Source organism: Burkholderia sp. 10_S31 (genome assembly GCF_056930375.1).
Window position 1 is genome coordinate 2,450,860 of sequence record NZ_JBXOWK010000001.1, and the last position, 113,130, is coordinate 2,563,989.

A 113,130-nucleotide genomic window follows, 5' to 3' on the forward strand; every position below is an offset into this window, starting at 1 on the left:
CTCGAGCTCGTCAGCCAGGCGCTGCGCATACGCTTCGTCGGTTTCGCCCGCCTGCTGGTCGCGATACGCATAGCACGGGCTCACGTGATGCGCTTCGATCAACAGCGGCAGGAACGGCTCGCGCCGCCATGCGTTGCCGCCGATCGCGAGCGCGCCGAGCGTGTTGCCGTGATAGCTCTGGCGGCGTGCGATGAAATAGCGGCGCTGCGGCTCGCCCTTCTCGACGAAATACTGGCGCGCGAGCTTCAAGGCGGCTTCGATCGCCTCGGACCCGCCCGACACGAAATACACGTGTTCGAGACCGGCCGGCGCGGCTTCGACGAGCCGGTCGGCCAGTTCCTCGGCCACGTCGGTCGTGAAGAACGACGTATGCGCGTACGGCAGCTGCTGCGCCTGCCGCTTGATCGCGTCGATCACGCGCTGGTTGCTGTGGCCGAGACACGAAACGGCCGCCCCGCCGCACGCGTCGATATAGCGTTTGCCGGTCGAATCGATGATCTCGATGCCGTCGCCTGCGACGGCGACGGGCAAGGTGGTGCGCGGAGCGCGATGGAAAACGGTCGTCATGCGTTGCCTCATGGATCAGGACGCGCCGGGCGCGGGCGCTAACGGCACGATGCGCGTCGCGAAGCGCTGCGTGCCGTGTTGATGGATGGTGAGATCGATCGCCGTGTCGCGAATCGCGAACACCGCGGTCGCCAGCGTGTTTTCGTCGTCGGGGTCGGCCGGATCGTCGCGATAGATCGGCAGCCCTTCCGGTGCGCGGTCGCCGAGCACGCGCAGCAGCGCGGCTTCGTCGATCGCGTCGATGCCCGGCGTGAGCGCATCGACGCGGCGCTGACGATCGCCGGACGACTGCGTGACGATCTGCGCTTCCGCGTCGCACCCCGGATGCACGAGATGATTCGCGTGACCGGCAAGACCCGCGACTTCGACGACCGAACAGCGCGCGACGCTCGCCTCGATACTCAGGAGCCGCGCATCGCCGGTCGCGCCGAGCGTGTGATGAAAGCCGCTGGCACGCGCATGCGTGCGCAGCACGTCGGCGGCCACATCGAGCGACGTCGCGTCGAGCACCGCGCGTGCGAGGATCATCCGCGGCACGCCGGGCGCCGGCGTACGGATCCGCAGGTTGTTGATCGCCTGCACGATGCCCGCGCGGTTCGCGGCGAACGTATGCCCGGGCAGCGAGCCCGGGTAATAGAAGCTGATGAAGCCCGGCTTGCCCTGTGGCTGCACGTCGACGAGCAGGCAGCGCTCGCGCAGGTACGGATCGCCGTCCTCGTTGTGCGCGATCCAGCGTGTGCCGTGCGCGTCGCGCGCGGCGAGCGTCGTGCAGCCGTCCGGCGCGTTGTGGATCAGTTCGCCGCGGCAGTTCCACAGGAAGATGTCCTCGGACGGCCAGCCGACGCCTGCCGCGATCCCGTCCAGTTCCGCGATGAGATCGGGGTACGCGGCGAGCGCCGCCTGCCGCAGCGCGGCGACGAACGGATGGCCGCGCCAGCGGCGCACGGCCTGCCATGCGCTGCTTTGCTGCATGTACGTATCGAACACGGGGCGGGCAAGCTCGCCGAGGCGCACGCCGATGTCGAACGGCGTGCCGGCGATGACGGGAGTAAGGGAAAGCGGCATGTCAGGTGATTCGGTTTCGTTCAGGACACGTGTTTCAGGAATTCCTTCAGGCGCGGTGTCGGCGGCCGGTCGATCAGGTCGACCGGATGGCCGTCCTCGGCGATACCGCCCTGATCCATGAACAGCAGCCGCGTGCCGACCCGCTTCGCGAAGCCGATCTCGTGCGTGACGACGATCATCGTCATCCCTTCGGTCGCGAGATCCTGCATCACCTTCAGCACTTCGTGGCGCAATTCGGGATCGAGCGCCGACGTCGGCTCGTCGAACAGCATCAGCCGCGGCCGGATCGCAAGCGCACGCGCGATCGCGACGCGCTGCTGCTGGCCGCCCGACAGCTCGGACGGGTAATGATTCGCGCGCGATTCGAGGCCAACCTTGTCGAGCAGCGCCATCGCCTGATCGCGCGCATCGGCACGCGACGCGCCGCGCACCTGGATCGGACCGAACATCACGTTCTCGAGCGCGGTCATTTGCGGAAACAGGTTGAACTGCTGGAACACCATGCCGGCTTCGAGCCGGATGTTGCGAATCGTCGACGCGTTGCCGCGCACGCTCTGGCCATCGACCAGCAGCTCGCCGCCGGTGATTTTCTCGAGCGCATTGATACAGCGCAGCATCGTCGACTTGCCCGAGCCCGACGGGCCGATCACGACCACGACCTCGCCCGCGTCGATCTTCAGGTCGATATGCTTCAGCACCGGTACATGGCCGAAGCTCTTCGACACGTTCTGGAATTCGATCATGCTCATAGGATCCTCATCCGCTTTTCGACGAGCCGAAGCGTCAGCGTCATTGCACCGGTCAGCATCAGGTAGATGACAGCCACCGCGCTCCAGATCTCGACCGCCTGGAAATTGCCCGCAATGATTTCCTGCCCCTTGCGCGTCAGCTCGCCGACGCCGATCACGATGAACAACGACGTGTCCTTGAGGCTCACGATGCACTGGTTGCCGAGCGGCGGAATCAGCCGCCGGAACGCGAGCGGCCCGACCACCTTCAGCAGCACGCGCGGCATCGACAGGCCCATCGCGAGGCCGGCTTCCGTCAGCCCCTTCGGGATCGACAGCAGCGCGCCGCGCACCACTTCCGCGAGATACGCACCCGAATTCACCGTGATCGCGATGATCGCGGCCGTCAGGCCGTCGATGCGGATATGCGCGAGCAGCGGCAGCGCGAAGTACAGGAACATCACCTGCACGACGATCGGCGTGCCGCGGATCAGTTCAATATAAACCTGAGCGAGCACGTTCATCGCCTTCGGTCCGTATGCGCGGAACATGCCCGCGATCATCCCGACGATGAACCCGCCCACCAGCCCGAAAAACGCGATGAACACCGTCAACCGGACCCCGTCCATCAGGTCCGGCAACGCCACCCAGATCGCCGACCAATCGAAATTCACGTGTTGCTCCCCGTTCGATTCAAGACCGGCGCGGCCGCGCGGCCGCACCATGTTGTGCCGTCACGCTCACATCTTCGGCGGCTCGGCGCCGAACCACTTCTTGTAGATCTGCGCGTAGCGTCCGTCGGCCTTGATCTTCACGAGCGACGCGTTGACCTTCGGCACGAGCGGGCTGCCCTTCGGGAAGCCGATCCCGTACTTGTCGCCGCTGACCGGCTGGCCCGCGACCTTCACCTTGCCCTTGCCTTCGTTGTTCACGAAGAACAGCACGTTCGGCGTGTCGTGCATCGCCGCGTCCACGCGGCCGGCCTCGAGCGCGAGGTAAGCCTGGTCGATGTTCGGGAACTGGCGGATCTCCTTCGGCTTCAGGTGCGCCTTGATCCAGTCGATCGTCGCCGTGCCTGTTTTCGCGGCGATCACCTTGCCGTTCAGGTCGTCGATCGACTTGATCGACGTATTGTCGACCTGCACCATCGCCGCGAGCCCGCTGTCGTAGTACGGCGCGGAGAAGTCGATCGCCTTCTTGCGCTCTTCCTTGATGGTCATCCCCGACAGCGCGACGTCGATGTTCTGCGTCTGCAGCGCCGGAATCAGGCCCGCGAAATCCATCGGCTGGATCGTGTATTTCCAGCCCTGGTCCTTCGCGATCTCCGCCCACAGGTCGAGATCGAAGCCGACGTACTTGTCGCCCTGCTTGAATTCGAACGGCATGAACGACGTATCGGTCCCGACGACGAGCGTCTTGGTATCCGCGTGCGCAATGCTGGCGCCGAGCGCGGCGACCACCGCGACGGCTTTCAGGAAGGAACGGCGACTCATGGTTTCTCTCCGCATGATTGAGCGATGTAACCGGCCGGCTGGCCGGGGAACGACGACATCAAGCCGCACCGCAACATGCGATGTTGAATTAGACAGTAGTGCAACAAGTGTTGTCAACACGGATAGTACGACACCAAAAAAAATACTCAATGGGTAAATGCATCGAGACAAACCCGAGCCGGACGGACGGGATAGATCGGAGGAAAAGGAAGCGCGGTGCAGGTGGGAAGCAATGGCGGCGGAAGCGCCCGGGGGTGCGGCGGCGCCTGAAGTCGGGCATGTTGTGGTGCGCGCGACCGCCGTTGCCGCGCACTGGCGTGTTGCCGCGGCGATCCGCGAGCCCGGATCGCCGCGATGTGCCCCGCCGCATGGGCGGGCGTTTGGTGTCGGGTGCCTGGTGCTTCGATGCGGCACTGCGCACCGGACCTGTGGCCCCCTGATGCCGGCAACCGCCGGCGCGGCTCAACGAGCGGGCTGAGCCCCGAACGGCAACGCCATCCGGCGTGACCTCAAGGCGGCGCCGTGTGCGCCGTGTGCGCCGTGTGCGCCGTGTGCGCCGTGTGCGGCGCGGGCGGTGCGGGCGGTGCGGGCGGTGCGGGCGGTGCGGGCGGCGCGTAGCGTGCCCGCCTCCGAAGCCCGCGCGGGCGTCGGCGGTTCATTCCCTCGTCACGGTGCGGCAAAGAACAGCGCGACGACGCAGGCCATCCCCGCGAACCATACGAGCGAGCGCAGCGACGCCCAGTTCAGCAGGTACATCAGCGCATAAACGATGCGAATCGCGACGAACCCCATCGCGAGCTGGTCGACGTGATGCGCGTTCGCGCCGTTGTGCCAGGCGACGACCAATCCGGCCGTAAACAGCGCCAGCGCCTCCCACGCGTTCTGGTGCGCGGCCTGCGCCCGCGCGCGCCAGCCTTCGAGCTTCGCCAGGTACTCGCGCGGCACGTGATTGTCGTACCCCTTGCGGGCCTTGGCCAGAAACGTCATCGGGAACGGCAGCAGCGCGACGATGAACAGGCACAGCTGGGACGTCGTCATCAAAGTCTCCTCTTTTATGATTACATTGATCAATGACACGGTGGCGCAGAGCTTAGCATTGCGCCAGCGGTTCGCGCACCGGTTTTCTAGACGGGGGACTCGGCAGCGGTGCCTCTGGAGGTTGCGACGGCAGTGGCCCATCGCCAAAAATTCAACCAAATCCCGGACAAATACGTTAATTAAAACTGGTCGATCACCAATAAGATAGCGCTCAACACTGGCTCGATGCGTTGTCGCGCCAGCAGCCTGCCGAACCCGCGCCGCCACGTGCGCCGAACGACACTCCGACCCGAGACATCGTCATGCCCCGTCCCATCGTCGCCCATATTCGTCCTGACGCCGTCCGCCACAACCTCGATTTCATCCGCCGCACCGCCGCGCAATCGCGCGTGTGGGCGGTGGTCAAGGCCAATGCCTATGGCCACGGGATCGAGCGGATCTATCCGGGCCTCGCGGCCGCCGACGGCATCGCGCTGCTCGATCTCGACGAAGCCGTACGCGTGCGCGAGCTCGGCTGGGACAAGCCGGTGCTGCTGCTCGAAGGAATCTTCGAGCCGGCCGACGTCGAATTGGCCGACCGCCACCGGCTGACGGTAGCCGTGCACTGCGACGAGCAGCTCGACCTGCTGATCGCCGCGAAGCCGCAGCAGCCGATCGACATCCAGCTGAAGATGAACTCCGGGATGAACCGGCTCGGCTACCGGCCGCACGCCTTCCGCGCCGCGTGGGAACGCGCGGCGGCCGCGCCGTCGATCGGCAAGATCACGCTGATGATGCATTTCGCAAATGCGGACGAAGGCGAAGTCGACTGGCAGCTCGAGCAGTTCGATGCGGCCACGGCCGGGATTCCGGGCGAGCGCTCGGCGTCGAACTCGGCGGCCGTGCTGTGGCATCCGCGCGCGCACCGCGACTGGGTGCGGCCCGGTACGATCCTGTACGGCGCGTCGCCGACGGGCGCGTCGCGGCACATCGCCGACACGCCGCTGATGGCCGCGATGACGCTGACCAGCAGGATCATCGGCGTGCAGACGCTCGCGCCCGAGGAAACGGTCGGTTACGGCCGCCGCTTCACGGCCGACCAGCCGATGCGGATCGGCGTCGTCGCGTGCGGCTACGCGGACGGCTATCCGCGCCACGCGCCGACCGGTACGCCGATCGCGGTGGACGGCGCGATGACGCGCGTCGTCGGCCGCGTGTCGATGGACATGCTGACCGTCGACCTGACGCCGTGCCCGAACGCGGGCATCGGCTCGAGCGTCGAGCTGTGGGGCGATCAGGTGAAGGTCGACGACGTCGCGGAAGCCAGCGGCACGATCGGCTACGAGCTGATGTGCGCGCTTGCACCGCGCGTGCCGGTCGTGATCGTGCCGTCCGGCGCTGCGCACGGGCAGCTACGGGCGATAACGCCGGTCGCCGATGCGGCGGCACGATCGCGTGTCGCCTCGCATCCGGATCCGATCGCGGGCCGCCTTGCCAGCGGCCCGTTTGCTTTTGCGGCGTGTGAAAAGGACGCACGCATCGTGCGACGCGCACGCGCTACCGCTATTGCCCCGCGCTAGGAACGCCACGCCGGCTTGCGCTTCTCCAGGAACGCGTCGATCCCCTCGCCGGCATCTTCTTCCATCATGTTGCGCGCCATCACGTCGCCCGCATACGCATACGCTTCGTCGAGCGGCAGTTCGCGCTGCCGGTAGAACATCTGCTTGCCGTAGCGCACCGCCGCCGGGCTCTTCGCAACGATCTCCGCGACCTTGCGCGCGACGGCCGCGTCGAGTGCATCCTCGGGCACCGCTTCGTTGACGAGCCCCCACGCAGCCGCCGTCGCCGCATCGACGAAACGCCCGGTGACGAGCATGTCGAACGCGCGCTTCGCCGACACGTTGCGGCTCAACGCGACAGCAGGCGTCGAACAGAACAGCCCGACGTTGATGCCCGACACCGCGAAGCGCGCGGTGTCGGCCGCGATGGCGAGGTCGCACGCGGCGACGAGCTGGCAGCCGGCCGCCGTCGCGACCCCTTGCACGCGCGCGATCACCGGCACCGGCAATGCGCGCATCGCGAGCATCACGCGGGTGCATTGCGCGAACAGCGTGCGGTAGTAGTCGAGAGCGGGCTTGCCGCGCATCTCGCGCAGGTCGTGGCCTGCGCAGAACGCCTTGCCTTCCGCGGCCAGCACGACGCAGCGCACGCGCGGATCGGCGGCCAGCGAATCGAACGCATCCTGCAGACTCGCCAGCATCGCCTCCGACAATGCGTTGAACTGTTGCGGCCGGTTCAGCCGCAGCGTGACGACGCCGTCGCGCACGTCGCGCAACAGGATGGGTTCTGCTGAAGCGGGATTCGAGTCCATGACGTCCCCAATTCGAAAGCGATCGTGATGCGGATCGTGATGCGATACCGCATCAATATAGTCCAACGGGGAAGTCTGTGGATGCCGGCACCATGCCGGCCGCGCCGTCAGCCCGCGAGCTTCTTCAGCGCGTCGAGCACCGCGTCGCCCTTGAACGGCTTCACGATCCAGCCCTTCACGCCGGCGGCCTTGCCGCGCTCCTTCATCGCCGGGCTGCTTTCGGTCGTCAGCATCACGACGTTGACCGACGTGTTCGCCAGTTCCCCGCGGATCTTCTCGACCATCGTCAGGCCGTCCATGTTCGGCATGTTCACGTCGCTGATCACGAGGCGCACGCCGGGCGTCGCCTTGAGCTTCGCGAGCCCGTCCTTGCCGTCCACCGCCGTCGCGACGTCGAGCCCGTGATTGCGCAGGAAACCCGCGACTTCATCGCGCACCGTGCCCGAATCGTCGACCACCAGAATCTTTGCCATGCCATCTTCCCCTTTCGTTGTTGCTGACTTCAACATTCAAAACAGTTCGAGTTCGCCCGATTCGACCATCGGCCCCACGTCCTGCACCGATTCGCGGAAATCCTCCGGCGACCAGCTCAGGCTGAACACGAAACGCTGGTCGATCCGCACCGACCGCCCCGATGCCGGGTCGGTCATCCGGTACTTGAAACAGAGCTGCGGACAGTCGCCGCCGAACGAAATGAACTTCTGCTTGTGATTGACGACGAGCGGCACCTGCACCGGATGGCGTGCAAGCGCCTCGGCGTCGCCGAGATAGCGGTTCTTGAACGCGCCCCACACGAGATTGGTCAACTCGCCGAGCACGCTGTTCACGTCGCGGAAATCGGCTGCGCGCGCGTCGTCTCGCGTGCCGCCGATCATGTCGAGCAGCGGCTGCTCGCTCGTCTGCAGCAGCATGTAGCCGCGGCACCAGGCGCTTTCCAGCGCGATCAGGCTGAACACCTCGCCGAAGATGATCTGGTCGCGGACGATGCACGGCGTGTCCCGCTCGATCGCGAGGCCCGGGAACAGGCTGTCGAGCCGCGCCTCGGTGATCTCCGCGATGCCGCGCACCAGCGCGTTCGGGTAGTCGCGGCCGAACAGGTATTCATCGATCGCGTGCTTGAGCGGCGTCAGATCGTCGGCGACGTAGGCCGCGCATGCGACGCGCGCGAGCGCATCGGGCAGCCCGTCGCGCGACGCGTCGGACGCGCGGCGCAGGATGATCGGCAGCTCCGGCCGCAGCGCATCGATCTGCGTCGCGATGATCGCGCTCTCGTCCGGCGAGCCGCCGTAGTCCTCGGCGAGCAGGATCGCGCCGAGATCGATGTTCGAGCGCAGCACCTTCAGCAGCCGGTTGCGCCGCACGGTCAGCCCGACCAGGTTGTGCTCGTCGCAGAAGCGCTTGATCGTCGCGGCGTGCGCACGGCTGTCGTCGAGCACGAGCACCTTGCTGACGGGTTGGTCTACGGTCATCTCGGGAAGTCCTCGGAATCGGTCAAAACAGTTCGAGCTCGCCGCCCGTGTCCACGCTCGCCACTTCCGGCACGTGGAAATCGACCGGCGCATTCGCGCACACGCACAGCGTCGCGCCGATCCGCACGTCGCCGCCGAGCGTCACGTCGTATGCGGCCACGTGATCGAGGTTCAGCGCCGGCAGGTAGTCGATGCTCGCGCCGCTCAGCAGGTAAGGCGTCGACATCCCGAGATCGGGAAACGGCGCGGTCAGCGCCTGGTTGATCGCGCCGCAGCACAGGTTCGCGACTTCCATGAACGCTTCGGGCAGCGGCCGCTGCGTGCTCGCGCGAGGCGCCGCCGCGGCGACATGACGGCGCGTCGGCTCGTCGTCACGAAAGCGCAGCGCGAGCAGCAGCCGGAAATGCAGTGCCGAGATCGTCAGTACCGCGACGTGCTCGGGCACCTTCGGCGCCGCGTACGACTTCGTGCGCGACTGCATGCGTGACGGGTCGTGCGACGCGTCGTGCACATCGCCCGCGGCCGGCCGGATCTCGCACGCGCCGCCGGACGCGAGCCGCGTGCGCGCCGCATCGAAGAAGATCCGCTCGAAACCGGCCCGGGCCTGCGCACTGATCACGCCGCCGCTCCTTCGAGCCGCGCGTGCAGCTGCCCGGCCAGCGTTTCGACCGTCGCCAGCGCGGCCGTGATCATCTTGCCGCCGGCCTGGATGTCCTGGAACGTCGCGGCCGTCACGAGATCGTTGCGGTTCAGGCTGTCGCGATAGCTGTTCGACAGTTGCTGCGAGCGCGCGGCGAGCCCGCGCACCTCACTCGCGACGATCGAGAAGCCGCGGCCGGCCGTGCCCGCGCGCGCGGCTTCGATCGACGCATTCAGCGACACGATCGACACGTGCGCGACGATCGCCGATAGCTCCTGGTTCTTCGTGCGCATGTCCTGGTTCTGCGTGGTCAGCGAGATCATCTGCTCGTGCCAGCGCTCGAACGTGCCGGCCAGCCCGCGCAACCGCGCCGCTTCGCCGGCGAGCTTCGTCGCATGCTGCGACAGTGCGGCGCGCTCGGTCGCGAGCGCCTGCAGCGCGTCGCGCTGCTCGCCCGTGCCGGCCGCCTCGCGCGCCAGCGTTTCCTCGAGCTCCGCTTCGCGGCGCGCCCATGCCTGCGCCGCTTCGGCATGCGCGGCGACGACTTCGTCGGCCCGCGCATCGGCCGTGCCGAGCGCATCGCGCAACGCATCCGCTTCGCGCATCATCGCGGCGACGAGCCGCGCTCGCGCGACGCGACACACGATCGCGGCGATCGCCGCAACCACCAGGCCGCCCGCCAGCGCGGCGCCGATCGGAATCATCCACGCCTGCACGATCACACCACCGCGTCGACGTTCGCGATGCCGGCGCGTGCGTGCGGCTCGGCGTCGTGCGCGGTACCGTTCGCGGCGAAACGCACGGGCAACGACACGATCGTCTCGAACGCGCGATACGGCGAGCCGACGCGATCGTCGGTGAAGCGCAGCGCGATGTCGCCGCCGTCGCGCTTCAGGAAGTTGCGCACCGCGTCCATCCCGACGCCGCGCCCCGACACCTCGGTCACTGCACGCGCGGTCGAGAAGCCCGGACGGAAGATCAGCTCGGCCACCGCCTCGTCGGTCAGCGCGGCTTCGTTGCCGGCATCGATCCAGCCGCGCTCGCGCGCGATCCCGCGAATCCGGTCGAGCGCGAGGCCGCGGCCGTCGTCGCCGAGCACGAAGCGCAGCGCACCATCCTCGACGTCGACCGCGATGTCGATCTTGCCGGCCGGCGCCTTGCCGGCCGCGCGACGCTCGTCGGACGTCTCGATCCCGTGGTCGATCGCGTTGCGCAGCAGGTGCATGAACACGTTCTTCAGCGTCGCGCCGATCTCGCTGCGCACGCGATGACCGTTGCTGTCGATATGCACGACGGGCGCCGGCTTGCCGAGTTCGGCCGCGAGCGACGGCAGCGACTCGATCACGCCGCCCAGCGCATCGCCGATGCCCTGCGTGCCGAACTGGCTCAGCAGGCGGCGCACCGAGTCGCGTGCCGCGTGCCAGTCGCCCGCGTTCGCCGGATCGGCGCCATCGAGCATGCGCAGGCCCTCGCTGATATGCACGCGCTCGACCATCAGGTAGTCGGCGCCGCCGTGCTGCGCAGGCTCGCCGTGGCGGCCGAGCGTGACCGCATTGATCGTCGCATAGTGATCGACCGCCTCGCGCACGCGGGCCAGGTCGTCCATCAGCGCATCGCGGTTCCACTCGGGGCCGCCGTCCGCGCGGCGCAGCGCTTCGTACGCCTGCTCCGCTTCATGCACGATGTTGGTCAGATACTGCAGGCTGTACGTGCGCGCATTGCCCTTGATCGTGTGCATGTTGCGGAACAGCGCCGCGACGATCGAATGATCCGCGCGTTCGTGCTGGCGGATCATCCGCTCGTTCTCGCTGAGAAAGCCCTTCGCGCTGTGCACGAAATCGTGGAACTTGTCCTGGCTGATCGACAAGATCTCGCCGATCATCTCGAGGCGGCGCTGCTGCTCCCCGGCCTGCGCGGTCAGCTCACGGATCTCGGTCACGTCGCGCACGCACAGCATCAGGCGCACGACCGTGTCGGTCTCGTCGGTGATCGCCGACCAGCTCAGGTCGAGCCACTTCTCGCGGCCGTCCGGCATGCGCTTCGCGACTTCGTTGACGAGCAGGTGCTCGTTGAACGCGAAGTTCATGCTGTCCTCGCCGAGGCACGCATGCACGGCCGCATCGACCTGCGAGCGCGCGTCGGCGCCGATGCTCGAATCGTCGAACACGAGCGTCATCAGGTCGCGCCCGGCGATGTCGCTCGTCTCGAAGATGCGCTCGAGGTAAGCCGAGTACTCCGCATGCACGACGCCGCCCTCGACGACGGTCAGGATCCCCTGCTGCATGTTCTGCAGCATCGCCTGGATGTCGGCCGTCTTCTGCTTCAGTTGCGCGGCGTTCTCCTGGATCTTCTCGATCATCCCGTTGAACGCGACGATCGAATGGCCGATCTCGTCCATCCGGCCCACCGGCACGCGACGCGTGAAATCCTGGCTCGCCGCGATCTCGCTCATCGCCGTCTGCATCCCGATCAGCGGGCGCGTGATCTGCCGGTACAGCACAAAACCGAGCGCGGTCAGCAGCACGACGACCGTGCCCGCGACAGCCGCGATCGCGGTCGCCGTCGTTGCGAGCATGCCGTTCAGCGCGCCGATCGCGTCGTCCTTCTGGCGGTTCTTCTCGACGCGCAGCGTATCGACGATGCTCTCGAGTTCGTCGCGATACTGCGCGACGTTCGCGAACAGGTACGCCTGCGCCATCTCCGGCTTCCCGTCAGCCTTCATCTTCACGGTATCGTCGATCGCCGCGAAGTAGTTCGCGGCGCTGTCCTTCGCCTGCGCGACGAGGCCCTGCTGCGCCTGCCCGACCGCCGATCCGGCCTGCGCGTCGAGCGCCGCGCGCAGGGCGGCCTGTTTTGCCTTCAGCTCGTCGCGCGCCTGCGCGGCGGTGTTCGCGTCGGGCGCGTACACCAGCGTCATCGTCGCGATCTGGATGTTCTTCACGTCGGCGACGAGATCGGCGGACGCGAGCGCGCTCGGCACGATTCCCTGGGTAACCTGACGCACCTCGGTCGCGCTCTTGCGCGTCTGGTACACGGCGTACACGCCGATCGCGGACAGCGCGAAAAACGTCAGGACGACTAGCAGCGTAATGCGATGACGGATGGTCATGAGTACAGCTCCCCGCAGCGATCCGGCTTCGATCGCCGTTTGGCCGATTGAAAGAATATGAGCGCCGAATTATCGGGGATGGTGTATGACCGTCCGATGACTGAAAATCAATCGGTCATTGAGGAAATCGCAATGGTTTATTGCGATGGGAAAATCCTAAAGTTTTTCTCGAATCGGCCGTTAACCCTTGGCCCATGCGGTTCGGCTGGGCTTGCCGGCAGCCTGCAACAAACGAATCCGGATATTCATTCTTTTAATCATGATCCGGCCATTCAATCCGGTCGAATACCGGTAAAACGTTTGCGCATTATCTTTGAAGCGGATCGGTCATGCAGCCCTTTACGCACGATAGCGAATTCAATGACGCGCGACGTCTCACCGGCCCGGTCATCGCCGCTCACGGATCGAGCGCGATACCGCCCCTGCGAGACCAGCCGCTCGCGATTGCCATCCGCGCCGATTGCCACATGACTTGCACTGCGGTCAGTTGTCGCGCGCCGCCGCGAGCCAATCCTCGACCTGTAGCTCCGAGACCCGCTCAAACTCGCGCGTGTTGTGCGTGACAAGCACCAGGCGCCGCGCTCGCGCCTGTCCTGCGATCAATGCATCGTATGGCCCGATCGGTGTTCCCACCGCGGCCAGTTGCGCACGAATTTCACCGGCATGCTGCGCATCTTCCGCATCGAACGACACGACCTCGAACTGAAGCCCCTCGACGCGTGCCAGATTCGCTGCCGCTCTCTGACTTTTGTACGCCCCGTAATAGAGTTCATGCGCGACGATCGCGGAAATTCCGAAATCTGCGGGTTGATGCCTACGCAATCGGGCCAGCATGGCCGGCTCGCCTTTCAGAATGGCGATCACCGCATTGGTATCCAGCAGAAACTTCATTCAAACACGTCCAGTCCCGGACGCTCCTGAGCGGCAGGCTCGGTTGCCGCGGCGGCCTCGAAATCGGCGTCAACCGGGCCGATCAACGGTGTCAGCCATGCCCAGTCTTGCGGCACCGGTTCGAGAATGACAGACGCGCCGTGCCGACGAATCCGAACCTCCGTTGTATCGAAGCGGAAATCCTTCGGCAAGCGGACGGCCTGCGATCCACCATGCTTGAAAATCTTGGCAGTCTCCATCTCGCAACCCCATGTATCTACAAAACGTATCTATTTTATCAACTATGGGTTGCGATGACGAGTCATCCAATCGGCATATTGACGACAAACCGTCGCCTCTCGGCAAATTTGCACGCACTACGATATAAGTAGCCGTCCCCAATACCGAGGGCCCCGGCCTCCGCATTCATTCCAATCAGGAAACAATCAATCGCCACCCGGCGATTCACCTCCCCGCCCGCGCGCTCTAGACTGTCGACTGATTCCCTACCGGACCCACGCAATGACCGACGTCCTGCCGCTGACCACCGACTCCGAATCCGGCCTCCAGTACCGGCTGCGCCCGGCCGCCGGCCACCCCGCTGGCCGGCTGTTGCTGCTGCACGGTGTCGGCGGCAACGAAACCAACCTGCTGAACCTGGCCGGCACGATCGATCCGCGCATCGACATCGCGTTCGTGCGCGGCCCGTTGACGTTCGGCCCTGGCCAGCACGCGTGGTTTCCGGTGCGCTTCGGCCCGAACGGCCCGGAAATCGATGCGGCCCGCGCGGAGGCGAGCCGCGTGCAGTTGATCGCGCTGCTGCGCGCGTTGCGCGCCCGGGACGACGCGAACGAAAGCCCCGCGTTGCCGGTCGTGATCGCCGGTTTCAGCCAGGGCGGCATCATGAGCGCGAGCGTCGCGCTCACGTCGCCGGCCGACGTCGCCGCATTCGCGGTGCTGTGCGGGCGCATCCTGCCGGAGATCGATCCGCTGATCGCGTCGCGCGATGCCTTGAGCGCGGTCCACGCGCTGGTGATGCACGGCCGCTTCGACGACAAGCTGCCGGTCGCGTGGGCAACCACGGCCGACGCGAAGCTGACGGCGCTCGGCGTCGCGCACGACACGCGCCTCTATGACGCCGGCCACGAACTCACGGTGCAGATGGCCGGCGACTTCGGCCGCTGGGTCGGCGCACGCGCCGGATTGAACTGAGCGCGACGGGCGGTCGACCCGCCCGTGCCGATCGAACATATCGTCAGACGTTGCTCGCCGGATCGGCGCCGATCGGCGCGCCGGCCGCGGCAGCGGCCTCCCGCGCGGCACCGCGCTTCGCGAGCTTCCAGCCGACTACCAGCGCGAGCACGACGACGGGAATCATCGCGACGGTCCACGTGCCGCCCGGGTAATCGAACGCCATCAGCACCAACACGCTGACGAGGAACCCGAGCGTGAGCCACGACGTGAACGGCGCGCCGGGCATCCGGAACGACACGGGGCTCAGCTCGCCGCGATTGACCGCGCGGCGGAACAGGATCTGGCACATCACGATGAAGCCCCAGGTTGAGATGATCCCGAGCGACGCCATGTTCAGCACGATCTCGAACGCCTGGGACGGCACGATGTAGTTCAGCGGCACGCCGATCGCATTGATCGCGACCGTGACGAGGATCCCGCCGTACGGCACGCCGCGCGCATTCATCCGCGACACGAAGCGCGGCGCCGAGCCGCCCATCGCGAGCGAGCGCAGCACGCGCCCGGTCGAATAGAGGCCGGAATTCAGGCTCGACAGCGCGGCGGTCAGCACCACGATGTTCATCACCGTGCCGACGTACGGCACGCCGAGCTTGCTGAAGAACGTCACGAACGGGCTTTCGTGCGCGCTGTACGCGGTCCACGGTAGCAGCATGGTCAGCAGCACGACCGAGCCGACGTAGAACAGCGCGATACGCCACATCACGCTGTTGATCGCCTTCGGCAGCACCTTGCGCGCATCGGCGGTCTCGCCCGCCGCGACGCCGACGAGCTCGATGCTCGCATACGCGAACACGACGCCCTGCACGATCAGCACCGCCGGCAGGATGCCGTGCGGGAAGATCCCGCCGTGATCCGCGATCAGGTGCAGCCCCGTCATCTGCCCGGCGACCGGATGGCCGCTCGCGAGAAACACGGCGCCGACCGCGAGGAACAGCGCGAGCGTCCCCACCTTGACGATCGAGAACCAGAACTCCATCTCGCCGAACACCTTCACGCCGATCATGTTCATCACCGACACGATCCCCAGCGCGCCGAGCGCGAACACCCACTGCGGCACGTCGGTGAACACGGCCCAGTACTTCATGTAGATCGCGACCGCGGTGATGTCGACGATGCCGGTGGTCGCCCAGTTCAGGTAGTACATCCAGCCCGCGACGAACGACGCGCGCTCGCCCATGAACTCCCGCGCGTACGACACGAACGAGCCGCTGGTCGGCCGATGCATCACGAGCTCGCCGAGCGCGCGCATGATCAGGAACGCGAATACGCCGCACACGAGATACACGACCGCCAGCGCGGGCCCCGCGCTCTGCAGGCGGCCGCCCGCGCCGAGAAAGAGGCCGGTGCCGATCGCACCGCCCATGGCGATCATCTGCACGTGTCGCGGCTTCAACTGTTTCTCATAGCCGGATTCGTGCGACGCGAACATCGCATCCCGGTCGGCGTGACGGGGATCCGCGCCGCCGGCCGTCTCGGCCGGGCGCTCGCTGGCGTGCTTCATGGTATGTCTCCGTTTCTTGATGTGTGGCGTCCGTCGACAGGACGCTGCGGGAACGGCAGCGCGAGGGTCGCCGGCGGCATGCGCCGGCGCCGCGCGGCCGGTATCAGTACGCGCGCGGGCGGATCAGCGCTTCAGGCTGCAGCGCTTCGTCCAGTTGCGCGTCAGTCATCAGCTGGTGATCCAGCACGACCTCGCGGATCGACTTGCCGCTCTCGTGGGCCTCGGCGGCCACGGCGGTCGCGCGCTTGTAGCCGATGTACGGGTTCAACGCGGTTGCAAGCGCGACCGAACGCTCCATCGTTTCGCGCAGCCGCTCGGGGTTCGCGGTGATTCCGCTCACGCAGCGGTCCGCGAGCGTCGTGCACGCGGCCGTCAGGTAGCTGAAGCTGCGGAACAGCGCGCTCGCGATCACCGGCTCGAATGCGTTGAGCTGGAGCTGTCCGGCCTCGGCGGCGAAGGTCACGGTCAGGTCGTTGCCGAACACTTCGAACGCGACCTGGTTCACGACTTCCGGAATCACCGGGTTCACCTTGCCCGGCATGATCGACGAGCCGGCCTGCACCGGCGGCAGGTTGATCTCGCCAAAACCCGCGCGCGGGCCGCTCGACAGCAGCCGCAAGTCGTTGCATATCTTCGACAGCTTGACCGCGATCCGCTTCAGCACGCCGGAGATCTGCACGAACGCGCCGCAATCCTGCGTCGCTTCGATCAGGTTCGGCGCGGTGCTCAGGTCGAGGCCGGTAATGCGTTGCAGCGCGGCCAGCGCCTTCTCCGCGTACTGCGGATGCGCGGTAATGCCGGTGCCGATCGCGGTCGCGCCGAGATTGATCTCGCGCATCAGCCGGCCGGCTTCCTGCAGGCGCGCGATGTCTTCCGTCACCATCACCGCGTAGGTCGAGAACTCCTGGCCGAGCGTCATCGGCACGGCGTCCTGCAGTTGCGTGCGGCCGAGCTTCAGGAGGCCCGAGAACGCATCGGCCTTCTCCGCGAACGCATCGCGCAGGCGCGCCATCGCCTCGAGCAGATGCTCGACCGCGAAGCAGGTCGCGATCCGGATCGCGGTCGGATAGACGTCGTTCGTGCTCTGCGCGAGATTGACGTGCTCGTTCGGATGCAGGAATTCGTACTGCCCGCGTGCATGCCCCATGATTTCGAGCGCGCGGTTGCAGATCACCTCGTTCGCGTTCATGTTGGTCGACGTGCCGGCCCCGCCCTGGATGATGTCGACCACGAAGTGGTCGTGCAGCCGGCCTTCGCGGATCTCGACACAGGCGGCGGCGATCGCATCGCGATACGCGGCCGGCAGCAGCCCGAGCTCGCAGTTCGCATCGGCCGCGGCTTCCTTCACGGCCGCGAGCGCCATGACGAGGTACGGCAGCGACGCGATCGTCCGCCCCGAAATGTCGAAGTTCTCCTTCGCGCGCAGCGTGTGGACGCCGTAGTACGCCGAATCCGGAACGCTTCGTTTCCCTAAAAGATCCGCTTCGACGCGGAAGCCGTTTTCCGTCATGGTGCCCCTCCTGAATTGTCTCGTGCCGCCGCAGGAAACCGGCTGCGTGCGCCGCTTCCCGGTACGACGGGTCGCATTCTATGCCTTTGCATAAAGAAGCTCGCTTCTGTATTATCGAAAGCGGTTTTGCGCGGGGCGCAACAGCGAGAGACGAATGAAAACAATGGCGAGAGACACCGGCATCGATCACCTCGGCGCGATGCGCGCGTTTGTGCGAGTCGTCGAAATGGGAAGCTTTTCCGCGGTCGCCAAGGAGATGCACGTGTCGACGTCGACGGTCGCGCGCAAGATCACGGCGATCGAGGATGCGCTCGGCGTCGCGCTGCTGCATCGCTCGACGCACAGCGTGACGCTGACCGAGGCCGGCCACATCTACCTGGAACGCGCGGTCACGCTGATCGCCGACCTCGACGACACGCTGCGCGTCGTCGCCGAGCTCAATAGCCAGCCGAGCGGCCCGCTGAAGCTCACCGCGCCGGTCGCGTTCGGCCGCCGCCATCTCGCGCCGCTGATCGCGCCGTTTCTCGCGCGCTACCCGACGATCCAGCTCGACGTGCGGCTCACCGACAACCACAACGACCTCGTCGCCGGCGGTTTCGATCTCGACATTCACGAGGGCGAGAACTACCTGGACAACCTGGTCGTCCACCGGCTGTCGCGCAACGACAGCATTCTGTGCGCGACGCCCGGTTATCTCGACCGCTGCGGGCGCCCCGCGACGCCGGACCACCTGCAGCATCACAACTGCCTGCGCTACGTGCATCCCGAAGGCGATCCGCGCTGGGAACTCGTGCGCGGCGACGCGCGGCACAGCGTACTGCCGGCCGGCAACCTCGTCACCGATCATTCGGAGCTGCTGCTGGATGCGACCTGCGCGGGGCTCGGCATCGCCGAGTTCGAGATCTGGCTGGTGCGCGACCTGCTCGCGAGCGGCCGGCTCGAAGCCGTGCTGCCGCGCTATCGGCTGCAGAACAAGCTGACGGGCGACTACATCTACATCGCGTATCTGGCGAACCGGCGCAGCTCGGCGAAGCTGCGCGTGCTGAAAGACTTTCTCGCGGAACATCTCGCGCACATCGGCGAGCTGTCGGAAGTCGAGTTGATGAAGATTCGCGACGCGCTCGCGTAGCGGCTGCGAGGGCAGCCGCCGCCGCGGTCACGCCGGTCGGCAATCAGGCGCCGATGCGCGCCGCCCTTGCCGCCACGGCGCACGGCATCGACGCGCTGCCGCCCTTCAGGCAGGCTGCAATTCGAACGGGAATGTCGCGTGCCCGATCTCGACACCCTGCGTGTTCAGCATCCGCGGCCGGTGGAACGCGGCGAGCCGCGCGCGCTGCGCGTCCGTGCCGATCTGCAGCCGTTCCAGCAGTTCGCTGACCATCATGTACAGCACGTCGATGTTGCCGTCCTCGATCTTCACCGAGATGCCGAGCGCGCCGTCGGCACCGAGCGCCCGCGTGCGCGCCGACGCGCGTACGCCGATCCCGTAGCACGCATCCGCGCCGAGCTTGCCGACGACCCGCCCTTCGAACGCGTCCATCAGCACCGTGCAGTAGCGCCCCTCTCCGGCAACCAGCTCCGGATGGGCCGTCATCGCATGATGAATCCGCGCCAGCGCGCGCACGCGATCGGTCGTCGCGGCGCCGCCGGCTTCCAGCGTATCCGCGCCGTCGGCCAACGATGCGTACAGACGCGCAAGGCGGTCGAGCGGGAACGCCGGTGTCGGCAGGTTGCAGCCGTCGATCGCCCAGTCGACCTCGTCGTCGCGCAGGCCGCACGCATCGGCGACCACATGCTTGACGCGCACCTGCATCGGATGCTCCGGCAGATGGTAGTCGGCGATCGCGGCGCCGATCGACCGCGCGCCGGCCAGCATCCCGACGTGCTTGCCCGAACAGTTGCTGCAGACGCCGGTCGGCGTGTAGTCGCGCTTGATCCACGCCCGGTACACCGCGTCCGACAGCGGCGCATGGCCGCCGCATCGCAAATCCGACTCCTGCGCATCGACCTTCGCCAGCATCGCCCGCGTGCGCGCGATGTGCCGCTCCTCGCTGCTGTGCGACGCGCACATCAGCGCGATATCGGCATCGTCGAAGCCGAACTGCTCGGGCGCACCCGTCTCGATCACGGACAGCGCCTGAGCCGGCTTCGCCGCCGAGCGCGCGAGCGTCGTCCGGAACGGATCGCCGAGCCGGAACAGCAGCTTGCCGCGGGCGTCCACCACCGCCACATCGGCGACGTGCGTGTTCTCGATCGCATTGCCGCGGTACGTGACGACCGCTGCGCGTTGGGTGTCCATCTTGCTGTCTCCTTCGTCGGGGCCTGATTGCCGGGGCCCGTGCAACCGGTACGGCAGTGTATCGACTCGCCACCGGGTCGCGCCGGTCGGCCGATGGAAAGCGGTATTGCGCCCGATGCAAAGGCGTCGCGCCAATCACGAAAACCCGACGGATTTCGTACAAAGACCATTCGATCGTTTACATGTTCAGTCATGGTTCGTAGAAGCGCGATCGCTGACGGCACGTGTTCGCCGGTTGCGCGTACCCGAACGCGATCACGATCGACGCGGGCCCAGGCAGCCCGGGCGCACCCGCCTGCCGATGGGGACGCGATCGAAGCACACTTTCACGCTATGGCCGCCACCCCGCCCGGCGGTCGCCCGATCTCCAGCGAATCGACTACGCGTCGATCGCCAGCAGCGCGAACGTCGCGAGCCAGTGCTCGCCCATGTAGTCGCCGGCCACATGCGCGAGCGCGCTCGCGAGATGCCGGTCGGCCGCATCGAGCAGCTTCGCGCGCCGCGCATCGCCTTCCGGCAGCGCGCCGGCCAGCGAGCGCTGACACCACGCGCGGCTCAGATTCAACCCGTCCAGATGCGCGATCTTGCCGTCGCTGCGATCGCTGACCGTCGCCGGCACGAACAGCGTCGCCGGCTCGCCGCGCGCGAGATCCGGCAGGAAGCGCGCGAACCAGCCGTCGAATTCGCCGGCCGGCAGCACGCGCCGCATCAGCTCCGCCTCCATCAGCGCGGGCGACAGGAACTCGTCGCCCGACGGCTCCCACGCCTGGCACGCGACATCGTTCAGGTGCCAGCGCTTTGCCGTATCGACGACCAGCGCCGCGAGCCCGTCGCGCTGCGTCGCGCGCGCGAAGTCGAGCGTGAGCGCAAGCGCGAACGCGGTGTTGAAGTGCGTGCCGACGCGCAGCGGATAGGTCGCCTTCGGCAGGAAGGTCTCGAAGCGCGCGACGAACAGGTCGGTGAGCGGCGCCATCGACTTCGCCCAGCGGGCGGCCTGCGGCGCCACGCCCTTCAGCGCGAGCCGTTCCAGCTGCGCGGACAGCGCAAGCAGCCACGCCCATCCGTAAGGCCGCTCGAAGCCGCTGTTGTGCGGCAGCGCGAGATACGCGCGTTCGCCGGCGACGTTCAAGTCGGTGAAGTGCGCGTCGACGACGGCGATGATCCGTTCGGCCTCCGGCAGCGCCGGATGGCGTTCGAGCACACGCAGCACGAGCCAGTAGCCGTGCACGCACGAATGCCAGTCGTAGCTGCCGTAGAAGATCGGGTGCAGCGCGCGCGGCCCCTGCACGTCGTGCGGGCCTTCGAGCGAATGCGTGAGCTTGTTCGGATATTCGCGGGTCAGGTGCGCGAGCGCGAGCGACGCGAATTTCGATGCGAGTTCGGGAGTCAGTCGGTCGGTCATGGGCATCTCATCTCGTCAGAAGCGGAATACGAACGCGTACATCAGCAGCGTGTTCACGGCCAGCAGCAGCAGGGCGGTCGGCCACTGCGCCTTGATCACGCCGTTCTTGTCCTTCAGTTCGAGCAGCGCCGCGGGGACGATGTTGAAGTTCGCGGCCATCGGCGTCATCAGCGTACCGCAGAAGCCGCTCAGCATCCCGATCGCGCCGAGGATCGCCGGGTTGCCGTGAAATTGATGGACGATCAGCGGCAGGCCGATGCCGGCCGTCATCACGGGGAACGCGGCGAACCCGTTGCCCATGATCATCGTGAACAGCGCCATGCCGACCGTATAGGCGGCAACGACCGCGAACGGCGAGTCGATCGGCACCCAGTCCTTCACGAGCCCCGATACCACGCCGCCGACGCCCGCGACCGCGAACAGCGCGCCGAGCGCCGCGAGCATCTGCGGCAGGATCGCGGCCCAGCCGACCGCGTCCATCGTGTGGCGCGCCTCCTTCAGCGCGTGCTCGGGCGAATCGCGCAACATCGCGAGCGCGACGGCGAACGCGACGAGCGTGCCGAGCACGAGCGAGATCAGCGTCACGCTCTTCGGATCGACGAACGGCACGCGCTTCAGCGCGAACGTGCCGATCAGCGTGACGACGGGAATCAGCAGCGCCGGCAGGAACAGCCGGTTGCCGAAGCGCAGCGCCTTCGCGTCGCGCCGCGCGGCCGCCGCAACGCCTGCTTCATCCGACTTGCCGCGTCCGAGCTTGCCCGAGCCCGCGATCAGCGCGAGCGCGATCGCGAGGCAGCCCGTCACGAAATGCGGCAGCAGCGCGCCGAACAGGAACGTGAGCGCGTAGATCGCCCAGAACGCGAAATTGACGACGCGGCGCGGATTCGTGCGGTCGGTCAGGTTGAAGCACGCGAACGCGGCGAACATCAGCCCGGCGAGCGTATAGAGCGGTTCGAGGCCGATCATCGCGCGCCCTCCCGCCCGAAGGCGCCGAAGCCGCGCGACAGCCGGCGGTCGAGCAGCGCGAGCCGCGTGCAGTGGATCAGCAGCGCGGCGATCGCGGTCGGGATCGCCCAGACCGACAGGTGCAGCGGCTCGATCGCGATCCCGTTCTGTTCGAGAAAGCCCTTGATCAGCAGGATCGACTGGATCGCGATGAAGATGTCCTCGCCGAAGAACACGGCGACGTTGTCGGCGGCCGACGCGTGCGCGCGGATCTGCTGGCGCACCGACTCGGGCAGGTCGCCGTGCTGGCTGACGGCCGCGGCCTCGGCCATCGGCGCGATCAGCGGCCGCACCATCTGCGCGTGTCCGCCGAGCGACGTGAGGCCGAGCGCGGCGCTCACCTGGCGCAGCACGAAATACAGCATCAGCACGCGGCCGGTGGTCGCCGCGTGCACGCGCGAGATCATCCGCTTCGCCTGTTCCTTGAGGCCGTTGCGCTCGAGCAGCGCGATCACCGGCAGCGTCAGCCAGATCAGCCCCATGTAGCGGTTGTCGGTGAACGCCTTGCCGAATGCGCTCACGATGTCGACGAGATTCATCCCGCCCGCCAGCCCCGTCGCGAGGCCCGCGATCGTGACCACCAGCAGCGCATTGAAGCGCAGCGCGAAACCGATCACGACGATCGGCACCCCAATCAGCACCAGCATTGCCCCTCCTTGTGTCGGATGTGCGGCGTCGCGAAGACGCGCCGCCTGCCCGGTTTCGACCGGGTTCAGGCCGCAAAATCTAACACGAGACTTTATCGATAAAAAGTCGATAATTTGAAGCTTCGGGTAAACGTTGAAACCGGTACTACGTTGCGCCGGCCGTGTGTCCGTGGTGTTTCTGCGGTGTCGAACCGGAGCGGTCCGCGGCGTGCGCCCCGCTCCCGCCACGCATGGCGGAGCGCCGGTGCGCCGACTAAACTGGAAGGCATCGGCAACGTTCGGGAGAGCCGCCATGATTGACGTATTCCAGACCATCGGCAGCCGCGCGTTCTCCGCTCATCTGGCGAAGGACGGGATGGTGACGCTGATGGAGCAACGCCAGGAAGTCGACCGCGTGACGCTCGCGACCGCCTATGCCGCGCTCGTCGAGGAATCGGAGCAGGAAACCGATCTGCTCGACGCGACTGTCGAAGGGATGATGCGCGCGCTGATCCAGGGGTACGCGCGCAGCCATTGAACGACTGAACGCGTGCCTGCCGTCGTACGGCCGGCACGCAAGCGCCGCGCACGCGCCCCCGGGCGCTCGTCCCTTCCTGTCGAAACGAACGCACCGGCATGGCGCGCCGGCGACTTTTTCCGCACCGCCGCATGGCCGCGTGCGCGGTTTTTCGCCGCGCGGACGGCAAGAATGCCGCCCGGCCATCGAAGAAAGGGGCGGAAACGACACAATGCGCAATTTTTTCGATTGCCGCCGCTCGCGCCGCATGACAGCATGCGGGCGTCGCCAATCGAAAAGAATTCCGTGCCGTCCCGGCCGCCGATGCCATTCGGCGGCGCCGCCCGGCACTGCCTTCCATGAACCCGGCCCACCTCCAACACTACGAACCGACCGGAGTATCCCGCTTGTGAACATCGGCATCGTCAACGACCTCCCGCTTGCCGTCGAGGCGATGCGCCGTGTGATCGCGCGCCGGCCCGAGCACCGCGTGCTGTGGGTCGCGACCGACGGCGCGCAGGCCGTCGAACTGTGCGCCGCGCAACCGCCCGACGTCGTGCTGATGGACCTGATCATGCCGAAGTTCGACGGGATCGAGGCAACGCGGCGGATCATGCGTTCGAGCCGCCCGTGCGCGATCCTGATCGTGACGAGTTGCATCGGCACGAACGCATGGCGCGTGTTCGAAGCGATGGGCGCCGGCGCGCTCGACGCGGTCGACACGCCGCGCCTCGGCGAAGGCGAAGCAGGCGACACCGCCCGGCTGCTGCTCGCGAAGATCGACCAGATCGGCCGGCTGCTCGAGGCGCCTGGCGGCATGCGCGCGGCCGGCACGACTGCACGCGCGGGCGGCGGCCCGCTGATCGCGATCGGCGCGTCTGCCGGCGGCCCCGGCGCGCTCGCGTCGATCCTCGGCAGCCTGCCGGCCGACTTCAGCGCGCCGATCGTGATCGTCCAGCACGTCGATCGCGCATTCGCCGAAGGCATGGCGCAATGGCTCGACGGCCAGACGCCGCTAACCGTGCGCGTCGCGCGCGAAGGCGACCGTCCGCAGCCGGGCGTCGCGCTGCTCGCGGCGACCGACGATCACCTGCGCATCACGCGCGCCGGCATGCTCGAATACACGCGCGAGCCGGCCGCCACGCCGTACCGGCCGTCGGTCGACGTGTTCTTCAACAGCCTGACCGAGCACTGGCCGGGTCGCGTGATCGGCGTGCTGCTGACCGGCATGGGACGCGACGGCGCGATCGGCCTGAAGGCCCTGCGGATGAAGGGCTACCACACGATCGCGCAGGACGAGGCGACCAGCGCCGTCTACGGGATGCCGAAAGCGGCCGCGACGCTCGGCGCGGCACGCGCGATCCTGCCGCTCGAGCGCATCGCGGGAGAACTGGCGGCGCTCGCACGGATCTGACCCAGCCCGATGAAACCCCGTTACACCCCTCGCAGCCATGGCGCAACCTGGCATCAATCATGACTAGCGATCTCACCCGGCCGCCCGGCGGCCTGCATGCGGCGTTCGACGCCGCACACGTCCGGCCCACGCCGCACGCCGACGCCCCCGCGATGGTCCTGCTGGTCGACGACCAGACGATCGTCGCGGAAGCCGTCCGGCGCGCGCTCGTCGACGAAGACGGCATCGACTTCCACTACTGTCCGCGCTCGGACGACGCGCTGGCAACCGCGATCGAGACGCGGCCGACCGTCATCCTGCAGGATCTCGTGATGCCCGGCACCGACGGGCTGAGCCTCGTGAAGACGTACCGCGCCAATCCGGCGACGCGCGACGTACCGATCATCGTGCTGTCGACGCAGGAGGAGCCGGTGATCAAGAGCGCCGCATTCGCGGCCGGCGCGAACGACTACCTCGTGAAACTGCCCGACCGCATCGAACTGGTCGCGCGGATCCGCTATCACTCGCGCTCGTACATGAACCTGCTGCAGCGCGACGAGGCCTATCGCGCGCTGCGGCAATCGCAGCAGCAACTGCTCGAAGCCAATCTCGAACTGCGGCGCCTCACGCATTCGGACGGCCTGACCGGGCTGTCGAACCGGCGCTATCTCGACGAATACCTGGCCGCCGAGTGGCGGCGCGCCACGCGCGAGCGCAGCGAGCTGTCGCTGCTGATGATCGACGTCGATAACTTCAAGCTGTACAACGACACGTACGGCCACGTGTCGGGCGACAGCGTGCTCAAGCAGGTCGCGGCGACCATCGAGCGCTGTCTCGGGCAGTCCGGCGATCTCGCCGCGCGCTTCGGCGGCGAGGAGTTCGCCGTCGTGATGCCGACCACGTCGCCGGGCGCCGCGCGGCTGCTCGGCGAGAAGATCCGCCTCGCGATCGAGACGCTGCGGCTCGAGCACATGCACTCGTCGACCGGTCGCTACGTGACGATCAGCATCGGCGGCGCGAGCATCGTGCCGGCCCACGGCCTGCCGACGACATCGCTGATCGAGGCGGCCGATCGTGCGCTGTATCGCGCGAAGCACGACGGCAAGAATCGTGTCGAGATCGATGCGCCGCCCGCGCCAACCGTCCCGCCCGCCCCGCCGGCCGGCGGCGGTTTCGCCTGAGCGCCTACACGGCGACGAGCCGGCGCGCGTAGTCGGTCGGATCGAGCGGCCGGCCGAACAGGTAGCCCTGCTGCATGTCGCAGCCGATCTGCTGCAGGAACCACGACTGCGCCTGCGTCTCGACGCCTTCCGCGGTCACCTTCATCCCGAGCGAATGCGCCATCGCGACGACGGCCTGCGTGATCGCGACCGAGTCGCGATGATCGGGCACACCCGACACGAACGACCGGTCGACCTTCAGGTTGTGCAGCGGAAACCGCTTCAGGTACGCGAGCGACGAATAGCCGGTGCCGAAATCGTCGACCGAGATCCGCACGTTCATGTCCGTGAGCGCCTCGAGCATCGGCAGCACGGTGTCCGTGTCGTTCATCAGCAATCCTTCGGTAATTTCCAGCTCGAGCGCGCCCGGATCGAGTCGCGTCTGCGCAAGGCAGCGGTCGACCGACTCGACGAGCCCTTCGTGGAACTGCCGCGGCGACAGGTTGACCGCAAGCATCAGGTCGGGCGCGATCGTGCGGCGCCATTCGGCGGCCTGCCGGCAGGCCGTTTCGAGCACCCACTGGCCGATCGCGACGATGAGCCCCGTATCTTCCGCGACCGGGATGAATTCCGCGGGCGACATCGGCCCGAGCTCGGGGCTCGTCCAGCGCAGCAGTGCTTCGGCGCCCACCGTCCGGCCGCTGCGCGCGTCGACGACCGGCTGGTAGGCGAGCCGCAGCGCATCCGAGGAGATCGCGCGCCGCAACGACTGCTCGATCGCGAAGCGGCGCTGCAGGCGCAGATTCAGTTGCGCGGTGAAGAACGTGAAGTGATTGCGGCCGCGCTGCTTCGCGTCGTACATCGCGGAGTCGGCATTGCGCATCAGCGTGACCGCATCGTCGCCGTCGCGCGGCGCAACGCTGATCCCGATCGACACGCCGAGCCAGTACTCGTTGTTCGCGATCGCGAACGGCTTCGCGATCGTGTCGATCACCTCGCGTGCGAGCACGGCCAGCTCGTCGGGATCATCGCAGTGGTCGACGAGGATCACGAATTCGTCGCCGCCGACGCGCGTGAGCGCATGGCGCCCGCCCGCGCAGGCCGCGAGGCGCGCCGCGACGCTGCGCAGCAGCGCGTCGCCGGCGTCGTGGCCGGCCGTGTCGTTGACCTTCTTGAAACCGACGAGATCGATGAACAGGATCGCGACGCGCGCGGGCCCGTCCGCCGCATCGCGCGTGCCGAACAGCTCGCGCATCCGCTCGGAGAGCCAGCGCCGGTTGTAGAGCCCCGTCAGCGCGTCACGCGTCGCCAGGTAGCGCAGCTGCTGCTGCGCTTCGCGCACGGGGCCGATGTCGTGAAACGACACGAGCACCGATTCGGGCTGCGTCTCGCCCGGCTTCACGATCGGCACTGCGTTGCCGCGCACCCAGATGATGTCGCCGTCCGCGAGCCCGAAGCCGACCGAGTAGTCGAGCAGCGGCATGGCCGTGACGAATGCGCGCCGGGTCGGCCATTCGTCGGGCGCGATCGGCGTGCCGTCCTCGTGCAGCTTGTACAGGACCACCGTCGACAGCCGGCGTCCGACGAGGTCGCCCTTCACGCGCATCATCCGGTTCGCGCTCGGATTGCTTGCGACCACCACACCGTCGGGCGACACGACGAGAATCCCCTCGTTCAGGCTGTTGACGACCAGGCGGTGATGTTCCTCGCTGCGTGCGAGCTGCCGCGCGATCCAGTCCTGGTGCACCGCAAGGCCGACGCTGTTGCCGATATCGCGCAGCAGGTCGGATTCCGCGTCGCTGGGCCGCCGCGGCATACGGTGATAGACGGCGAACGCGCCGAGCACGGTACCCGTATCGTCCAGGAACGGCACCGACCAGCACGCGCGCAGGCCGAGCGGCAGCGCGAACGCACGATAGTCGGCCCACAGCGGATCGGTTTCGATATCCTCGACGGCGATCATCCGGCGCTCGTACATCGCCGTGCCGCACGAGCCCGCGGCGGGCCCGATCGATGCGCCTTCGATCGCGGTGCTGTACTGCGCGGGCAGCGACGGCGCGGCGCCGACGTGCACATGCACGCCGTCCGCGTCGAGCAGCAGGATCGTGCACGACGCGCCGTCGCCGAGCAGCGCCTCGGCGCGCCGGCAAACCTCGACGAGCAGTTCCGGCAGCGGTGTGTTGCGCGTGATCAGCCTCAGCACGCTTTGCTCGGACGCGAGGACTTCCGCCGCAAGACCGAGGCTGTAGCGAGAACTTTGCGGTTCGGTATTCAAGATGAATCCTGCCGTCAGTTCGACCGGGTTCTGATGCGCCCGATTCGTTAGCGATCCTTCGTGCCGTTTTTTGTCGCCCCGGGTTTACGCTAGCCCGGGGCGTCCCCATGCGTGCGCGCCGCAACGCGCACCAAGTTACATTTAACACCAATCCACGCCGCCCCGCGCATCCGCGCGCATCAGGGCTTACGCGCGGTTGCGGCCGCCATGCGTGCCGCAGCGCGATTCATCAGACGGTTGCCGCGCGTCGCACCGCTCACGCATTCGCGCCGGGCGGCTCGCGCGTGACGGCCTTCAGCGCGTCGATCGCGGCCGTCACCGACCCGCTCGCGGGCGCCGCGTACAGCGCGCCGACCGTGTCGGGCATCGTCGACGGCTTCAGCGGCAGGCGGCGAACGCGCTCGCCGGCGTCGGCCGCCATGGCGAACGCGCGGGCCGACGGCGCGAACAGGCACGGCGTCTGTTCGGCGACCGCACGGTTGGTCTGCCATGACACCGATTCCATCAGCACGGCCGGCGGCGGCAGGCATGCCTTCGCGAACTCGGCGTCGAGCGCCGCGTGCGCCGGCGAACCGAGCGGCGGCGCGATCCACGGAAACGCCGCCGCGTCTCGCCATCTGACCCGCGGGCGCCGCAGCAGCGGATGACGCGGCGCGCACACGACGATCATGTCGTCGCGATAGAGCGGCGTGATGCCGATCCGCGACGGGAAAGTTCAAGTGCAGATCCGCAAGCATCACTGAGCGCCCCGGCGGGCGCTCGTGAAGCTAGACCACGTGGTAGCTCGCCGACGGGTAAGCCGTCTCCAGCGCGGCCCTGAGATCCGCGTCGGACGCCGTGGCCGACGTGAACGCAGCCGTCGTGGTGCTCGCCGTATAGGCCAGCGTCACGGCCCACGTCGGATGGTCCTGGTTGAGGTTGTCGCGCGTGGCTTGCGCGCTGAGCTGGCTCGGGCCGCCGTCCGGCCTGAACCCGTAGACTGAAATGGTTGGCATGGCATGTCCTTCCCGGTTGGTTGAGGGGCGCCGCCGGCACGCACCGGCAACGAGGCCAGCGTAGGCGCCGCACACGCGAGCGAGAATGTGCCGAAGGTCAGTGCCGAAGGCCCGTGACTTGCGTTGCCGCACCGGCTTCCCCAACCCGCCTTCCCAACGCGGCGCGACGCGCTCCAGCCACCCCCGGGGTTCATCGCGACGCCGCGGCCAGCCGCGTTGGCGGAACCGTGCTTCAATGTCGTTAGAACCGGCGTCGCGCGCTGCCGCCGCGCAGCGCATTGCACCCCTTCCACCGACCTGCACGGAAATCCCATGACGAACCCTGCCGACATCAAGGCGCTCGTTTTCGACGTGTTCGGAACGATCGTCGACTGGAGAAACGGCGTCGCGCGCGAAGCCGCCACGTTCCTGGCACGCCATGCGCCGGATCTCGATCCGTTCGAATTCGCCGATGCGTGGCGCCGCGAATATTCGCCGTCGATGGAGGAAATCCGCAGCGGGCGCAGGCGCTACGTGCGGCTCGACGTGCTGCATCGCGAGAACCTCGTGCGCACCCTCGATCGCTACGGCATCGACGGTGCGCCCGATGAAGAGATCGACGCGCTCAACCTCGCGTGGCACCGGCTCGATCCGTGGCCCGATTCCGTCGCGGCGCTGCAGCGGCTCAAGCAGCGCTACGTGATCGCGCCGCTGTCGAACGGCAACATCCGGCTGATGGTCGACGTCGCGAAGCACGGCGGCCTGCCGTGGGACGCGATCCTCGGCGCGGAAGTCGCGCACGCGTACAAGCCGTCGCCGAAGGTCTATACCGATGCGGTCGAGATTCTCGGCGTCGCGCCGGCCGGGCTGTGCCTGGTCGCCGCGCACAACGGCGACCTCGCCGCCGCGCGGCAACTCGGACTGTCGACCGCGTTCGTGCTGCGGCCGACCGAACACGGGCCCCATCAGACGACGGACCTGAAAGCCGACGATGCGTGGGACTTCGACGTCAAGGACCTGAATGAGCTCGCGGATCGGCTCGGTTGTCCGGGTTGAGGGCCGGCCAGCCGCCTGATCGCCACGCGTCGGCCCGCCGGGCGAATCACCGCCGCCGCGCCGGTCGTCCGTCAAACCGCCGATCCGCTATTCCGGATCCCCGACGAACCGAAGCCGCTCCGACTCCCCCATCAGCAACGCGCGGTTCGCGTCCGCCGCCGCGCGCAGGTAATCCCACAGCGCCGTCACGCGCCGCAGCTTGCGCAGATCCTCGCGACAGGTCAGCCAGAAGCACCGCGTGACCATCACGTCGTCCGGCAGCACCGGCACCAGCGCCGGCTGCGTGGCCGCCATGAAGCACGGCAGGATCGCGAGCGCGCCGCCCTGCAGCGCCGCGAACACCTGCGCGATCACGCTCGTCGTGCGCAACCCGGCCGTCGCGCCCGGCACCGCGCGCTCCAGGTACAGCAGTTCGCTGCTGAACGCGAGATCGTCGACGTAGCTGATGAACGCATGCTGCGCGAGATCGGCGGTGCAGGCGATCGGCGGATGGTTCGCCAGATAGTCGCGCGTCGCATAAAGCCGCAACTGGTAGTCGCACAGCTTCGTGACCACGTAAGGTCCGCGCTCGGGGCGCTCGAGCGTGATCGCGAGATCGGCCTCGCGCTTCGGCAGGTTGACGAAATGCGGGACCGGCAGCAGGTCGACCGTCACGTGCGGATGCGCGACACGAAACTGCGCAAGCTGCGGCGCGAGGAAAAAGCAGCCGAACCCTTCGGTCGACCCGATCCGCACGTGGCCCGACAGCGCCTCGCCGGTGTTCGCGACCTGGTCGCACGCGGACTGCACGGTCGTCTCCATCGCATCCGCATACGCGACGAGCCGCTGCCCCTCGGCCGTCAGCGTGAAGCCGCCGGAGCGCGACTTGTCGAACAGCAGCGTGCCCATCGCGGCCTCGAGTGCGCGAATGCGCCGCGCGACGGTCGTGTAGTCGACGCCGAGCCGCTTCGCCGCGCCGCTCGCGCGCTGCGTGCGTGCGACTTCGAGGAAAAAGCGCAGGTCGTCCCAGTTCAGGTTGCCGGAAACCGGCTCGGTGGCGTGTCGCATCGGCGGGAAAAAGGGCAGGAGTCTCCGGGCCGGCAATCGATATGCATAAATGCATATCCAACCGGTTTTCTTGTCGGTACATCATGGATTCGCGCATAACTATACTCGACCCTGACCTGCGGACCATGAGCCGCGGGCAATAAATTCGGAGACACCATGCAGACGCGATCCACCCTCGATGAGCATGCGACAGTCGCAGCGCCGGCACCCGCCCGCACCGCGAAGCATTACCTGCTGGCCGGCTGGGCCAGCATGGCCGGCACCACGATCGAGTGGTACGACTTCTTCCTCTACGGCACCGCCGCCGCGCTCGTATTCAACCGCATCTTCTTCCCGTCGCTGGACCCCGTCGTCGGCACGCTCGCCGCGTTCGGCACGTTCGCGGTCGGCTTCATCGGCCGTCCGATGGGCGGCATCGTGTTCGGCCACTTCGGCGACCGCATCGGCCGCAAGTCGATGCTGATGATCACGTTGCTGCTGATGGGCGTGCCGAGCATGATCATCGGGCTGATCCCGTCGTACGACCGCATCGGCTATTGGGCCGCCGCACTCCTGATCGCGATGCGCTTCCTGCAGGGGATGGCGGTCGGCGGCGAATGGGGCGGCGCGGTGCTGATGGCCGTCGAACACGCGCCGAAGGGCCGCAAGGGGCTGTTCGGCAGCCTGCCGCAGACGGGCGTCGGGCTCGGCCTGATCCTGTCGTCGGTCGCGATGGCCGCGGTGGCTGCGCTACCGGACGCCGACATGCTGTCGTGGGGCTGGCGCGTGCCGTTCCTCGCGAGCATCGCGCTCGTCGGCCTCGGCTGGTTCATCCGCGCGAAGGTGCCGGAGTCGCCTGACTTCGAGAAGATGCAGCGCCAGGGCAAGGCCGAGAAGTCGCCGGTGACGGCCGCGCTGCGCCGCCATCCGCGCGAGGTGCTGACGATCGTCGGCGCGCGCGCCGCCGAGAACACGTGGTTCTATATGGTCGTCACGTTCGCGCTCGCTTACGCGACGCAGCAGCTGCATCTGCCGAAGGCCGAGATGCTGCACGCGATCACGGCCGGCGCGGCGCTGTCGCTCGTCACGATGCCGCTGTGCGGACACCTCAGCGACCGCATCGGCCAGCGCCGGATGTTCGCGATCGGCCTCGTGCTGATGTGCGCGTTCGCCGCGCCGTTCTTCATGATGCTCGGCACGCAGCAGACGTCGTATGCATGGTGGGCGATCGTGCTCGGCCTCGGCGTCGTGTTCCCGATCCTCTATGCGCCGGAATCGCTGCTGTTCGCGCAGCAGTTCCCGGCGGAAATCCGCTACAGCGGCATCTCGCTGTCGGTGCAGCTCGCCGGCGTGATCGGCGGCGGCTTCGCGCCGATGATCGCGACGTCGCTGCTCAAGGCCGGCGGCGGCCAGCCGCACTATGTGATCGCGTATCTCGTCGGTTTCGGCGTGTTCGCGCTCGCGTGTACCGCACTGATGCGTCCGCCGCGCCCGTAAGCGCTCCGAAGTACCGGCCCGCATCGCCCCGATTCCCGTTTGACCTGCCGTTCGCCGTGGCTGCACGCGCGACGGACGCAGGCCGCCCTTTTTCTTCGCACCACCGTTTCCCGGAGACATCCATGAACGCCGCAGTTCCCCAGACCACCCTCGCCCTGCCCACCGCCAAGCTGCTGATCGACGGCGCGTTCGTCGAATCGCAAAGTGCCGAATGGGGCGACATCGTCAACCCCGCGACGCAGGAAGTGATCGGCCGCGTGCCGTATGCGACGCTCGACGAGGTCGATGCCGCGATCGCGTCCGCGCAGCGCGCATTCCAGACCTGGAAGACGACGCCGATCGGCGCGCGGCTGCGCATCATGCTGAAGTTCCAGGATCTCGTGCGCCGCAATCTCGAACGGATCGCGCACACGCTGACGGCCGAGCAAGGCAAGACGCTGCCCGACGCGCAGGGCGATATCTTCCGCGGCCTCGAAGTGGTCGAGCACGCGTGCTCGATCGGTACGCTGCAGCAGGGCGAATTCGCGGAGAACGTCGCGGGCGGCGTCGACACCTACACGCTGCGCCAGCCGATCGGCGTGTGCGCGGGCATCACGCCGTTCAACTTCCCCGGGATGATCCCGCTTTGGATGTTCCCGATGGCGATCGTGTGCGGCAACACGTTCGTGCTGAAGCCGTCCGAACAGGATCCGCTGTCGACGATGCAGCTCGTCGAGCTCGCGATCGAGGCCGGCGTGCCGCAGGGCGTGCTGAACGTGGTGCACGGCGGCAAGACGGTGGTCGATCGTCTCTGCACGCACCCGGACATCAAGGCGATCTCGTTCGTCGGCTCGACGCGCGTCGGCACGCACGTGTACAACCTCGGCAGCCAGCACGGCAAGCGCGTGCAGTCGATGATGGGCGCGAAGAACCACGCGGTGGTGCTGCCCGATGCGCACCGCGAGCAGGCGATCAACGCGCTGGTCGGCGCGGGCTTCGGCGCGGCGGGCCAGCGCTGCATGGCGACCTCGGTCGTCGTGCTGGTCGGCCGTGCGCGCGACTGGCTGCCCGATCTGGTCGAGAAGGCCAAGGCGCTGAAGGTCAACGCGGGCGCCGAAGCCGGCACGGACGTCGGCCCGGTCGTATCAAAGGCCGCGAAGGCACGCGTCCTGTCGCTGATCGACGCCGGCGTGAAGGAAGGCGCGACGCTGCTGCTCGACGGCCGCGACGTGAAGGTGCCCGGCTACGAGCAGGGCAACTTCGTCGGCCCGACGATCTTCTCGGGCGTGACGACCGACATGTCGATCTATACGGAAGAAATCTTCGGGCCGGTGGTGGTCGTGCTCGAAGCCGACACGCTCGACGACGCGATCGCGCTCGTCAACCGCAACCCGATGGGCAACGGCGTGGGCCTCTTCACGCAGAGCGGCGCGGCCGCGCGCAAGTTCCAGAGCGAGATCGACGTCGGCCAGGTCGGCATCAACATTCCGATCCCGGTGCCGGTCCCCTACTTCAGCTTCACCGGTTCGCGCGGCTCGAAGCTTGGCGATCTCGGCCCGTACGGCAAGCAGGTCGTGCAGTTCTACACGCAGACGAAGACGATCACCGCGCGCTGGTTCGACGACGACGCGACGGCCGGCGGCGTGAACACGACGATCGCGCTGCGCTGAAGGGGAGCCTGTACATGGAAATCGCATTCATCGGACTCGGCAACATGGGCGGCCCCATGGCCGCCAACCTGCTCAAGGCCGGCCACGCACTGACGGTGTTCGACCTCGACGCGAACGCAGTCGACGCCGCGGTGCGCGCGGGCGCAACGGCGGCCGCCTCGCCGCGCGACGCGGCCGCCCGCGCGGCGCTGGTGATCACGATGCTGCCGGCCGCGCAGCACGTGCACGCGGTCTATCTCGGCGACGACGGCGTGCTGGCCGGCGCGCGTGCCGGCGCGACGCTGGTCGACTGCAGCACGATCGATCCGGGCACCGTGCGCACGGTGGCCGACGCCGCCGCGCAGCGCGACTTCCCGCTCGCGGACGCGCCGGTGTCGGGCGGCACCGGCGGCGCGCAGGCCGGCACGCTGACCTTCATGGTCGGCGCGCAAGGCGCGCTGTTCGAGCGCATCCGCCCGGTGCTGCTCGACATGGGGAAGAACGTCGTGCACTGCGGTGGCACCGGCACCGGGCAGATCGCGAAGATCTGCAACAACCTGCTGCTCGGGATCTCGATGATGGGCGTATCGGAAGCGATGGCGCTCGGCGCCGCGCTCGGCATCGATCCGGCCGTGCTGGCCGGCATCATCAACACGTCGACCGGCCGCTGCTGGAGCTCGGATACGTACAACCCGTACCCGGGCGTGAACGACGCGGCGCCCGCCGCGCGCGGCTATGCGGGCGGTTTTGCCGCGAACCTGATGCTGAAGGATCTCGGGCTCGCGACCGAAGCCGCGCGCAGCGCGCGGCAGCCGGTGTGGATGGGCGCGCTCGCGCAGCAGCTCTATCAGTCGATGAGCCAGCAGGGGCTCGGCACGCTCGACTTCTCCGCATGCGTGAAACTGTACGAGGCGCAACCCGCGTAACGCGAGCGACGGACGTGCGCCGACCCGCGATGCCCGTCAACGGCATCGCGGGTCGTTTCACATCCGGAGCAGTGCGATCGCGAGAGCCGCGACCGCGCAGGCGACGCGGCGCTTACCCGCGCGGATTCGACGCAGTGTCGAAGGTCGGATGGCACTCGAACGCGAGTTCGGAGCGCGCGTCGACGCGGCGGCCGCCGGTCACCGACTCCTGCTTCAAGCTCGCGCGCATGCCGCGCTGGGTGCAATAGCTGGTCGCTTCGCTGACCGCTTTTTCATGGGCGTCGGCCCACGTCGTCGACACGCCGAGCGTGCGCGTCGTCACGGTGAAGACGTTCGGGTTCGACGTCGTGGTCACGTCGGAAGCGGTCGAACACGCGGCGAGCAAGCATGCAGCAGCCGTGATGGTCAACCATCGCAGGGATCGAAAAGGTACAGGGATGGACATTGGAGGCAAGCGCACGTCGATTCGACGGCATTGAGCAACATAGGCGACAGTATGCCTGCCCGATCGCCGGAGATCATGCCCTTTTCGGTGAACACATTGTTTCGAATGGTTAAACGATGAGCCGCCGCCGGCAAGATTTACGGCTCGCATCGCGCCCGTCGTCGCGCACCGTGGCGCTTTTCCCGGCCGGCGCGCGGTTTCGTGCCGCGCACCGTCATGGCCGGCACGCCGGTCAATGCGGGCGCTCCTGCCGGATTCTCGCCGATGCCTCCTCCAGGCTCCGCCACGCCGGCTGGCCGGGTGCGTAGCGCGCGCGGATGTACGCGGCGAGTTCGGCCATCTGCCGGTCGTCGAATGCGTCGCGAAAGCCGGGCATATAGCCGAGCGCGTCGGTGGCCGGATGGTCGATCCCGTCGTGCAGCACGCGCAGCAGGTTGTCGGGCGCCGCCTGGCTGACGCTCGTGTTGAGCCCCATCAGCGGACGCACGCCGAAATGCCCGACCCCGCCCGATTCCGCATGGCAGACCGCGCACGCGGCGTCGAACGCGCGCCGGCCGCTCTCGAGGCCGAGTGTCGCGACGGCTCGAGCACCGTGTGCATGGCGGGTCGCCGCGTCGGCGGCCGCGGCCGCGTCGACGGGCGGCGACAGCGATGCCAGATAGTGGGCAATCGCCCGGACGTCCGATTCGGGCAGCGCCGCGAGCCCCGCGACGACCGGCGCCATCGGTCCGGCCGCGACGCCGTGCTGCGCGGAGAAGCCGGTGCGCAGGTAGTCGAACAACGCGCCCTCGGTCCACGGCACCGGCGACGCCGGCGATGCGACGAGCGGCGGCGCGATCCATCCCTCGGCCTCGCCGCCGGCCAGGTATGCGCGCCCGCCCTTTTCCGCGCCGAGCGCGTTGCGCGGCGTGTGGCACGCGCCGCAATGCCCGGCGCCGTCGACCAGATACTTGCCGCGATTCCACATCGCGGAGCGCGCCGGGTCCGGCGCGAACGGCCGCGCGTCGTGAAACAGCCAGTTCCATCCGGCCACGAGGCGTCGCTGGTCGAGCGGGAACGGCAGCTTCGTCTTCGGCGGCACATGCGTCACCGGCGACTGCGACATCAGGTACGCATAGAGCGCGAGCAGGTCAGGCTCGCTCAGCTTTGCAAACGCGGTGTACGGAAACGCCGGGTACAGATGCGCGCCGTCGCGGCCGATGCCTTCGCGCATCGCACGCGCGAACGCCGGATACGACCATGCGCCGATGCCGGTTTCCGGATCGGGCGTGATGTTGGTCGTGTAGATCGTGCCGAACGGCGTGTCGAGCGCGAGACCGCCTGCGTTGGTCGCGCCGCCGGGCGCGGTATGGCACACCGCGCAATCGCCGGCGAGTGCGATCAGGCGGCCGCGTTCGAGTGTCGCCGCGCTCCACATCGCGCTGTCCGCGCCGCCCGGTGCGACCGGCGCGATCGGCGCCGGGCCCGGCAGGATCGCGCAGGCGAGCCCGATCAGCCCGCCGACCACTCCACCCGCGCCGCCGCCCGCCAGCCAGCGGCGCCAGCGCGACGATGGGCGGCGCGGCGCGCCGGAACGGCTTTCGCTCGAATCGACCGGCTCAGGCCGAGCCAGCGCATCACGAATACGCGCGGCGTCGAACGGCGGCGCGCGAAAACGCACGCCCGTCGCGTCATGCAGTGCGTTCGCGATCGCTGCCGCGGCCGGAGCGGCTGCCTGCTCGATTCGTTGCGCATCGAAGGCCGACAGCGATTGCGCGCGATTGGCGCCGGGCGCCGCGTCGTCGAACGCGACGAGTTCATGCGCGATCGCGTCCGGCGCCGCATCGCCGCCGGACTCGTCATGCGCCGGCCGCGCGGACAGCCGCGCGCCCATCACGCGCGAAATCGCCGCCTCGATCTGCCATGCCGGCAGCCCCGCCATCGACGGCTGCCCTGGTTCGCCCGCGCCCTGTCCGGCGACGACGCGACGCACCGCGACGTTGCCCGTCGTGCGATCGACGTCGAGATCGACGACCCACGCGGACCAGTGCGGTTCGCGATCGCGGCTCGCGTCGGCGTGCGGGTTGTCCTCGCCTGACGGCGCGGTGGGCGCGCCTGCGCCGTCGAATGCAAAACCGCGCCCGCTGAGGCGCCCATGCGCAGGCGCCTGCCCGCGAGCCACGGCCGGCTCGCCCCACGCGGCACGTTCGCTGACCATCCGGATGATCTCGCGCGGCCCCGCATCGCGCGACGCATCGAGATGCTGCAAACGCAATGCGACCGGATCGCGCCTCAGCGTACCGGCAAGTTCGTCGAAGAACGATTCGCGCGCGAACGCGTGTGCGTGACCGGAAATCGCATGGTGGGCGTCGGCCATCTCGATCGACGTCTGCGCGTGCCGATAGACGAACGGCGACGACGGCACGCATGCTCCGCCCTCCGCCACCGTTCGAGCCGCATCCGGCACCGCACCGGCCTGCGCGCGATATCGCCAGGTCGTCATTCGTCCGTCGGCGGCGGTCCGTGTCTCGACATCGAACGACGCCTGCACGCGCGCATCGCCGATCGGCCATTCGTAACGTGCGCGGTGCATGCGCGCGGGGTCGTCCGCATGTCGCGCCGAACCGGCAACCACGTCGTCGCGCCGCACATCGTTCGCATCGTCATTGGCCAGCGCGGGCACGCTCAGGTCATGCTTCATCGCCGTCGCCCCGCAGATAGCGCGCGGCCCGATGCACCGCGCGGATGATCTCCAGATGCGTGCCGCAGCGGCAAAGATTGAAGCGCAGCGCGTCGCGGATCGCCGCATCGTCCGGCGACGGATTGCGATCGAGCAGCGCCTTCGTGCTCATGATCATCCCGTTCAGGCAATAGCCGCATTGCGCGGCCTGCTCATCGATGAACGCGCGCTGGACAGGATGCGGCGCATCCCGCGAGCCGAGCCCTTCGAGCGTCGTCACGTCGCGCCCGTTCACGGCGGCGGCCGGCACCACGCACGCGCGCGTCGCTTGCCCGTCGACCAGCACCGTGCACGCGCCGCACTGCCCGAACCCGCAGCCGTACTTCGGGCCGTTGTGCGCGCAGTCGTTGCGCAGGACCAGCAGCAGCGGCGCGTCGGGCGCGGCGGCGTCGAACGTGTGCGGCGTGCCGTTCACGCGAAACGCGAGCGGCCGCGATGGGGAGGCGGGATGGGACATGAATGGATCCGGAATGCGGGGCGCGGGCCGGCCGGAGACGGGCAAGCCGGAACCTGAGGCCGGCGGCGGGCATGGCCGCCGGCTCGCGACGGCTGGCGCCGCGCACACCGCTCACGTATAACACGCCGAAATGCGCGCGTACCGCCGCATCGATCACCGATACGGCGGCGCGGCATCCGGTGCGAACACTGCTTGCGCGTCAGGCGACGGCCGCCACGTTGCCGCGCGACGGCGACGCCGACGGCGACGGCGACGGCGACGGCGACACGAGCGGCACGTCGAACACGTCGTAGCCGAACACCCACGACGGATCCTCGTTGGTGCGCAGCCACGTGTTGTTGTGCGACACGAGCTGCACCTTCGACGCGCGCGCCGCGCGATTCGCCTCGTACAGCGCGAACGCACCCGCGTAATCGCCGATGCCGACTTCGTCGAGACAGCGCGCGAGCATCGCGGCATCCTCGATCGCCATCGCCGCGCCCTGCGCCATGTGCGGTTTCATCGGATGGCACGCATCGCCGAGCAGCACGAGACGGCCGCGGCTCCACAGCGGCAGCGGGTCGCGCTCGAGCAGCGGCCACTTGGTGATCGACGGCGATACGTCGATCAGGTGCTGGATATCGGCGTGAAAACCCGCGAACGCCTCGCGCATCTCGTCGCGGCTGCTGTCGACCATCGACACGCCTTCCGGCCACTCGGCCTGCGGCACGCCGGTCACGTAGTAGTACTCGTCGCGCTTCTCGGTCACGTAGTAGACCATCATGTGACGATCCTCCGACCACCACTTCACGCACATGTCGTACGGCTTGTTGCCGAGCAGCGATGCCGGGAACACCGCGCGATGCGCGACGTAGCCCGTATAGCGCGGCGGTTCCGCGCCGAGCAGGTGCTCGCGGATCCGCGAATTCACGCCGTCCGCGCCGATCACGATGTCGGCCGTCTCGACGCTGCCGTCGGCAAACGTCAGGCGCACCGCGCCACCCGTGTCCTCCACCGACGCGAGCCGCTTGCCGAAGCGGATCGTGCCGGGCGTCACCGCCTGCGTCATCAGCGCGTGGAAATCGCCGCGATGCACGGTCAGGTAGCGCGCGCCGTAGGTCTTGCGCGCATAGTCGCCCAGCGGAATCCGAGACAGCACGTCGGCCGTCCGCCAGTCGCGGCTGTACCAGAAATCCGGATGCGAACCCATCGTCTCCAGCGCGTCCTCGCAGCCGATGCGCCGCATGATCTTCATCACGTTCGGACCGAGATGGATGCCCGCGCCGAGGCGCGAGAACGCCGGTGCCTGCTCGTACAGCGCGACGTCGTAGCCGCCGCGCTGCAGCAGCGCCGCAGCGGCCGTGCCGCCGAGACCGGCGCCGATGATTGCGATACGGGGTTTGCTCATGCGGATCTCCTGATCGTGAGCCCGTCGCCGAATGCGGTGCGAGAACGGGCGGATTGAATGGCGTTTATGTAGCGTACACACTCAATTTATTCAGGACAAGCGGATTGTCGACCATGGCCACCACATTCGGGAAAACACTAATAAATCCTCTTTAATTCATGCACAAAAACGAGCACCGTCTCGTATCGACCATTTTGATCCATTGCCATTTTCAAATGTACACACTAGACTTTGCTCGACATCAGGCGATCGCGCACCAGCGTGCCGCCCCCCTTACCGACACGGAGCCTCCCGTCATGAGCAAGACCTACCGCATCGGCCAGATCGTGCCGAGTTCCAACACGACGATGGAAACCGAAATTCCCGCGATGCTGCGATTGCGCGAGGCGATCCGGCCCGAGCGCTTCACGTATCACTCGAGCCGGATGCGGATGAAGAAGGTCGTCAAGGAAGAACTCGCGGCGATGGATGCCGAATCCGACCGCTGCGCGGTGGAACTGAGCGATGCGCGCGTCGACGTGCTCGGCTACGCGTGCCTCGTCGCGATCATGGCGATGGGCCACGGCTATCACCGCGTGTCGCAGGCGCGCCTCACGAAGCACACGGCCGACAACGGCGCGCAGGCGCCGGTGCTGACGAGCGCGGGCGCACTCGTCGATGCGCTGAAGGTGATCGGCGCGAAGCGCATCGTGGTGGTTGCGCCCTACATGAAGCCGCTCACCGAGCTCGTGGTCGACTACATCCGCAACGAAGGTTTCGACGTGCTCGACTATCGCGCGCTCGAGATTCCCGACAACCTCGACGTCGGCCGCCACGATCCGGCGCGCCTGCCCGACATCGTGAAGACGCTGCCGTACCAGGACGCCGATGCGATCGTGCTGTCCGCGTGCGTGCAGATGCCGTCGCTGCCGGCCGTCGCGAAGGTCGAGGCGATGACGGGCAAGCCCGTGATCACCGCCGCGATCGCGACGACCTACGCGATGCTGCGCGAACTCGATCTCGAACCGATCGTGCCCGGCGCCGGTGCGCTGCTGTCCGGCGCGTACTGAATGCCGCCGCTACTTCGGAGTGTTCCCATGCCCTCGACTTTCCTGTACGGCGCGAACGTCCGCGCAAACGGCATCCGCCAGCACTACCTGCGCTACGGCGGCGCATCGGGCGCGCGTGCGTCGCGCCCCGCGATCGTGCTGATTCCCGGTATCACGAGCCCCGCGATCACGTGGGGTTTCGTCGGCGAAGTGTTCGGCGCGGCGTTCGATACCTACGTGCTCGACGTGCGCGGCCGCGGGCTGTCCGACGCGTCGCCGTCGCTCGACTACAGCCTCGACGCGCAGGCCGACGATATCGCGGCGTTCGTCGCCGCGCTCGGCCTGCCGCGCGCGAGCCTCGTCGGTCATTCGATGGGCGCGCGGATCGCCGCGCGTGCGGCGCGGCGCGACATCCGCGGGCTCGAGTCGGTCGTGCTCGTCGACCCGCCGGTGTCCGGCCCGAACCGCCGCGACTATCCGGGCAAGCTGCCGTGGTACATCGACTCGATGGCGCTCGCGCGCGCCGGCACCGATGCCGAAGGGATGCGCGCGTTCTGCCCGACCTGGACCGATGCCGAATTGCAGCTGCGCGCCGAATGGCTGCACACCTGCGACGAGCGCGCGGTGCGCACGACGTACGAAGGCTTCCACACCGACGACTTCTACGCGGACGCCGCGCGACTGGCCGTGCCGTCGCTGCTGATCACGGCCGAGCGCGGCGACGTGGTGCGCGACGACGACGTCGCCGAACTGCAGCGCGCGACGCCGTCGATGCGCCACGTGCGCGTGCCCGATGCCGGCCACATGATTCCGTGGGACAACGCGGCCGGCTTCTACGCGGCATTCGGCGACTTCCTCGGTGCGCCGCTCGCGGCCTGATTCCGCCTTTCGCCATTTTTCCTTCACGCCTTTACCGGAGCCAACGATGCCAGTCAGCGACTATCAACTGATCGACGCGTGGAAGCAGGTGCTCACGCTGTCGCGCCTCGAACCGGGCCAGACCGTCACGATCCTGACGAGCGCGGCCACTCATCCGCAGACGCTGTCGTGCGCGCTGATCGCGACGCAATCGATGGGCGCGGTCGTCAATCGGCTCGACCTGCCGCCGGTAAACGGCGAGAAAGCGTTCAGCCGCGATCCGCTCGCCTATCTCGGCACGACGCCACTGACCGGCAACCGCGCCGCGATCGCCGCGCTGCGCGAGAGCGATCTCGTGCTCGACCTGATGACGCTGCTGTTCTCGCCCGAGCAGCACGATATCCTGAAGTCCGGCACGAAGATCCTGCTCGCGGTCGAGCCGCCCGAAGTGCTGGTGCGGATGGTGCCGACGCTGGCCGACCGCACGCGCGTGCTCGGCGCCGCGAAAAAGATCGCCGCCGCACGCGAGATGCGCGTGACCTCCGCGGCCGGCACCGCGCTCGTGTGCCCGCTCGGCGATTTTCCGCCGACCGCCGAATACGGCTTCGTCGACGCGCCGGGCCGCTGGGACCACTGGCCGAGCGGCTTCGCGCTGACCTACCCGAACGACCGCACCGCGCGCGGCACGATCGTGATCGATCGCGGCGACATCCTGCTGCCGCAGAAACACTATGTGAGCGAGCCGATCGCGCTGACCGTCGAAGGCGGTTATGCGACGCGCATCGAAGGCGGCGTCGATGCCGACCTGCTGCGCGACTACATGGAAACGTTCGCCGACCCGGAAGGCTATGCGATCTCGCACATCGGCTGGGGGCTGCAGCCGCGCGCGCGCTGGTCGACGCTCGGCCTGTACGACCGCGAGGCGACGATCGGGATGGATGCGCGCGCATTCGAAGGCAACTTCCTGTTCTCGCTCGGCCCGAACAACGAAGGCGGCGGCAACCGTACGACCACCTGCCACATCGACATTCCGCTGCGCAGCTGCACGGTCGAGCTCGACGGCGAGACCGTCGTGCGCGAAGGCCGCGTGACCGACCAACCTGCCTGACCGACGAGTGCCCGACACCATGACCGATCTTTCCCGCCACGCCGAAGCGAACGTCTACCGCCAGCAGGGTTTCGGCACGCCGCTGCCGCCGCACGGCAACATCGCGCTGCTGATCGTCGACTTCGTGGTCGGCTTCGCCGATCCCGCGACGTTCGGCGGCGGCAACATCGCACCGGCGATCGCACGCACGACGCGCGCGCTCGCGCTCGCGCGCGAACGCGGCTGGCCCGTCGCGCACAGCCGCATCGTGTACGCGGACGACGGCAGCGACGACAACGTATTCTCGCTGAAGGTGCCCGGCATGGCGACGCTGACCGAGCACCATCCGAACAGCGCGATCGTGCCCGAACTCACGCCTGCCGCCGGCGAACTCGTCGTGCGCAAGACCGTGCCGTCGGCGTTCTTCGGCACGCAACTCAGCGCCTGGCTCGCGCAGCGTGCAGTGCAGACGCTGCTCGTCGCAGGCGCCGTGACGAGCGGCTGCGTGCGCGCGAGCGTGGTCGACGCGATGTCGCACGGGTTCCGTCCGCTTGTGCTCGCCGATTGCGTCGGCGACCGCGCGATCGCGCCGCACGACGCGAACCTGTTCGACATGCAGCAGAAATACGCGGCCGTGATGCCGCTCGACGATGCGATCGCGGCGATCGATGCCATGCACGCACGCTGAGCAGCCGTGCCGCGCGGGCGGCACGAGCGGCGGCGGCGGCCGTGCCCATGCCCGCACGCGATTGACGCTGCGGTTTTGGCGACCTAGATTGATCGTGACCGCATGCGCCGTCGCGCAACCGCCGGCCATCATCCCGTGCGCGGCAAGCGAAGCCCGCGCGCCGCACGCGGTGCGACCGACCGCCGGCCGCGCCCTCCCCGACAGGACACCTCGACCGTGAACCGCTCCGAACTGCTTGCGCGCGACGGCTGCCTGACCGTGATCCGGCCGCCCGCGCCGCCCGTCAAGCCGGCGCCCGGCCAGCCGGGCAGCCTGTCGTCGTACGTGCCGGCGCTGCCCGACGTGTTCGTCGCGATTCTCGACGACGGGCGCATCCTCGCATTCAACGGCCACGTCGATCTCGGCACCGGCATTCGCACGTCGCTCGCGCAGATCGTGGCCGAGGAGCTCGATGTGCCTGCCGCGCGCGTGACGATGGTGCTCGGCGATACGGCCGCGACGCCGAACCAGGGTCCGACCATCGCGAGCGCGACGATCCAGATTTCCGCGACGCCGCTGCGCTGCGCGGCCGCGCAGGCGCGCCACGCGCTGCTGACGCTGGCCGCCGAGCAATTCGGCGTCAACCTCGCGAACCTGAGCATCGACGACGGAACAATCTGCGCGTCGGCACACGGGCACACCGCGACGTTTGCCGCGCTGGTCGCGGCGCGCCGCATCGCGCTGACGCTCGACCTGAATACGCGCACGAAGGATCCCTCGGACTACCGGATCGTCGGACGATCGTCGCCGCGCGTCGACCTGCCCGCAAAAGCCACCGGCCAGCTCACGTTCGTGCACGACATGCGCGTGCCGGGCATGCTGCACGGCCGCGTCGTGCGGCCGCCGTATGCCGGCCACGACAGCGGCGCGTTCGTCGGCACGTCGCTGGTCGACATCGATCGCGCATCCGTCGCCGACGTGCCGGGGCTCGTGGCGGTTGTTGCGCTTGGCGACTTCGTCGGTGTCGTCGCCGAGCGCGAGGAACATGCGATCCGCGCGGCGCGCCAACTGCGCGTCACGTGGCGGCCGCATCCCGCGCTGCCGTCGCTCGACACCCCCGCCGCCGCGATCGCCGCCGCGCCCGCGCAGCGCCGCGTACTGCTCGACGAAGGCGACGTCGATGCGGCGCGCGCGCAACCCGACACGATCACGTTGTCGCGCACCTATGCGTGGCCGTTCCAGATGCACGGATCGATCGGTCCATCGTGCGCGCTCGCCGACTATCGCGCGCCGGGCAACGGCCGGATCACCGTATGGTCCGGTACGCAGAACCCCGTGTCGCTGCGCTACGACCTCGCGACGCTCGTGGCACGCGACGAAGCCGATTTCGACATCGTGCGGATGGAAGCGGCCGGCTGTTACGGCCGCAACGGCGCGGACGACGTCTGCGGCGACGCGCTGCTGCTGTCGCGCGCGGTCGGCCACCCGGTACGCGTGCAACTGTCGCGCGCAGACGAGCATCTGTGGGAACCGAAGGGTGCCGGGCAGCTGATGCGGGTGACAGGCACCGTGACACGTGACGGCCGCCTGCTCGGCTACGACTTCGCGACACGCTATCCGTCGAACGACGCGCCGCTGCTCGCGACGCTCCTGACGGGCGCGATCGCGCCGGAGCCGCGCGTGTTCGAGATGGGCGACCGGACGGCCGTATCCCCCTATGAAAGCCCGAACCGCCGCTTCGTCTGCGAGGATCTCGCGCCGCTCGTGCGCGCATCGTGGCTGCGCGGCGTGTCGGCGCTACCGAACTCGTTCGCGCACGACGCGTTCGTCGACGAATGCGCGGCACTGACCGGCATCGATCCGCTCGCGTTCCGGCTTCGGCATCTGCAGGACATACGTGCGGCCGAACTGCTGCAGGCGGTGGCCGATCGCGCGGGCTGGACGCCGCGCACGGGCCGTGGAAATGAACGCGACGCATCGCGGGTCGTACGCGGACGCGGCGTCGCCTACGCGCGCTACGTCCACAGCCGCTTCCCCGGTTTCGGCGCGGCATGGTCCGCCTGGATCGTCGACCTGAGCGTCGATCGCGTATCGGGCGAGATCCGCATCGAACGCGTGACGGTCGGCCAGGACACCGGCACGATGATCAACCCGGACGGCGTGCGTCACCAGATTCACGGCAACGTGATCCAGGTATTGAGCCGCACGCTGAAGGAGCGCGTGCGGTTCGCCGACGGCAAGGTCGCGTCGCGCGAATGGGCGAGCTACCCGATCCTGACGTTCGACGAAGTGCCGGACGTCGACGTCGTGCTGATGCAGCGGCAAGGCGAGCCGCCGCTCGGCGCGGGCGAATCGGCGTCGGTGCCGGGGCCGGCCGCCGTCGCGAATGCGCTGTTCGATGCGACCGGCGTGCGCTTCTACGCGCCGCCGTTCACGCCCGAGACGGTGCGCACCGCACTGCGCCACGCCGGCCGGCTGATGCACGCGGAAGCGTCCGCCGCATAACACGGGCCGGCATCGAGGGCCGAACGGCGCCGCGTGTCACGCGTCGCCGTCGGCCTCCATCATCTTGCGCAACAGGTACTGCAATGCAACACGTTCGCCCGGGTTGAGCGGCCCGTACGTCCGCTCGGTCACCTGCCGCGCGAACGGCACCGTGCGGTCGATCAGCGCGAGGCCCGCCGCGGTCGCGCGCACGATCAGCTTGCGGCCGTCGCTCGGATCGGGCAGCACCTCGATCAGCGCGCGCGTCTTCAACCGCTCGACCACGCCGCGGATCGTCGCCTGGTCGATCGCGGTCGCCTTCACGATGTCGTTCAGCGAACACGCCTGCTTTTCCTTGACCGCGCACAGCGCGACGAACTGCGCGGCCGTCAGGTCCGAATCGGGGATCGCTTCCTGGAAGATTGCAACGTGCCGCTGATAGGCACGGCGCAGCAGGTGCCCGACCTGGTCGTGAAAGTCGTAGGAATCCTTGGAAGACGCCATGAAAATGAAGGCTCGCGCGGCATGAATGGGAAAGGCAAGCAGTGTACACCCTCAAATCGGCGCGATCGATCGCGCGGCCGCCGCTTCATTGCGGTGCATCAGGGTTCGTCGCGCCCTTCTCGCGTCGTGCCTGACGATCGCCTGACTGTGTCGACCCGCGCGCGGACATCGTCCTTGCGGTGCCAGCGGCTCGCGCCGTCCGGCAGCCGGCTGAACACACGTTTCCGCACCGTCGAAGGCATTGCATGCACACACTCCACTTTTAAGTGCGTACGCACGAAATTCGTGCATCTCGCGTCGCTCTGGAAGACCGTGCCGATATGCGCATCGTTTCGTCAAAATCCCCAAAAAATACGCGGTTTATCCGGTTTATTAGTCGATCATGACGCGTCCTTTTTCATGCCTGTGCGATTCCGTATTTTCTAGTGTGTACGCTATGTAATTGGCGTGCTATACAGACTCCAGCGCGCGGCGAACCTTCGCTCGCGTCGAACGGCCACCCACTCATCCGTCACATTCGAACAGGGGCAATCCCATGTCTACCGCACACCCGAGCGCCGCCGTCTCCGCCGACGACACGCTCCACGGCGCGCTCTACCGCAAGGTCACGCTGCGCCTGATCACGCTGTTCTGCCTGTGCTATTTCGCGGCCTATCTCGACCGCATCAACATCGGGCTCGCGAAGCTGCAGATGCTCGATGCGCTGAAGTTCAGCGACACCGTGTACGGGCTCGGCGCCGGCCTGTTCTTTGGCGGCTACATCCTGTTCGAAGTCCCGAGCAACCTGGTGCTGCAACGCGTCGGCGCGAAGCTGTGGATCGCGCGGATCATGATCACGTGGGGCCTGCTGTCGGGCGCGACGATGTTCGTGCATACGCCGATGCAGTTCTACATCGTGCGCTTCCTGCTCGGGGCCGCCGAAGCCGGCTTCCTGCCCGGCGTGCTGCTGTACCTGACGCAGTGGTATCCCGATGCGCGCCGCGCGCGGATCGTCGCGCTGTTCATGGTCGGCCTGCCGCTGTCGAGCATGATCGGCAGCCCGATCTCCGGCTGGATCATGCGCGCGTTCGACGGCGCGCACGGGCTCGGCGGCTGGCAGTGGCTGTTCCTGCTCGAGGCATTGCCATCGGTGCTGCTCGGCTTCGCGGTGCTGCGCTGGCTGCCGAACAGCATCGAGACCGCGCGCTGGCTGGACGCCGACGAGAAGCATGTGCTGCGCGCGAATCTCGACGCCGATCCGGCCGGCAACAAGAGCCATGCGCTCGGCCGCGCGTTCTCGGATCCGAAGGTGTGGGCGCTGGGCCTCATCGATCTGTGCGTGCTGCTCGGGCTGTACGCGGTGAGCTTCTGGCTGCCGACGATCCTGCGCGACACCGGCGTGAAGGACGCGTATCACATCGGCTGGCTGATGGTGATCCCGAATGCCGCGGCCGTGCTCGCGACGCTGTATTGCGGCGCGAGCTCCGACCGCGCGCGCGAGCGCCGCTGGCATATCGTCGTGCCGTTCCTGGTGTCGGCCGTCGCGCTCGCCCTCGCGGCCGGGTCGTCGCACGGCACGCTCGCGACCGTGCTGCTGTTCTCGCTGATCAACGCGGGCGCGGCCGCCGCGATGCCGGTCGTCTGGGCGCTGCCGTCCACGTTCCTGAAGGGCTCGGCCGCAGCCGGCGGGATCGCGTTCGCGTGCTCGATCGCGAACCTCGGCGGCTTCGGCAGCACCTACTTCATCGGCTGGCTGCGCGACACGTTCCATTCGCAAAGCGCGGGGCTGTATGGCTTCGCCGCCTGCATGCTGGTCGGTTGCACGCTCGCGCTCGCGTATCCGCCGAAGCTCGTGAACCGCTGATGTCATTCATGCGCGCGGCGACGCAACGCCGTCGCGCGCGATAGAACGATTTTCCGCATGTCGATGCGTACACAACGATATGCGGTCATGTGCCGCACCGCTTCCGGGTCGCGACAATCGTAAGAATTTTCGCGGCGCGTATCGATTGCCGTTTGAAACGCCGTTGCAGGAACGCCGCACGCGCAAGCAGTCACGTCCGTCACCGCGCTGCCTTTTTACAAGCACATCCGCCGACGCGCACGATCGCGCACGGCATGCAACGGCCTCCGCGCGCCGCACACGCCGCCGCACTGGCATCGCCGCGTTGCACACCGCGCAGGCACATCGCTTGCGCTATTCCTGCGCCCGCCAACTCCGGCGGACAACCATCCTTCCCTCAACCGGCGCTGCGTACCGTGCGGATCCTCGCGCGGCGACACCGCATCGCAAGCAGGTTCCCTGAACGAGAGGACGACAATGAAATCCATTCGAACGATAGTGGCCCTGTGCTCGGTCATTTCCGTACTCGCGGCATGCGGCGGCGACGGCAACGACGTCGGCACCGAACTCGGCATCTCGAAACCGCAGGCGCGCTTCATCAACGCGGTGCCGGCCGGCCCGAATCTCGACTACTACCTGAATGCGAAGGTGGATGCATCGGCCGTCGCGTACAAGGGCGTGACGCGCTATCACGACATCGACTCCGGCACGCAGACGGCCAGCTACGATGTCTCGGGCACGACCGCGACCGTCGCGTCGCAATCGTTCAGCGCGGCGAACGGCCATCACTATACGACGATCGCGTTGCCGAGCACGTCGTCGGCGATCTCCGTGATCGACGATCCGTTCGACAAGAAGCTACTGTCCGACAAGGCGCGCGTGCGCAGCTTCAACGCGTCGCCGAACGCGCAGAACGTCGACGTGTACGTCGTGCCTCCCGGCACCGACATCAACACGCAAAGTCCGACGCTGGCCGGCGCGGCGTACCAGAACGCAGTACCGGCAACAGGCCAGGACTCCGTGTACCTGAACGGCGGCAACTACCAGGTGGTCGTCACGACGGCCGGCAGCAAGACGCCTATCCTGAGGACCGCACCGGTCGCGATCAACAACAATGCCGACTGGCTGCTGGTGACGATTCCGTCGGGCGGCATCGGCGACGTGACGCCGAACGACGTCCACGTGCTCGTCGCGCAGGGCAACGATGCGGACACGTCCGCGCAGGAACTCGGCCCGCAGTAAGAACCTCGGCGGACTGCCGGCCGGCGGTCCGCCAAAGCAATGATCGCTGCGTCAGTCGGTCCGCTCGAGGCGGATCACGTGCTCGGCCCGCGTGCCGTCGCCGTGCTCGACATCGACGTCGCCGACATACCGGACCCGCCAGCCCGGCCGCGTCGCGATCTGCGGGACATTGCCGCCCGGCCGGCTCTCGATGCCGCCGAGCCCTTCGTCGGGCGTATCGACCGCGTCGTCGAGCGACGCGTTCGAGTAGATCACGTTGTCGTGCCACTCGGTCGCACCGGTGCGCGCCTCCATGCCCTTGCCGTCGACGTCGACGGTGTCGTCCGTCATCGCCATGTTCGCGTTGTCGAGCGTCACGATCCGGCCGGCGGCACGACGCACGGGGTCGCCGCTGTCGACCGCATAAGCATCAACGTCGATCGGCGGCAGACCGGTCGGCGTTTTCGCCGCGACCGCCTCCGGCGTCAGCGGCCGCTTCGCGACCTCCGCGGCCTGGGTCCCCGCATCGGGCATGTCGCCGGCCGCCGGCGTCTTCACCGGGCGCTTCTCGATCTGTTCCCGCTGCTGTTTGGGGGTTGGGTTCGATTCCGCGTTCTGCATCGCACCTCCTGTTCCGGACGGCGTGCGCCGGCATGATCCGGCGGGCTCCGATCCGGGAATCGCTACACGGTCCTTGCAAATCTTTCACGCGCAGGGCGCCGCACACGTGCGCCCTGCGACGCACGTGCCGCACCGGCCTGTCACCACGGCAGCACCGGGCGACGCGCCCGCGTATGCCGCGGGCGCCGCCCGCTTCCGCCGGTCAGCCGCCGCTCGCGCCTGCCGGCGCGGATGCCGCGCCCGGCATGCTCGCCGCGCCGCTGTCGGCGCCGCTGCCGGCCGCACCGCTGCTCGGCATGCCCGATGGCGCGGTGGACGGCGCCGGCGCCATGCCGCCCGTGGCGCTCGAACTCGTGCCGGTGTCGGTCTCGCTCTTCTTCTGACAGCCCGCACCCGCCGCCAGGCCGGCAATCAGGATGCCGGCGAAGACGGCTCGCGATACGTGACGAATGGAATATCGCTGCATGACACCTCCGCTAATGTCGATGTGGATGGAGACCCCTGACCAGCAATTCGCGTGCCTCGCCATCGCCGCCGACGATCGCACCCCATTCATTTTTCAAATGACGCCCAACCGAATATTTAATTTCCCATCGCCACGGCGGCCCCCCATACTCGCGAACAAATCCGAGACATAACGTCCACGGCGGCCGGACCCGCGCTGCGTGCACACGCTGCCGGTTCGCGCCCCATACATGGAAGGAGACAAGGCGTGCAACTGGAAGCCACCCACCGCGCGAGCATCGTGCTCAGCGCGGACGACGCACTGCATCGAACCGACACGGCCGCGCGCGATCCCGCGCTGAGCCCGCGGCTGCACAATCCCGACCTCGCGCCGACCAAGGCCGAGGGCCGGACCTGGGGCCGCTACAGCATCTTTGCGTTGTGGACCAACGACGTGCACAACATCGCGAACTACTCGTTCGCGATCGGCCTGTTCGCGCTTGGCCTGTCGGGCTGGCAGATGCTCGCATCGCTCGCGATCGGCGCCGTGCTCGTGTACTGCTTCATGAACCTCACCGGCTACATGGGCCAGAAGACCGGCGTGCCGTTCCCGGTGATCAGCCGGATGAGCTTCGGCATCTACGGCGCGCTCCTGCCCGCGATGATCCGCGCGGTGATCGCGATCGCGTGGTTCGGAATCCAGACCTATCTCGCATCGGTCGTGCTGCGCGTGCTGCTCACCGCGATCTGGCCTGGCCTCGCCGCGTTCGACCAGGACGCGATCCTCGGGCTGTCGACGCTCGGCTGGATCACGTTCGTCGCGATCTGGCTCGTGCAGATCGGCATCCTCACCTACGGGATGGAGATGGTTCGCAAGTACGAGGGGCTCGCCGGCCCGATCATCCTCGTCACGACGCTGTCGCTCGCCGCGTGGATGTTCAGCCGCACCGGCGGCCATCTCGCGATGTCGATCGGCAAGCCGATGACCGGCCTGAAGATGTGGACCGAGGTGTTCGCGGGCGGCGCGCTGTGGCTCGCGATCTACGGCACGCTGGTGCTCAACTTCTGCGATTTCGCGCGCTCGTCGCCGAGCGCGAAGACGGTGCGGGTCGGCAACTTCTGGGGCCTGCCGGTGAACATCCTCGTGTTCGCGACGATCAGCTTCGTGCTCGCGGGCGCGCAGTTCAAGCTGAACGGCCACATCATCCACAGCCCGACGGAAATCATCGCGACGGTGCCGAACAAGCTGTTCCTCGTGCTCGGCTGCCTCGCATTCCTGATCGTGACGGTCGCGGTGAACATCATGGCGAACTTCGTCGCACCGGCCTTCGTGCTGACGAGCCTCGCGCCGCACCGGCTGACGTTCCGCCGCGCGGGCCTGATCAGCGCGACGGTCGCGGTGCTGATCCTGCCGTGGAACCTGTACAACAGCCCGATCGTGATCGTCTACTTCCTGTCCGGCCTCGGCGCGCTGCTCGGCCCGCTGTACGGGATCATCACGGTCGACTACTGGCTCGTGCGCAAGCAGCGCGTGAACGTGCCCGATCTCTATACCGAAGCGCCGACCGGCGCCTATTTCTATACGCGCGGCGTGAACCGCAAGGCGCTCGCGGCACTCGTGCCGTCCGCGCTGATCTCGATCACGCTCGCCGTCGTGCCGGCCTTCAGCGCGATGACGCCGTTCTCCTGGCTGCTCGGCGCGGCCATCGCGGGCAGCGTGTACTGGCTGACGGCCGATCGCAAACGGCAATACGAGGAGCGCTCGGGCGAACCCATCGCGGTCGCCTGTGCCCAACACTGAACGCAGCATACGGAGTGAGTGCACCGATGAGAATCCTGGTAGTCAACGTCAACACGACCGAATCGATCACCGACGCCATCGCCGCGCAGGCGCAGGCCGCCGCGTCGCCGGGCACGGAGATCGTCGGGCTGACGCCGCGCTTCGGCGCGGAGTCGGTCGAAGGCAACTTCGAGAGCTACCTCGCGGCGATCGCGGTCATGGACCGCGTGCTGAGCTACGACGAGCCGTACGACGCGGTGATCCAGGCCGGCTACGGCGAACACGGCCGCGAAGGGCTGCAGGAACTGCTGACGGTGCCCGTCGTCGACATCACCGAAGCGGCCGCGAGCGTGGCGATGCTGCTCGGCCACCGCTACTCGGTCGTCACGACGCTCGACCGCACGGTGCCGCTGATCGAGGATCGCCTGAAGCTCGCGGGGCTCGATGCACGCTGCGCGTCGGTGCGCGCGAGCGGCCTCGCGGTGCTCGAGCTCGAGGAGAATCCGGCCCGCGCGATCGAGTCGATCGTCGGCCAGGCGCAACGCGCGGTGAAGGACGATCACGCTGAAGTGATCTGCCTCGGCTGCGGCGGAATGGCCGGCCTCGACCGGCAGATCGAGGAATGCACGGGCGTGCCCGTCGTCGACGGCGTATCGGCCGCCGTCGCGCTCGCCGAATCGCTGGTGCGCCTGAAGCTGAAGACCTCGAAGGTCCGCACCTATGCGCCACCGCGTCCGAAGCGGATCGTCGGCTGGCCGGGCACCTTCGTCAAATGACGGGCCGCGGGAACGCGTAGCGACATGCGGGACGCACCGGCGCCGAACGGCCTTCCCCTCGACGCGTCCGACGCAACGGGCGCGCTCGACGTACTGGACGCGCGGCTGATGCGCATCCTGCTCGTGCTGCTCACCGAGCGCACCGTGTCGCGCGCGGCCGTCCGGCTGAACATGTCGCAGCCGGCGACGAGTGCCGCGCTCAAGCGCCTGCGCACGCTGCTCGGCGATCCGCTGCTGGTGCGCAGCCGCTACGGGATGGTGCCGACCGAGTTCGGCGCGCGGTTGATCGACCCGCTGCGCAATGCGCTGCGCGTGATCGACTTCATCCGCATCCAGCAGCCGACGTTCGACGCACGCACATCCGTACGTACCTACCGGATCGGCTGCCCCGATTACCTGAACGTGCTGTTCGTGCCGAAGCTCGTCGCGCTGTTCCGCGAACGCGCGCCGAACGCGCAGCTCGTGTTCCATCCGCTCGGCGACGGCTTCGACGACGAACGTGCGCTCGCCGACGGCGAACTCGACGTCGTGATCGACAACCGCCCTGCCCGTTCATCGCGGTTCCGGCAGGACGACCTGTTCGACGACCGCGTCGTGTGCCTGATGCGCGCGACGCATCCGATCGCGCGGCGCGGCGCGATGACGGCCGCCGAATTCGCGCAGGCAGCGCAGCTGTGCCCGACACCGTCGTGGCTCGAAGCGTCCGGCGCGATCGACCGGCAGCTCGAACGCGTCGGCCTGCAGCGGCGGATCGTCGTCACGCTGCCGCATTTCGAACTCGCCGCGCATACGCTCGTGCGCTCCGACCTGATCCTGACCACCACGTACCGGCTCGCGCGCCACTACGCGAAGCTGCTGCCGCTCGGCGCGGTTGCGCTGCCGGCCGAGCCGCCCGACATCGTGTACCGGATGACGTGGAACGAATCGGGTTCGTGCGTCGACGGCGTGCGCTGGCTGCGCGCGCTGATCGCCGAAGCGACGCGCAGCTGGCTCGATACGGAGGCCGCTCGGCCGGCCGTCGCGGCGGTTGCCGCGAATGCGGATGTACCCGCGCGCCCGACCATGCCGACCGCCAGCGACCCGCTCGAACCCGCGCGACGCCCCCGTCGCCGGCAGGCGACGCATTGCGGCACGTCGCAGCGGCCACGCGTCGCGCGCGCGGCGCGCATCCATCGCATCGCGACGAAGTCGCACTGAATCACTCGGAATTGCGCTGAATTGTGCCGAACCGCTCGCGCCGCACCGGGCGCGGCGTCACACGTGCCGCGCGATCGCGAGCAGCACCGACAGCGACACGATCGACCCGAGCGTCGACAACAGGATCGTGCGCGACGTCACATGCGCTTCGCGCCCGTAGAACTCGGCCAGCATGTATGGCCCCGTGCCGGTCGGCAGCGCGGCGAGCACGACCACGATCTGCGCGAGTACCGGCGGCATCGCGAACACGCGCACGCCGAGCCACCACGCGAGCGCGGGCTGCACGTCTTGAACACGCTGCGTAAGACCGGAACGCGCAAGCTTAACGGCGCCGTATCTTCGCGTGCAATGGGCGGCGTACGCGCCGCCGCGCGGATCACGCATCGCGCATCGGTTGCGTAAGCAACTTGTATGCAACCGTAGCGGCAGCGAGCGCGAGCACGCCGCTCACTGTCAGCGCGGCGGCGAATCCGCTCGCAAAGGCCGCGGGCGCCGCGTCCGCGAGCGTGCGCGCGGCCGACGGCGGCACGTGCGCGAGCGCCTGCGCGAGATCGCCGGCCAGCAGGCTCGACATGAACGGCGCATCGACGAATGCCTGTGCGCCCGGCGCGGCGGACAGCAACCGGTCGAGATGCGCGTGCGTGCTGGCAGCCAGCACCGCGCCGAGCACGCCGACGGCCGTCACGATCGCCGAGAAGCGGGTGGTCGTGCTGATGCCCGACGCCATCCCGGTACGGTTCGGCGGCACGCACGCCATGATCGCCTTCTGCGTATCGCCGTTCATGATGCCGGCGCCGCAGCCCGTCACGAACATGCCGAGCGCGACGAGCCGGTAGTCGCCTGCGGCCGTCAGCGCCGCGGTCGCGAGATTGCCCGCGCCGATCAATGCGAGCCCGCCCGCCAGCACGCCGCCGGACGACACGCGCGTGGCGAGCATGCCGCCGAGCGACGGCCCGGCGATCATCGCGATCGCGAACGGCAGCATTCCGAGCCCCGCGTCGATCGCCGACATGCCGAACGCGTTCTGCAGGTACAGCGGCAGGAACGTCATCATCACCTGCGCGCATGCCGCATAGCCGAACATCGCGAGCACGGCGCCGACGAAGCGCGGCTGGCGGAACAGCGCGAGATCAATCATCGGCCGTGCCTGCCAGCGCTCCGCGCCGATGAACGCGGCCAGCAGCGCGGCGACGAGCGCGAACCGGCCGAGCGTCGCGGCCGACAGCCAGCCGTGCGCCGGCGCACCGATCAGCGCCGCGATCGCGCACGCGAGCGCCGCGCCGAACAGCAGGCTGCCGGCGGCGTCCATCCGTTTCGCATGCGGATCGCGCGATTCGTCGATCGCGACCCGCGCGCCGGCCGCGAGCAATGCACACACCGGCAGGTTCAGCAGGAACACCCAGCGCCAGCCGATCCACTGCGTGATCGCGCCGCCGACGAGCGGCGCGACGGCCGTCGCGATCCCCATGCACATCCCCCAGATCGCCCACGCGCGGGCCCGCTCGCGCCCGTCCGGAAAACGGTTCGCGATGACCGCGAGCGCGGCCGTCAGCAGCAGCGCGGCCCCGCCGCCCTTCACCGCGCGCGCGGCGATCAGCCAGCCGGCCGACGGCGCGAGCCCGCAACCGAGCGACGCGAGCGAAAAGAGCGCGAGCCCCGCGCCGAGCATGCGCTTGCGCCCGAAGCGGTCCGCGAGCCCGCCGGCCGGCAACAGGCATGCGGCGAACGCGGTCATGTAGGCGCTCACGACCCACTCGATGTCGGCGAAGCTCGCATGGAAGCCGCGCGCGATGCTCGGCAGCGACACGGCAACGACGTTCGTGTCGAGCACGATCAGCGAGCACGTCGCCGATGCGACCGCGAGCGTCGCGGCGGCCGGCAGGCGGGTGCCCGCACGCACGGCGGCGCGCGCGCCTGCGCGCGGGGCGGGGGAAGACTGGGACATCGACGGCTCCAGAGCAAGAGGAACGAGCCGTATGCTAGGCTGCGGCCGTATTGCCCGTCATTGATACATCCATGCAGTTTTATTAACGAAAATTGCAACCATGAATCCGCTCGAATTCCGTCATGTACGCGCGTTCCTGAGCGTCGCGCGGCACCTGCATTTCGCCCGCGCGGCCGACGCGCTCGACATGGCGCCGCCCGCGCTGACGCGGCAGATCCAGGAAGCCGAGCGGCTGCTCGGCGTGCGGCTGTTCCAGCGCTCGCGCCGCGCGGTCACGCTGACGGCGGCAGGCGTTGCGTTTCTCGCCGAGGCAACTGCCGCGTTCGAGCATCTGCAGCGCGGCCGCGAACTCGCGACGCTGGCCGAGCGCGGCGAACTCGGCCGCATCGAAATCGGCTACGTGTCGTCGGCCGTCTATTCGGGCACGCTGCAGCGTACGGTCGGCGCGTTCCGCGCCGCGCATCCGCGCATCGAACTGAACCTGCGGGAAGTGCCGATGGACGACGTCGCGAAGCAGCTCGACGCGGGCCGGCTCGACCTCGCGTACGTGCGCCCGCCGTTGCCGCTGCCGGGCGCGCTGCGGATCGTCACGCTGCAGCGCGACGTGTTCGTCGCCGCGGTGCCGGCCGATTCGCGCTACGCGGCGATGACCGCCGTGCGTGCCGCCGATCTCGCCGACGCGCACTTCGCGGTGCCCGAACAGGAGCGCGGCACGCTCGAAGTCGCACGCCGCGGCCGCTTCGCGCCGGTAATCGCCGCGCGGCCGGGCGGATTGCTCGCGGTGCTCGCGTGCGTGTCGGTGAACGGCTGGGTCGCGGTGATTCCGGATGCGCTCGCCGGCTGCGTATCGTTGCCGGGCGTCGTGTACCGGCCGATCGCCGGCAAGCCGATCATGTCCGAACTCGCACTCGCGCACCGGCGCTTCGAGAAAGCGCCTGCGGTGCGCGCGTTCCTGCGCACCGTCCCTGCGGCAGGCTAGAAGCTGTTCACGCTGATAACGGGTTTGCGCCGGCCCCACGAACGAATTTTTCCAAAACAGGGGAACGCGCGTTGCCTGTCGTTCGCCGAGGCGGCCACCGCCTCATCTTCCCCGCCATGCCTCTCTCACACGAATAAGCATTTCGCGATTCGATGTTTGCCGGCGCCAGACCGATTTCGTAATCTGCCCGGCAGCCGCGCGGCCCGCGCGCGGATTACCGAGGACCCGCCGCCGATGACTTCGCCCCCCGCCCCGGCCCGCCGCCGCGCACTGCTGCGCGTGGCCGCCCTGGCCGCCGCACCGCTTGCGGGCGCCGCCGCCCTGCCCGCCCGCGCGGCCGGCACCGACCTGTCGAACGTCACGCTGGTGCTCGGCGACCAGGCCGGCGGCCTGCGCGCGCTGGCCGAGGCCGCACGCGTGCTCGACGGCGTGCCATACCGGTTTCGCTGGGCGAATTTCCAGGGTGCGGCGCCGCTGTTCGAAGCGCAGCGCGCGGGCGCGATCGATCTCGCGCCGGCCGGCGACCTGCCCGTGCTGACGGCCGCGCTCGGCGATCCGGCGCTGCGGATCGTCGCGACGCGCGTCGGCTCGCCGGCATCGCTCGGCATCGTCGTGCAGCCCGATTCGCCGGTGCGCACGGTTGCCGACCTGAAGGGGCGCACCGTCGTCGTATCGTCGGCACGCGGCAGCATCTCGCAATACCAGCTGTACGGCGCGCTGCGCGAACACGGCCTCGCACCGGGCGACGTCGACGTGCGCTTCGTGCTGCCGGTCGACGCGTTCGCCGCGTTCGAGGCGAAGCAGATCGGCATCTGGGCGACCTTCGACCCGTACTACGGAAACGTGGTGCGGCGCGGCGCGCGCATCGTGCGCGACGGCAGCGGGATCAATTCCGGGCTCGCCTTCCTCACGTCGCCGGTCGATACGCTCCACGACCGGTCGAAGCGCGCTGCGCTGTCGGACGTGCTCGCGCGGCTCACCCGTGCCGGCCAGTGGGCGCTCGCGCATCCGGCCGACTATGCGACCGTCTATGCGTCGCTCACGCGCCTGCCGCGCGATGCGGCCGCCGATATCGCCCGTCGCGCCGCGCTCGCGCAGCGCGGCGTCACCAGCGCGGACATCGACGTGCTGCAGCGCGTCGCCGATCGGGCAGCCGCGGACGCGATCCTGCCGAAGCGCGTCGACGTCGCATCGATCGCGGTGCGCAACCTGTCGGCTGCGTAATCGGCCACATAGCTGGCTGCGCACATACTCAACGCGGCTTCGACATGTCGAGATCCGGCACGTCGTCGCCGAACGTCGACGCAACCAGCGTGCGCATCGCGGCGACCAGCAGCGTCGGCCCCGACTGGTTGAACGTGCAGCGCTCGCCCGCCGCTGGCACTGCCCGATGCAGCACCGCGCGCCACGCGCCATGCCCGCCGTCGCGCTCGAACGCGCCGAACGGCAAACGCTCGACGAGCAGGCCGCCGTCCGCCCATGAAGACGACGGCGCGTACGGCACCGGCACGCCGCCCGGTTCGCGAATGACCGTGCATCCCGCGGCGCCGACGCGCGGCGCGCCGAGGTCTTCCGCCATCGCCACCCAGAAATCGAGCGGCGCACCCGTCAGATCCTGAACCTGCATCGCGCCCTCCGTCGGCACTGAAAACGCCATCCTAGCGCCGCCGCGCGCGGCTCGCCGACAATCGCCCGCCGGTGTTTTCCCCGGTGCGCCGTCCCCCGTGGAAATCCATCGATACGTGTTACGAATCGTCGATTCCTGCCTACAATGAACGCAACACCTGTCGTCCGGCCTGCGGTGGACCAGCACGCCGGAATCGAATTCGCGTCGAACCGGGCCAGGCCCGTTCGGCAGACGACAGCCGGAACCATACGGTGCAGCGCAGGCCGGATCTCTCGGGGGAGCCGCAGCATGTCCACGCACGCCAGGAAGCCGCTGATATCGCTCGTCGTGCCGTTTCATGACGAAGAGGAAACGATCGACGCGTTCTTTGCCGAAACGCTGCCCATTCTCGAGTCGGTCGCCGGGATCCGCTTCGAGGTCGTCTGCATCAACGACGGCAGCCGCGATCGCACGCTCGACCGGCTGCTCGCGATCGCTGCCGGCGACTCGCGCGTGCACGTCGTGGATCTCACGCGCCGCTTCGGCAAGGAAGCGGCGCTCACCGCGGGCCTGGACGAAGCGGCCGGCGCCGCGGTGATCCTGATCGACGCCGACCTGCAGGACCCGCCCGCGCTGATTCCCGCGATGATCGAACACTGGCGCGGCGGCGCCGAGGTCGTCGCCGCGAAACGCACCGACCGGATGTGCGACCCCTACCTGCAGCGCGCGGCGGCGGCGCTCTACTATCGCGTGCACAATGCGCTGTCCGAGGTGGAAATGCCGGAAAACGTCGGCGATTTCCGCCTGATGGACCGCGAAGTCGTCGATGCGCTGCGCGCGCTGCCGGAGCGGCGACGGTTCATGAAGGGGCTGTTCGCGTGGGTCGGCTTTCGCACCACGATCGTCGAATACACGCGTGCGCCGCGCAGCGGCGGCCGCTCGAAGTTTTCCGGATGGCGGCGCTGGAATTTCGCGCTCGAGGGCATCACGAGCTTCAGTACGGTGCCGCTGCGCGTGTGGACCTACGTCGGCCTCACGTTCGCGATGCTGTCACTCGTGTATGGCGCCTTCATCGTGGTGCGCACGCTGCTGTTCGGCAATCCGGTGCACGGCTACCCGTCGCTGATTTCCGTCGTGCTGTTCGTCGGCGGCATCCAGCTGATCGGCATCGGCGTGATCGGCGAATACCTCGGCCGGATCTATCACGAATCCAAGCAGCGCCCCGTCTATCTCGTCAGGCGCCGCTTCCGTGCCGAGCGCGATGCCGCCGCGCAGCCGGCATCGAAGCTGCTGCAATTCCCGCTGAAGCGTGCGCCCGCGGCCCGCCGCCGGGCAGCGGCACCGGCAGCCGCCGGCATCGCCGCCCGCAAAGCATCGTTCAAGTAAAACCGGGCCGCGGCAATTGGACATTACGCAACAATCGACGCACTCGACGAAGCGCCCGGTCGGCGAGTGGCTCACACCGCGACGCATCGCCCTGTACAGCATGCTGATGCTCGTGTTCTACGTGCTGTTCGTCGCGATCTGGATATCCGTCATTCGTCATGCGCAGGGAGCCGTCCTGTCGCGCGCCGGCGCCGACTTCTCGATATTCTGGTCGGCATCGTACGTCATGCTGCACGGCTCGCCATCGCAGGCATACGACTTCTCCGCGTTCTCGCGACTGACGGGCGAACTGTTCGCGAACCTTCGTCGCGACGTCTTCGCCCCGTGGCTGTACCCGCCCACCTATCTGCTACTCGTGACGCCGCTGGCGCTGTTGCCCTTCGCGCTCGGTTATCCGCTGTTCGTCGCATTCGGCGTCGCCGTGCTCGGCGTCGTCGCGTGGCGCGTATCCGGCCTTGGTGCGATTCCCGGCGCATGGCGCTCCGGTTCGCTCGCGCTGGTCGCCGCACCCTGCGTGTTCGTCACCGCGACGCTCGGGCAAAACGCGTTTCTGACCGCATCGTGCGCGGCACTGGCCGTCCATTGGGCCGGTCGACGGCCGATGTGGGCCGGCTTCTGCATCGCCCTGCTGTCGGTCAAGCCGCAGATGGCGTTGCTGTTCCCGTTCGTGCTGGTTGCGGCACGCGCATGGCGCACGATCGCGTGGGCCGGGCTCGCCACTGGCACATTCGTCGCGCTGAGCGTCCTGGTCTGCGGCCTCGAGTCGCTACGCCTGTTCGTCGCCAGCACGGGCCTCGCGCGCTCGATCGTCCTCGAACATGGTGTCGTGTTCTGGCTCGCGTCGCCGACCCCGTTTGCGGCGTTCCGACTGGCAGGCGTGCCGCTCGGTGCCGCCTATGCCGCACATGCGTGTATCGCCGCGATCGCGATCGCAGCCGCCTGCATTGCGTGGGCGCAGTCGCGCGATACCCGCTTGCGCGCGGCCGTGCTGACGGTCGCGACGCTCACGGCGAACCCGTATGTGTGGCACTACGAACTCGCGTGGCTCGCCATCGCGATCGCCTGCATGCTGGCGATCGGCTGGCGCGACGGCTGGCTGCGCGGCGAACAGACCGCGATCGCGCTGATATGGGCGCTGCCGATCGCCGAATACCTGAACCCATGGCTGGAGCTACCGCAGATCGGCCCGGCCGTGACGCTCTTCGCGCTGCTCGTGCTGCTGCGCCGCGCGCGGCACGACGCTCACAACGCGAGCCGCGGCGGCACGTACACGCCGTAGTACGGCCCGACGCCCGTCGCGACGCCGGTCATCTTAACGCCTGCGACGAAGTGCCCCTGGATGTACTTGTACGAGCTGCCGAGCGACACGTCGATGTGGAACGCAGCAAACGCGACGATCGGCACGTAGGTGCTGCTCGATGTCTGCGTGACGACCGGCAGCACGACCGTCGCGCCGACCGGCACCGACGTGTAGAGCGTCGCCTTCACGCCGGTTGCGAGATAGATGCTGTCGCCGATATTGAGCGTCGTCGGGTTGCCGGTCACCATCAGGCCGCCCATCGTCGTCGTGTCGGTCGCGGTCGACTGGAATGACGTCCACTGGCCGCCCATGCACAGCAAGCCATAGGTCTGGCCGTTGGTGATCGAGAACTCGAACGGCTGGCCCGTCAGCGGATTGATCAGCGGCTGGTTGGTCGCCGTGTTCCAGTACTGGTTGTACACGCACTGGTCGATCGCGACCGGAAAGAGACCGCCCGCCGCCACCCCGCCGGGCGCGGCGAGCACCGCGATCGCGGTCGCGCTGCCGGACGCACCGGGGATGCCCAAAAGCCCGCCGAGCAGCAGCGGAATCGAGCCGCCGTTCACGCCCGGCGCGCGCGATACGGTGACCTGCACCGCCGGCACGTCGTACGCGCCGGGCGTGATGGTGGTCGGCTGCATCGTTGCGGGGCTGCGCGTCACGTTCCAGTACCCGGTCGTCACCGTGCCGGTCGACAACGGCGCGCCCGCGGCCGTGTTCTGCGCGATCACGCCGTTCGCCGCCGGCGCGGCCTGCGACCAGTTCAGCGCGCCGCCGCTCGGCGACATCATCGCGTCGGCCGCCGCGAGCGCTGCCGCGTCGGCGGCGTTCTGCAGCTGGTTGCGCACCGCGGCGACCCACGCAATGTCGATCGCCAGCGCGCCGAACGACAGCAGCGGAATCAGGAACATCACGAAGAACAGCGCGACGGAGCCGCGCTCGCGCGCGGCGCCGCTGCATCGCGTGCCGGCTGCGTCATTCATAGAGCATCACCGCGCTGGCCGAGACCGTCACCGGGCCGGTCAGCGCGCTGAGCGCGGAACCCAGCACCATCCCGGAATACGTGTAAGTCACCGTCACCGTCAGCGCGGTGCCCGACGTCGTGCCGTTCGCCTGCGTCACGGTCACGGTCGGCGGCGTCGCCGTGCCGCCCGTGATCAGGCTGTTCTGCGTGTAGCTCAGCGCGACGTTGGCGATCTGTGTCGTGGTCAGCATCGGCACGCGCAACACGACGCCGGCACGTGCGGCTTCGCGGCTCGCGTTCGTGATCACGGCCTTGTCGCACAGCAGCAGGCTCGTATCGATGATGCCGATCAGCACCATCAACAGGAACGGCAGCATCAGCGCGAACTCGAGGGACACGACGCCGCGCGCGTGGCGGGCGCGCATCGCGCCGCGTGTCATTTTGCGGCCCCCGCGACGGGCGGCGCGACACGTGGATCGAGCGCGGCGCCCGTCAACGGTCGCGCGGCATTGGCGACCGGGCGCGCCGCGAGCCGGGCGCGCACGGCCTGGTAGACGCGCAGATTGTCGGCCACGGCCGACGCGGGCAAGTCGGCGGACAGCAGCTTCTTCGCCGAATCCGTATTGCCGAGCACGCCATAGGCGAACGCGAGATTCTGGCGCGCCTGCCACGGCGCATCGGGCAGCCCTGCGACGTCGAGCAGCACGTTCACGCCCTCGCGCGGGCGGTTGCTCAGCACGAGCGACAGCCCCAGGTCGACGCGCAGCCCCTGCGCATCCGGATGTGCGCGCAGCGCATCCCGGTACACGGCCTGCGCGTCCTCGTGGCGGCCCTGCAGGTCGAGCACCGTGCCAAGCCCCTGCGCCGCGAGCGGCAGGTTCGGCTGCGCGGCCAGCAGGTCGCGGTAGCGCTGGCCGGCCTCGTCGAGCCGACGCTGCCGCAACGCGACGCGCGCGAGCCCGACCTGCGGCCCGAGTTCCGCGGGCGCCTGCTGGTGAGCCTGCTCGTAGAGAATCCGCGCGCGCTCCAGGTCGCCGGCCCGGTAGTTGACGTCGCCGAGCCCCAGGCGCGCCGCGAGCGAGTCGGGATGCCGGGCGAGCACCTTCTCGTACAGCGTCGACGCGAGATCGATATTGCCGCCGACGAGCGCGCTATCGGCGATGCGCAGTTCGGCCTGCGGGTCGTCGCTCTTGTGCGACAGCGCCGGCCTCGTCTGGATGCCCGGCGCGCAGCCGCCGGCCAGCACCGGCAGCACGGCCGCGAATGCAAGCGCGCGGACGACGGAGCATGTCATTTGAGCACCTCGATCAGACGGATGGCCGCCGGGCCCGCCGCGATCAGGCCGACCGTCGGCAGGATGAACAGCATCATCGGCAGCGTGATCTTCGGCGCGAGCTTCGCGGCCTTCTCCTCGAGTGCGACGATCTGCTCGGTGCGCTCGCTGCGCGACAGGGTTCGCAGCGCCTGCGTGATCGGCGTGCCGAATCGCTGCGATTGCGTGAGCGTCGTGGCCAGCGAGCGTGCCGACGCAAAGTCGACACGTCTCGCGAAATGCGTCAGCGCTTCCGATACGTTGCCGCTCAGCGTCAGCTCGTCCGCGCAGACCGTCAACTCGTCGGCCAGTGGCGGGCAGATGCGCTCGAGTTCGCGCGCGACGCGCCGCACGCCCGATGCGAGGCTGTTTCCCGCCATCGTGCAGATCACGAGCAGGTCGAGCGCATCCGGAAAGCACGCGGCGATGATCCGCCGGCGCCGCCGGATCATCGCGCCGAGCACGTATTCTGGCACGATCACGCCGATCACGAACGCGCCGACCATCGCCACCGCTCGAATCACGAAGTATTCGCCGAGGCGCGGAATGTACGGGCTGAACACGATCGCGATGCCCGCGAACAGCACGCCGCAGCTCAGCTTGATGCCGATCATCGACAACACCGCACGCCGGTCGCGAAAACCCGCGCGCGTCAACTGCAGCCCCAGCTTCACACGCTGCATCGGATCGAGCACCGGCAGCCGCTCGCCGAGCTGCGCGAGCCGCCGCGTCAGGTCCTGGCGCACCTCGCCGGGCTGCAGGCGCCCCGGCACCAGCGACGGCGGGCGTTGCCCGGCCGCCTGCTGCACGCGCGCGGCGATCCGCCGCCGCGTGCCGCCGCCGGGCGTCGCGAGCGCCACCGCGACGCAGGCGAGCAACAGCAACAGTTCGAGGCCGCGGGCGGCCAGCATCGAGATCGTCATCGCGCGGTATCCAGTTTCGACATCTTGTTGATCGTCAGCAGTCCGATCGTCAGCAGCACCGCGGCAATCGTCAGCATCACGCGCCCGGCGTGCGTATCGAACAACAGCATCACGTACGCGCGGTTCACGAGGAACAACGCGCCGATCATCACGAACGGCATCGCCGAAATGATCTTCGTCGTGATCCGCCCCTCGGCAGTCAACGCGCGTGTCTTCAGGCGAATGTCGCGGCGTGTGCGGATGATGCTCGACAACTCGTCGAGCGTCTCGCCGAGGCTGCCGCCGGTCTCGCGCTGCAGCAGCAGATAGACGGTGAAGAACGAGAAGTCCGCGATCATCAGCCGGTCTGCCGCGTGCGTCAGCACGTCCTTCAGGTCGGCGCCGACGCGCAGGCTGTCGCCCATCGTGCGGAAGGTCGAGCGCACCGGCTCCGCCGCGTTGTCACCCACCGTGCTGATCGCCTGCGTGACCGGAATGCCCGCGCGCACCGCACGCACGATCAGGTCGATCGCGTCCGGGAACGCTTCGAGAAAGCGCAGCCTGAAACGCTCGACCAGCGCGCGGTAGCTGGCGCGCATGGCGACCAGCGGCAGTCCGACGTAGATCAGCGGATGCACCACGCGCGGCAGCGCGACGAGCTCGACCGCGACGATCGCAGCGATCGCGCCGGCGATCGTGCTGGCGACGACGATCCGCATGCCGTGCTCGCCGCCCACCGCACGCACGCGCGTCACGTAACGCTGCAGCCACGCGCGCGCGCGGCCTTGCCGGCGCGGCAGGTTGAACAGCGCGACGCCGGGCGCGGCGGACGCACCGGCCTCGCGGCCCGCCAGCGACGGCGCGAGGTGCCGCATCCGCACACGAATGCGCTGCTCCGGCGCCTGGCGCGCGCGATCGAGCAGCGCGGACAGCGCGAGGCCGGCCCCGAGGATCACGACGAATGCGCCGAGCGCGAACAGGTCTGCCGTGCTCATTGCCGGAATACCTCGGAGAGCGCGTCCTCGATGCCGTAGTCCGCGGCGCGCTGCGCGAACGCGGGCCGCAACGACGACGCCTCGAACATGCCTTTCACTGCATCGCGCGTCGTGTCGCTTTCCTGGCGGAACGTGAACAGGTCCTGCGTGATCACCACCTCGCCTTCCATCCCGACGATCTCGGTGATCCGGGTCACGCGGCGCACGCCGTCGCGCATCCGCTCGACCTGCACGAACAGATGCACGGCGCTCGCGATCTGGCGCCGGATCGACAGCAGCTGCAGATTCGCGTTCGCCATCATGACCATGCTTTCGAGCCGGCTGATCGCGTCGCGCGGCGTGTTCGCATGGATCGTCGTCATCGAGCCGTCGTGGCCCGTATTCATCGCCTGCAGCACGTCGAAGGCCTCCGCGCCGCGGATTTCGCCGAGGATGATGCGGTCGGGCCGCATCCGCAGCGCGTTACGCACGAGGTCGCGCTGCGAGATGCCGCCGAGCCCTTCGGTATTCTCCGGCCGCGTCTCGAGGCTGACGACATGCGGCTGCAGCAGCTGCAGCTCGGCCGCATCCTCGATCGTCACGATCCGCTCGTGCTCGTCGATGTGCTGCGACAGCGCGTTGAGCAGCGTCGTCTTGCCCGAACCCGTACCGCCGGAGATCACGATGTTCAGCCGGCACGCGCACGCGATCTTCAGCACCTGCAGCATCCCGTGCGAAATATTGCCCTGATGCGCCATTCGCGCGAGCGTGATGTCGCGCTTCGCGAACTTGCGGATCGAGATCGACGCGCCACGCAACGCGATCGGCGGCAGGACCACGTTCACGCGGCTGCCGTCGGCAAGCCGCGCGTCGACCATCGGGCTGCTCTCGTCGACGCGGCGCCCGATCGCCGCCGCGATCCGCTGCGCGACGCTCGTCACGTGCGCGTTGTCGCGAAACTTCAGCGACGTGAGTTCGAGCCGGCCCGCGCGCTCGACATACACCTGATCGGGGCCGTTCACGAGGATGTCCGAAACTGTGTCGTCGGCGAGCAGCGGCTCGATCGGCCCGACGCCGAACATGTCGTTCAGGATCGCGTCGACGATCAGCACCTGCTCGCCCGCCGTGATCTTCAGGCGTTCGCGCTCGACCGTGTGCGCGGCCACCTGTTCGATGCCCGCGCGCACTTCGTCGCGCGTCTTCATCAGCGCCGCCGACATGTTCAGCGACGCGAACACCGCAGTGCGAATCGCGTCGAACTTGCCGGAGCGGATGAGCGCCTCCTGGGTGTCGGCGGCCGCAGGCCCGCGGGCGAAGGCCGAAGCCTGGCTCGCGGTCGGCCCCGGCCCCGGCCCCGGCGTGGGTGCCGGTGCGCCGTCGCGCGGCGCGGCAGGAGAAGCGGCCGGCACCGGATCGGGCGCCTGCCGTTTGCGGGTACCGAACGTCACGATCCTTTCCTCCATTTGACGAAGCGCGCATACCACGGCTCGGCGACGGCCATCGATTCGCCGGTGATGCCGTTCGCAAGCAGCCGGATCTCGTCCACGAAACCCTGGCGTTTGGCGGCTTCGATCGGCTCGCCGAGGTTCTCGGCGACCGCGAGCGGCTGCGGCTCGTGCGGCAGCTCGCGCAACCTCACGCCGCCGAACGCATCCTCGAAATCGGTCTGCGCGACGCGTCCCTTGACCGGCTCGAGCGGATTGTTCAGCACCATCGACAACAGCCGCTCGCCGGGCAGTTCCCTCACGAAGCGCGCAAGCCGCGCGGCTTCGTACGCGGCATGCACGGAGCGGTCGGCAACGATATAGACGAGATCGGACGCCTCCAGCGCACCTTCGAACAGCTTGCCGGCGCGGTATCCCACGTCGAACAGCACGTAATGGAAGCGGTCCTTCAGCATGTCGACGAGCTGCGCGATCGCACCGTCGCGCAACGGCGCATCTTCGCCGTACGCCAGTTCGGCCGACAGCATATGCAGGCGATCGCCCTTCGGGACGACCATGCGGTCGAACAACGCGTCGTCGGGACGCTGCTCCATGTTCAGCAACTCGATCAGCCCGTTGTTGCTCGACAGCCCGAGCATCGAGTTCGCGCCGCCGCCATGCAGGTTCAGGTCGACGTATGCGACGCGGCGGCGTTTCTCGCCGGTCAGGCAGCGTGCGAGACTCACCGCGATCGTCGTCGTGCCGACGCCGCCGCGCGCGCCGACGAAACTGACCACCTTGCCGGTGCGCACCTGGACGACCGATTCCGTCGCGGTCAGCGCACGCCGCATCAGCTCGACGGTCAGCGGCTTCACGATGTAGTCCTGCACGCCGATGCCAAGCAGGTTGCGGAACAGACCGACATCGTTCTGCATGCCGATCGCCACGACCCTCACCGACGGATCGCACACATCGGCGAGCCGCATCAGGTCCGACACCGGCAGCACGGAATCCGACACGTCGACGATCAACTGGCGCGGCGAGCGCTCGTGCTGCTGCAGCAGCCGGATCGCGTCCTCGCAGTTGCCCGGCTGCACGTGCGCACGCGTGATCGACAGGTCCTGCGCGACGCGGCGGATCACGTCTTCGCTGCCCGCGTCGGACACGACCGCGATGAGATCCGCCGCTCCGGCGGGGGCGGCGCGCTTGGCGTTCTGGCGGTCGAGGACGTTCATGGGCGGCATCGCGATCGCATCGGGAGTGGGTCGAGTGGGTCAACGGCCGGGCGAACCGGTCGTCGTCAGCGTCTTCTCGGGTGTCGGCTGCTTCACGCGATCCTCGACGTAGCGGCGCACCGCGTCGGCGGCGACTTGCGCATCGGCGCCGCCGTACGGAACGGGCGCGACGAGATCTTCCGGCCGCGCGAGCATCGTCGCGAGATTCGTGTAGGTCGCACAGCCGAACGGCACGCCGGGCCGCCCGAACCCGGCATCGACGAGATGCGACGGCTGCATCAGCTTCGCGCAGTCGGGCGGCACCGCGTGCACGCCGTCGAAGCCGATCGCGCGTGCATCGGGCAGGTTGATCGGCGGCGGCGCCGACAGGCAGCCTGCGAGCGCCAGCGGCAGCAGTGAGGAGACGATGGTTCGAACTCGCATGCGCGCGCCTCCGGTCAGTACACGAAACCCGCGGCGCCGACGAGACGCGGCGTGTCGCCCGACAGCAAGTCGAGCCCGAGATTGTGCTGGATCGCGAACTCGAGATCGCTGCTCGGCCGCGCGACGGTGTCGAGCGCCTGCTCGAGCTGACCTGGGCCGGTGGGCTGCACGATATACGGCGTGACGATCACGACGACCTCGGTCTTGTTGTCCTGGAAGTTCTTCGACGAAAACAGCCGGCCGATGATCGGTAGCCGGCCGAGCCCGGGGATCTGCGACACGGTATCGGCCGTCTGGCTCTGCAGCAGCCCGCCGATCGCGAAGCTCTGCCCGCTCGACAGCTCGACCGTCGTCTCGACGCGCCGCACCGAGAGTCCCGGCACCGTGACGCCGCCGGTCGTCACGCTGTTGCTCGAATCGACCTCGCTTACTTCAGGGCGCACTTTCAGGCTGATCCGGTTGTCGGCGAGCACGGTCGGCGTGAAGTCGAGCGACACGCCGAACGGCTTGAACTCGACCGTGATCGCACCGGTCGTGGTGCCGGCCTGCGCGACCGGAATCGGAATCTCGCCGCCCGCGAGGAAGCTCGCGGTCTGGCCGGACATCGCGGTGAGATTGGGCTCCGCGAGCATCGTGATCAGGCCTTCCTGATCGAGCGCGTCGAGCACGACGTCGATCGACCAACGCCCCGCGTGGAAGCCGCCCAGCACCGAATACGCGCCGGTCGGCGACAGGTTGAACAGCTTGGTCGTCGGGTCGATCAGCGTGCGCCCGTTGAACAGCCCGCCGATGAAGTTGCCGGCTGCGCCGAGCGAGCTCCAGTTGATGCCGAGCTGCTGCGTGATGTTGCGGCTGACCTCGGTCACGCGCACGCGCAGGTTCACCTGGATCGGGCGCGACAGCGTGAGCCGGTTGACGATCTTTTCCCGGTCGTTCACGTAGGGCGCGAGCGACTGCATCACGGCGTCCGCATCGGCCGCGCTCGGTACCTTGCCCGACACCATCAGCGAGCCCGGCGCGCCGGACACCGACAGCTTCAATTGCGGAAACCGGCTGTCGAGCACCGCCTGCAGCGATGCCGTGTCGACCTGCACGATCACCGTGCGGCGCAGGATCGGCCGGTGGTTCGCGCCGAGCGCGATCAGCGTGGTGGTGCCTGCCTTCTTGCCGAATACGAACACGGTGCGCGGCGACGGCACCTGGATGTCCGCGATGCTCGGGTCCGCGACGAACATCGCGGTCGCGGGTTCGGACAACGACAGCATCTCGCCCTTGCCGGTCGCGATCGACAACGCCGCACCCGCGTCCGCCACCTGCGCGCGCTGCGCGAGTGCGGCACCCGGCAAGACGATGCAGGCCAGGTACCAGAAAGCGATCCAACGAACCGTGCGCACCATGCGTTTTCTCGTCAAATGCCGGCCGCCGGGCGGCCGGCCCGAATCGTCACCGCGTCACTGCGACACCGCCGCCCGCGGCGCTTTCGCCGTTGCGTCCGCGGCGACATTACCGCCCGCCGACGCGGCCGGCGCAACCGGTGTACCTGGCCAGCCCGACGGCAGCGGCGGCAGGCCCGGCGTGCCGATACCGCCGCCGCTACCGCGCGATACATCGTCGACCGACGAGCCGCGATAGATCACGACCGTGTTGCCCTGCGCTGCCGGCCGCGTGCCTGCGTCCGTCCTCGCGGACGTCGCCCGTGCCGCGCGCGACACGTCGCCGGCCCATACCGGTGCCGTATCAGGCTCCTGTTCGTCGCCGCCGGCCGCCTGACGGCGATCGCTCGTCGCGAAGCTGCGCAGCGCCAGCGACAGCGAACCGAGGCGCGTCGCGACCAGCACGACCTGAGCGGTGCGCGGTGCGACTTCGAGCGTGACCGTGCGTGCGCGAACCGGCACGTCCGGCGCACTCGCAGGCGTCTTCGCACGCTGGAACTCCGAGCCGACCGCGAGCACGCGCGCGCGCCGCACGACCGTCTCGGCTTCGAACGTGCCGGGCACCGTCGCGGAACCGCCGATCTCCTGCGTGAGCACCACGTCGACGAAGTCGCCCGGCTGGATCAGACCCGCGTTGCCCGACACGTCATCGACCGGCACCGAGATCGCGCGCATGCCGGGCTGCAGCGCGGCCGCGAGAAAATCCGGCGCGCCGGCCGGTATCACGTTATCCGCGCGGATCGGCGCGCCGGCTTCGACGCGGTTGCGCAGCAGCGCGCCTTTCAGGTCCGCGCCCGGCTGCGACTCGACAAACGCGCCGGCCGGCACTTGCGTGCTCGGCATGCGCTTCCACGCGAGATCGTTGTCGCGCAGCAGCAGCCCTTCCGGCAGGTCCGCGGCCGCGACGCGCACGCGTGCCTCCGTCGCTTCGCCAGGCGCCGACGGCGTCGACGCGGCAACGTACAACTGGCGCAGGATGAACGCACCGATGCCTGCAGCGATGATCAACACGGCCATTCTCAGCGGTTTGGGCATGGCGGCGTGCGTCCCCCGGCTAAGTGAGCGAAACGGCGTGGGGAAACCGCGCCCAGACGGCCAACCCGCCGCCGAGCGCGAGCGCGACGCCGTACGGCACGCCGCGCGTCGCGAGCGCGGTCGCCGGCGCGATACGACGCCGTCGCGCGACGATCGCAAGCGCTGCGAGGCCGCACGCGGCACCGCTCGCACAGACGAGCGTCAACACCGGAAATGCGAGCGTCGGGCCGGCCCATAAAAACACCGCCGCCGCCAGCTTCACATCGCCGCCGCCGATCCAGCCTGCGTGACGCAGGCCGCCGAACACCGCCAGCATCGCCGTTGCGGTCGCAACGTGGCCGGCGACCTGCGCAAGACCGTCGTGCGCAAGCGCCGCCGCGACCAGGTACAACGTCGCGAACGCCAGCACCGCGCGATTGGACAGCCGCCGCGCGCGCACATCCTGCATCGCGAGCGACGCCAGCACCAGCGTCGCCGCCGACTGTACGAGATAGAGCATCGGAGAGCCGTCCGTGGGCGCGCCCCGACTGGATACGTCGTACCGCTGCGGATCCGTATGTGCGTCGGCGGCGCGCCGGTTCGGGAGATCAGATCAGCGATGCGACCTTGTTGATCAGCGACGTGAATATGCTCTGCAGGCCTGACGTGCCGCTGAGGTAGGTGCCAACTGCCGCAAGCGCGACCACGATGATGCCGGCCAGGACTGCGTATTCGAGCGAGCTGACACCACGTTCATCGCGCAGCAAGGACTTGACGTATTGCAGCATGACAACCTCCGTGTGACGGGGTCGGTGATCGACCGTTGAATGCAAAGACGCGGCGTTGTTGTTTCGGTGATGCGCACGGCGTTCGTCCATTCACGACTCATGCGGCAGCCCGGCATCGGGCCGTTCGCATTCCCCGGAATCCATTCGATCGCTGCAACGCGCGGCGTACGGCAACGGTATCTGCACTACATTCGCGCGTCTGCTGCGTAGCCGCATTGACACGATGCGGTTCACGCCAATTCGTCTAGGGTATAGACAATTTTTTTGACGATTTCAAATAATTTAGCGTCGGAGTGTATTTATGGGAGGCGCGCTTCAACAATGAAATACACGTAGATCGTTTACCGCTTTCTCGCGCCGCTGCACGAGGCCTGTCGAGACCATGCGTAAGAATGTTAATGCCGGGATGCATCATTGCTGATGGCGGACTGTTCAATGATTTTTATCGGTTTTTCCAAATGCGTGGCGATTCCAATCCGAAAATTCAAACGGTCATTCATGCGCGCTGATCGGCAATTTTTTCGCGCCTGCCGATTGGTCGAGGAAAATATTACGCATCCCGATTGAATAGCCTGATTCGCGTGGGTACCGCTCCCGGCAACGATCGATCCGCTGCAAAGCCAACGCGAATTACGCCCTCCTCGCTCCCCCAAAGCATCGCGATCTCCAACCGGCTCTCGCATGCCCCGCCAACCCGCGAAGCGGCGATAAGCATAGTTCAAATCGTTGCTTGTCCCGCGCCGGAGGCGTCCTCCAGAATGGTTCGACGCCCTTTGGCCCGACTTCCCTCCCTCACTTGCCCGACACTCGATGATCGACCGATTTCACTCTCCATTGCGCCTGCTGCGATCGCTGCTGATCGCGTCCCTCGTTGCGTTACCCGCTGCCGCCGCGCATGCCGGCGAGCCCGCCACCATCCGCATCGGCGTCGCCCAGCAGGGCGCCGGCGATCCGCCGACCTTCGGCGGATCGAGCGCGGCCACCGTGCAGCTCCAGCAGCTCGTCGAAAAGGAATTCGCGGCCGACGGCATCAAGGTGCAGTGGCTGTTCTTCAAGGGCGCGGGCCCGGCTGTCAACGAGGCGATCGCCGATAAGGCGCTCGACTTCGCGTACCAGGGCGACCTGCCGTCCGTGCTCGCGCGCGCGAACGGGATCAAGACGCGCCTGCTGCTCGCGGCCAGCGTGCGCTCGGGCGTCAAGATCGCGGTGCCGCCCGACTCCGGCATCCGCTCGATCACGGACCTGAAGGGCCGCCGCGTATCGATTTTCCGCGGCACCAACCTGCAGCTCGTCGCCGACAACGCGCTCGCGAAGAACAGCCTGAGCGAACGCGACCTGCGCGTGATCAACCTCGACTCCGCGAGTGCGCTCGCCGCGCTCGCGTCGAAGGGCATCGATGCCTCGGTCGGCGACTATCAGCTGTACAAGCTGCGCGACGCCGGCCTCGCGAAGATCATCTACGAATCGCAGAACGACGGCCCGCAGTTCACGCGCCAGACCCACCTGCTCGTGCTCGACGACTTCGAGCGCGCGCATCCGGACATCGTGCAGCGCGTCGTCAACGCGTTCGTGAAAGGTGCGCAATGGTCGTCCGACGAGGCGAACCGCGATGCGCTATTCAAGCTGTGGGCAAAAAGCGGCGTGCCGTATGCGTCATGGCAGGCCGACTATGCGAACCAGCGCCTGAAAGACCGCTTGTCGCCGCTGATCGACCCGTTCGTGATCGCGCGCTACAAGGCCGTCGCACAGGATGCGCTGAAGCTGAAACTGATCCGTCAGCCGGTCGAAGTCGACGGCTGGTTCGAGCCGAAGTATCTCGACAACGCGTTGCGCGCGCAGCACCTCGAACACTACTGGCCGCGTTACGACGCGGCCGGCAAGCCCCTCTCCTGACCCGGACCGCCCCCGATGAGCGATACCGCGCTTCCGCGTCCGTCATCCGACCCGCACGCGCTCGCCGCGCTGCCGCCCCGCGCGGCGAGCGCGAGACGCGTGGCGTGGCGGCTCGCGCCGTGGGCGCTGCCCGCGCTGCTGTTCGTGCTATGGACCGTCGGCAGCGCGCGCGGCTGGATCGCGCCGCAGATCCTGCCGCCGCCCGGACGGGTGGCCGACTCGCTCGCGGAGCTCGCGGCGAGCGGCGATCTCGTGCGCCACACGCTGATCAGCCTGCAGCGCGTGCTGGTCGGCTTCGCGGCCGGCACGCTGCTCGGTTTCGCGACCGGTGCGGCGCTCGGGCTGTCGCGCACGCTGGAAGCCTATGTGCTGCCGAGCTTCAACGCGCTCGTGCAGATTCCCGTGCTCGGCTGGCTGCCGTTCCTGCTGCTGCTCGTCGGCGTCGGCGAGCCGCTGAAGTACCTGCTGATCGCGCATGCCGCCCTCGTTCCCGTGACGATGAGCACGCTGCAGGGGTTCCGCCAGACGCCGCCCGCGCTCGACGAAGCCGCGCGCGTGTTCGGCTACACGCGCCGCCAGCGCATCGTCCACGTCGTGCTGCCGGCCGCGATCCCGACGCTCGCGACCGGCGTGCGGCTCGCGTTCACGAAATCGTGGCTCGCGCTCGTCGTCGTCGAACTCGTCGCGTCGTCGGAAGGGCTCGGCTACCTGATCGTGTACGGCCGCCAGCTGTTCCAGCTCGATCTCGTGATGGCGGCGGTGATCGTCGTCGGCGCGGTCGGCCTCGCGATCAACCGGCTGCTCGACGCGCTCGAGGCACGGCTGCGCCGCGGCGTGCCGTCCGCGTTCCGCGGCTGAACCCGATTCAAGGAGCCCTTCCGTGCCGCCTGCCTCCACGTCGACGCCAGACACCGCATCGCCTGCCATCGCGGCCGCCCGCCGCTTTCCCGTGCCCGACTGGCGCGGCTTCGTCCTGCCGCTCGCCGCGCTCGCGCTCTGGTGGGCCGTCTCGTCCGCGCATCTCGTCAAAAGCGGCTTGCTGGTCGGCCCCGCCGACGTGCTGCACACCGCGTGGACCCAGGCGGCCAGCGGTGCGCTGGCGCGCGCACTGTCCGCGTCGCTCGCACGCGAAGCATGCGGCTTCGCGATCGGCGCGACCGGCGGTCTGCTGCTCGGCGCCGCGCTCGGGCTGTCGCGCATCGCCGCGCGCGTCGTCGACCCGAGCTTCGACACGTTCAAGCAGATCTCGCTGTTCGCGTGGATTCCGCTGATTTCCGTATGGTTCGGCCTCGGCGACGTCGCCAAGGTCGTGTTCCTGTCGCTCGCCGCGCTACTGCCGGTCGCCGCGCATACGTGCGACGGCATCCATGCGGTGCCGCGCGCGTATGTCGACGTCGCCCGCGCGCTGCGTTATTCGCGGCTTCAGCTGGTGCGTTACGTGATCCTGCCCGCCGCATTGCCGTCGATCTTCACCGGGCTGTATCTCGGCCTCATCTACTCGTGGCTCGCGACGCTCGGCGCCGAATACCTGCTCGTCGCGGGCAGCGGGATCGGCAACACGCTGATCGACGGCAGCGAGCAGTTCCGGATGGACCTCGTGCTGTTCGGGATCATCGTCGTCGGCGTGACCGGCTGGGCGCTGAACGCGATCGCGCGCGCGATCGAACGCAAGGTGCTGGCCCGGCGCGGCGACCTGCGCCGCTGATCGCCCTCCTCTTTCCTGTTGCCGCCTTCTCTGCCATGACGACCCTCGCTTCCGATTCGCTCGATATCCTCCACGTGAGCAAGCGCTATGCGCAACGCGGCACATCGCTCGCCGTGCTCGACGACGTGTCGCTGCACGTGCGTGCCGGCGAGTTCGTCACGATCGTCGGCGCGAGCGGCTGCGGCAAGTCGACCTTGCTGCGGCTGATCGCCGGGCTCGATACCGACTACGCGGGCGAGATCCGCGCCGGGGACGAATGGGTGCGCGACACGTCACTGCAGCGCGGGATCGTGTTCCAGGATCACCGGCTATTCCCGTGGCTGACGGTCGCGCAGAACGTCGAAGCCGCGCTGCGCAACGCGCCGCTCGATGCGACTGCCAAGCGGCGCGCGGTGGCCGAGCACATCGCACTCGTCGGGTTGAACGGCTTCGAGCATGCGTACCCGAACCAGCTGTCGGGCGGGATGGCGCAGCGCGTCGCGATCGCGCGCGGGCTCGTGAACCGGCCGCGCGTGCTGCTGCTCGACGAACCGTTCGGTGCACTCGATGCACAGACCCGAGCGCGGATGCAGAACGAACTGCTGCGCATCTGGGAGCAGGAGCGCATCACGATGGTGCTCGTCACGCACGATGTCGACGAGGCCGTGTATCTCGGCGATCGCGTCGTCACGATGGCGCCGCGCCCGGGTCGCATCGAGCGTATCGTCGATGTCGCGCTGCCTCGGCCGCGCCGGCGCGACTCACCGGAATTCGCGCGGCTGCGCGACACGGTGCTCGCCGACTTCGACGATCGCGAACCGCCCGGAGGCAGCGGCAGCGACAGCGGCGGCGCGAAACACGTCGATGCGTCCGATGCGCACCGGATCGGCGCATGGCGGCTCGCGTGGTAACGCCATGACGCGGCCGACCCGATGCCGCTCGCGAATCGCTCAGCATGACGATACATATCGATCATCACGGCGCACGCTAAGGTTGTGACGATTCATCGGTTCCGGTTTCGCGCGCGCCCTGTTTGAATGGAGACTCGACCGACCCGACCCAGGAGACTCCCGATGTCCGACGTCCAGCACGCCGCCCACCCGTCATCGCATGCTTCGCACACCGCCGCGCCGCGCACGGCCGCCGTTCCGCTTCAGCTTCGCCAGGTCGCCGGCCGGATCGGCGCCGAGATCGCCGGTGTCCGGCTGTCGAGCACGCTCGACGACGCGACGTTCGACGCGATCCAGGCCGCGCTGCTGCGCCATAAGGTGCTGTTCTTCCGCAATCAGGGCCATCTCGACGACACCGCTCAGGAAGCATTCGCGCGTCGCTTCGGCCACACCGTCGCGCATCCGACCGTACCGTCCGTCGACGGCAGCGCGCACCTGCTCGAACTCGACTCCGCGCACGGCGCGCGCGCCAATTCGTGGCACACCGACGTGACGTTCGTCGACGCGTACCCGAAGGTGTCGATCCTGCGCGCAGTCGTGATTCCGCCGTTCGGCGGCGACACCGTGTGGGCCAACACGGCGGCCGCCTATTCGCATCTGCCGGAGCCGCTGCGTGCGCTCGCCGACACGCTGTGGGCAGTGCACACGAACGCCTACGACTACGCGTCGACGCACGTGCACGCCGACGACACGCAACTGAAGCGCTACCGCGAGGTGTTCACGTCGACCGTCTACGAAACCGAGCACCCGGTCGTGCGCGTGCATCCGGAGACCGGCGAGCGCACGCTCGTGCTCGGACACTTCGTGCAGAAGCTCAAGGGATTGTCGTCGCAGGATTCCGCGCATCTGCTGCAGGTATTCCACGAACACGTGACGCGCCTCGAGAACACCGTGCGCTGGAGCTGGCAGCAAGGCGACGTCGCGATCTGGGACAACCGCGCGACGCAGCACTATGCGATCAACGACTACGGCGATGCACGCCGCGTCGTGCGTCGCGCAACCGTCCACGGCGACGTGCCGGTCGGCATCGACGGCCGCCGCAGCGTCGTGCTGAAGGGGCCGGGCGCGACGCTGCAATGACGTTCGCCGCGCACGGTGGTAGCGTCAGCCGCCGCCGTGCGCGCCGCCACGCCTGCATTCCCGCATTCCCGACCGGAGGATCCGATCATGACCTTCCCGCTACCGGGTCAGCGCATTCATGCGCAACGATGTCGCCGCCCGTCCGTCTCGTTCACTTCCGCCAGGAGCGTCGCATGAGCGCACTACCCGAACCCGCCGCCCAGCCGGTCGACGTGATCCCGCTGTCCGCCCACATCGGCGCGGAGATTCGCGGCATCGACCTCACCCAACCGTTGACCACGCTGCAGATCGCCGCAATTCGCGCCGCGCTGCTGAAATGGCGCGTGATCTTCTTCCGCGAACAATTCCTCACGCACGAGCAGCACGTTGCGTTTTCCGCGCAGTTCGGCGAGCCGACCGTCGGCCACCCGGTGTTCGGCCACGTCGAAGGTCATCCGGCCGTCTATTCGATCGCGAAGCATCGCAAGGCGACGCGTTTCGAAGGCGAGCCGGTGCGCCGGCCGTGGACGGGCTGGCACACCGACGTGACCGCCGCCGTCAATCCGCCGTGGGCGTCGATCCTGCGCGGCGTGACGATCCCGCCGTACGGCGGCGACACGTACTGGACCAACCTCGTGCGTGCATACGAAACGCTGTCCGCGCCGCTGCGCCGCTTCGTCGACGGGTTGCGCGGCATCCATCGCTTCACGCCGCCGGCCGGTGCGCGCGCGACCGGCGCGTTCGACGAAGCTGTCGAGCGCCGCCCGCTCGTGACCGAGCATCCGCTGGTGCGCGTGCATCCGGAAACCGACGAACGTGCGCTGTACGTGAGCCCGAGTTTCCTGAAGTCGATCGTCGGGCTGACGCCGCGCGAGAGCCAGGCCCTGCTCGAACTGCTGTGGGAACACGTGACGCGGCCGGAATTCACGATCCGCTTCAAGTGGGAACCGCGCAGCATCGCGTTCTGGGACAACCGCACGACCGCGCATCTCGCGCCGGTCGACATCTTCGACCTCGACTTCGATCGCCAGCTCTACCGGACGACGCTCGTCGGCGACGTGCCGGTCGGCCCCGACGGCCGGGCATCCGTCGCGCTCGAAGGCTCGTCGGTCGAGGCAGCGGGCGCAGTCGCACTGAACTGACCATCGCTTCGATAGCCGGCGCGCCCGCACGCGCCGGCTGCCCTGCTTCAATCCAGCCACACGCCGTCGAACCGGTGTCCGCCGAGCGGCGAGAACGTCAGCCCGTGCACACGCTTCGAGACCGGCAGCGACACGATAGACGTCGCGATCGGCGTGAACGGCACCTGATCCTTGAACACGACCTGCGCCTGCTCGTAAAGCGACGTGCGTTTCGCGACGTCCGCGTTCGAGCGCGCCGCGCTGACGAGCCGCTCGAAATCCGCGTTGCACCACTTCGCGAGATTGCTGCCGTGCACTGCATCGCAGCCGAGCAGCGTGCCGAGCCAGTTGTCGGGGTCGCCGTTGTCTCCGGACCAGCCGTACAGGATCGCGTCGTGCTGCCCGTCGCGTTTCGCGCGGCGATTGTATTCGCCCCACTCGTAGCTGACGATCTTCGCGCGCACGCCGATCTTCGCCCAGTCCTGCTGGATCAGTTGCGCCATCAGCTGCGCGTTCGGGTTGTACGGTCGCTGCACCGGCATCGCCCACAGCGTCAGGTCGAAGCCGTTCGGGAACCCCGCTTGCGCGAGCAACGCCTTCGCGGCGGCCGGATCGCGCGGGGCGTCTTTCAGGCGGGGGTTGTACGACCATTGCGCGGGCGGCATCGGGTTCGTCGCAATCGTCGCATCGCCGTTGAACACGGTCTTGACGATCGCCGTCTTGTCGACCGCGATGTCGAGCGCGCGCCGCACGTCGACGCGATCGAGCGGCGGATGCTGCGTGTTGTACGCGACGAAGCCGACGTTGAAGCCCGTCCCCGAAAACAGCGTCAGCTTCGAATCGCGCCGCACGGTCTCGAGATCGGCCGGCCGCGGGAACACCGACACCTGGCACTCGCCAGCCGTGAGCTTCTGCAGGCGCGCGGCCGGATCGGGCGTGATCGCGAACACGAGATGCGCGAGCTTCACGTCGTCCGGTTTCCAGTAATCGGAGTTCGCGTCGTAGCGGATCACCGCGTCCTTCTGGTACGCACGCAGCTGGAACGGCCCGGTGCCGACCGGGAACTGGTTGATGTCGGCCTCGCGATGGCGTGCCGCCAGCTGCGACGCATATTCTGCCGACAGGACCGACGCGAACGCCATCGCGAGATTGCGCACGAACACGACGTCGGGCGATTTCAGAACGAAGCGCACGGTATCGTCGTCGATTTTTTCGATGCGCTCGATATTGCGGTCGAAACCGAGATCGCTGAAATACGGGAAGCTGACCGGGTAGGCCTTGCGGAACGGATCGTCGGGATCGAGCATCCGGCGAAACGTGAACATGACGTCGTCCGCCTGGAACGGACGCGTCGGCTTGAACCACGCGGTCGTCTGGAACTTCACGCCGCGCCGCAAGTGGAACGTGTAGACGCGCTGGTCGGACGACACGTCCCAGCTCGTCGCGAGCGACGGTACGAGATCGAGCGTGCCGCGCTTGAACTGCACGAGCCCGTTGTAGATCGTGTACGTGCTCGCGTCGAAATCGGTGCTGGTCGTGTGCTGGCCCGGATCGAAGCCGGCCGGGCTACCCTCGCTGCAGTACACGAGCGTCTTGCCGGCCGGTACCGCGAATGCGTGCGTGAGCGCGCCGGCGAATAGCAGCGACGCGGCCATGCCGCGCAACGCCACGACGGCAACGGACGTGCGCCGCGCGCGATGCGCGGCGGATGAGGAGAATGGAATCTTCATGGTGGTGGTCGAGGAAGGACTGTCATGCAAATGACGACTGCCGATCTTCGCGCGCCACCCGCCGATCGCTTACCAATTAGTTCCGCGTTGCTTATCGCGGCGGATACATCTCGCTGCCACTGCATCGAAATGTTCATGCGAGCGCCGCGGACATGCCGGCGAACACCGCAGCGGCGGCCCACCCTGCGTCGCACATCGACACCCTTCGTCCGGCACCGCGCGCCGCCTTCCGGCCCCCTGCAGGTTCTCGGGAATTGGCGCATCGTATCGGTTGGCCGACGCCAGCACCGGCGCGCGGGGATCCGCCCGGCGCGCGTTCCGGCACGGCGCGCCAGCCCGCGCGCCGCCCCTTCCTGGAGGACCCACGATGTCGATCAGCCCTGATACGCCCTCTCGCCCCGTAAAGTCGCCGGGCCCCGATCATCCGATCACGATCGAACCGCATCCGTCGCGCGTCGTGGTCAAGGTGGCCGGCAAGACCGTCGCCGACACGCGCCACGCGCTGGCGCTGCGCGAAGCCAGCTATCCGGCCGTGCTCTACATTCCGCGCGAAGACGCCGACATGTCGCTGCTGCAACGCACCGACCATGCGACGTACTGCCCGTACAAGGGCGATTGCGCGTACTACTCGATCCCCGCCGGCGGCGAACGCTCGATCAACGCGGTGTGGACGTACGAGCATCCGTACCCGGCCGTCGAATCGATCCGCGCGCATCTCGCGTTCTATCCGGACCGCGTCGACTCGATCGAGGAAAGCCCGCTCGGCACCGATTGAGCGCATCGGCGCCCTGCCGGCCTGTCGTTCGCGTATCGTCCGGGCGCTGATTTGCATATGCGGATTCATTGGTTGGCCGCCGGCCCGCGCGGCCGTATCGTCGTGAATCCGGCGCGGGCCGGCCGGTCGCGCGCCTCGCCCGCATCCGGCCGTGTCCTGCGCCGATCGCGCCGCAAGCGCGACCCGTGAACCCGCCAGCAGGACGCCTCGATGAACGACACACCGCACGCAGACCTTGAAACGACCCCGGCAAACCCGCGCCGCCGCCATTGGCTGCACGGCGCGGCCGCCGGGCTGGCCGGGCTCGCGCTCGGCCCGCTCGCGGGCCTGCCCGCACGGGCCCAGGGCGGCGACAAGCGGCTGCGCATCGGCTTCCAGAAGTACGGAAACTTCGTCGTGCTCAAGGCGCGCGGCACGCTCGAGAAGCGGCTCGCAAGCCAGGGCGTGGCGGTGCAATGGCTCGAGTTCCCGGCCGGCCCGCAATTGCTCGAAGGGCTGAACGCCGGCGCGATCGACGTCGGCACGGTCGGCGAGACACCGCCGATCTTCGCGCAGGCCGCAGGCGTCGATTTCGTCTATATCGGCAACGAACCGCCCGCACCGCACGGCGAGGCGATCGTCGTGCTGCCCGATTCACCGATCCGCACCGTCGCGCAGTTGCGCGGCAAGAAGGTCGTGCTCAACAAGGGCTCGAACGTCCACTACCTGCTCGTGAAGGCGCTCGAACATGCGGGCCTCACGTATGCCGACATCCAGCCGATCTACCTGACGCCCGCCGACGCGCGCGCCGCATTCGTGCAGCGCAGCGTCGATGCGTGGGTGATCTGGGATCCGTATCTGGCCGCCGCCGAACGGCAGCTCGGCGCGCGCGTGGTCGCGAACGGCGACGGACTCGTGCGCAACACGCAGTACTACCTCGCCGCGCGCAAGTATGCGGCCGCGCAGCCGCAGGTGCTGCGCACGCTGCTCGAGGAAGTCGACGCGGTCGATCGCTGGGGACGCGACCACATTCCGGAAGTCGCCGCGCAACTGTCGCCGCTCGTCGGCCTCGACGCGCCGACGCTCGAAGTCGCGCTCAAGCGGACCGGCTACGGCGTGCAGCCCGTTACCGATGCGACGCTCGCCTACCAGCAGAACATCGCCGACGCGTTCAGCACGCTGAAGCTGATTCCCGGCAAGGTGACGGTCGCCAACGCGCGCTGACGCACCGCTGCCGCGACGCGTTACGGCTCACGCGTCGCGCCGATCCGCCGCCATTCGTCGTAATCGGTGACGAGGCCCGCGCCGTCGATAGCGATGTCGGCCGCATACGTGCCGCTCTCGTAGCGGTACACGCGCTGCGCGGTGCGCGCATAGCGCTGCTCGCCACGCACGATCTCGAACTCCGGAAAACGCAGCCATGCGGTATGGATGACGACCGACGCGCCGACTTCAAGTCCGAGACGCCGGATCGGCAGCGTATTGGTCGACGGGCTGAAGCCGAGATCGATGTCGGTCGCACCCGCGAGTGCCGGCGCGTCGGCGCCGCCGACCGTCCAGCGCCCCGCTTCACATTCGATCTCGAACTGCCTGGGCGGCGCCGCGCCGAGCCAGTGCGTCACGCGCGCCGAGCGCGTCAGCCAGTCGGCGCCGCACACGATCGCATAGTCGACGCGAAACGGCGTGCCGTCGATCGCGCCCGCGACCGCTCCCGACAGATCGATGCCCGCGCGCGTCTCGACGAGCCTGCACCATTCGGCCGCCTGCCAGGTCTGCGTGATCTGCCATGCGACGCATCGCGTATGCGCCGCTTCGTCCGGTTGCGCCATGTCGCCGTCTCCTGTCGATCGGGTGAGTCACGCGCGCCGCATCACCACGCGTGCCGATAGATCGCGAGCGCGTCGGCTTCCGTCACTTCGCGCGGATTGTTCACGAGCAGGCGCGTCTGCAACATCGCATCCGACGCCATCCTCGGCAGGTCGCCCTCGCCGATGCCGACCTCGCGCAGCATGCGCGGAATGCCCGTCGCGACGATCAGGCGATCGATCTCGTCGATCAACGCCTGCGTCCTCGCTTCGTCGCTGCCCGTCGCCGACGGCGCGACGATCGCCGCGAGCTCCGCATACAGCGGCGCGGCGGCCGGTGCGTTGAAGCGCAACACGTGCGGCAGCACGAGCGCGTTCGACAACCCGTGCGGCACGTGGAAGATGCCGCCGACCGGATAGGCCAGCGCATGCACGGCCGCGACCGGCGCGTTCGCGAACGCCTGGCCCGCGAACATCGCGCCGACCAGCATCGCTTCGCGCGCATGGCGATCGCGGCCGTCGTCGCAGGCCTTCAGCAGGTTGCGCGACAGCAGCGTCAACGCCCGCGCGGCCAGCAGGTCGGACACCGGGTTCTTCAGCCGCGACGACGTATAGGCCTCGATCGCATGCACCATCGCGTCGATGCCCGTCGCGGCCGTTGCCGCGCGCGGCAGCCCGAGCGTCAGCTCCGCGTCGAGGATCGCGACGTCCGCGAACAGGTGCGGCGACACGACGCCCATCTTGCGCGCCTCGCCGACCGTGACGATCGACACGGCCGTCACTTCGGAGCCGGTGCCGGCCGTGGTCGGCATCTGCACGAGCGGCAGCCGCGACGTGGCGACCTTGTCGACACCGTACATGTCGGCCAGCGCCTGCCGCCCCGGCGCGAGCACCGCGATCAGCTTCGCGACGTCCATCGACGAACCGCCGCCGAGGCCGAGCACGATCTCGGCGTCGGCCGCCACCGCCCGCGCGGTCGCTTCGAGCACCACGTGCTCGGGCGGATCGGCTATCACGTCGTCGATCACGGTCACCTGCCAGCCGTGCGCGGCCAGGCTCTCGAGCGCAGGCGCGAGCACGCCGCTGCGATGCAGGAACGCGTCGGTGACGACGCACAGCCGCACGAGCGCCGGAAAGCGTTCGCGCAACAGCGCGCCGAGCCGGCGCGCGGCGCCGAATTCGACGATTTGCGTCGGAACGGTACGGAACTGAAACGGGTTCATCGAGTGCCTCCCGGTGGCGTCGCCGTGCCGGTGTCCGGCTGCACCATGTAGCGCGTCACGTCGCGGCGATCGAGCAACGGAATGATCGCGCCGACACCGATCCGCTGGAAATGCGGCGTTTCCCGATGCACGTCGAGGCCGTCGGCATCGCGGTAACGCTCGAGGATCACGATGTGATCCGGGTCGACCGGCGACCGGAAATACGCGTAGTCGAGGTTTTTCGGCTCGGCGCGCGTGGCCGGCGCGAGTTCCGCGAGCAGTTCAATCACGCGCTCGCCGTTGCCGGGTTTCGCGAAGTAATGCGCGATGACCTGCAGGTAAGGTTCATTCATGCTGCGCTCCGTATTCGCCGGTGACCCGCCGACGGGTCGTCATTCCACAATGCGCGGTCGCTCATCGATACCGCGCATCGAACATGGCGGCCGGCTGCCCGACACGGCGCCGACGCCTCGACGTCGCATTGTATTGAATCGGCGCAATCGGCGCAGCGTGTGCAGCGCACCGTCGCGCGCCCCGCGGCTCCGGCCGCTACCACGGCACCGTGCGCCCCTGGTAGTCGAGGTATTCGAGCCCCGCGCGCCGCTGCTTCCCGATCAGCACGTTCACGAGACTCGGCACGCTTTCGTCGATCGTCAGCCGCGCATCGGGCCCGCCGAGCTCCGTGCGGACCCAGCCCGGCGCCATCAGCACCATCGCGCGCGGCGTGCCGGCCTGGCGCGCCGCGAAACTGCGCATGAACTGGTTCAGCGCGGCCTTGCTGCCGCGGTAGACCTCGCGCATGCCGCTGACGTTGTTCGCGACACTGCCCTGCCCCGACGACATCTCGCCGATCAGGCCGTCCGCGGTCACGAGATCCTGCAACGCATCGATCACGCGCATCGGCGCCAGCGCATTCGTGATCATCACGCGCACGAACTCGTCGGTCGTGACTTCGCCGATCGTTTCGTTCGGATCGTTGGTCGTGCCGGCATTCACGAACAGCATGTCGAAGCACCGGCCCGCCAGGCGTGCGCGCAACGCGGCCAGTTGCGCCGGCTCGCAGATGTCGAGCGTGTCGATCTCGAGCCGCCCGTCGAAGCGCTCGGCGAGCGCGTGCAGCTTCGTGCGCCCCGATCCGGCGCGCACGGTGCCGGTGACATGCCAGCCCTTGTTCAGGAATTGCTCCGCCATCGCGAGCCCGAGGCCGCGCGAGGCCGCGACGAGCAGGATCGAGGGCGTCCTGGCGTTCGATACAGTCGATTGCATGGGTTCCACCTTTGCCGAAGTCCGTCATCCAGCCACTATAGGTGCGCACCATCCAGTGCACCAGACGCACCGAATTCAATCGATAGTTGCATCAAACGCCATGCCATGCGGCGCGATGTCGTATGCTGTCCGGATGGAAGACATCGACCTGAACCTCGTCACCGCGCTCGACGTGCTGCTGACCGAAGGGAGCGTGACCGGGGCTGCGCGCCGGCTCGGACTGAGCACCTCCGCGATGAGCCGCACGCTCACGCGGCTGCGCACCGCGACCGGCGATCAACTGCTCGTGCGTGCCGGGCGCAAGCTCGTGCCGACGCCGCACGCGACGGCATTGCGCGATCGCGTGCATGCCATCGCGTGCGACGCGCGCGCCGTGCTTCGGCCGGCAACGGCCGAGATCGACATGACGACACGCTCGTCCACGTTCACCCTCCGCGCGGCGGCGTCGTTCATGGACATGCTCGCCGGCCCGGTGGTCGCCGCGATCGGCGACATCGCACCCGGCGTACGCGTGCGTTTCGTCCCCAAGCCCGACCGCGATCCGGGGCCGCTGCGCGACGGCACGGTCGACCTGGAAATCGGCAAGCGCGGCGACGACGCCCCCGAGCTGCACACGCGCGAGCTCTTTCACGACGGGCACGTCGCGGTGGCGCGCGCCGGGCATCCGCTGTTCGCGGCGGCCAGGATCACGCCCGCGCGCTACGCCGCCTGCCGTCAGGTGATCGCATCGCAGCTCGGCGATTTCGGCGGGCCGGCGGACGATCCGGCCGGCATGCTCGCCCCCGCTCATGCCGTGCAGGTCGTGGTGCCCGGCTATCCCGATGCGATGCGCGTCGCGGCCGGCACCGACCTGATTGCGCTCGTGCCGCGCTCGAGCCTCGGCAACGCATTCACGCCGGGGCTCGTGGACGCACTGGGGCTGCGCAGCTTCGCGATACCGGTCCGGCTGCCCGAGATCCTGATCTCCGCACTGTGGCATCCGCGCATGCATGGGGACGCCGTGCATCGGCGTCTGCGCGATGTCGTCATCGACGTGTGCAGGCGCGCGTATCCGACAGCCCGCGCACCGCGCCGCGCGCGCTGACGAACCGCTACGGCGCCGCGCGTTCGACGGCACGGATCCGGCACCGCTTTCCCGAATCCCGACTATTGCAGCGCACCCGGGCGGCGCCGGTGGGCCCTTCGGCTAAAATGCCGCACTTTCCACCTTGTCCGGCCCGCTCGCCATGCAATCCGCTTCCCCCGCCCGATCTGCCGCCCACGGCGCCGCCGACGCAGATTCGTCGCACGACCTCGTCTATGGCCCCAATGACCGGCCCGCGCCGATGGTCGCGTTCGTCGCCGCGCTGCAGCATCTGCTGGCGATCATCGTGCCGATCGTCACGCCCGGGCTGCTGATCTGCCAGGCGCTCGGCGTATCGAGCCGGGATACGACCCTTATCGTATCGATGTCGCTCGTGATTTCGGGCATTGCCACGTTCGTGCAGTGCAAGCGCTTCGGCCCGCTCGGCGCCGGCCTGCTGATCGTGCAGGGCACCAGCTTCAACTTCGTCGGCCCGCTGATCGCCGGCGGCAGCGTGATGGTCAAGCAAGGCACGCCGGTCGAGACCGTGATGGCCGCGATCTTCGGCGTCGTGATCGCCGGCTCGTTCGTCGAGATGGGCGTGTCGCGCATCCTGCCGTTCGTGAAGCGCCTGATCACGCCGCTCGTCACCGGCATCGTCGTGCTGCTGATCGGCCTCACGCTGATCAAGGTCGGCCTCATCAGCATGGGCGGCGGCTACGGCGCGATGGCCAACGGCACGTTCGCGAGCGCCCAGAACCTGACGCTGTCGTGCCTCGTGCTCGGCACGATCATCCTGCTGAACCGCGTGCCGATCGTGTGGGTGCGCAGCACCGCGCTCGTGATCGCCCTCGTGATCGGCTATGCCGCGGCCGCGGTGCTCGGCCGCCTCGACTTCACCGGCGTGCACCAGGCCGCGCTGTTCCAGGTCCCGACGCCGCTGCACTTCGGCATCGGCTTCTCGTGGTCGCTGTTCGTGCCGATGCTGATCATCTACCTCGTCACGTCGCTCGAAGCGATCGGCGACGTCACCGCCACCAGCAAGATCTCGAAGGAGCCGGTCGAAGGGCCGGTGTGGATGCAGCGAATCAAGGGCGGCGTGCTCGTGAACGGCGCGAACTCGCTGCTGGCCGGCGTGTTCAACACGTTCCCGAGCTCCGTGTTCGCACAGAACAACGGCGTGATCCAGATCACCGGCGTCGCGAGCCGCTACGTCGGCATCTGGATCGCGGGCATGCTCGTGGTGCTCGGCCTGTTCCCGGTCGTCGCCGGCGCGCTGCAGGCCGTGCCGGAGCCCGTGCTCGGCGGTGCGGCGATGGTGATGTTCGGCGCGGTGGCCGCATCGGGCATCAACATCCTGTCCGGCATCCCGCTCGATCGCCGCGCGCTGCTGATCATCGCGGTGTCGCTCGCGCTCGGTCTCGGCGTGTCGCAAGTGCCGGACATTCTGAACAGCCTGCCGCATGCGCTGAAGAACGTGCTGGAATCGGGTGTCGCGACGGGCGGCATCTGCGCGCTCGTGATGAACTGGTTCCTGCCGGAACAGAAGTAACGCCACGGATTCCATGACGACGCGGCCCCACGGACGGGCCGCGTCGCTACGGACGATACTGACTTGGCCAGACACCCGCCGCTCGGTAGAATCGTTTTCATGCCACAAGCACCCGCCTCCACGAGCGTCCCGCAAACCGGCGCCGTTCCAATCAAGGAACGGGCGACCGTCGTCTGCTACCGCGAAGAACGGGTCTTGCTCGTGGCGCGCGCATCGTCGCGCTGGGCACTGCCCGGCGGCACGATCAAGCGCGGCGAAACGCCGCTCGAGGCCGCACATCGGGAACTGCAGGAAGAGACCGGCATGACCGGCCAGACGCTCGTCTACTCGATGCAGTTCACCGGGCTCGCGAAGGTGCATCACGTGTTCTTCGCCGCAGTCGGTCCGGACCAGGCGCCGCAACCCAACAACGAGATCGAGAAGTGCAAGTGGTTTCGCATCGACAGCGTCGATGAACTGCGCGTGAGCATCCCGACGAAGCGCATCGTCGAACTCGTCTACCGGCACGAACTCCGCAAGTAGGTAGACGCCCCACCCCCACCGGCTCGCACGAGCCGATATCATGCGCCCACGGTCCGTCGTCGCGTTCCCTTCCGAGCGAGCTGCAGATGAACAGTGCGTACACCTACCGCGGATACACCATCGACGTCCGCTGCGAATTCCGGCTCGATCTGCCGCGCAACCCCGCGCCGCCGCCCGACGCGCTGCGGTTCGGGTTCGTCGCGATCGTGCAGGTGCGCGCGGCCGGCAATGCGCGGCGTCTGCTCGCACCGGTCCGCCTCGCGGGCGATGGCGGCCGCCTGTTCGACGACACCCTCGATGCGTTGCGCGCGGGCCGGGCGGCCGGCGAAATCATCGTCGACGATCTGTTGGTCGATGCGAGTCCGGCCAAAGGGCGAGCGCATCCCTGAGCCATCCATCGGCCCAGGACGGTTTTTTTGCGGATCGACTGCGCGCCGGCACTCAGTGCAGGCGCTTTCTTCGCAGTTCGTGCGTGGAATAGACGACGAGGAAGATTCCCAGCATCGCGACGCCGGATGCCATGAAGTCGTTCGCGGTTCCCGCGCTGTTCAGCGCCTTCGGGAAGATCCCGAGACTCAGTCCTGCGGCAGCCAGGAGCACGCCTGCCGCCACACCCCACACCGGTCCGGTAGTTTTTTCGATTGTGTTTTTCATACAGCACCCGTCTGCAGTCATTGCCTGAACGGTGTCGGCGCATGCCGCCGCGTCTCTCGTTCGTTCTTCGACTATAGCGGGGAAATAACCGGCGCGAATTCGGGGCTTTTACCAATCAAGTTTTGGATTCCACGGTGTTTGAACCGGACTATTTCCTGCGTCAAGGCCAATACCCACTACCCCGCCGCATGAATGCCTTTCTGCAATCGCGATGTCGTTCGGACGGTCGTCCGCCGAGCGGCAGAACCAGGCGCAACTCGCCATTGTGATTCCTTGCCTGTCATCTTCAGGATCCCGGGGAGGCGGAACGTTGTTCGGATTTCGTGAAACAACGCTCCGCGCAGTCGCGAATCCCCCCGGATCAACGCAGACCGCGACTGCCTGGCAGCTGTCAGCTTTGCGCGGGCGGCAACAGCTTCTGGTCGATCATCGACTGGAGCGCAGCTTGAAACGCGTCGCGTGTGTCGACCGCCGCGTTGAAGCCGGCCTTTCTGAGCTTGATCGTGCTCACGAAGGCGACAGGCCCCGCTGGCGCACCGTACGCAAACGCGAAATCGGCATGCTGATCGCCCGGTGCGACGAATGACCGCAAATCAGCACTCTTCAGCCCGTACTTCCTGACGATATCCTGCCAAACATCGGCGTTCTGCCGGATGTACGCGGCCAGACTCGCAGGTGCGTCCGCTCCCACGGTAACGCCCAGGGTCTTTGCCATCGCCGGCCAAACGCTTCGCCACTCGAACACGTCGCCATTGGTGACGTTGAAGGTCTCGTCGACAGCCGCCTTCGCCTCTGCCGACCACACCATGACTTCGCCGACCAGGTCCGCATCCGCCATCTCCCAGACAAACGAAGGACCACCGGGGAAGCTGAACGGCTCCCCTTTTTCTCGGCGAATCGCAGCGTAGACACCGATGGCCGGAAGGACATTGAGGGCGCCGGGTGTTTTGCCCGTCACCAACTGAGGACGAAGGACGGTATAGGCAAATCCATGGCGAGCCCCGGCTTCGCGTAGGTAGTCCTCCTGATCGAAAAAGAAGTTTGCGTGGCTATCGCGCGGATCGCTTTCGCGTGCCGGAATCGCGATCGGATGGAGATGCACGCCGTAGGCTTTCGTCCCCTGCAGGATCGACACGTGCTTGAGCGGCGCCTTTGCCGCTATCAACGACTCGACGACGTTGCGCAACATCGCGTTGTTGGTCTTGATCTGTTCGGCGTTGGACCAGCCTCCGACCAGGTCGTCTGCGCTTTCCGAGAGGGCGGCATAAGCGACATGCGTGACATTGCCGAGGTGCGCCATGGCTTCGCGAACGGAAGACGCATCGCGCAGATCCGCCGCAACGAAATCGAAGCTTCGGCCGCTGGGCAACTCCGGCTTGCGCCTCGAAGTGCCTGCGACGTCCCAGCCGGCGTCAAGAAAAGCTTCGATCGCCGCTACGCCGATAAGGCCGCTTGCGCCGACAACCAGAACCTGGTTTTTCATAATACGTACCTTTCTCCGTATGAGGGGTAATGACTGCACTCTGCACGCGAGGATCGCGCGCCAACTTGAAATTCCCGGCCATCTGCGGGCCGGGTGCGAGCGAGATCTCGGCACGTAGCTCGCGCCCTTCCGGTACAGGACAGGCGGGTGCGACGCAGCCGAGCAATACCGATTGAATGTGCCGAAACAGCACGGACGCTATTGGGAAATCAGTCTTGCGGGACTAATGCAGTTACGCGGTGAATGCCACGCTGCACCGCTTCCAGCGTGATGGGTACTCGCACACTGTTGGGCGTTGAAAATACAAAAACTCTCGGCATCAGTTTTCCTTGCTATCCGGTGGAAAAGAAGTGCTCCGTCTGATGCTCCATTTGGCCTATTCCGCCGCGATTGTGGTAGGCAGGAATCGGTGATATCGTTCATTCCAAAGAGGAATAGCAATGAACCGATTCGCGGCTATGGAAGCCTTTGTGCGCGTCGTCGACACGGGATCGTTTTCGGCGGCGGCACGGCAACTTGGAATTGGCCAACCGGCTGTGTCCAAGGCTGTCGCGCAGTTGGAGGTGCGGCTCGGCGTGCGTCTTCTGCTCAGATCGACGCATGGTCTTGCCCCGACGGAATCGGGGCAAAATTTTTACGAGCATGCAAAGCGGGCACTTGAGGAGGCGGAAGAGGCGGACCTGGCCGCTCGCGGTGCAAGTGCGACGCTATCGGGCAGATTGAGGATATGTGCCGCCGTGACGTTCGCCCGCCTTCACGTCGTGCCGCATCTGCCGGCCTTTCTCGACCAACATCCTTCGCTGGATCTTCATGTGGTCCTGGACGACCGCAACGTGGATCTCATCGAGGCCGGCATCGACATCGCGTTACGCATGGGCGATCTCCCGGACTCAACCCTGACCGCCCGCAAACTGGGACGCGGGCGTCGGGTGCTCCTGGCCACCCCATCCTACTTTGCACACGCTGGACAACCGCAAACACCGGACGATCTCGCCACGCACCGGGCCGTGATTTACGATCAGCGTGGCGGCGGCGCGACGTGGGTTTTCAAGCGTGGCGCAGAAGAAAAGTTGATCATCGCAAGAGGACGCGTCCACATGACAGCGGCCGAAGGGGTGCGGGAAGCGGTGTTCGCCGACCTGGGCATCACTGTTGCGTCGGAATGGATGTTCGCCCCGGAACTTCGCTCCGGGAAGGTCGTGGAAGCACTTGCGGACTGGGCATTGCCCGATATCGATCTTTGGGCCGTGTTTCCGACAGGCCGCCAAGCAAGTATGAAGGCGCGTGCCTTCGCAAACTTCATAGAGACCCGGCTGTTCGGCAAGGCGGTGATTGAGTAACCGATCTGCTCTATATGGCCAGCTCCGCCGGACACGAAAAGAGCGGCGGACCGGGAGGCATCCGGAATTCTGTGCGTGAGGCGGTTCAGGACTCAGACCTCGACGTTGAATCGCTCCCGGTAAAGCAGCGCGAACCGAGTCATCGCACTTTCCTCGATGACAACTTGCCGCGCGGGAACAATTCAGCGCCCTGTCGTCGCCGCCAATTTTGAGAACCACCCCGTCACATGATCCGCCGGCATCGAGCACCAGCATAATGCCGGGTTGATCGGGGCTCCCACGTCCAACAACGGAGCTCAGGCAGAAGGCGCGATGGTAGCCGTGGATTTTGGCAGTGCGCTTCTCTGCGACGGGGAAGATCGGGTCCCGGATTAGCGATCCATAAGCAAAAATCCAGACGTTACTCCGGTCGACTCCCGCATTCAGCCCCCATCCCCCGATGAACTGTTGTCGCGTCGCTTCTGATCGTCTCGACAGCAAACGAGATGGCAACAACTCGCTCAACGCCCCGGCAGGAATCGAAGACGCCCTCTGGGCCACCAAGCCTCGCATACGAGCGGCCGTCTCAAGTCGAATTGCGTGCCTCGGTGATACGTATGTCCCCGCTCTACGCCTCGACTTGCAGCTCAAGGCATGACCACAGTTTGCTCATCCGCATCAAAACGGCATCCCGACTTTCAATGCGTCACACCATTCGGAAAGCGAACGGGTTAACCATGATCGCTCATCGAAAAACGCCGTGCTAACTTCCACGATCATGTGACTTGATCGTTTGACAATATTGATTTCGTAAGCACACCACTTCACCGGAAACCTCAGCGAATGGCTCCAGGTCTGCCGCTTCCGGAAACTTGCCACGGATCACCGAGAGGTCGCGACAACCGCGGGAAGAACGCCGCGGTCCATCGACTGGCGTGAAAGGAATCTACGGCACAACGCCACGCCATACATAGTCACTTGATCAAGTCAAACATTCAATTTAACGTCTGACACCACCCGAATCAGCAAGCGACGCCGCTTCTGATTTATCCGTCCACGCAACTTCGAGGCAAACATGAACGCAAATATTCAGAACATTCAGGACACTCTCCCCACCGTCCCCAAGCAGACCAGCGCACAAGAGATCGTGTCGCTGATGAATCAATACGGCGGAGTCCGCATCAAGGACTATCTGACCCAGGAGCAAGTCGCGAACATCAATCGCGAGGTCGATGGTCCGCTCGAGCGGCTCCGCGAGGGGTCGTCGCACGAAAACGAACTGATCAAGGAGTTCCACGGCACCTATACCAAGCGCCTGACGAACATGGTCACGCACAGCAGGACTTTTGGGGACGTGCTGGACGACGAACTCTTTCACGAACTCGGCGAGGTGCTCTACCGTGAAGAGTCCGGCGATTGGTGGCTTTCGACCGCACAGGTCATCGACATCGGCCCGGGCAACACAGCGCAAATGCTGCATCGCGATGTCGGCAATTTTCCGCCCCTGTGCGCGCTCGGAATCAACGGGCCTACGGTGTTTACCAACCTCATGATTGCGCTGACGCGCTTCACCGCGGAAAACGGTGCCACCCGAATTATCCCGGGGAGCCAAAACTGGGACGAGGACTACTTCGACAGCAAGGGTACGCCCGAGATGACCATTGCTGCCGAGATGGACGCCGGCGACGCTTTGCTGTTCAGCGGAAAAGTGATCCACGGTGGCGGCGCGAATGTAACGAAGAGCGAGCGCCGGCGCGGGCTCACGATTCCGATGCAACCGTCCTACCTGACTCCGGAGGAAGCGTATCCCTTCATCGTCGACATGGACATCGTGCGACGCCTGTCACACCGCGTTCAGCGAATCATCGGCTTCCGCTCGCAATACCCCGCTGGCACGCCGGGCCTGTGGCAAGTCGACTACGACGATATCGCAACGCACCTCGGCCTTTAAGCCAGGAACAGAGGCCTGCCTCGATCCGGGATGCGGCAATGGCCTCCCGGATCCAGTCATGCACATTCGAAGGCCACGGCAGTATCACCACCAGCGAGACAACCCTTGAAGATTGACCTGACGAATCGCATTGCGATCGTGACCGGCGCGGGCGCTGGTCTCGGGCGCGAGCATGCGCGGCTGCTTGCCCGGCTGAGGGCAAAGGTCGTGGTCAACGATCTGGGCAGCGACGTAAACGGCAGAGGCGGCTCCGCCACAGCCGCCCAGCGACTCGTCGACGAGATCGTCGCTGCCGGCGGCAAAGCGGTCGCGAGCAGCGCATCGGTTACCGATTCCGAACAGGTCGCCTCCATGAATGCGCAGGAGCAATCCGATGCATGAAGCGTTCGAGGTGATGGCAGGCAAAACCCGCTTCGATCTGAACAGCTACACGGCTGACGGGCAGCGCCATGCAAGCGCCCCACTTGTTCTGTCCCGCCTATCTGCCCTCGTCAGCAAGGCGCCGGGCGTATCCGATTGGCCCTCCATTGATCGGCCTTCGATCAATGCATTTGCCGACTTCACGAGCGACTGCCAATCGAATGCGGGCATTGCACGCCGTTCCGGGGATGTTCCCCAAATCTCGATTTTCGAATGCACCTCATCCAATACAGGAGCGTGATCATGGTGAAGCGTTTATTTGTCGTACTCTCGCTTATCGCCGGGATACTTTTTGTTTTAAGCCCGGGATTCATGGTTCTGTACCACATCGAGCATTACGACTCGACCCAATAGGGTTCGCGTGGAAAGTTCGAAAATGCCGGCGTAGCCTTGCGGGCGGATCGTGTCGAACACGACCCGCGCGGCGCATTGCCCGTGCTTCGGTCGACGGCTTTCTGTCCTGAACCGGCCCGACAGTTCGTTGGCCCGCGTGCCCATGACGCGGGCTCGCGCGCGTCGGATACTTCTGCCCGCGTGGTTGAGTCTGCCGCAACCCTGAGCACACCGTGCTTCCGAACACACCCGTACGCCACACGATCTCGCGCGGCGAAACCTTCTGGCGGAAGTGCGCCACCCAATCCCGGCCCACATCCTCACCTTGATCGCGCCTCCTCCACCATCGCCGCGACAGTCCGAACATGACTTTGGTCGACTGCTGTGCAGGGCTAGTGGAAAACGCCAATTTCCGTCGGGAGGGCATTTGTAGACACTGGACTTGGTCATTTGATCAATTTCATGAAGCGACGACAGACGTTCGGCCAAGCGACGCAATGAAGCTACGTTCGTGACGTCAGGCTAAGCGGCGCATTGATCTGTCGGCGAGACACGAGATTTCAGAAGCGGCATTCCTCACAATTTCAGGGCGTCCGAGTATATGGTCACCTGACTCAGTCATAAGACCCGATACCGGATCTGGTGTTCCCAGAACGAATTTTTCACAAGGAGTCGAGCATGGACAGGCTGGCAAAGAAAAACGAGTGGTTCGCAAGAGCCGAAAAGGTCATCCCTGGCGGGATGTACGGTCACCAGAGCGTCAAGTATTTGACGGAAGATTTCCCGCTGTACTTTGCAAAAGCGAAAGGGACCTATCTCTGGGACGTCGACGGCAACAAGTACATCGACTACGTGTGTGGTTACGGCACGAATCTGTTCGGCTACGGCAACGAGCGGATCGAGCAAGCTGCGGCCCTTCAGCTGCAGAAGATCGACACGGCGACGGGCCCCAGTGAGGTAATGGTCCAGCTCGCCGAGGCGCTCACTCAACAGGTCAGCCACGCCGATTGGGCGATGTTCTGCAAGAACGGCTCCGACGCCACTTCGATGGCCATGGTGATCTCGCGAGCCTATCGTGAGAAGCGAAAGATTCTTGTTGCACGAGGCACGTACCATGGTGCGTCCCCGTGGAACGTGCCCTATACGACGGGGATTACCAAGGAAGACCGGGCTCACGTCGTCTACTTCGAGTACAACGATATCGAGAGCCTCAATGCCGCTGTCAAGAGCGTCGACGGTGACGTAGCGGCCATCTACGCGACGCCGTTCCGCCACGAAGTGCTCTACGATCAGTTCTTCCCGTCGATCGAGTACGCGAAGGAATGTCGTCGCCTCGCGGACGAGCAGGAAGCGCTTCTGGTCGTTGACGAGGTCCGTACGGGGCTGCGCCTGTCGCGTGACTGTTCATGGTCGGACTGGGGTGTGCACCCGGACCTCAGTTGCTGGGGCAAGGCCATCGGCGGCGGCTACGCGATCGCCGCGGTTCTCGGTTCCGACAAGGCACGCGAGGCCGCGACGAATATTTTCGTCACGGGCTCCTACTGGCTCTCCGCTGTGCCGATGGCCGCGGCCATCGAAACGCTGCGCCTGGTACGAGAAACGGACTACCTCGAACACACGAAGCGGTTGGCGGACAAACTGCGCGCCGGCATTGCCGAACAAGCCGAGCGGCATGGCTTCGAACTCAAGCAGACCGGGCCGAGCGTCATGCCCCAGATGCTTTTCGCGGGTGACGACGAGCTCGTGTCGCGCGGCCGGGCGTGGGCTTCGGAAGTCATCAAAAATGGCGCCTATCTCCACCCGTGGCACAACATGTTCTTCACGGCGAGCCATACCGACGAAGACATCGCGCGTACGCTCGAGGCGACCGAAGCAGCGTTTGGCACGATCAAGCAGAAATCGGTTGCATTGAACCGTCTGGATATCCTGGACACCGTGCAGCGTTAGTGCCGGATGTTTCATGAGCCTTCGGCCCACGGCCGAAGGCTGTATTGCCGGGCGAATTCGCCCGGCAATACAGCCCTGAATGGCAGCTCGATCAATCGATACACGTGGCTCCAGGCAAGGCACGATCCGCTCTCGAACCGTGTCTTCGCCAAATTCCCGTCGCCTATCTCGTCCGCGGCCAATCGCCCTTCTGCTTTGAAAGCCTTGTCTCTCTGCCATCAAAGGTTGAGTGCATGTGTCCACGCGGACACTTGGCATCAGACCTTCTGCCCTCACTGGAAGGGCGTCCCTCATCGACTGCTCGATCAAGTGCCTGCACGGAAGACCGTCGGCCGGACATTGGTGAAGTTCGGCACATCGCCGACCACCTCAGCCGTTCTGGCAGAAGACAGCGCGGCATCGATTCCGGCCTGATCGCTGAAACGCAGTACCGTAATGCATGCAAAGGGCTGTGGACCCGGCGCCGGAAACAGAACCTCCGCCGACTGCAGGCCAAACTCGCCCCACGCTGCCCGTACAAGCGAGGCATGCGTTGCAAGATAGTACTTGCGATCAAATGTCACACCCGCTACTGCCGGATAGCTCACGATCAACGTAGCCACATCTATTCTCCTGTATGAACGGCCCAAGGTATTCCGGCGAGGGGCGCGGCAATCACTGCGGATTTCGTCCCAGACTGCCAAGGGTATAACCTCGAATGAGGTTCATCTCCTTTTCGTGCGCGCGCTCCAGCGCACAATAGGCGTAATACAACGAAACGGACATGTAAGACCAGGAAAGCAGCGCGAAGATATAAAAAATCATGTGATCGCTGTCGCCAGGTATATGGTAAAAATCATAGGTGCTCGCAATAATTTGCGTGGCGACCAGTGCCAGGATCACACTCACGGCGTTGCGCTTCTCGCCAATTCTCAGCAACTTCCCGACAACGTAAACGAGATATACCGAGAACAAGGACCACATCACCAGATAGAAATAGGGCTTGGGTTCAACCATGAAATCTGCTGCCCACACAACGATGGTTCCCGCCAGCGCACCCACCACATACACGGCATCCGTGACGATCGATGGTTTATATCGATGCGTAACAGCCATCATGCCCGCGATGGTGATAACGGGTACGCCGAATCCTCTGGAAAATGCATCGCAAAAAAGCGAGACACTTAAAAAAATGGGCTTACCGGTCAACGCATTGATCATCAAATTCGTTGCCGAGAACGTCGTCACCAGCCACTCGAACCCGAGGAGGCAGTTGCGCTTCTTGAGAAGCTTCACGCCATAGACGAGGGAAGTCGTGATCAATGCGAGGTCGGCAAGACAGTAAAGATAAAATTTGAGTTCCATGGCAAATTCCAGTGATCATCGAGAATTTGGGCAACCATTACGCTTGACCACGTCAATACTCATCCCTGCATCACCTCTCGACGCGAGATGGCGCTATCGATACAGGTTGGTTTGGCACTGGCATGGCAGGCGGCAGGCGCCCCCCCGGCGCCCGCGACGGCCCGGGTACGTTCGTGCAGCAAGTCGATCGCTTCGCCTCTCGCGTCAGGCGATAGCTGCCTGGGAATGTCGTGACTTGAGCTGCCGGATCGCAACGCTGGTCAGAAAGATCGGCACCACCAGCAACCCGACGGAGAGCCAGCCGACCGCGCGCAAACCGGCCACACTGAACACCGTGCCAGCAATCGCGGGGCCCACTGCCAGGCCAAGATTGATTGCCGACGCACAGGTCGCCGTGCTTCTCCCGCTGGAATCCATTTTTGAGAGTGCAGCCACCATATAAGGGGCAACCAATGTCGCACCGGCACTGACGAGGGCCGTCGATACGAGAAACGCCCACCGGCCGCCCACGCAATACATACCGATGCTGCATGCGATCAACAGCGCGAGTCCCAAGGCGATCGGCTTGAACAAGCCAAACCGATCACCCAGCCACGTGACTGCTACTCCCACCGGCAATTGGACTGCGGCATTGACCATGAACAGAACGCCGAGTTGCCCTGCTTCGACACCTCGAGTTGCAGCGACCTCCGCGGCGAATCCCATGAGGGCCGTCTGCGAAACGTAGATGAAAAATGCGCTGGCCAGAATCCCCCGGACGTCATTGGATCTGATGGCATCCTTCGCGACATCTTCCTCGCTTGCGTTAATGGCAGGATGCATGAATGCCCCGAAGAACAGAGCCGCCACGACGATGGCGAGCTGGACCGCATCCGCTCCGATACTGCCCATCTTCACATTCATGATCGGTACAACGTACATCGCAAGAGAAAATATGACGGCCATCGCCACTGCAACTTGTGCCGCGACCTTCTCCGGGTGCCTGACGTGTGAAATCACTCCGTACGCGCAAACACAACTCACGCCCAACGCGACTCCGAGAACCATTTTTGCGGCGACAAATACATAAAAATTATTTGAAAACATCGCGCAAGTCGACAGAACGGCAAGCGCCGCCGCAGTAAGCGCGCCCGTCCTCTTGTTCAACGTCGCCATGTGCCGTCCAAAAATGACGATGGAGAGCGAAAGACAGAGAAGTACCGCGGACGCAAGCCATCCCGCGCTGCTTTCGGACAGTCCGAACCTGGCCATCGATTCTTCGATGTTGAATGGAAGCAGGTAGGTTGGCGTCCAGACCACGGCCCCTGTATAAAGCAGAGCGATTTTTCGGATTCTCTTGATTTCGTAATTCACGATCTACTCCTTGTCATTTGCACGAATGCGAGATCGTGTCGAGGCATCGAAATCGCCCTCCCGCTCGCATCCACACTTGCACTGTTTCGAAGACTGCTTCATTCGACCGAAAAATCGCAATACCAACCTTGCCCGCTCTTCGCCAACCGAAATATCAGCTGGCGCGGCAACGCTTACAACCAGCCAAGATCGATACCGATGCGGCAATTGATAATACGAAGTGGATGCCATGCCGAATCCGGAATGCCTATGTTTGGGATGACGAACCTCGCCCTTCTGTGGCCTTTCCGGTGCGACGTCGTATCCCGAGATTGTCTGTAGTGCAAGCGCGCCATCAGCCGTAGCGGCGAGCACCACCGACCGCCCGCGATGCATTTACGCGATGGAATCGCCCGATTTCCATCTGAGAACCGGGCCAGGATCCCACCACACATCACATCCGTTAATCGAAATGCCCGACCTCGAGGAAATCCTTCATTTTCAGCAGGTCGTTCGGGTCCGACATTTGTCCGTTACGCTCGACAAAGCCGGCAAAAGTCGTTCCGTACGTCCAGCCGAGCAATCGCTGCAGTTCTTCCGGATAGCGCTTCACGCGTTCAATCGGCAGCGTGAGATACTGGTTTTCTTCCTGCCGGAGGATCGCCAGGTCATAGGACATCGTCAGGCCGGTTCGCGGTGCATCGCTGGTATTCTGCCCGCCGCCGTGATAAGTGGAGCCAATGAAGAAAAGGGCATCGCCAGCGGACATTACCGAGGGAACGGCTTCCTCCTGCTTGGGCATGCGCTCGTCATCCCACTTGTGGCTACCCGGGATGACAACGGTGGCGCCGTTTGCCTCCGTAAAGTCGGATACTGCCACCATGACCTGGAACCTCGCTTCACGCCCATAGTTCGGGTGCCGCCAAAGCCATACCGAGTCGTCTCGATGCAACGGCTGAAGGCCTTGACCCGGCAGAATCTGAATGGCTTGCGTCACCCCCACCTGAATATCCGGAGCGATATCGATCTGGTTCTCACCGCTCCAGATCTTGATCGGCGTCTGCAGGATACTGCGCGCCGCGCCCAGGTAGAGCGGGTGCAAGGCAACCTCGGCCATCCAGTCGGTACGCGCGAAGAGGCGCGAGACGCGACGCGTCTGCGTACCTGCGAAGTATTCGTCTACTCCATTCGGAGCGGACTCGAGCGTGTCAAAGAGCGTACGCTGGATTCGCGCAAGCAAGTCGGAATCGAGAAAGTTCTTGACGATCGCTCCGCCATCTTGCCGAACTGCATTCGCAAGATCTTCAGGAGTGCTATTACTGGAAAGGCGTTGCAATGACATGATGATTCCTCCAACAGATTTTTACTGGTTAAAAAGTGCAGCGTATCCTCGGTCACCATCGCCTTCTGCAATGGATGACAGGATCTGCTCGCGGATAGCCTTCAGAATTCTCGGCGGATGTCCGATGTCTTCCTGCGCCTGCTGGAACAGACCGGTCGCTCGCGCGTAGATGTCCAGGTCTGCGCCCCGTGGTTGATAGTCGGAAGCCGACACGGATTCGAACAGACCTTCGATGAAGCGAGTCTGACCGGCGATATAGGTTGGAATCAGGTCACGAATCTCGTCGATCGAAATGCCTGAATTCACCACGAATCTGAGACCTTCCAGGAAGGCCGCGCCAGCACCAAAGACAAAGGTCCCCGTCAACCCGGCGTCGAGTACGTTCGGCACGTCGGGTCTTGTACTGACGTATGTGGATTGCGGCGCGATCTTCCGAAGCAGGGGTTCAACTTCGTTCCAGATCTTTTCTTCGCCACCAAAAAGGATGACGGCGTTCTCGCCGCCGATCTCGGGCGGGAAGCACTGAATTGTTCCGCTGATGAATTTCGCTCCAGCGCCACTCACGATTTGATCCAGTGTCTGGACCTCCGACGGCCGCCCCGTTGCCAGATTGACAACCGTTTTCCCTTTCAGGCGCTCGCCCAACTCCTCGAAGTCCGCCGCGAGGTCAATCGGTGTCGCTGTCACGACAACGATGACATCCGCCTGAGCACAGGCTGCCGTGGCACTATCGGCAACGCGAGCGCCCAGTTCACGCACGCGCTGTGCCTTCTCCGCTTTTCTGTTCCAGACGACGACCGGCGCGCCTCCCTCAATCAGAGAGGTGGAAATTGCAGCCCCCATCGCCCCCAGGCCCAAGACAGCAATCAAATTGCTCATTCGCATTCCCTATCGTTTCCGTTGACCACTCCACCAAGAAACAGCCATCGCTCAAGTCAACAAACATGATCTTTCGACTTGATCAAATGACTGTCAAGCAAAGCACATGCCAACCCGATTCAAGTGTTCGTCCGTCCCTGCATTGCAGTTGACGCGCCCTGTGGCGAGACCTATGCCCCGGAGAGGGGAATCAGCCGCACCAAGTGATTCCCACAAAGTCACGTCAGCGGTGCAGAGAGGTTGACTTGATCAAATGACCACGAATCTACAGGCACGAGTCTTATGCCTCGACAGGACATTTGGAATACGGAGTTTCCATTAGCCCCCTCATGAAAGCACCGTACAAGCCAACGCGGCTGCGCCCGTTCCACGACGCGCATGGCTGTCTTTTCGTGCACACACGTCGGTCACCGCACCTGCGCATCTCCCGAGACAGCATCATCGAAACGGGAACGCAAGCGCTGCTCGACAAACGGCGCATCGCTTGATGAGCCGGGCCGATGCCCGATGAATGAGTGCGCTCCTGGTTCCCGAAGCATGCGGCCGAATCGCGTCGGCTTCGTGATGTTGGCCTGGCACCGCGACACACCGGCACCGTAGCCATGCCCGGCACGTACCAGCGAACGACATTTCTCGCACCGCCATAGGTGCGCCACATCCGAGCAGGACAATGCCTTACGTTGCTTGCGAAATGCTGCTCATCGTCATGCTAATATCCGAGAATTCGACTACCCCAGCACGGGTAGCGCCTTTGGACGAAGACATAAAACGGAGCTCTGGCCTATGCAGAGAGTACGGGCTGAAGTCCGCCGCCAGGACCTCGTAGCGGCGACTGTCGCGGTTATTGCAGAGCACGGTGTGAAGGGTGCCACGACCCGCCGCATCGCCGAGGCCGCAGGGTGCCCACTGGCTTCCCTGCACTACGTCTTTCACTCGAAGGACGAACTGTTATTCGCTGTCTACGAGTCCTTGATCGACCTGATCCGCTCGGATAGCCCGGAGGCTCCGGAGCACGGCACCCTGTCTGACCTGGCGGAGTTCAACCTGCGCTCCGTGATGGCCTGGTTCGAAGCAAACCCGACATACGCGAAGACCCAGTCAGAATTGTTTACCTGGGCACTCAGGCATCAGCCCGATGTGGCCATTGGCGCCTTTCGCATTTCCCTCGAAGGCGCCCGAGGCAACCTGTCCTCCGCCGAGCCTCGTGCGGATGCCAAGGCACTGGATGCCATCGCGCGGTTGACCATTATCCTGATCGACGGGTTGCTTTTCTCCTGGTTTGCCCAGGAAGATCCGAAACGTCTGGCTGCTGATGTCGACCATGCCAGCAGGATGCTGGCTTCCTATGCAGCGACACTTTCGGACGCTCGCTCTACTGCCAAGCCCCCTCGCAAGTCGGTACGGAAGCAGTAAGTTGCTGCCATCTGCCTCGAGGCGCCGGCTTCCCGGTAGCCTCACGGCAGCAACGTCGCATCGCCTCTTCAAAATGTCCGCACGGCTCGCGGCGCATGACGTTTGCAACGTCGTTTCATGCGCCGCCCTATTCGCAGGCTCTGCTCGAAGGTGCTGTCAGTAAACGTCACTCGCGTCCAACTGCGGCACGTGCGACGCGAGGTAACAGGCATCGCCGAGACTTCGCACAAACTGCCGCCAGGCATCAAGCTTCCATCCGCATAGAGACCTGACGCTCCAGGCAGCCTCAAGGCTTACGTTGCGCCCTTTTCGCCCACGGGTTTACCTCCATCGACGGCAAGCCTCTGTCCGTTTAACTTTAACCGATCATTTGATCAAGTCATTGGATCAGTCCATCTGGAAACGGCTCGACCGAGCGAACTGGATATTCGGGACACCAGTGGCCCGGCCCGTCCATAGACAAACTTTCAAGAAGCCGACATAATTCACGACGTTTATGGTCGCTTGACCATGTATCTCGAACGAACGCTACGCGCCTGCATGACGTGGACGGAAGAGGGTTTTTCGGGTACCGGAGTTTACCAATGACAAGAGTTCGCGCTGCGTTGCGGCGACAAGATTTTGTTGACGCTGCCGTCGAGGTCATCGCCGCGCATGGCGTCGCTGGAGCCACCACGCGCCGAATCGCTGAAGCCGCAGGCTGCCCTCTGGCATCGCTCCACTATGTATTTCATACCAAGGACGATCTGTTTGACGCGGTTTACGAATCCCTGTTTGATCTTCTCGCGACGAACGCCCCCGCTGATATTGAATTCCAGTCTTTCGGCGAACTTGCCGGATGGCAGTTGCGCAAGATAGTCGAGTGGCTCGTGCAGAATCCCTCATACGCCCGGGCGCAGTCGGAACTGATCCAGTGGGCGGAACGTCATCGCCCGGATTTCGCGTTGAAAACCTATGTCCAGACTGTCGAGCGAACGATCGCCTACTTGGGCAAGTGCGCGCCGCAAGTCAACCGTGACATGATTGAACCCGTAGCCAGAATGAGCATCATCCTGATCGATGGATTGCTGAACAGCTGGCACGCGGAAACGAATATCCATCGGCTCAGGGCGAACCTGAATAGTGCAAGTTCAGCGTTGGAGGCGTTTGCCACCGCCATCTCGAAGTCGACCATACGGGTTTGAAAATCGACGCGATACGTCATTGCGCCAAAAGCCGACAACCTGATCGAGCCGACGCGATGCACGCTCGCTCTGCACCCCGCCCCATGGCCGGCTTCGATCTTGTTACCGTTCCGGAGATGGACGAACCCAGACGCCGGGCGCCCATCCGAAATGGGCGCCCGGCGTCGATTCCAGCTAGCTGACGGCGCCCGGCGTCGCGCCGAACATGGACTTCGTCTCCAGGAACTCCTCGATGCCGGCGTAGCCCCACTCTCGACCATTGCCGGACTGCTTGTACCCACCGAACGGGGCCGCGATATCAACGGCCGCGCCGTTCAAATGTACCATCCCGGTCCGCAATTTTCTTGCGACACTTTCCGCCTGTTCGATCGAGTCACCGTAGACGTAGCCGGACAATCCGTACGGCGAGTCGTTGGCGATGGCGACGGCGTCTGATTCGTCCTGATAGGGGATGATCACCAATACTGGGCCGAAGATCTCCTCGGTTGCGATCTTCATGCGGTTGTTCACGCGGCTGAAGATCGTCGGCTTGACGTAGTAGCCCCTTTCAAGCCCGGAAGGATTGCCAAGCCCCCCAGACAGGAGAAGCGCGCCTTCGTCGATTCCCACCCGGATCATTTCCTGCACCTTTTGATGCTGGCGCTGGTTCGCCATGGGCCCCATGGTTGTACCGGGATCGCGCGGATCGCCGACGACGACCTGCCCGCACGCACCGACCGCAATCTGTTCCGCCTCCTCGAGGCGATGCGCCGGCACCAGCATTCGCGATGGCGCGGTGCATGTCTGACCGGAGTTGGCCATCATCTGGAGCACCCCATGCGTGACGCCTTGCTGAAAGTTTTCGCCATCCAGAATGATGTTCGCCGATTTTCCGCCTAGCTCCAGCGTCACCCTCTTGATCGTCGTTGCTGCGGCCTGAGCAACCTCCACGCCAGCGCTCGTCGAACCCGTCAGCGACACCATGTCGATCAGCGGGCTGGAAGCGATGGCCCTTCCCAGGCGCTGCCCGGAACCCTGCACGAGATTGAATACGCCGGGAGGTACGCCTGCCTTCTCAAGGATCTCGGCAAGGACAATGGCCGAGTACGGTGCATTCTGGCTGGGCTTCAACACGATCGTGCAACCCGCAACCAGCGCCGGCGCAACCTTGCACATGACCTGGTTCATTGGCCAGTTCCATGGCGTAATCAACCCGCAAACCCCCACCGGCTCCTTCACGATCCGCGACGTGCCCTGGGTTCGTTCGAACGGATACTGCCTTGCAACTTCCAGGGTCGTATGGAGGTGCCAGAGCCCCAACGCCGCCTGAAGCGGACGAGAAATGGCGTCCATCGGTGCGCCCATCTCGAGCGTGATTGCGTCCGCCATATCCTGCAACCGCTCGGTGTAGGCACCGATCACGCGCTCGAGCATCTTGAGCCGCTCAACAAGAGGCGTGGTCGAGAATGCCGCGAAGGCGTCATGCGCCGCCTTCGCAGCCAGGTTCACATCCGCCTCGTCAGAGAAGAGCAGCACGCCGGAGACTTCGCCAGTCGCCGGATTGATGATTTCGTGCTCAATGCCTCCGTTCGCCGGCTCCACCCAACGGCCGCCTATGAACGCCCTGCGGAGATGGTCTTCTTCAAAAATCGGCATCAGCTCGCTCCATGTCAGTTGGTCTCGGGGGCGAGTCTTCAGCCGCCGAATCGCCCGGGAAGATTCATACTATCGTCTTTTTGATCATTTGGCCAAGTCACGTGACTCAGTAATAATCAGTATTGCCACCGGCACTTCAAAGTAAGACGCTTCAGGGAACGAACAGCCATGCAGCAGCAGAAAGATCTGAAGTGAGTGCGACCGGACGATGACGAAGACGAGACCACGAGGCGACTTCCAGCGAAGTCCGCCACAAGCCGAAGCTGCTTTCCCGGGCGAATCGGTTGGGTCTACCGACGCGAGCATTCAGCCATCACTGGGCGGTGAGTTCAGGCCAGCGCGCCGTTCGAGTACCCAAGCGTGCATCACAGAGGGTTAACCTTCATCGACAAGGAATTTTTCGAGCAATATTTTCTACTACAAGGTCAATTGATCAAGTCATGTGTCAGACTTCGCGCCGGATAGCCGAGAAGTAAGCAATCCGTAAAGTAATGCACCGCGATCCGGCCGCTTATTGACGTCAACGTCGAATCACAATTCTCCCTCGGGAGCGAAAGGTAATTACCATGCCAATCATTCAAGTACAGCAGATCATGCATGAGAACCCGTTGCATGCTCGCGCTCCGCATGAACCCCGCTACGAAGACGGCAGTGCGTTCTGCGACGGCAACTATGTCCCCATCACCGAAGCGACCGTCCCGCTCGTCGACGCGGGATTCCTGCATGCCGATGCGGCCTACGATGTCGTCACCGTCTCGCGAGGCAACTTCTTCCGGCTCGACGATCACCTCGCGCGCATGGAAGAATCGTCGGCGAAGTTCTTCCTCGAGAATCCGTTCAATCGCGATCAGGTCAGGGAAATCCTCCACAATCTCGTGCGAAACGCCGGCCTGAAGGACGCGTATGTCTGGTGGTGCGTCACCCGCGGTCCGCTGAGCGTCGATCGCCGCGACCGCAGCGCAATGAAGAACGCCATGTTTGCCTTTGCCGTGCCGTTCTTCTTCCAGGCGGACGACGAGGTCCGTACGCGAGGCTCGAACCTGCTGATCAGCAAGCTGTATAACCGCATTTCCGCGAAGGCTGTCGATCCCACTGCCAAGAACTTCCACTGGATGGACATGAAGCTCGCCCTCTTCGAAGCCATGACACAGGAAAAGGACTGGGCAGTTCTCGTCGATGAAAGCGACAACCTCACCGAAGCAGCCGGTGCCAATGTCTTTTTCGCCAAGAACGGGGAGCTCTATACCCCGGCTGAAGGCTGTCTGTTGGGCATCACGCGCCAGAGCGTCTTCGACATCGCCGCCGAGCTCGGCATCAAGGTGAACATCGGCAAATACACCGCGACCCAGTTGCGCGAAGCCGATGAAGCATTCACGTCCTCGTCCGCAGGCGGAATCATGCCCGTCAGCGCCGTTGACGATCAGCCCCTCGGCAATCGCAACGGCCCCGGCCCGATCTCCGAGAAGATTCACAACCTTTACTGGGAGAAGCGTTGGGCAGGATGGCACGCGCAGCCGGCCGAATACTTCTCGTCGGTCCCCGCATAAGCCGGAAGCCACTCGAAAGTGGCGCGCAAACAGAGCCGATGCGGTCGAGTAAGCCGCATCCGGATTTGGTAGGCGCCCGATAGCTGTATGCATCGACAGACGTCCGGCACCCCACCAAGGCGCCGGTCAATACGAACTTCTACGTTATAGCAATGACCTGGAGTTCGTTGATTCAATAGAACAAAGTACAAACGCACCTTCATTCATTTCGCATAGCTAAAAAACGGACAGGACTATCGGCACGTTCATCCGCATTCGTCTATGCACAACCCTTTGGCAGGCACACGTTACCTGGTCAAGGTCAAGGAGATTGCTGTGGTCAAGACTCATTCTTTCAAGAAATCTGCCTCGCTCATCCGATCGGCAGCGAAATCGTCACTCATCGCTTCCGCGGTCGCGATGACTTTGACCGGTGCGTTTGCGGAAGGTACGGATTCATCTCATACGCCATCCGGGGCCGAAGTCGCCGGCACCGCGAGCGGCATCCCCGCATGGACACCTGTCGGTAACGTCGGGACGGGCTGGACTTACGGCAAGCGTCGCGCGGATTTCTTCAAATACAAATCAGACAAACCCTTGTATACGATCGACGCCAGCAATGTCGACAAATACGCGGACAAGCTCAATCCGGGTCAAATTGCGCTGTTGAAGAACCTGAAGGGCTTCACGATGCCGGTCTATCCGTCCCGGCGCACGTGTGGCGTCCCCGATTTCGTCGCGGAGAATACGAAGAACAACGTGGGCTTCGCCAAGATGTCTGCGGACGGGTCGGAACTCGCCGATGCGCATCTGCCCGGCTACCCCTTCCCTGCGCCCAAAACCGGCGCGGAGGTGATGTGGAACGCGAAGCTGCATTATCGCGGCGCCGGCGTCGAGATGCGCGACATCACCACCGCCGTCTCACCCCGGAAGGGCTCTTCCGACTGGATCAGGAACGTTTCCGACGCGTGGATCTACCAGCCTTGGGGTGACAAATCCGGCACGACGTTCGCGAAGGTCAACCAAGTCGAAGGAAACGCCTACTACGCGTACAAGTCCCCGGCGGCCATTGCCGGCCAGGCCGCGATCTTCACGACCTACGCCGGTAAGCCGACCGAAGTCTTCTATTACTTCCCGGGGCAACGCCGAACCCGTCGCATGCCGTCGTATGCCTACGATGCGCCCCAGATCGGATTCGACAACCAGTACAACATGGATGAAGCGCTGGTCTTCTCCGGACAGACGGATCGATTCTCCTGGAAGTTGCTCGGCAAGAAGGAAATGATCGTTACCTATAACGACCTGGGCATGTACGACTTTTCGGACAAATTTGAAGATGCCTATGGCCCTGACTTCGTGAACCCGTCGAAGCGTCGCTACGAACTCCATCGCGTGTGGGTCGTGGAAGCCACGGTCAAGCAGGGTATGCGCCATACCGCGCCCAAGCGCCTCTTCTACGTCGACGAAGATAGCTGGAGCTACCTCGGCGCGGTGGACTATGACGCGCAGGGAAACATCTCGAAGGTTCGCGAAGGTTACATCATTCCGGTGTATGAGACGGGAAGCTGCGACACGCTCGCATTCGCTCAATACAACCTCGTCGATGGCCGATACCTCGTGGACGGTTCGATGCTCGCGGCCGGACGGGACGCGAAGTGGTCGGTCGACTCGTCGGCGGACCAACACTACAAGCCCAGCTTCTACAACGCCGATAATCTCCGTGCGTTGAGCGAGCGTTGACAGGTGCCGAAACAAAATGGCTACCACTTCCTCATTTCAGCCCCGATCCAGTGTGGCTTTCGTGCGCGCGGCGATCGCGGCGCTTGTCACCGTCGGGTGCGGCAGCGCACACGCCTTCACTTTCACGATCGGGAATGTTGAAGGCAGTTTCGATTCGACGATATCGGCCGGCGTCGGCGTTCGAACTGCCTCGCCAAGCAGCAATCTCGTATCGCCGACCTACAATCAGGCCACCGGTGCGCGGACCGGTGGCGGCCGACTCGGTCAATTGAGCGGCCTCTCCGATCAAGGCGACATCAACTACGGCAAGGGAGATCCTTTCACGAGCTATCTCAAGGGCAACCACGAGTTGGTCCTGAAGATGCCGTCGCAAGGGCTCACGTTCATGGCGCGCGGCACCTGGCAATACGACTACTCCGGGACCCACACGACAGGCGCAACCAGCGGACAGGACCTTTTCTATAACCCTGCGCCCAACCTGAGCGGCGGGCTCCCGTCCGATGCCGAGAAAAACATCCGCTTCAAGCCACGCTTGCTCGACCTGTGGGTCAGCAAGCAGTTCAACGTAGGCGACCAGATTGCACGCGTCCGTGTGGGTAATCAGGTCGTCAGCTGGGGCGAAAGCATCTGGGAAATCGGTGGGGTCAATGCGACGAATGCGATCGACGTGAATCGCGCGTCCCAACCTGGGGCGCAGGTCAAGGAGATCATCCTGCCCGCACCAATACTGAGTGTCGCCTCCGGCTTGGGTCACGGCGTGAACGTCGAAGGGTACATCCAGAGCAACTGGAACCAGAATTACCTTCCGCCGGTTGGCAGCTATTGGTCGAATCAGATCGTAGGGCCAGGCAACAACACGTATGGCGTCTCGACCATCCATCCGAAAAACGGCGGGCAGTATGGCTTTTCCATTCGCTACCAGCCCGCGGGAACGGACCTGAATCTCGGTTTCTACACGATCGCGTATCACGACAAGTTCCCGCAAGTCTCGCTGAGTTCAACGGGTGGGACGGTCTTCAGATTTCCGGAAGACCGTCACATGATCGGTGTCAGCGCCAACTTCCCCGTTGGCGATTGGGCGATCGGTACCGAGCTCTCGTACCGTCCGCGAGATGCCGTTCCCCTGAATCCGGCCAGTGGATGCGTCGCGCAAGGTGGAAACTGCTGGGTCGACGAGAAGCGATTCCAGTGGCATCTGACTACCCTCTACTCGCTCCAGCCAGGCAATTCCGGAGCATTCCTCAAACTGCTCGGCGCCCAGACCGCCACATTGACGACCGAGACGGTGATCATTGCTTATCCCGGGCTTCACAAGAGCTATGGCGGGTCGCCGATTTCGCCTGGTGCGCTTCTGTGGGGGAATGAATTCAACGACTTGTTCGCGACCGGCGCACTCAACTCACCGGGTAGCGCACAGGGAACGAAATACTCCGGCGGGATTGATGTCGACTTCAACTGGGTTTACGACGGCACCCTCATTCCCGGGTGGCAGGTCAATCCGGGGATATTCGTCCGATACGGCCTGTTCGGCAATACGCCGAACGTGAATGCCCAGTTCATGCGCGGCGTGACGGCCATGAACCTGTATGTGAATTTCATACAGAACCCGGCGAAGTGGCAGGTTGCATTGAACTACACCCGTTTCATGGGCCCGACCAACCCTCTGGCCAACCCGCTACGTGACAGGGACTTCGTGGCAATCGTCGCATCCCGAAATTTCTGAGGTCAATATGAATCAAACGCCTGTTTCCGACGCAGCCCGACCCAGCAAGCTGCTAAGAACTCTTCATTCGCTGGAAAATACGCTGTTCGGTCACAGGCGTCTCGTACTGGGGCTTCTGGTTCTCTTCACGGTCGTCATGGCCTGCTTCGCCGTCAAGCTTCGCATGGATGCGGGGTTTGAGAAGCAGCTTCCTCTTGGCCATGAATATACTCAGACGTTTAATGAGTATCGCGGTGATCTGCTCGGCGCCAACCGTTTGATCGTGGTGGTCAAGGCCCGCAAGGGAAGCATCTGGACGCCGGCCGCGTTGAAGCGGCTGTATGACGTCACCCAGGCGGTCACGTTTCTGCCAAACGTATCTCGCAGCAGCGTTCAATCACTCTGGACTCCAAATTCATTTGTCAATGAGATTACCGAAGACGGATTCAGAGCCGACCCGCTCATTCCCGGCACCGTGACGCCGGATCAGCTCGACGGCAACACGGTCGGTGCCATTTCGCGCTCGACTGCCCAGGGTGGATTCGTCGGCAGCCTCGTGTCGCGCGACCAGAGCAGTGCAATGGTCACCGCGGACCTCAACGAACTGGATGCAAAAGGCGAGCGGATCGACTATGTGGCATTCGATCAGGCACTCGAATCGCAGTTGCGATCCAGGTTCGAGGATTCGAACTATGAGATCCAGATTATCGGTTTCGCGAAGCAGATCGGTGATATTGCCAACGGCGCATCGTCTGTCCTGAAGTTCTGCGCGATCGCCCTGCTCCTGACCGCGTTGGCCGTCTACTGGTACTGTCGCTCCGTTCGTCTGACGATCCTGCCGTTGACGTGTTCGCTTCTCTCACTCGTCTGGCAGTTCGGCACGCTGCATCTCCTCGGCTATGGGCTCGACCCGTTGGGCGTATTGGTTCCGTTTCTCGTGTTCGCGATCGGCGTTTCACACGGTGTTCAGCAGATCAATTTCATCGTTCGCGAAATCTCTCACGGGAAGTCGGTGGAGCAAGCCGCTCGATCCAGCTTCAGCGGGCTGCTGATTCCCGGGACGCTCGCCCTTGTGACGGCTTTCGTTTCCTTCGTCACGTTGATCCTGATTCCGATTCCGATGGTCCGCGAGCTCGCGATTACCGCTTCGCTCGGTGTTGCGTACAAGATCGTCACGAATCTGGTGATGCTCCCGCTGGCGGCGTCCTTGCTCAAGGTCGACCACAATTATGCGAAGAATGCCGAGCTGCATGCCGCTCGTCGCGCTCGCGTGCTCCGGGTCCTCGCAAAGGTCGCCATTCCCCGCAATGCGGCGCTCGTCCTTCTGGCTGCCGTCGTGGTCTTCTGCGTGGCGGCCTGGGAAAGTCGAGACCGCGTAGTCGGCACCCTGCAGGCAGGCGCGCCCGAACTTCGTGCCGACGCCCGGTTCAACAAGGATTCGGTTTCCATTGCGTCGAGCTACGACGTCGGCCTGGACTGGATTTCCATCGTCTTCGAAGCGCCGCCCCAGTCTTGCAACAACGTGGAAATCGGCGCCTATCAGGATCGCTTCGTCTGGTCGATGCGCGCCGTTCCCGGCGTATTGTCGGTCGTTTCATTTTCGTCGTTGCTGCGGCAATACAACGAGGGGTACAACGAAGGCAATCCAAAGATGTCCGCGATCCCCATCGACCCGGACAACTATTCGTCGTTGGCCGGCGAGGTGGCCCGCACCCCGGGCGTCATGCGCAAGGACTGCAGCATGACCGCGGTGAACATCTATCTG

At 66.2% G+C, this 113,130-nt stretch carries 105 protein-coding genes and 3 pseudogenes (2 of these 108 cut by a window edge); 49 read left to right on the forward strand and 59 right to left on the reverse strand.

Features of this window, described 5'->3' with window-relative positions; genetic code table 11:
* The 6 genes from AC1Z3W_RS10950 to AC1Z3W_RS10975 all read right to left on the reverse strand — a co-directional run.
* Positions 1–567: the beginning of an aspartate aminotransferase family protein gene (locus AC1Z3W_RS10950; RefSeq protein WP_057923789.1), read on the reverse strand. Its footprint begins 768 nt before the window's first position; only the first 567 of its 1,335 coding nucleotides appear in the window; the start codon lies at positions 565–567; its stop codon lies beyond the left edge, outside the window.
* A 15-nt stretch (positions 568–582) separates the two neighbouring features.
* Entirely contained in the window at positions 583–1,632 is a 1,050-nt protein-coding gene (locus AC1Z3W_RS10955) for a C45 family autoproteolytic acyltransferase/hydrolase (RefSeq protein ID WP_483507577.1), read from the reverse strand.
* 20 nt (positions 1,633–1,652) lie between these two features.
* On the reverse strand, positions 1,653–2,381 hold the full coding sequence (glnQ, locus tag AC1Z3W_RS10960) for a glutamine ABC transporter ATP-binding protein GlnQ (protein WP_014899691.1): 729 nt from the start codon (positions 2,379–2,381) through the stop codon (positions 1,653–1,655).
* A complete protein-coding gene (glnP, locus tag AC1Z3W_RS10965; RefSeq protein WP_173938470.1) occupies positions 2,378–3,085 on the reverse strand; it encodes a glutamine ABC transporter permease GlnP in 708 nt (235 codons plus the stop codon). Before glnP ends, glnQ begins: the two co-directional genes overlap by 4 nt.
* Positions 3,086–3,100: 15 nt before the next feature.
* Positions 3,101–3,853, reverse strand: coding sequence for a glutamine ABC transporter substrate-binding protein GlnH (glnH, locus tag AC1Z3W_RS10970; protein WP_057923792.1), 753 nt, complete (start codon positions 3,851–3,853; stop codon positions 3,101–3,103).
* Between the two features lie 666 nt (positions 3,854–4,519).
* Positions 4,520–4,891 (reverse strand): MAPEG family protein, encoded by a 372-nt coding sequence (locus AC1Z3W_RS10975; RefSeq protein ID WP_057923793.1) that lies wholly within the window; start codon positions 4,889–4,891, stop codon positions 4,520–4,522.
* A gap of 302 nt (positions 4,892–5,193) precedes the next feature.
* On the opposite strand from AC1Z3W_RS10975, the gene alr reads away from it, so the two are divergent.
* On the forward strand, positions 5,194–6,450 hold the full coding sequence (gene alr / locus AC1Z3W_RS10980) for an alanine racemase (RefSeq protein ID WP_483507578.1): 1,257 nt from the start codon (positions 5,194–5,196) through the stop codon (positions 6,448–6,450).
* Here the strand turns inward: alr and AC1Z3W_RS10985 are convergent.
* From AC1Z3W_RS10985 to AC1Z3W_RS11010, 6 genes are all read right to left on the reverse strand, one after another.
* A complete protein-coding gene (locus AC1Z3W_RS10985; RefSeq protein ID WP_175825294.1) occupies positions 6,447–7,241 on the reverse strand; it encodes an enoyl-CoA hydratase in 795 nt (264 codons plus the stop codon). The genes alr and AC1Z3W_RS10985 overlap by 4 nt on opposite strands.
* 107 nt (positions 7,242–7,348) lie before the next feature.
* The gene (locus tag AC1Z3W_RS10990; RefSeq protein ID WP_006765703.1) at positions 7,349–7,714 is read right to left on the reverse strand and encodes a response regulator; all 366 of its coding nucleotides are present in this window, start codon (positions 7,712–7,714) and stop codon (positions 7,349–7,351) included.
* 36 nt (positions 7,715–7,750) lie between these two features.
* Positions 7,751–8,710: a chemotaxis protein CheX gene (locus AC1Z3W_RS10995; RefSeq protein ID WP_057923796.1), complete on the reverse strand. Its 960-nt coding sequence runs from the start codon at positions 8,708–8,710 to the stop codon at positions 7,751–7,753.
* Positions 8,711–8,732: 22 nt separating this feature from the next.
* Positions 8,733–9,329, reverse strand: a complete 597-nt coding sequence (locus AC1Z3W_RS11000) for a hypothetical protein (RefSeq protein ID WP_124832744.1) — start codon at positions 9,327–9,329, stop codon at positions 8,733–8,735.
* Positions 9,326–10,054, reverse strand: a complete 729-nt coding sequence (locus tag AC1Z3W_RS11005; RefSeq protein WP_483507579.1) for a methyl-accepting chemotaxis protein — start codon at positions 10,052–10,054, stop codon at positions 9,326–9,328. The genes AC1Z3W_RS11000 and AC1Z3W_RS11005 overlap by 4 nt, the downstream gene beginning before the upstream one ends.
* Positions 10,055–10,068: 14 nt before the next feature.
* Positions 10,069–12,459 (reverse strand): MCP four helix bundle domain-containing protein, encoded by a 2,391-nt coding sequence (locus tag AC1Z3W_RS11010; RefSeq protein WP_057923798.1) that lies wholly within the window; start codon positions 12,457–12,459, stop codon positions 10,069–10,071.
* A 57-nt stretch (positions 12,460–12,516) separates the two neighbouring features.
* On the opposite strand from AC1Z3W_RS11010, the gene AC1Z3W_RS11015 reads away from it, so the two are divergent.
* Positions 12,517–12,930: a hypothetical protein gene (locus tag AC1Z3W_RS11015; RefSeq protein ID WP_082664530.1), complete on the forward strand. Its 414-nt coding sequence runs from the start codon at positions 12,517–12,519 to the stop codon at positions 12,928–12,930.
* Between the two features lie 12 nt (positions 12,931–12,942).
* On the opposite strand, the gene AC1Z3W_RS11020 is transcribed toward AC1Z3W_RS11015, so the two are convergent.
* Positions 12,943–13,350 carry a PIN domain-containing protein gene (locus AC1Z3W_RS11020; protein WP_483507580.1) on the reverse strand — a complete coding sequence of 136 codons (408 nt, stop codon included), beginning with the start codon at positions 13,348–13,350 and terminating at the stop codon, positions 12,943–12,945.
* Entirely contained in the window at positions 13,347–13,589 is a 243-nt protein-coding gene (locus tag AC1Z3W_RS11025) for an antitoxin (RefSeq protein ID WP_011658485.1), read from the reverse strand. The genes AC1Z3W_RS11020 and AC1Z3W_RS11025 overlap by 4 nt, the downstream gene beginning before the upstream one ends.
* A gap of 262 nt (positions 13,590–13,851) precedes the next feature.
* Between AC1Z3W_RS11025 and AC1Z3W_RS11030 the strand changes: the two genes are divergently transcribed.
* Positions 13,852–14,541, forward strand: a complete 690-nt coding sequence (locus AC1Z3W_RS11030; RefSeq protein ID WP_483507581.1) for an alpha/beta hydrolase — start codon at positions 13,852–13,854, stop codon at positions 14,539–14,541.
* 43 nt (positions 14,542–14,584) lie between these two features.
* Here the strand turns inward: AC1Z3W_RS11030 and AC1Z3W_RS11035 are convergent, their stop codons facing one another.
* Positions 14,585–16,084 carry an amino acid permease gene (locus AC1Z3W_RS11035; RefSeq protein ID WP_124832749.1) on the reverse strand — a complete coding sequence of 500 codons (1,500 nt, stop codon included), beginning with the start codon at positions 16,082–16,084 and terminating at the stop codon, positions 14,585–14,587.
* Between the two features lie 103 nt (positions 16,085–16,187).
* Positions 16,188–17,594 (reverse strand): aspartate ammonia-lyase, encoded by a 1,407-nt coding sequence (aspA, locus tag AC1Z3W_RS11040; RefSeq protein ID WP_483507582.1) that lies wholly within the window; start codon positions 17,592–17,594, stop codon positions 16,188–16,190.
* A gap of 154 nt (positions 17,595–17,748) precedes the next feature.
* On the opposite strand from aspA, the gene AC1Z3W_RS11045 reads away from it, so the two are divergent.
* Positions 17,749–18,723, forward strand: a complete 975-nt coding sequence (locus tag AC1Z3W_RS11045) for a LysR family transcriptional regulator (protein ID WP_057923804.1) — start codon at positions 17,749–17,751, stop codon at positions 18,721–18,723.
* A 105-nt stretch (positions 18,724–18,828) separates the two neighbouring features.
* Here AC1Z3W_RS11045 and AC1Z3W_RS11050 read toward each other — a convergent pair whose 3' ends face one another.
* The 4 genes from AC1Z3W_RS11050 to AC1Z3W_RS11065 form a co-directional block, all read right to left on the reverse strand.
* Positions 18,829–19,893: an asparaginase gene (locus AC1Z3W_RS11050; RefSeq protein ID WP_057923805.1), complete on the reverse strand. Its 1,065-nt coding sequence runs from the start codon at positions 19,891–19,893 to the stop codon at positions 18,829–18,831.
* Between the two features lie 379 nt (positions 19,894–20,272).
* Positions 20,273–21,295: a DUF2891 domain-containing protein gene (locus AC1Z3W_RS11055; RefSeq protein ID WP_057923806.1), complete on the reverse strand. Its 1,023-nt coding sequence runs from the start codon at positions 21,293–21,295 to the stop codon at positions 20,273–20,275.
* A gap of 15 nt (positions 21,296–21,310) precedes the next feature.
* A complete protein-coding gene (locus tag AC1Z3W_RS11060) occupies positions 21,311–22,261 on the reverse strand; it encodes a DUF979 domain-containing protein (protein ID WP_483507583.1) in 951 nt (316 codons plus the stop codon).
* Positions 22,258–22,947 (reverse strand): DUF969 domain-containing protein, encoded by a 690-nt coding sequence (locus AC1Z3W_RS11065; protein ID WP_057923808.1) that lies wholly within the window; start codon positions 22,945–22,947, stop codon positions 22,258–22,260. The genes AC1Z3W_RS11060 and AC1Z3W_RS11065 overlap by 4 nt, the downstream gene beginning before the upstream one ends.
* Before the next feature lie 292 nt (positions 22,948–23,239).
* Between AC1Z3W_RS11065 and AC1Z3W_RS11070 the strand changes: the two genes are divergently transcribed.
* The 3 genes from AC1Z3W_RS11070 to AC1Z3W_RS11080 all read left to right on the forward strand — a co-directional run bounded on the left by AC1Z3W_RS11070 (position 23,240) and on the right by AC1Z3W_RS11080 (position 26,017).
* Positions 23,240–23,464 (forward strand): hypothetical protein, encoded by a 225-nt coding sequence (locus AC1Z3W_RS11070; protein WP_057923809.1) that lies wholly within the window; start codon positions 23,240–23,242, stop codon positions 23,462–23,464.
* Positions 23,465–23,852: 388 nt separating this feature from the next.
* Complete coding sequence (gene cheB / locus AC1Z3W_RS11075; protein ID WP_483507584.1) at positions 23,853–24,857, forward strand: chemotaxis-specific protein-glutamate methyltransferase CheB; 1,005 nt, start codon at positions 23,853–23,855, stop codon at positions 24,855–24,857.
* A 59-nt stretch (positions 24,858–24,916) separates the two neighbouring features.
* Positions 24,917–26,017: a diguanylate cyclase domain-containing protein gene (locus tag AC1Z3W_RS11080; protein ID WP_057923811.1), complete on the forward strand. Its 1,101-nt coding sequence runs from the start codon at positions 24,917–24,919 to the stop codon at positions 26,015–26,017.
* Between the two features lie 4 nt (positions 26,018–26,021).
* Here AC1Z3W_RS11080 and AC1Z3W_RS11085 read toward each other — a convergent pair whose 3' ends face one another.
* The 3 genes from AC1Z3W_RS11085 to AC1Z3W_RS11095 form a co-directional block, all read right to left on the reverse strand.
* Positions 26,022–28,271, reverse strand: coding sequence for a putative bifunctional diguanylate cyclase/phosphodiesterase (locus AC1Z3W_RS11085; protein WP_483507585.1), 2,250 nt, complete (start codon positions 28,269–28,271; stop codon positions 26,022–26,024).
* Between the two features lie 256 nt (positions 28,272–28,527).
* Positions 28,528–28,971 (reverse strand): LysR substrate-binding domain-containing protein, encoded by a 444-nt coding sequence (locus AC1Z3W_RS11090; protein WP_483507852.1) that lies wholly within the window; start codon positions 28,969–28,971, stop codon positions 28,528–28,530.
* Between the two features lie 67 nt (positions 28,972–29,038).
* On the reverse strand, positions 29,039–29,266 hold the full coding sequence (locus tag AC1Z3W_RS11095) for a hypothetical protein (RefSeq protein ID WP_057923813.1): 228 nt from the start codon (positions 29,264–29,266) through the stop codon (positions 29,039–29,041).
* A 312-nt stretch (positions 29,267–29,578) separates the two neighbouring features.
* Here AC1Z3W_RS11095 and AC1Z3W_RS11100 point away from each other — a divergent pair, with 312 nt between their 5' ends.
* Positions 29,579–30,301, forward strand: coding sequence for a haloacid dehalogenase type II (locus AC1Z3W_RS11100; RefSeq protein WP_175825307.1), 723 nt, complete (start codon positions 29,579–29,581; stop codon positions 30,299–30,301).
* A gap of 87 nt (positions 30,302–30,388) precedes the next feature.
* Here AC1Z3W_RS11100 and AC1Z3W_RS11105 read toward each other — a convergent pair whose 3' ends face one another.
* Positions 30,389–31,348 (reverse strand): LysR family transcriptional regulator, encoded by a 960-nt coding sequence (locus tag AC1Z3W_RS11105; RefSeq protein ID WP_057923815.1) that lies wholly within the window; start codon positions 31,346–31,348, stop codon positions 30,389–30,391.
* 156 nt (positions 31,349–31,504) lie between these two features.
* Here AC1Z3W_RS11105 and AC1Z3W_RS11110 point away from each other — a divergent pair, with 156 nt between their 5' ends.
* The 3 genes from AC1Z3W_RS11110 to mmsB all read left to right on the forward strand — a co-directional run bounded on the left by AC1Z3W_RS11110 (position 31,505) and on the right by mmsB (position 35,378).
* Positions 31,505–32,824 carry an MFS transporter gene (locus AC1Z3W_RS11110; protein WP_057923816.1) on the forward strand — a complete coding sequence of 440 codons (1,320 nt, stop codon included), beginning with the start codon at positions 31,505–31,507 and terminating at the stop codon, positions 32,822–32,824.
* Positions 32,825–32,946: 122 nt separating this feature from the next.
* A complete protein-coding gene (locus AC1Z3W_RS11115; protein WP_124832758.1) occupies positions 32,947–34,473 on the forward strand; it encodes a CoA-acylating methylmalonate-semialdehyde dehydrogenase in 1,527 nt (508 codons plus the stop codon).
* Positions 34,474–34,487: 14 nt separating this feature from the next.
* On the forward strand, positions 34,488–35,378 hold the full coding sequence (gene mmsB, locus AC1Z3W_RS11120) for a 3-hydroxyisobutyrate dehydrogenase (protein WP_483507586.1): 891 nt from the start codon (positions 34,488–34,490) through the stop codon (positions 35,376–35,378).
* A gap of 112 nt (positions 35,379–35,490) precedes the next feature.
* Here the strand turns inward: mmsB and AC1Z3W_RS11125 are convergent, their stop codons facing one another.
* From AC1Z3W_RS11125 to AC1Z3W_RS11140, 4 genes are all read right to left on the reverse strand, one after another.
* On the reverse strand, positions 35,491–35,823 hold the full coding sequence (locus AC1Z3W_RS11125) for a hypothetical protein (protein ID WP_057923819.1): 333 nt from the start codon (positions 35,821–35,823) through the stop codon (positions 35,491–35,493).
* A gap of 232 nt (positions 35,824–36,055) precedes the next feature.
* Positions 36,056–38,503: a c-type cytochrome gene (locus tag AC1Z3W_RS11130; protein ID WP_483507587.1), complete on the reverse strand. Its 2,448-nt coding sequence runs from the start codon at positions 38,501–38,503 to the stop codon at positions 36,056–36,058.
* Positions 38,493–38,999, reverse strand: coding sequence for a (2Fe-2S)-binding protein (locus tag AC1Z3W_RS11135; protein WP_483507588.1), 507 nt, complete (start codon positions 38,997–38,999; stop codon positions 38,493–38,495). The genes AC1Z3W_RS11130 and AC1Z3W_RS11135 overlap by 11 nt, the downstream gene beginning before the upstream one ends.
* A 199-nt stretch (positions 39,000–39,198) precedes the next feature.
* Positions 39,199–40,386, reverse strand: coding sequence for an FAD-dependent monooxygenase (locus tag AC1Z3W_RS11140; RefSeq protein ID WP_483507589.1), 1,188 nt, complete (start codon positions 40,384–40,386; stop codon positions 39,199–39,201).
* 296 nt (positions 40,387–40,682) lie between these two features.
* Here AC1Z3W_RS11140 and AC1Z3W_RS11145 point away from each other — a divergent pair, with 296 nt between their 5' ends.
* The 5 genes from AC1Z3W_RS11145 to AC1Z3W_RS11165 all read left to right on the forward strand — a co-directional run bounded on the left by AC1Z3W_RS11145 (position 40,683) and on the right by AC1Z3W_RS11165 (position 46,531).
* Positions 40,683–41,435: a maleate cis-trans isomerase family protein gene (locus AC1Z3W_RS11145; protein WP_057923824.1), complete on the forward strand. Its 753-nt coding sequence runs from the start codon at positions 40,683–40,685 to the stop codon at positions 41,433–41,435.
* Positions 41,436–41,462: 27 nt separating this feature from the next.
* A complete protein-coding gene (locus tag AC1Z3W_RS11150) occupies positions 41,463–42,293 on the forward strand; it encodes an alpha/beta fold hydrolase (protein ID WP_124832762.1) in 831 nt (276 codons plus the stop codon).
* Positions 42,294–42,339: 46 nt separating this feature from the next.
* Positions 42,340–43,380 carry a 2,5-dihydroxypyridine 5,6-dioxygenase NicX family protein gene (locus AC1Z3W_RS11155; RefSeq protein ID WP_124832763.1) on the forward strand — a complete coding sequence of 347 codons (1,041 nt, stop codon included), beginning with the start codon at positions 42,340–42,342 and terminating at the stop codon, positions 43,378–43,380.
* 19 nt (positions 43,381–43,399) lie between these two features.
* A complete protein-coding gene (locus AC1Z3W_RS11160) occupies positions 43,400–44,047 on the forward strand; it encodes an isochorismatase family protein (RefSeq protein ID WP_124832764.1) in 648 nt (215 codons plus the stop codon).
* A 216-nt stretch (positions 44,048–44,263) separates the two neighbouring features.
* Positions 44,264–46,531 (forward strand): xanthine dehydrogenase family protein molybdopterin-binding subunit, encoded by a 2,268-nt coding sequence (locus tag AC1Z3W_RS11165; protein WP_483507590.1) that lies wholly within the window; start codon positions 44,264–44,266, stop codon positions 46,529–46,531.
* Positions 46,532–46,567: 36 nt separating this feature from the next.
* Here AC1Z3W_RS11165 and AC1Z3W_RS11170 read toward each other — a convergent pair whose 3' ends face one another.
* A complete protein-coding gene (locus tag AC1Z3W_RS11170) occupies positions 46,568–47,014 on the reverse strand; it encodes a MarR family winged helix-turn-helix transcriptional regulator (RefSeq protein WP_057923828.1) in 447 nt (148 codons plus the stop codon).
* Positions 47,015–47,549: 535 nt separating this feature from the next.
* On the opposite strand from AC1Z3W_RS11170, the gene AC1Z3W_RS11175 reads away from it, so the two are divergent.
* Both AC1Z3W_RS11175 and AC1Z3W_RS11180 read left to right on the forward strand, forming a co-directional pair.
* A complete protein-coding gene (locus AC1Z3W_RS11175) occupies positions 47,550–48,857 on the forward strand; it encodes an MFS transporter (RefSeq protein ID WP_124832766.1) in 1,308 nt (435 codons plus the stop codon).
* Positions 48,858–49,313: 456 nt separating this feature from the next.
* Positions 49,314–50,078 (forward strand): DUF4397 domain-containing protein, encoded by a 765-nt coding sequence (locus AC1Z3W_RS11180; protein WP_057923830.1) that lies wholly within the window; start codon positions 49,314–49,316, stop codon positions 50,076–50,078.
* A 51-nt stretch (positions 50,079–50,129) separates the two neighbouring features.
* Here AC1Z3W_RS11180 and AC1Z3W_RS11185 read toward each other — a convergent pair whose 3' ends face one another.
* The gene (locus tag AC1Z3W_RS11185; protein ID WP_483507591.1) at positions 50,130–50,678 is read right to left on the reverse strand and encodes a DUF3005 domain-containing protein; all 549 of its coding nucleotides are present in this window, start codon (positions 50,676–50,678) and stop codon (positions 50,130–50,132) included.
* A 173-nt stretch (positions 50,679–50,851) separates the two neighbouring features.
* Between AC1Z3W_RS11185 and AC1Z3W_RS11190 the strand changes: the two genes are divergently transcribed.
* The 4 genes from AC1Z3W_RS11190 to AC1Z3W_RS11205 all read left to right on the forward strand — a co-directional run bounded on the left by AC1Z3W_RS11190 (position 50,852) and on the right by AC1Z3W_RS11205 (position 54,875).
* A complete protein-coding gene (locus AC1Z3W_RS11190; RefSeq protein ID WP_162492260.1) occupies positions 50,852–51,061 on the forward strand; it encodes a hypothetical protein in 210 nt (69 codons plus the stop codon).
* Positions 51,062–51,390: 329 nt separating this feature from the next.
* Positions 51,391–52,923, forward strand: a complete 1,533-nt coding sequence (locus AC1Z3W_RS11195; protein ID WP_483507592.1) for an NCS1 family nucleobase:cation symporter-1 — start codon at positions 51,391–51,393, stop codon at positions 52,921–52,923.
* Positions 52,924–52,949: 26 nt separating this feature from the next.
* Entirely contained in the window at positions 52,950–53,678 is a 729-nt protein-coding gene (locus AC1Z3W_RS11200; protein WP_057923832.1) for an aspartate/glutamate racemase family protein, read from the forward strand.
* Positions 53,679–53,702: 24 nt separating this feature from the next.
* Entirely contained in the window at positions 53,703–54,875 is a 1,173-nt protein-coding gene (locus AC1Z3W_RS11205) for a LysR family transcriptional regulator (protein WP_483507593.1), read from the forward strand.
* A 57-nt stretch (positions 54,876–54,932) separates the two neighbouring features.
* On the opposite strand, the pseudogene AC1Z3W_RS11210 reads toward AC1Z3W_RS11205, so the two are convergent.
* Positions 54,933–55,163, reverse strand: a pseudogene (locus tag AC1Z3W_RS11210) (AEC family transporter); the annotation flags it as partial.
* Between the two features lie 88 nt (positions 55,164–55,251).
* The gene (locus AC1Z3W_RS11215) at positions 55,252–56,820 is read right to left on the reverse strand and encodes an MFS transporter (RefSeq protein WP_483507594.1); all 1,569 of its coding nucleotides are present in this window, start codon (positions 56,818–56,820) and stop codon (positions 55,252–55,254) included.
* 100 nt (positions 56,821–56,920) lie between these two features.
* On the opposite strand from AC1Z3W_RS11215, the gene AC1Z3W_RS11220 reads away from it, so the two are divergent.
* Positions 56,921–57,799 carry a LysR family transcriptional regulator gene (locus AC1Z3W_RS11220; RefSeq protein WP_057923836.1) on the forward strand — a complete coding sequence of 293 codons (879 nt, stop codon included), beginning with the start codon at positions 56,921–56,923 and terminating at the stop codon, positions 57,797–57,799.
* Between the two features lie 234 nt (positions 57,800–58,033).
* Entirely contained in the window at positions 58,034–59,023 is a 990-nt protein-coding gene (locus tag AC1Z3W_RS11225; RefSeq protein ID WP_057923837.1) for an ABC transporter substrate-binding protein, read from the forward strand.
* 28 nt (positions 59,024–59,051) lie between these two features.
* Here AC1Z3W_RS11225 and AC1Z3W_RS11230 read toward each other — a convergent pair whose 3' ends face one another.
* Complete coding sequence (locus AC1Z3W_RS11230) at positions 59,052–59,426, reverse strand: phage protein NinX family protein (RefSeq protein ID WP_057924128.1); 375 nt, start codon at positions 59,424–59,426, stop codon at positions 59,052–59,054.
* A 288-nt stretch (positions 59,427–59,714) separates the two neighbouring features.
* Here AC1Z3W_RS11230 and AC1Z3W_RS11235 point away from each other — a divergent pair, with 288 nt between their 5' ends.
* Together AC1Z3W_RS11235 and AC1Z3W_RS11240 are read left to right on the forward strand one after the other, a co-directional pair.
* Entirely contained in the window at positions 59,715–60,791 is a 1,077-nt protein-coding gene (locus AC1Z3W_RS11235; RefSeq protein WP_057923838.1) for a glycosyltransferase family 2 protein, read from the forward strand.
* 16 nt (positions 60,792–60,807) lie between these two features.
* Positions 60,808–62,070: a glycosyltransferase family 87 protein gene (locus AC1Z3W_RS11240; protein ID WP_483507595.1), complete on the forward strand. Its 1,263-nt coding sequence runs from the start codon at positions 60,808–60,810 to the stop codon at positions 62,068–62,070.
* Here the strand turns inward: AC1Z3W_RS11240 and AC1Z3W_RS11245 are convergent.
* The 12 genes from AC1Z3W_RS11245 to AC1Z3W_RS11300 all read right to left on the reverse strand — a co-directional run bounded on the left by AC1Z3W_RS11245 (position 62,034) and on the right by AC1Z3W_RS11300 (position 72,560).
* On the reverse strand, positions 62,034–63,074 hold the full coding sequence (locus AC1Z3W_RS11245; RefSeq protein ID WP_057923840.1) for a TadG family pilus assembly protein: 1,041 nt from the start codon (positions 63,072–63,074) through the stop codon (positions 62,034–62,036). The genes AC1Z3W_RS11240 and AC1Z3W_RS11245 overlap by 37 nt on opposite strands.
* The gene (locus tag AC1Z3W_RS11250; RefSeq protein ID WP_057923841.1) at positions 63,067–63,495 is read right to left on the reverse strand and encodes a TadE/TadG family type IV pilus assembly protein; all 429 of its coding nucleotides are present in this window, start codon (positions 63,493–63,495) and stop codon (positions 63,067–63,069) included. Before AC1Z3W_RS11250 ends, AC1Z3W_RS11245 begins: the two co-directional genes overlap by 8 nt.
* A complete protein-coding gene (locus AC1Z3W_RS11255) occupies positions 63,492–64,349 on the reverse strand; it encodes a tetratricopeptide repeat protein (protein WP_057923842.1) in 858 nt (285 codons plus the stop codon). The genes AC1Z3W_RS11250 and AC1Z3W_RS11255 overlap by 4 nt, the downstream gene beginning before the upstream one ends.
* A complete protein-coding gene (locus AC1Z3W_RS11260; RefSeq protein ID WP_483507596.1) occupies positions 64,346–65,290 on the reverse strand; it encodes a type II secretion system F family protein in 945 nt (314 codons plus the stop codon). Before AC1Z3W_RS11260 ends, AC1Z3W_RS11255 begins: the two co-directional genes overlap by 4 nt.
* Positions 65,287–66,264 carry a type II secretion system F family protein gene (locus tag AC1Z3W_RS11265; protein ID WP_483507597.1) on the reverse strand — a complete coding sequence of 326 codons (978 nt, stop codon included), beginning with the start codon at positions 66,262–66,264 and terminating at the stop codon, positions 65,287–65,289. Before AC1Z3W_RS11265 ends, AC1Z3W_RS11260 begins: the two co-directional genes overlap by 4 nt.
* Positions 66,261–67,691 (reverse strand): TadA family conjugal transfer-associated ATPase, encoded by a 1,431-nt coding sequence (locus AC1Z3W_RS11270; protein ID WP_057924129.1) that lies wholly within the window; start codon positions 67,689–67,691, stop codon positions 66,261–66,263. Before AC1Z3W_RS11270 ends, AC1Z3W_RS11265 begins: the two co-directional genes overlap by 4 nt.
* Positions 67,688–68,911, reverse strand: coding sequence for a CpaE/TadZ family protein (locus AC1Z3W_RS11275; RefSeq protein ID WP_057923845.1), 1,224 nt, complete (start codon positions 68,909–68,911; stop codon positions 67,688–67,690). The genes AC1Z3W_RS11270 and AC1Z3W_RS11275 overlap by 4 nt, the downstream gene beginning before the upstream one ends.
* 30 nt (positions 68,912–68,941) lie before the next feature.
* Entirely contained in the window at positions 68,942–69,325 is a 384-nt protein-coding gene (locus tag AC1Z3W_RS11280; RefSeq protein ID WP_057923846.1) for a CpaD family pilus assembly lipoprotein, read from the reverse strand.
* A gap of 14 nt (positions 69,326–69,339) precedes the next feature.
* Complete coding sequence (locus AC1Z3W_RS11285) at positions 69,340–70,722, reverse strand: type II and III secretion system protein family protein (RefSeq protein ID WP_483507598.1); 1,383 nt, start codon at positions 70,720–70,722, stop codon at positions 69,340–69,342.
* Between the two features lie 54 nt (positions 70,723–70,776).
* Positions 70,777–71,793: a Flp pilus assembly protein CpaB gene (cpaB, locus tag AC1Z3W_RS11290; RefSeq protein WP_483507599.1), complete on the reverse strand. Its 1,017-nt coding sequence runs from the start codon at positions 71,791–71,793 to the stop codon at positions 70,777–70,779.
* A gap of 19 nt (positions 71,794–71,812) precedes the next feature.
* Positions 71,813–72,292 (reverse strand): A24 family peptidase, encoded by a 480-nt coding sequence (locus AC1Z3W_RS11295; RefSeq protein WP_057923849.1) that lies wholly within the window; start codon positions 72,290–72,292, stop codon positions 71,813–71,815.
* Positions 72,293–72,380: 88 nt separating this feature from the next.
* On the reverse strand, positions 72,381–72,560 hold the full coding sequence (locus AC1Z3W_RS11300) for a Flp family type IVb pilin (RefSeq protein ID WP_057923850.1): 180 nt from the start codon (positions 72,558–72,560) through the stop codon (positions 72,381–72,383).
* An 810-nt stretch (positions 72,561–73,370) separates the two neighbouring features.
* Between AC1Z3W_RS11300 and AC1Z3W_RS11305 the strand changes: the two genes are divergently transcribed.
* The 6 genes from AC1Z3W_RS11305 (at position 73,371) to AC1Z3W_RS11330 (ending at position 79,288) form a co-directional block, all read left to right on the forward strand.
* Positions 73,371–74,453, forward strand: a complete 1,083-nt coding sequence (locus tag AC1Z3W_RS11305; RefSeq protein ID WP_057923851.1) for an ABC transporter substrate-binding protein — start codon at positions 73,371–73,373, stop codon at positions 74,451–74,453.
* Between the two features lie 15 nt (positions 74,454–74,468).
* Positions 74,469–75,311, forward strand: coding sequence for an ABC transporter permease (locus AC1Z3W_RS11310; RefSeq protein ID WP_057923852.1), 843 nt, complete (start codon positions 74,469–74,471; stop codon positions 75,309–75,311).
* A 22-nt stretch (positions 75,312–75,333) separates the two neighbouring features.
* Positions 75,334–76,158 (forward strand): ABC transporter permease, encoded by an 825-nt coding sequence (locus tag AC1Z3W_RS11315; RefSeq protein WP_483507600.1) that lies wholly within the window; start codon positions 75,334–75,336, stop codon positions 76,156–76,158.
* Between the two features lie 35 nt (positions 76,159–76,193).
* Complete coding sequence (locus AC1Z3W_RS11320) at positions 76,194–77,048, forward strand: ABC transporter ATP-binding protein (RefSeq protein WP_483507601.1); 855 nt, start codon at positions 76,194–76,196, stop codon at positions 77,046–77,048.
* Positions 77,049–77,210: 162 nt separating this feature from the next.
* Positions 77,211–78,167, forward strand: coding sequence for a TauD/TfdA dioxygenase family protein (locus AC1Z3W_RS11325; protein WP_057923855.1), 957 nt, complete (start codon positions 77,211–77,213; stop codon positions 78,165–78,167).
* Positions 78,168–78,340: 173 nt separating this feature from the next.
* Positions 78,341–79,288, forward strand: a complete 948-nt coding sequence (locus AC1Z3W_RS11330; protein WP_124832778.1) for a TauD/TfdA dioxygenase family protein — start codon at positions 78,341–78,343, stop codon at positions 79,286–79,288.
* A gap of 47 nt (positions 79,289–79,335) precedes the next feature.
* Here the strand turns inward: AC1Z3W_RS11330 and AC1Z3W_RS11335 are convergent, their stop codons facing one another.
* The gene (locus AC1Z3W_RS11335) at positions 79,336–80,997 is read right to left on the reverse strand and encodes an ABC transporter substrate-binding protein (protein WP_124832779.1); all 1,662 of its coding nucleotides are present in this window, start codon (positions 80,995–80,997) and stop codon (positions 79,336–79,338) included.
* 367 nt (positions 80,998–81,364) lie between these two features.
* Here AC1Z3W_RS11335 and AC1Z3W_RS11340 point away from each other — a divergent pair, with 367 nt between their 5' ends.
* Positions 81,365–81,772, forward strand: a complete 408-nt coding sequence (locus tag AC1Z3W_RS11340; protein WP_057923858.1) for a DUF427 domain-containing protein — start codon at positions 81,365–81,367, stop codon at positions 81,770–81,772.
* A 210-nt stretch (positions 81,773–81,982) separates the two neighbouring features.
* Entirely contained in the window at positions 81,983–82,975 is a 993-nt protein-coding gene (locus tag AC1Z3W_RS11345) for a sulfonate ABC transporter substrate-binding protein (RefSeq protein ID WP_483507602.1), read from the forward strand.
* 20 nt (positions 82,976–82,995) lie between these two features.
* Here AC1Z3W_RS11345 and AC1Z3W_RS11350 read toward each other — a convergent pair whose 3' ends face one another.
* The 4 genes from AC1Z3W_RS11350 to AC1Z3W_RS11365 form a co-directional block, all read right to left on the reverse strand.
* The gene (locus AC1Z3W_RS11350) at positions 82,996–83,580 is read right to left on the reverse strand and encodes a putative glycolipid-binding domain-containing protein (RefSeq protein WP_483507603.1); all 585 of its coding nucleotides are present in this window, start codon (positions 83,578–83,580) and stop codon (positions 82,996–82,998) included.
* Positions 83,581–83,621: 41 nt separating this feature from the next.
* A complete protein-coding gene (locus AC1Z3W_RS11355; protein ID WP_483507604.1) occupies positions 83,622–84,779 on the reverse strand; it encodes an iron-containing alcohol dehydrogenase in 1,158 nt (385 codons plus the stop codon).
* Positions 84,776–85,111, reverse strand: a complete 336-nt coding sequence (locus tag AC1Z3W_RS11360) for a putative quinol monooxygenase (RefSeq protein WP_057923862.1) — start codon at positions 85,109–85,111, stop codon at positions 84,776–84,778. Before AC1Z3W_RS11360 ends, AC1Z3W_RS11355 begins: the two co-directional genes overlap by 4 nt.
* Before the next feature lie 196 nt (positions 85,112–85,307).
* The gene (locus AC1Z3W_RS11365) at positions 85,308–86,024 is read right to left on the reverse strand and encodes an SDR family oxidoreductase (protein ID WP_483507605.1); all 717 of its coding nucleotides are present in this window, start codon (positions 86,022–86,024) and stop codon (positions 85,308–85,310) included.
* A 133-nt stretch (positions 86,025–86,157) separates the two neighbouring features.
* Here AC1Z3W_RS11365 and AC1Z3W_RS11370 point away from each other — a divergent pair, with 133 nt between their 5' ends.
* The 4 genes from AC1Z3W_RS11370 to AC1Z3W_RS11385 all read left to right on the forward strand — a co-directional run bounded on the left by AC1Z3W_RS11370 (position 86,158) and on the right by AC1Z3W_RS11385 (position 89,550).
* Positions 86,158–87,108, forward strand: coding sequence for a LysR family transcriptional regulator (locus AC1Z3W_RS11370; protein ID WP_124832886.1), 951 nt, complete (start codon positions 86,158–86,160; stop codon positions 87,106–87,108).
* Between the two features lie 142 nt (positions 87,109–87,250).
* Positions 87,251–88,639, forward strand: coding sequence for a uracil-xanthine permease family protein (locus AC1Z3W_RS11375; protein WP_175825330.1), 1,389 nt, complete (start codon positions 87,251–87,253; stop codon positions 88,637–88,639).
* 99 nt (positions 88,640–88,738) lie between these two features.
* Entirely contained in the window at positions 88,739–89,161 is a 423-nt protein-coding gene (locus AC1Z3W_RS11380) for an NUDIX hydrolase (RefSeq protein WP_483507606.1), read from the forward strand.
* A gap of 86 nt (positions 89,162–89,247) precedes the next feature.
* Positions 89,248–89,550, forward strand: coding sequence for a hypothetical protein (locus tag AC1Z3W_RS11385; RefSeq protein ID WP_057923866.1), 303 nt, complete (start codon positions 89,248–89,250; stop codon positions 89,548–89,550).
* Between the two features lie 52 nt (positions 89,551–89,602).
* Here the strand turns inward: AC1Z3W_RS11385 and AC1Z3W_RS11390 are convergent, their stop codons facing one another.
* Together AC1Z3W_RS11390 and AC1Z3W_RS11395 are read right to left on the reverse strand one after the other, a co-directional pair.
* Positions 89,603–89,815, reverse strand: coding sequence for a hypothetical protein (locus AC1Z3W_RS11390; protein WP_124832784.1), 213 nt, complete (start codon positions 89,813–89,815; stop codon positions 89,603–89,605).
* Between the two features lie 391 nt (positions 89,816–90,206).
* A complete protein-coding gene (locus tag AC1Z3W_RS11395) occupies positions 90,207–91,298 on the reverse strand; it encodes an SDR family oxidoreductase (RefSeq protein ID WP_483507607.1) in 1,092 nt (363 codons plus the stop codon).
* A gap of 440 nt (positions 91,299–91,738) precedes the next feature.
* On the opposite strand from AC1Z3W_RS11395, the gene AC1Z3W_RS11400 reads away from it, so the two are divergent.
* Positions 91,739–92,638 carry a LysR family transcriptional regulator gene (locus AC1Z3W_RS11400; RefSeq protein ID WP_483507608.1) on the forward strand — a complete coding sequence of 300 codons (900 nt, stop codon included), beginning with the start codon at positions 91,739–91,741 and terminating at the stop codon, positions 92,636–92,638.
* 207 nt (positions 92,639–92,845) lie between these two features.
* On the opposite strand, the pseudogene AC1Z3W_RS11405 reads toward AC1Z3W_RS11400, so the two are convergent.
* Positions 92,846–93,190 (reverse strand): annotated as a pseudogene (locus AC1Z3W_RS11405) (gamma-glutamylcyclotransferase); the annotation flags it as partial.
* A gap of 502 nt (positions 93,191–93,692) precedes the next feature.
* On the opposite strand from AC1Z3W_RS11405, the gene AC1Z3W_RS11410 reads away from it, so the two are divergent.
* From AC1Z3W_RS11410 to AC1Z3W_RS11425, 4 genes and pseudogenes are all read left to right on the forward strand, one after another.
* A complete protein-coding gene (locus tag AC1Z3W_RS11410; RefSeq protein ID WP_124832787.1) occupies positions 93,693–94,568 on the forward strand; it encodes a phytanoyl-CoA dioxygenase family protein in 876 nt (291 codons plus the stop codon).
* A gap of 105 nt (positions 94,569–94,673) precedes the next feature.
* A pseudogene (locus AC1Z3W_RS11415) lies at positions 94,674–94,931 on the forward strand (SDR family NAD(P)-dependent oxidoreductase); the annotation flags it as partial.
* 10 nt (positions 94,932–94,941) lie between these two features.
* Complete coding sequence (locus tag AC1Z3W_RS11420) at positions 94,942–95,229, forward strand: hotdog family protein (protein WP_124832788.1); 288 nt, start codon at positions 94,942–94,944, stop codon at positions 95,227–95,229.
* A gap of 770 nt (positions 95,230–95,999) precedes the next feature.
* Positions 96,000–97,268: an aminotransferase class III-fold pyridoxal phosphate-dependent enzyme gene (locus tag AC1Z3W_RS11425; protein WP_057923871.1), complete on the forward strand. Its 1,269-nt coding sequence runs from the start codon at positions 96,000–96,002 to the stop codon at positions 97,266–97,268.
* 305 nt (positions 97,269–97,573) lie between these two features.
* Here AC1Z3W_RS11425 and AC1Z3W_RS11430 read toward each other — a convergent pair whose 3' ends face one another.
* From AC1Z3W_RS11430 to AC1Z3W_RS11450, 5 genes are all read right to left on the reverse strand, one after another.
* Positions 97,574–97,870 (reverse strand): EthD family reductase, encoded by a 297-nt coding sequence (locus tag AC1Z3W_RS11430; protein ID WP_082664532.1) that lies wholly within the window; start codon positions 97,868–97,870, stop codon positions 97,574–97,576.
* Positions 97,871–97,922: 52 nt separating this feature from the next.
* Positions 97,923–98,612 (reverse strand): hypothetical protein, encoded by a 690-nt coding sequence (locus AC1Z3W_RS11435; protein ID WP_124832789.1) that lies wholly within the window; start codon positions 98,610–98,612, stop codon positions 97,923–97,925.
* A 204-nt stretch (positions 98,613–98,816) separates the two neighbouring features.
* On the reverse strand, positions 98,817–99,965 hold the full coding sequence (locus tag AC1Z3W_RS11440; protein ID WP_483507609.1) for an MFS transporter: 1,149 nt from the start codon (positions 99,963–99,965) through the stop codon (positions 98,817–98,819).
* A gap of 442 nt (positions 99,966–100,407) precedes the next feature.
* Positions 100,408–101,286, reverse strand: coding sequence for a phytanoyl-CoA dioxygenase family protein (locus tag AC1Z3W_RS11445; protein WP_057923874.1), 879 nt, complete (start codon positions 101,284–101,286; stop codon positions 100,408–100,410).
* Between the two features lie 21 nt (positions 101,287–101,307).
* On the reverse strand, positions 101,308–102,165 hold the full coding sequence (locus AC1Z3W_RS11450) for an NAD(P)-binding domain-containing protein (protein ID WP_244104855.1): 858 nt from the start codon (positions 102,163–102,165) through the stop codon (positions 101,308–101,310).
* 783 nt (positions 102,166–102,948) lie between these two features.
* Between AC1Z3W_RS11450 and AC1Z3W_RS11455 the strand changes: the two genes are divergently transcribed.
* Positions 102,949–103,578: a TetR/AcrR family transcriptional regulator gene (locus AC1Z3W_RS11455; RefSeq protein WP_057923876.1), complete on the forward strand. Its 630-nt coding sequence runs from the start codon at positions 102,949–102,951 to the stop codon at positions 103,576–103,578.
* Between the two features lie 584 nt (positions 103,579–104,162).
* Positions 104,163–104,762, forward strand: coding sequence for a TetR/AcrR family transcriptional regulator (locus AC1Z3W_RS11460; protein WP_057923877.1), 600 nt, complete (start codon positions 104,163–104,165; stop codon positions 104,760–104,762).
* A gap of 174 nt (positions 104,763–104,936) precedes the next feature.
* Here AC1Z3W_RS11460 and AC1Z3W_RS11465 read toward each other — a convergent pair whose 3' ends face one another.
* Complete coding sequence (locus tag AC1Z3W_RS11465; RefSeq protein ID WP_483507610.1) at positions 104,937–106,397, reverse strand: aldehyde dehydrogenase family protein; 1,461 nt, start codon at positions 106,395–106,397, stop codon at positions 104,937–104,939.
* Between the two features lie 566 nt (positions 106,398–106,963).
* Between AC1Z3W_RS11465 and AC1Z3W_RS11470 the strand changes: the two genes are divergently transcribed.
* From AC1Z3W_RS11470 to AC1Z3W_RS11485, 4 genes are all read left to right on the forward strand, one after another.
* Positions 106,964–107,944, forward strand: a complete 981-nt coding sequence (locus AC1Z3W_RS11470) for an aminotransferase class IV (RefSeq protein WP_057923879.1) — start codon at positions 106,964–106,966, stop codon at positions 107,942–107,944.
* Between the two features lie 399 nt (positions 107,945–108,343).
* On the forward strand, positions 108,344–109,663 hold the full coding sequence (locus AC1Z3W_RS11475; protein WP_057923880.1) for a DUF1329 domain-containing protein: 1,320 nt from the start codon (positions 108,344–108,346) through the stop codon (positions 109,661–109,663).
* Positions 109,664–109,679: 16 nt separating this feature from the next.
* Positions 109,680–111,386, forward strand: a complete 1,707-nt coding sequence (locus AC1Z3W_RS11480; protein ID WP_057923881.1) for a DUF1302 domain-containing protein — start codon at positions 109,680–109,682, stop codon at positions 111,384–111,386.
* Positions 111,387–111,393: 7 nt separating this feature from the next.
* Positions 111,394–113,130: the 5' portion of an efflux RND transporter permease subunit gene (locus AC1Z3W_RS11485; protein WP_185734379.1), read on the forward strand. Its footprint extends 663 nt past the window's final position; the window shows 1,737 of its 2,400 coding nt (coding positions 1–1,737); the start codon lies at positions 111,394–111,396; its stop codon lies off the right edge, out of view.

Excerpts from the sequence above, each read along its gene's own strand:
- AC1Z3W_RS10955 (WP_483507577.1), bottom strand. The coding sequence starts at position 1,632 with ATGCCGCTTTCCCTTACTCCCGTCATCGCCGGCACGCCGTTCGACATC.
- glnQ (WP_014899691.1), bottom strand. The coding sequence starts at position 2,381 with ATGAGCATGATCGAATTCCAGAACGTGTCGAAGAGCTTCGGCCATGTA.
- glnP (WP_173938470.1), bottom strand. The coding sequence starts at position 3,085 with ATGGTGCGGCCGCGCGGCCGCGCCGGTCTTGAATCGAACGGGGAGCAA.
- glnH (WP_057923792.1), bottom strand. The coding sequence starts at position 3,853 with ATGAGTCGCCGTTCCTTCCTGAAAGCCGTCGCGGTGGTCGCCGCGCTC.
- AC1Z3W_RS10975 (WP_057923793.1), bottom strand. The coding sequence starts at position 4,891 with ATGACGACGTCCCAGCTGTGCCTGTTCATCGTCGCGCTGCTGCCGTTC.
- alr (WP_483507578.1), top strand. The coding sequence starts at position 5,194 with ATGCCCCGTCCCATCGTCGCCCATATTCGTCCTGACGCCGTCCGCCAC.
- AC1Z3W_RS10985 (WP_175825294.1), bottom strand. The coding sequence starts at position 7,241 with ATGGACTCGAATCCCGCTTCAGCAGAACCCATCCTGTTGCGCGACGTG.
- AC1Z3W_RS10990 (WP_006765703.1), bottom strand. The coding sequence starts at position 7,714 with ATGGCAAAGATTCTGGTGGTCGACGATTCGGGCACGGTGCGCGATGAA.
- AC1Z3W_RS10995 (WP_057923796.1), bottom strand. The coding sequence starts at position 8,710 with ATGACCGTAGACCAACCCGTCAGCAAGGTGCTCGTGCTCGACGACAGC.
- AC1Z3W_RS11005 (WP_483507579.1), bottom strand. The coding sequence starts at position 10,054 with ATGATTCCGATCGGCGCCGCGCTGGCGGGCGGCCTGGTGGTTGCGGCG.
- AC1Z3W_RS11010 (WP_057923798.1), bottom strand. The coding sequence starts at position 12,459 with ATGACCATCCGTCATCGCATTACGCTGCTAGTCGTCCTGACGTTTTTC.
- AC1Z3W_RS11015 (WP_082664530.1), top strand. The coding sequence starts at position 12,517 with ATGAGCGCCGAATTATCGGGGATGGTGTATGACCGTCCGATGACTGAA.
- AC1Z3W_RS11020 (WP_483507580.1), bottom strand. The coding sequence starts at position 13,350 with ATGAAGTTTCTGCTGGATACCAATGCGGTGATCGCCATTCTGAAAGGC.
- AC1Z3W_RS11025 (WP_011658485.1), bottom strand. The coding sequence starts at position 13,589 with ATGGAGACTGCCAAGATTTTCAAGCATGGTGGATCGCAGGCCGTCCGC.
- AC1Z3W_RS11030 (WP_483507581.1), top strand. The coding sequence starts at position 13,852 with ATGACCGACGTCCTGCCGCTGACCACCGACTCCGAATCCGGCCTCCAG.
- AC1Z3W_RS11035 (WP_124832749.1), bottom strand. The coding sequence starts at position 16,084 with ATGAAGCACGCCAGCGAGCGCCCGGCCGAGACGGCCGGCGGCGCGGAT.
- aspA (WP_483507582.1), bottom strand. The coding sequence starts at position 17,594 with ATGACGGAAAACGGCTTCCGCGTCGAAGCGGATCTTTTAGGGAAACGA.
- AC1Z3W_RS11045 (WP_057923804.1), top strand. The coding sequence starts at position 17,749 with ATGAAAACAATGGCGAGAGACACCGGCATCGATCACCTCGGCGCGATG.
- AC1Z3W_RS11050 (WP_057923805.1), bottom strand. The coding sequence starts at position 19,893 with ATGGACACCCAACGCGCAGCGGTCGTCACGTACCGCGGCAATGCGATC.
- AC1Z3W_RS11055 (WP_057923806.1), bottom strand. The coding sequence starts at position 21,295 with ATGACCGACCGACTGACTCCCGAACTCGCATCGAAATTCGCGTCGCTC.
- AC1Z3W_RS11060 (WP_483507583.1), bottom strand. The coding sequence starts at position 22,261 with ATGATCGGCCTCGAACCGCTCTATACGCTCGCCGGGCTGATGTTCGCC.
- AC1Z3W_RS11065 (WP_057923808.1), bottom strand. The coding sequence starts at position 22,947 with ATGCTGGTGCTGATTGGGGTGCCGATCGTCGTGATCGGTTTCGCGCTG.
- AC1Z3W_RS11070 (WP_057923809.1), top strand. The coding sequence starts at position 23,240 with ATGATTGACGTATTCCAGACCATCGGCAGCCGCGCGTTCTCCGCTCAT.
- AC1Z3W_RS11080 (WP_057923811.1), top strand. The coding sequence starts at position 24,917 with ATGACTAGCGATCTCACCCGGCCGCCCGGCGGCCTGCATGCGGCGTTC.
- AC1Z3W_RS11095 (WP_057923813.1), bottom strand. The coding sequence starts at position 29,266 with ATGCCAACCATTTCAGTCTACGGGTTCAGGCCGGACGGCGGCCCGAGC.
- AC1Z3W_RS11100 (WP_175825307.1), top strand. The coding sequence starts at position 29,579 with ATGACGAACCCTGCCGACATCAAGGCGCTCGTTTTCGACGTGTTCGGA.
- AC1Z3W_RS11105 (WP_057923815.1), bottom strand. The coding sequence starts at position 31,348 with ATGCGACACGCCACCGAGCCGGTTTCCGGCAACCTGAACTGGGACGAC.
- AC1Z3W_RS11110 (WP_057923816.1), top strand. The coding sequence starts at position 31,505 with ATGCAGACGCGATCCACCCTCGATGAGCATGCGACAGTCGCAGCGCCG.
- AC1Z3W_RS11115 (WP_124832758.1), top strand. The coding sequence starts at position 32,947 with ATGAACGCCGCAGTTCCCCAGACCACCCTCGCCCTGCCCACCGCCAAG.
- mmsB (WP_483507586.1), top strand. The coding sequence starts at position 34,488 with ATGGAAATCGCATTCATCGGACTCGGCAACATGGGCGGCCCCATGGCC.
- AC1Z3W_RS11125 (WP_057923819.1), bottom strand. The coding sequence starts at position 35,823 with ATGTCCATCCCTGTACCTTTTCGATCCCTGCGATGGTTGACCATCACG.
- AC1Z3W_RS11130 (WP_483507587.1), bottom strand. The coding sequence starts at position 38,503 with ATGAAGCATGACCTGAGCGTGCCCGCGCTGGCCAATGACGATGCGAAC.
- AC1Z3W_RS11135 (WP_483507588.1), bottom strand. The coding sequence starts at position 38,999 with ATGTCCCATCCCGCCTCCCCATCGCGGCCGCTCGCGTTTCGCGTGAAC.
- AC1Z3W_RS11140 (WP_483507589.1), bottom strand. The coding sequence starts at position 40,386 with ATGAGCAAACCCCGTATCGCAATCATCGGCGCCGGTCTCGGCGGCACG.
- AC1Z3W_RS11145 (WP_057923824.1), top strand. The coding sequence starts at position 40,683 with ATGAGCAAGACCTACCGCATCGGCCAGATCGTGCCGAGTTCCAACACG.
- AC1Z3W_RS11150 (WP_124832762.1), top strand. The coding sequence starts at position 41,463 with ATGCCCTCGACTTTCCTGTACGGCGCGAACGTCCGCGCAAACGGCATC.
- AC1Z3W_RS11155 (WP_124832763.1), top strand. The coding sequence starts at position 42,340 with ATGCCAGTCAGCGACTATCAACTGATCGACGCGTGGAAGCAGGTGCTC.
- AC1Z3W_RS11160 (WP_124832764.1), top strand. The coding sequence starts at position 43,400 with ATGACCGATCTTTCCCGCCACGCCGAAGCGAACGTCTACCGCCAGCAG.
- AC1Z3W_RS11170 (WP_057923828.1), bottom strand. The coding sequence starts at position 47,014 with ATGGCGTCTTCCAAGGATTCCTACGACTTTCACGACCAGGTCGGGCAC.
- AC1Z3W_RS11175 (WP_124832766.1), top strand. The coding sequence starts at position 47,550 with ATGTCTACCGCACACCCGAGCGCCGCCGTCTCCGCCGACGACACGCTC.
- AC1Z3W_RS11180 (WP_057923830.1), top strand. The coding sequence starts at position 49,314 with ATGAAATCCATTCGAACGATAGTGGCCCTGTGCTCGGTCATTTCCGTA.
- AC1Z3W_RS11185 (WP_483507591.1), bottom strand. The coding sequence starts at position 50,678 with ATGCAGAACGCGGAATCGAACCCAACCCCCAAACAGCAGCGGGAACAG.
- AC1Z3W_RS11190 (WP_162492260.1), top strand. The coding sequence starts at position 50,852 with ATGCCGCGGGCGCCGCCCGCTTCCGCCGGTCAGCCGCCGCTCGCGCCT.
- AC1Z3W_RS11200 (WP_057923832.1), top strand. The coding sequence starts at position 52,950 with ATGAGAATCCTGGTAGTCAACGTCAACACGACCGAATCGATCACCGAC.
- AC1Z3W_RS11205 (WP_483507593.1), top strand. The coding sequence starts at position 53,703 with ATGCGGGACGCACCGGCGCCGAACGGCCTTCCCCTCGACGCGTCCGAC.
- AC1Z3W_RS11215 (WP_483507594.1), bottom strand. The coding sequence starts at position 56,820 with ATGTCCCAGTCTTCCCCCGCCCCGCGCGCAGGCGCGCGCGCCGCCGTG.
- AC1Z3W_RS11220 (WP_057923836.1), top strand. The coding sequence starts at position 56,921 with ATGAATCCGCTCGAATTCCGTCATGTACGCGCGTTCCTGAGCGTCGCG.
- AC1Z3W_RS11225 (WP_057923837.1), top strand. The coding sequence starts at position 58,034 with ATGACTTCGCCCCCCGCCCCGGCCCGCCGCCGCGCACTGCTGCGCGTG.
- AC1Z3W_RS11230 (WP_057924128.1), bottom strand. The coding sequence starts at position 59,426 with ATGCAGGTTCAGGATCTGACGGGTGCGCCGCTCGATTTCTGGGTGGCG.
- AC1Z3W_RS11235 (WP_057923838.1), top strand. The coding sequence starts at position 59,715 with ATGTCCACGCACGCCAGGAAGCCGCTGATATCGCTCGTCGTGCCGTTT.
- AC1Z3W_RS11245 (WP_057923840.1), bottom strand. The coding sequence starts at position 63,074 with ATGAATGACGCAGCCGGCACGCGATGCAGCGGCGCCGCGCGCGAGCGC.
- AC1Z3W_RS11250 (WP_057923841.1), bottom strand. The coding sequence starts at position 63,495 with ATGACACGCGGCGCGATGCGCGCCCGCCACGCGCGCGGCGTCGTGTCC.
- AC1Z3W_RS11255 (WP_057923842.1), bottom strand. The coding sequence starts at position 64,349 with ATGACATGCTCCGTCGTCCGCGCGCTTGCATTCGCGGCCGTGCTGCCG.
- AC1Z3W_RS11260 (WP_483507596.1), bottom strand. The coding sequence starts at position 65,290 with ATGACGATCTCGATGCTGGCCGCCCGCGGCCTCGAACTGTTGCTGTTG.
- AC1Z3W_RS11265 (WP_483507597.1), bottom strand. The coding sequence starts at position 66,264 with ATGAGCACGGCAGACCTGTTCGCGCTCGGCGCATTCGTCGTGATCCTC.
- AC1Z3W_RS11275 (WP_057923845.1), bottom strand. The coding sequence starts at position 68,911 with ATGCCGCCCATGAACGTCCTCGACCGCCAGAACGCCAAGCGCGCCGCC.
- AC1Z3W_RS11280 (WP_057923846.1), bottom strand. The coding sequence starts at position 69,325 with ATGCGAGTTCGAACCATCGTCTCCTCACTGCTGCCGCTGGCGCTCGCA.
- AC1Z3W_RS11285 (WP_483507598.1), bottom strand. The coding sequence starts at position 70,722 with ATGGTGCGCACGGTTCGTTGGATCGCTTTCTGGTACCTGGCCTGCATC.
- cpaB (WP_483507599.1), bottom strand. The coding sequence starts at position 71,793 with ATGCCCAAACCGCTGAGAATGGCCGTGTTGATCATCGCTGCAGGCATC.
- AC1Z3W_RS11295 (WP_057923849.1), bottom strand. The coding sequence starts at position 72,292 with ATGCTCTATCTCGTACAGTCGGCGGCGACGCTGGTGCTGGCGTCGCTC.
- AC1Z3W_RS11300 (WP_057923850.1), bottom strand. The coding sequence starts at position 72,560 with ATGCTGCAATACGTCAAGTCCTTGCTGCGCGATGAACGTGGTGTCAGC.
- AC1Z3W_RS11305 (WP_057923851.1), top strand. The coding sequence starts at position 73,371 with ATGATCGACCGATTTCACTCTCCATTGCGCCTGCTGCGATCGCTGCTG.
- AC1Z3W_RS11310 (WP_057923852.1), top strand. The coding sequence starts at position 74,469 with ATGAGCGATACCGCGCTTCCGCGTCCGTCATCCGACCCGCACGCGCTC.
- AC1Z3W_RS11320 (WP_483507601.1), top strand. The coding sequence starts at position 76,194 with ATGACGACCCTCGCTTCCGATTCGCTCGATATCCTCCACGTGAGCAAG.
- AC1Z3W_RS11325 (WP_057923855.1), top strand. The coding sequence starts at position 77,211 with ATGTCCGACGTCCAGCACGCCGCCCACCCGTCATCGCATGCTTCGCAC.
- AC1Z3W_RS11330 (WP_124832778.1), top strand. The coding sequence starts at position 78,341 with ATGAGCGCACTACCCGAACCCGCCGCCCAGCCGGTCGACGTGATCCCG.
- AC1Z3W_RS11335 (WP_124832779.1), bottom strand. The coding sequence starts at position 80,997 with ATGAAGATTCCATTCTCCTCATCCGCCGCGCATCGCGCGCGGCGCACG.
- AC1Z3W_RS11340 (WP_057923858.1), top strand. The coding sequence starts at position 81,365 with ATGTCGATCAGCCCTGATACGCCCTCTCGCCCCGTAAAGTCGCCGGGC.
- AC1Z3W_RS11345 (WP_483507602.1), top strand. The coding sequence starts at position 81,983 with ATGAACGACACACCGCACGCAGACCTTGAAACGACCCCGGCAAACCCG.
- AC1Z3W_RS11350 (WP_483507603.1), bottom strand. The coding sequence starts at position 83,580 with ATGGCGCAACCGGACGAAGCGGCGCATACGCGATGCGTCGCATGGCAG.
- AC1Z3W_RS11355 (WP_483507604.1), bottom strand. The coding sequence starts at position 84,779 with ATGAACCCGTTTCAGTTCCGTACCGTTCCGACGCAAATCGTCGAATTC.
- AC1Z3W_RS11360 (WP_057923862.1), bottom strand. The coding sequence starts at position 85,111 with ATGAATGAACCTTACCTGCAGGTCATCGCGCATTACTTCGCGAAACCC.
- AC1Z3W_RS11365 (WP_483507605.1), bottom strand. The coding sequence starts at position 86,024 with ATGCAATCGACTGTATCGAACGCCAGGACGCCCTCGATCCTGCTCGTC.
- AC1Z3W_RS11370 (WP_124832886.1), top strand. The coding sequence starts at position 86,158 with ATGGAAGACATCGACCTGAACCTCGTCACCGCGCTCGACGTGCTGCTG.
- AC1Z3W_RS11375 (WP_175825330.1), top strand. The coding sequence starts at position 87,251 with ATGCAATCCGCTTCCCCCGCCCGATCTGCCGCCCACGGCGCCGCCGAC.
- AC1Z3W_RS11380 (WP_483507606.1), top strand. The coding sequence starts at position 88,739 with ATGCCACAAGCACCCGCCTCCACGAGCGTCCCGCAAACCGGCGCCGTT.
- AC1Z3W_RS11385 (WP_057923866.1), top strand. The coding sequence starts at position 89,248 with ATGAACAGTGCGTACACCTACCGCGGATACACCATCGACGTCCGCTGC.
- AC1Z3W_RS11390 (WP_124832784.1), bottom strand. The coding sequence starts at position 89,815 with ATGAAAAACACAATCGAAAAAACTACCGGACCGGTGTGGGGTGTGGCG.
- AC1Z3W_RS11395 (WP_483507607.1), bottom strand. The coding sequence starts at position 91,298 with ATGAAAAACCAGGTTCTGGTTGTCGGCGCAAGCGGCCTTATCGGCGTA.
- AC1Z3W_RS11400 (WP_483507608.1), top strand. The coding sequence starts at position 91,739 with ATGAACCGATTCGCGGCTATGGAAGCCTTTGTGCGCGTCGTCGACACG.
- AC1Z3W_RS11410 (WP_124832787.1), top strand. The coding sequence starts at position 93,693 with ATGAACGCAAATATTCAGAACATTCAGGACACTCTCCCCACCGTCCCC.
- AC1Z3W_RS11420 (WP_124832788.1), top strand. The coding sequence starts at position 94,942 with ATGCATGAAGCGTTCGAGGTGATGGCAGGCAAAACCCGCTTCGATCTG.
- AC1Z3W_RS11425 (WP_057923871.1), top strand. The coding sequence starts at position 96,000 with ATGGACAGGCTGGCAAAGAAAAACGAGTGGTTCGCAAGAGCCGAAAAG.
- AC1Z3W_RS11435 (WP_124832789.1), bottom strand. The coding sequence starts at position 98,612 with ATGGAACTCAAATTTTATCTTTACTGTCTTGCCGACCTCGCATTGATC.
- AC1Z3W_RS11445 (WP_057923874.1), bottom strand. The coding sequence starts at position 101,286 with ATGTCATTGCAACGCCTTTCCAGTAATAGCACTCCTGAAGATCTTGCG.
- AC1Z3W_RS11450 (WP_244104855.1), bottom strand. The coding sequence starts at position 102,165 with ATGAGCAATTTGATTGCTGTCTTGGGCCTGGGGGCGATGGGGGCTGCA.
- AC1Z3W_RS11455 (WP_057923876.1), top strand. The coding sequence starts at position 102,949 with ATGCAGAGAGTACGGGCTGAAGTCCGCCGCCAGGACCTCGTAGCGGCG.
- AC1Z3W_RS11460 (WP_057923877.1), top strand. The coding sequence starts at position 104,163 with ATGACAAGAGTTCGCGCTGCGTTGCGGCGACAAGATTTTGTTGACGCT.
- AC1Z3W_RS11465 (WP_483507610.1), bottom strand. The coding sequence starts at position 106,397 with ATGCCGATTTTTGAAGAAGACCATCTCCGCAGGGCGTTCATAGGCGGC.
- AC1Z3W_RS11470 (WP_057923879.1), top strand. The coding sequence starts at position 106,964 with ATGCCAATCATTCAAGTACAGCAGATCATGCATGAGAACCCGTTGCAT.
- AC1Z3W_RS11475 (WP_057923880.1), top strand. The coding sequence starts at position 108,344 with ATGACTTTGACCGGTGCGTTTGCGGAAGGTACGGATTCATCTCATACG.
- AC1Z3W_RS11480 (WP_057923881.1), top strand. The coding sequence starts at position 109,680 with ATGGCTACCACTTCCTCATTTCAGCCCCGATCCAGTGTGGCTTTCGTG.